The sequence below is a fragment of the Pontibacter lucknowensis genome (genome assembly GCF_900156415.1).
In the GTDB taxonomy this organism is placed as follows: Bacteria; Bacteroidota; Bacteroidia; order Cytophagales; family Hymenobacteraceae; genus Pontibacter; species Pontibacter lucknowensis.
This window is the reverse complement of the sequence record NZ_FTNM01000007.1, coordinates 57672-166796: the sequence shown is the minus strand read 5'-3', so window position 1 is coordinate 166796 and position 109125 is coordinate 57672. Positions and strand designations below refer to the sequence as shown.

General features: G+C 49.0%; 105 protein-coding genes, 1 tRNA gene and 1 riboswitch (1 of these 107 cut by a window edge). Of the genes, 46 read left to right on the top strand and 60 right to left on the bottom strand.

Going from position 1 to position 109125, the window contains the following annotated elements; all coding sequences use genetic code 11:
* Positions 1–184, top strand: a 184-nt coding sequence (locus tag BW972_RS20100; RefSeq protein WP_234986460.1) for a hypothetical protein, incomplete at its 5' end; no start/stop codon positions are given.
* Between the two features lie 625 nt (positions 185–809).
* Here the strand turns inward: BW972_RS20100 and BW972_RS19325 are convergent.
* The 5 genes from BW972_RS19325 to rpmH all read right to left on the bottom strand — a co-directional run bounded on the left by BW972_RS19325 (position 810) and on the right by rpmH (position 4422).
* Positions 810–1322 (bottom strand): DUF2480 family protein, encoded by a 513-nt coding sequence (locus tag BW972_RS19325; protein ID WP_076423316.1) that lies wholly within the window; start codon positions 1320–1322, stop codon positions 810–812.
* A gap of 9 nt (positions 1323–1331) precedes the next feature.
* Positions 1332–2030: a tRNA (adenosine(37)-N6)-threonylcarbamoyltransferase complex dimerization subunit type 1 TsaB gene (gene tsaB, locus BW972_RS19320; RefSeq protein WP_007658994.1), complete on the bottom strand. Its 699-nt coding sequence runs from the start codon at positions 2028–2030 to the stop codon at positions 1332–1334.
* Positions 2031–2135: 105 nt separating this feature from the next.
* Positions 2136–3785 (bottom strand): S41 family peptidase, encoded by a 1650-nt coding sequence (locus BW972_RS19315; protein WP_007658996.1) that lies wholly within the window; start codon positions 3783–3785, stop codon positions 2136–2138.
* 28 nt (positions 3786–3813) lie between these two features.
* The gene (rnpA, locus tag BW972_RS19310) at positions 3814–4206 is read right to left on the bottom strand and encodes a ribonuclease P protein component (RefSeq protein WP_076423315.1); all 393 of its coding nucleotides are present in this window, start codon (positions 4204–4206) and stop codon (positions 3814–3816) included.
* Between the two features lie 57 nt (positions 4207–4263).
* The gene (rpmH, locus tag BW972_RS19305) at positions 4264–4422 is read right to left on the bottom strand and encodes a 50S ribosomal protein L34 (protein WP_007659000.1); all 159 of its coding nucleotides are present in this window, start codon (positions 4420–4422) and stop codon (positions 4264–4266) included.
* Positions 4423–4651: 229 nt separating this feature from the next.
* Here rpmH and BW972_RS19300 point away from each other — a divergent pair, with 229 nt between their 5' ends.
* The gene (locus BW972_RS19300; protein ID WP_076423314.1) at positions 4652–6376 is read left to right on the top strand and encodes a M61 family metallopeptidase; all 1725 of its coding nucleotides are present in this window, start codon (positions 4652–4654) and stop codon (positions 6374–6376) included.
* Here the strand turns inward: BW972_RS19300 and BW972_RS19295 are convergent.
* The 9 genes from BW972_RS19295 to BW972_RS19255 form a co-directional block, all read right to left on the bottom strand.
* Positions 6373–7608, bottom strand: coding sequence for an NAD(P)/FAD-dependent oxidoreductase (locus BW972_RS19295; RefSeq protein WP_076423313.1), 1236 nt, complete (start codon positions 7606–7608; stop codon positions 6373–6375). The two genes, BW972_RS19300 and BW972_RS19295, sit on opposite strands and share 4 nt — an antisense overlap.
* Before the next feature lie 204 nt (positions 7609–7812).
* Positions 7813–8013 (bottom strand): hypothetical protein, encoded by a 201-nt coding sequence (locus BW972_RS19290; RefSeq protein WP_007659007.1) that lies wholly within the window; start codon positions 8011–8013, stop codon positions 7813–7815.
* Between the two features lie 156 nt (positions 8014–8169).
* Positions 8170–9093 (bottom strand): PfkB family carbohydrate kinase, encoded by a 924-nt coding sequence (locus BW972_RS19285; RefSeq protein WP_076423312.1) that lies wholly within the window; start codon positions 9091–9093, stop codon positions 8170–8172.
* A gap of 153 nt (positions 9094–9246) precedes the next feature.
* Positions 9247–9323 (bottom strand) — tRNA-His (locus BW972_RS19280).
* Positions 9324–9456: 133 nt separating this feature from the next.
* The gene (locus tag BW972_RS19275) at positions 9457–9825 is read right to left on the bottom strand and encodes a DUF6980 family protein (RefSeq protein ID WP_076423311.1); all 369 of its coding nucleotides are present in this window, start codon (positions 9823–9825) and stop codon (positions 9457–9459) included.
* Between the two features lie 62 nt (positions 9826–9887).
* The gene (locus BW972_RS19270; protein WP_076423310.1) at positions 9888–10358 is read right to left on the bottom strand and encodes a DinB family protein; all 471 of its coding nucleotides are present in this window, start codon (positions 10356–10358) and stop codon (positions 9888–9890) included.
* Between the two features lie 23 nt (positions 10359–10381).
* Positions 10382–11716, bottom strand: a complete 1335-nt coding sequence (locus BW972_RS19265; protein ID WP_076423309.1) for a dihydroorotase — start codon at positions 11714–11716, stop codon at positions 10382–10384.
* Positions 11717–11822: 106 nt separating this feature from the next.
* A complete protein-coding gene (locus tag BW972_RS19260) occupies positions 11823–13052 on the bottom strand; it encodes a serpin family protein (protein ID WP_076423324.1) in 1230 nt (409 codons plus the stop codon).
* Between the two features lie 82 nt (positions 13053–13134).
* The gene (locus BW972_RS19255) at positions 13135–13749 is read right to left on the bottom strand and encodes a hypothetical protein (RefSeq protein WP_076423308.1); all 615 of its coding nucleotides are present in this window, start codon (positions 13747–13749) and stop codon (positions 13135–13137) included.
* A gap of 128 nt (positions 13750–13877) precedes the next feature.
* Between BW972_RS19255 and BW972_RS19250 the strand changes: the two genes are divergently transcribed.
* Positions 13878–15221 (top strand): DEAD/DEAH box helicase, encoded by a 1344-nt coding sequence (locus tag BW972_RS19250; RefSeq protein WP_076423307.1) that lies wholly within the window; start codon positions 13878–13880, stop codon positions 15219–15221.
* A gap of 37 nt (positions 15222–15258) precedes the next feature.
* Here BW972_RS19250 and BW972_RS19245 read toward each other — a convergent pair whose 3' ends face one another.
* The 3 genes from BW972_RS19245 to upp form a co-directional block, all read right to left on the bottom strand.
* On the bottom strand, positions 15259–15666 hold the full coding sequence (locus BW972_RS19245; RefSeq protein WP_234986459.1) for a small multi-drug export protein: 408 nt from the start codon (positions 15664–15666) through the stop codon (positions 15259–15261).
* 85 nt (positions 15667–15751) lie between these two features.
* Entirely contained in the window at positions 15752–16195 is a 444-nt protein-coding gene (locus tag BW972_RS19240) for a GNAT family N-acetyltransferase (protein ID WP_076423306.1), read from the bottom strand.
* 15 nt (positions 16196–16210) lie between these two features.
* Positions 16211–16873: a uracil phosphoribosyltransferase gene (gene upp / locus BW972_RS19235; RefSeq protein ID WP_007655643.1), complete on the bottom strand. Its 663-nt coding sequence runs from the start codon at positions 16871–16873 to the stop codon at positions 16211–16213.
* Positions 16874–17089: 216 nt separating this feature from the next.
* On the opposite strand from upp, the gene BW972_RS19230 reads away from it, so the two are divergent.
* The 8 genes from BW972_RS19230 to BW972_RS19195 all read left to right on the top strand — a co-directional run bounded on the left by BW972_RS19230 (position 17090) and on the right by BW972_RS19195 (position 26417).
* Complete coding sequence (locus BW972_RS19230) at positions 17090–18769, top strand: hypothetical protein (protein WP_007655642.1); 1680 nt, start codon at positions 17090–17092, stop codon at positions 18767–18769.
* A 256-nt stretch (positions 18770–19025) separates the two neighbouring features.
* Positions 19026–20864 (top strand): ABC transporter ATP-binding protein, encoded by a 1839-nt coding sequence (locus BW972_RS19225; protein WP_040574049.1) that lies wholly within the window; start codon positions 19026–19028, stop codon positions 20862–20864.
* Between the two features lie 128 nt (positions 20865–20992).
* Positions 20993–21334: a hypothetical protein gene (locus tag BW972_RS19220; protein WP_076423305.1), complete on the top strand. Its 342-nt coding sequence runs from the start codon at positions 20993–20995 to the stop codon at positions 21332–21334.
* A gap of 8 nt (positions 21335–21342) precedes the next feature.
* Positions 21343–21918 (top strand): D-sedoheptulose 7-phosphate isomerase, encoded by a 576-nt coding sequence (gene lpcA, locus BW972_RS19215; protein ID WP_076423304.1) that lies wholly within the window; start codon positions 21343–21345, stop codon positions 21916–21918.
* Between the two features lie 281 nt (positions 21919–22199).
* Complete coding sequence (locus tag BW972_RS19210) at positions 22200–23738, top strand: YifB family Mg chelatase-like AAA ATPase (protein ID WP_076423303.1); 1539 nt, start codon at positions 22200–22202, stop codon at positions 23736–23738.
* Positions 23739–23982: 244 nt separating this feature from the next.
* Positions 23983–24567, top strand: coding sequence for a porin family protein (locus BW972_RS19205; RefSeq protein WP_234986458.1), 585 nt, complete (start codon positions 23983–23985; stop codon positions 24565–24567).
* 368 nt (positions 24568–24935) lie between these two features.
* On the top strand, positions 24936–25601 hold the full coding sequence (locus tag BW972_RS19200; protein ID WP_234986457.1) for a porin family protein: 666 nt from the start codon (positions 24936–24938) through the stop codon (positions 25599–25601).
* 156 nt (positions 25602–25757) lie between these two features.
* Positions 25758–26417: a porin family protein gene (locus BW972_RS19195; RefSeq protein ID WP_076423301.1), complete on the top strand. Its 660-nt coding sequence runs from the start codon at positions 25758–25760 to the stop codon at positions 26415–26417.
* 89 nt (positions 26418–26506) lie between these two features.
* Here BW972_RS19195 and BW972_RS19190 read toward each other — a convergent pair whose 3' ends face one another.
* From BW972_RS19190 to uvrA, 7 genes are all read right to left on the bottom strand, one after another.
* Positions 26507–27868, bottom strand: coding sequence for a dipeptidase (locus BW972_RS19190; RefSeq protein WP_007655631.1), 1362 nt, complete (start codon positions 27866–27868; stop codon positions 26507–26509).
* A 93-nt stretch (positions 27869–27961) separates the two neighbouring features.
* A complete protein-coding gene (plsY, locus tag BW972_RS19185; protein WP_007655617.1) occupies positions 27962–28606 on the bottom strand; it encodes a glycerol-3-phosphate 1-O-acyltransferase PlsY in 645 nt (214 codons plus the stop codon).
* Positions 28607–28768: 162 nt separating this feature from the next.
* Positions 28769–33559 carry a hypothetical protein gene (locus BW972_RS19180; protein WP_076423300.1) on the bottom strand — a complete coding sequence of 1597 codons (4791 nt, stop codon included), beginning with the start codon at positions 33557–33559 and terminating at the stop codon, positions 28769–28771.
* Positions 33560–33577: 18 nt separating this feature from the next.
* On the bottom strand, positions 33578–34408 hold the full coding sequence (prmA, locus tag BW972_RS19175) for a 50S ribosomal protein L11 methyltransferase (protein ID WP_007655600.1): 831 nt from the start codon (positions 34406–34408) through the stop codon (positions 33578–33580).
* A gap of 9 nt (positions 34409–34417) precedes the next feature.
* Positions 34418–34789, bottom strand: coding sequence for a 7(1) septoil knot domain-containing protein (locus BW972_RS19170; RefSeq protein WP_040574044.1), 372 nt, complete (start codon positions 34787–34789; stop codon positions 34418–34420).
* A 93-nt stretch (positions 34790–34882) separates the two neighbouring features.
* The gene (tpiA, locus tag BW972_RS19165; protein WP_007655598.1) at positions 34883–35644 is read right to left on the bottom strand and encodes a triose-phosphate isomerase; all 762 of its coding nucleotides are present in this window, start codon (positions 35642–35644) and stop codon (positions 34883–34885) included.
* A gap of 237 nt (positions 35645–35881) precedes the next feature.
* A complete protein-coding gene (gene uvrA / locus BW972_RS19160; RefSeq protein ID WP_076423299.1) occupies positions 35882–38689 on the bottom strand; it encodes an excinuclease ABC subunit UvrA in 2808 nt (935 codons plus the stop codon).
* A gap of 347 nt (positions 38690–39036) precedes the next feature.
* Here uvrA and BW972_RS19155 point away from each other — a divergent pair, with 347 nt between their 5' ends.
* The 6 genes from BW972_RS19155 to nth all read left to right on the top strand — a co-directional run bounded on the left by BW972_RS19155 (position 39037) and on the right by nth (position 42340).
* Positions 39037–39159: a 30S ribosomal protein THX gene (locus tag BW972_RS19155; RefSeq protein WP_071530864.1), complete on the top strand. Its 123-nt coding sequence runs from the start codon at positions 39037–39039 to the stop codon at positions 39157–39159.
* Positions 39160–39561: 402 nt separating this feature from the next.
* Complete coding sequence (locus BW972_RS19150; RefSeq protein WP_007655597.1) at positions 39562–39897, top strand: hypothetical protein; 336 nt, start codon at positions 39562–39564, stop codon at positions 39895–39897.
* A gap of 158 nt (positions 39898–40055) precedes the next feature.
* Positions 40056–40445: a group III truncated hemoglobin gene (locus BW972_RS19145; RefSeq protein ID WP_076423298.1), complete on the top strand. Its 390-nt coding sequence runs from the start codon at positions 40056–40058 to the stop codon at positions 40443–40445.
* Positions 40446–40826: 381 nt separating this feature from the next.
* Positions 40827–41429 carry an RNA polymerase sigma factor gene (locus BW972_RS19140; RefSeq protein WP_007655595.1) on the top strand — a complete coding sequence of 201 codons (603 nt, stop codon included), beginning with the start codon at positions 40827–40829 and terminating at the stop codon, positions 41427–41429.
* Positions 41404–41634, top strand: a complete 231-nt coding sequence (locus BW972_RS19135; protein WP_007655589.1) for a hypothetical protein — start codon at positions 41404–41406, stop codon at positions 41632–41634. Before BW972_RS19140 ends, BW972_RS19135 begins: the two co-directional genes overlap by 26 nt.
* A gap of 19 nt (positions 41635–41653) precedes the next feature.
* Positions 41654–42340 carry an endonuclease III gene (gene nth / locus BW972_RS19130; protein ID WP_007655582.1) on the top strand — a complete coding sequence of 229 codons (687 nt, stop codon included), beginning with the start codon at positions 41654–41656 and terminating at the stop codon, positions 42338–42340.
* Between the two features lie 64 nt (positions 42341–42404).
* On the opposite strand, the gene BW972_RS19125 is transcribed toward nth, so the two are convergent.
* A complete protein-coding gene (locus BW972_RS19125; protein ID WP_076423297.1) occupies positions 42405–42929 on the bottom strand; it encodes a DUF4890 domain-containing protein in 525 nt (174 codons plus the stop codon).
* A 306-nt stretch (positions 42930–43235) separates the two neighbouring features.
* Here BW972_RS19125 and BW972_RS19120 point away from each other — a divergent pair, with 306 nt between their 5' ends.
* A complete protein-coding gene (locus BW972_RS19120; protein ID WP_076423296.1) occupies positions 43236–43769 on the top strand; it encodes a hypothetical protein in 534 nt (177 codons plus the stop codon).
* Between the two features lie 3 nt (positions 43770–43772).
* On the opposite strand, the gene BW972_RS19115 is transcribed toward BW972_RS19120, so the two are convergent.
* Both BW972_RS19115 and gldB read right to left on the bottom strand, forming a co-directional pair.
* Positions 43773–44975, bottom strand: coding sequence for a glycosyltransferase family 4 protein (locus BW972_RS19115; protein WP_076423295.1), 1203 nt, complete (start codon positions 44973–44975; stop codon positions 43773–43775).
* A gap of 29 nt (positions 44976–45004) precedes the next feature.
* Positions 45005–46000 (bottom strand): gliding motility lipoprotein GldB, encoded by a 996-nt coding sequence (gene gldB, locus BW972_RS19110; RefSeq protein WP_076423294.1) that lies wholly within the window; start codon positions 45998–46000, stop codon positions 45005–45007.
* A 67-nt stretch (positions 46001–46067) separates the two neighbouring features.
* Here gldB and BW972_RS19105 point away from each other — a divergent pair, with 67 nt between their 5' ends.
* Positions 46068–46745, top strand: coding sequence for a porin family protein (locus tag BW972_RS19105; protein ID WP_007655571.1), 678 nt, complete (start codon positions 46068–46070; stop codon positions 46743–46745).
* An 84-nt stretch (positions 46746–46829) separates the two neighbouring features.
* Here the strand turns inward: BW972_RS19105 and BW972_RS19100 are convergent, their stop codons facing one another.
* The 3 genes from BW972_RS19100 to BW972_RS19090 form a co-directional block, all read right to left on the bottom strand.
* Complete coding sequence (locus tag BW972_RS19100; RefSeq protein ID WP_076423293.1) at positions 46830–48416, bottom strand: Rne/Rng family ribonuclease; 1587 nt, start codon at positions 48414–48416, stop codon at positions 46830–46832.
* 208 nt (positions 48417–48624) lie between these two features.
* Entirely contained in the window at positions 48625–49485 is an 861-nt protein-coding gene (locus BW972_RS19095) for a tetratricopeptide repeat protein (protein ID WP_076423292.1), read from the bottom strand.
* Positions 49486–49557: 72 nt separating this feature from the next.
* Entirely contained in the window at positions 49558–49863 is a 306-nt protein-coding gene (locus BW972_RS19090; RefSeq protein WP_007655567.1) for an HU family DNA-binding protein, read from the bottom strand.
* A gap of 352 nt (positions 49864–50215) precedes the next feature.
* Between BW972_RS19090 and mutY the strand changes: the two genes are divergently transcribed.
* The 7 genes from mutY to BW972_RS19055 all read left to right on the top strand — a co-directional run bounded on the left by mutY (position 50216) and on the right by BW972_RS19055 (position 58519).
* The gene (mutY, locus tag BW972_RS19085) at positions 50216–51307 is read left to right on the top strand and encodes an A/G-specific adenine glycosylase (RefSeq protein WP_040574047.1); all 1092 of its coding nucleotides are present in this window, start codon (positions 50216–50218) and stop codon (positions 51305–51307) included.
* A 110-nt stretch (positions 51308–51417) separates the two neighbouring features.
* Positions 51418–51909 (top strand): single-stranded DNA-binding protein, encoded by a 492-nt coding sequence (locus BW972_RS19080; protein WP_007655563.1) that lies wholly within the window; start codon positions 51418–51420, stop codon positions 51907–51909.
* Positions 51910–52052: 143 nt separating this feature from the next.
* Positions 52053–53306 (top strand): gliding motility-associated protein GldE, encoded by a 1254-nt coding sequence (gene gldE / locus BW972_RS19075; RefSeq protein ID WP_007655561.1) that lies wholly within the window; start codon positions 52053–52055, stop codon positions 53304–53306.
* Between the two features lie 7 nt (positions 53307–53313).
* Positions 53314–53886, top strand: a complete 573-nt coding sequence (gene gldD, locus BW972_RS19070) for a gliding motility lipoprotein GldD (protein ID WP_449421177.1) — start codon at positions 53314–53316, stop codon at positions 53884–53886.
* A 113-nt stretch (positions 53887–53999) separates the two neighbouring features.
* Positions 54000–56096, top strand: a complete 2097-nt coding sequence (gene recG, locus BW972_RS19065) for an ATP-dependent DNA helicase RecG (protein ID WP_076423290.1) — start codon at positions 54000–54002, stop codon at positions 56094–56096.
* 8 nt (positions 56097–56104) lie between these two features.
* Positions 56105–56301: riboswitch (cobalamin riboswitch) on the top strand.
* 230 nt (positions 56302–56531) lie between these two features.
* A complete protein-coding gene (locus tag BW972_RS19060) occupies positions 56532–56933 on the top strand; it encodes an acyl-CoA thioesterase (protein WP_076423289.1) in 402 nt (133 codons plus the stop codon).
* Between the two features lie 125 nt (positions 56934–57058).
* Positions 57059–58519 carry a hypothetical protein gene (locus tag BW972_RS19055; protein ID WP_076423288.1) on the top strand — a complete coding sequence of 487 codons (1461 nt, stop codon included), beginning with the start codon at positions 57059–57061 and terminating at the stop codon, positions 58517–58519.
* On the opposite strand, the gene BW972_RS19050 is transcribed toward BW972_RS19055, so the two are convergent.
* The 6 genes from BW972_RS19050 to BW972_RS19025 all read right to left on the bottom strand — a co-directional run bounded on the left by BW972_RS19050 (position 58520) and on the right by BW972_RS19025 (position 67354).
* On the bottom strand, positions 58520–59251 hold the full coding sequence (locus tag BW972_RS19050) for a glycosyltransferase family 2 protein (protein WP_076423287.1): 732 nt from the start codon (positions 59249–59251) through the stop codon (positions 58520–58522).
* 143 nt (positions 59252–59394) lie between these two features.
* Positions 59395–61191 carry an acyl-CoA dehydrogenase family protein gene (locus tag BW972_RS19045; protein ID WP_076423286.1) on the bottom strand — a complete coding sequence of 599 codons (1797 nt, stop codon included), beginning with the start codon at positions 61189–61191 and terminating at the stop codon, positions 59395–59397.
* A gap of 39 nt (positions 61192–61230) precedes the next feature.
* Positions 61231–62409 carry a thiolase family protein gene (locus tag BW972_RS19040; RefSeq protein ID WP_076423285.1) on the bottom strand — a complete coding sequence of 393 codons (1179 nt, stop codon included), beginning with the start codon at positions 62407–62409 and terminating at the stop codon, positions 61231–61233.
* A 93-nt stretch (positions 62410–62502) separates the two neighbouring features.
* Positions 62503–64905, bottom strand: a complete 2403-nt coding sequence (locus BW972_RS19035) for a 3-hydroxyacyl-CoA dehydrogenase/enoyl-CoA hydratase family protein (RefSeq protein WP_076423284.1) — start codon at positions 64903–64905, stop codon at positions 62503–62505.
* 26 nt (positions 64906–64931) lie between these two features.
* Positions 64932–65366: a MarR family winged helix-turn-helix transcriptional regulator gene (locus tag BW972_RS19030; RefSeq protein ID WP_007660386.1), complete on the bottom strand. Its 435-nt coding sequence runs from the start codon at positions 65364–65366 to the stop codon at positions 64932–64934.
* A 230-nt stretch (positions 65367–65596) separates the two neighbouring features.
* Positions 65597–67354 (bottom strand): AMP-dependent synthetase/ligase, encoded by a 1758-nt coding sequence (locus BW972_RS19025; protein WP_007660385.1) that lies wholly within the window; start codon positions 67352–67354, stop codon positions 65597–65599.
* A gap of 241 nt (positions 67355–67595) precedes the next feature.
* Here BW972_RS19025 and BW972_RS19020 point away from each other — a divergent pair, with 241 nt between their 5' ends.
* From BW972_RS19020 to murQ, 4 genes are all read left to right on the top strand, one after another.
* Positions 67596–68747, top strand: a complete 1152-nt coding sequence (locus tag BW972_RS19020) for a formimidoylglutamase (RefSeq protein WP_007660384.1) — start codon at positions 67596–67598, stop codon at positions 68745–68747.
* A gap of 109 nt (positions 68748–68856) precedes the next feature.
* Positions 68857–69114, top strand: coding sequence for a cytochrome b5 domain-containing protein (locus BW972_RS19015; protein ID WP_007660383.1), 258 nt, complete (start codon positions 68857–68859; stop codon positions 69112–69114).
* Between the two features lie 61 nt (positions 69115–69175).
* Positions 69176–70036 (top strand): hypothetical protein, encoded by an 861-nt coding sequence (locus BW972_RS19010; protein ID WP_076423283.1) that lies wholly within the window; start codon positions 69176–69178, stop codon positions 70034–70036.
* Positions 70037–70084: 48 nt separating this feature from the next.
* The gene (murQ, locus tag BW972_RS19005) at positions 70085–70903 is read left to right on the top strand and encodes an N-acetylmuramic acid 6-phosphate etherase (RefSeq protein WP_200805500.1); all 819 of its coding nucleotides are present in this window, start codon (positions 70085–70087) and stop codon (positions 70901–70903) included.
* A 91-nt stretch (positions 70904–70994) separates the two neighbouring features.
* Here murQ and BW972_RS19000 read toward each other — a convergent pair whose 3' ends face one another.
* Positions 70995–72077, bottom strand: a complete 1083-nt coding sequence (locus BW972_RS19000; protein WP_076423281.1) for a hypothetical protein — start codon at positions 72075–72077, stop codon at positions 70995–70997.
* Between the two features lie 222 nt (positions 72078–72299).
* On the opposite strand from BW972_RS19000, the gene BW972_RS18995 reads away from it, so the two are divergent.
* The gene (locus BW972_RS18995; RefSeq protein WP_007656135.1) at positions 72300–72869 is read left to right on the top strand and encodes a hypothetical protein; all 570 of its coding nucleotides are present in this window, start codon (positions 72300–72302) and stop codon (positions 72867–72869) included.
* 75 nt (positions 72870–72944) lie between these two features.
* Here BW972_RS18995 and BW972_RS18990 read toward each other — a convergent pair whose 3' ends face one another.
* From BW972_RS18990 to era, 4 genes are all read right to left on the bottom strand, one after another.
* Positions 72945–73106 carry a hypothetical protein gene (locus tag BW972_RS18990; protein WP_200805499.1) on the bottom strand — a complete coding sequence of 54 codons (162 nt, stop codon included), beginning with the start codon at positions 73104–73106 and terminating at the stop codon, positions 72945–72947.
* A 163-nt stretch (positions 73107–73269) separates the two neighbouring features.
* Positions 73270–73455 (bottom strand): hypothetical protein, encoded by a 186-nt coding sequence (locus tag BW972_RS18985; protein WP_076423280.1) that lies wholly within the window; start codon positions 73453–73455, stop codon positions 73270–73272.
* A 72-nt stretch (positions 73456–73527) separates the two neighbouring features.
* Complete coding sequence (gene der, locus BW972_RS18980) at positions 73528–74841, bottom strand: ribosome biogenesis GTPase Der (RefSeq protein ID WP_007656139.1); 1314 nt, start codon at positions 74839–74841, stop codon at positions 73528–73530.
* 63 nt (positions 74842–74904) lie between these two features.
* A complete protein-coding gene (era, locus tag BW972_RS18975) occupies positions 74905–75792 on the bottom strand; it encodes a GTPase Era (RefSeq protein ID WP_007656142.1) in 888 nt (295 codons plus the stop codon).
* A gap of 219 nt (positions 75793–76011) precedes the next feature.
* Here era and hemH point away from each other — a divergent pair, with 219 nt between their 5' ends.
* Complete coding sequence (hemH, locus tag BW972_RS18970) at positions 76012–77040, top strand: ferrochelatase (protein WP_076423279.1); 1029 nt, start codon at positions 76012–76014, stop codon at positions 77038–77040.
* 256 nt (positions 77041–77296) lie between these two features.
* Here hemH and BW972_RS18965 read toward each other — a convergent pair whose 3' ends face one another.
* The 3 genes from BW972_RS18965 to glmM all read right to left on the bottom strand — a co-directional run bounded on the left by BW972_RS18965 (position 77297) and on the right by glmM (position 80645).
* A complete protein-coding gene (locus tag BW972_RS18965; RefSeq protein ID WP_076423322.1) occupies positions 77297–77878 on the bottom strand; it encodes an LOG family protein in 582 nt (193 codons plus the stop codon).
* Between the two features lie 97 nt (positions 77879–77975).
* Complete coding sequence (locus BW972_RS18960; protein WP_076423278.1) at positions 77976–79118, bottom strand: cysteine desulfurase family protein; 1143 nt, start codon at positions 79116–79118, stop codon at positions 77976–77978.
* Between the two features lie 135 nt (positions 79119–79253).
* Entirely contained in the window at positions 79254–80645 is a 1392-nt protein-coding gene (glmM, locus tag BW972_RS18955) for a phosphoglucosamine mutase (protein WP_076423277.1), read from the bottom strand.
* Between the two features lie 204 nt (positions 80646–80849).
* Between glmM and mazG the strand changes: the two genes are divergently transcribed.
* The 9 genes from mazG to BW972_RS18910 all read left to right on the top strand — a co-directional run bounded on the left by mazG (position 80850) and on the right by BW972_RS18910 (position 89114).
* Positions 80850–81659 carry a nucleoside triphosphate pyrophosphohydrolase gene (gene mazG / locus BW972_RS18950; RefSeq protein ID WP_076423276.1) on the top strand — a complete coding sequence of 270 codons (810 nt, stop codon included), beginning with the start codon at positions 80850–80852 and terminating at the stop codon, positions 81657–81659.
* A 562-nt stretch (positions 81660–82221) separates the two neighbouring features.
* Entirely contained in the window at positions 82222–83097 is an 876-nt protein-coding gene (locus BW972_RS18945) for a MotA/TolQ/ExbB proton channel family protein (RefSeq protein WP_076423275.1), read from the top strand.
* An 18-nt stretch (positions 83098–83115) separates the two neighbouring features.
* Positions 83116–83721 (top strand): ExbD/TolR family protein, encoded by a 606-nt coding sequence (locus BW972_RS18940; protein WP_007656147.1) that lies wholly within the window; start codon positions 83116–83118, stop codon positions 83719–83721.
* Positions 83722–83797: 76 nt separating this feature from the next.
* A complete protein-coding gene (locus BW972_RS18935) occupies positions 83798–84265 on the top strand; it encodes an ExbD/TolR family protein (RefSeq protein ID WP_234986456.1) in 468 nt (155 codons plus the stop codon).
* A gap of 3 nt (positions 84266–84268) precedes the next feature.
* Complete coding sequence (locus BW972_RS18930) at positions 84269–85093, top strand: energy transducer TonB (protein WP_040574103.1); 825 nt, start codon at positions 84269–84271, stop codon at positions 85091–85093.
* A 201-nt stretch (positions 85094–85294) separates the two neighbouring features.
* Complete coding sequence (locus BW972_RS18925) at positions 85295–86137, top strand: energy transducer TonB (protein ID WP_076423274.1); 843 nt, start codon at positions 85295–85297, stop codon at positions 86135–86137.
* 112 nt (positions 86138–86249) lie between these two features.
* Positions 86250–86504, top strand: coding sequence for a hypothetical protein (locus BW972_RS18920; RefSeq protein ID WP_007656154.1), 255 nt, complete (start codon positions 86250–86252; stop codon positions 86502–86504).
* A gap of 1 nt (position 86505) precedes the next feature.
* Positions 86506–87468, top strand: coding sequence for a PstS family phosphate ABC transporter substrate-binding protein (locus BW972_RS18915; RefSeq protein WP_007656155.1), 963 nt, complete (start codon positions 86506–86508; stop codon positions 87466–87468).
* Between the two features lie 41 nt (positions 87469–87509).
* Complete coding sequence (locus BW972_RS18910) at positions 87510–89114, top strand: tetratricopeptide repeat protein (RefSeq protein ID WP_007656156.1); 1605 nt, start codon at positions 87510–87512, stop codon at positions 89112–89114.
* 95 nt (positions 89115–89209) lie between these two features.
* Here BW972_RS18910 and BW972_RS18905 read toward each other — a convergent pair whose 3' ends face one another.
* The 14 genes from BW972_RS18905 to BW972_RS18840 form a co-directional block, all read right to left on the bottom strand.
* On the bottom strand, positions 89210–90295 hold the full coding sequence (locus tag BW972_RS18905; protein WP_007657233.1) for an RluA family pseudouridine synthase: 1086 nt from the start codon (positions 90293–90295) through the stop codon (positions 89210–89212).
* Between the two features lie 31 nt (positions 90296–90326).
* Positions 90327–90935: an OmpH/Skp family outer membrane protein gene (locus tag BW972_RS18900; protein WP_007657235.1), complete on the bottom strand. Its 609-nt coding sequence runs from the start codon at positions 90933–90935 to the stop codon at positions 90327–90329.
* 28 nt (positions 90936–90963) lie between these two features.
* Positions 90964–91626, bottom strand: coding sequence for an OmpH/Skp family outer membrane protein (locus BW972_RS18895; protein WP_007657238.1), 663 nt, complete (start codon positions 91624–91626; stop codon positions 90964–90966).
* 9 nt (positions 91627–91635) lie between these two features.
* The gene (bamA, locus tag BW972_RS18890; protein WP_076423273.1) at positions 91636–94113 is read right to left on the bottom strand and encodes an outer membrane protein assembly factor BamA; all 2478 of its coding nucleotides are present in this window, start codon (positions 94111–94113) and stop codon (positions 91636–91638) included.
* 8 nt (positions 94114–94121) lie between these two features.
* Positions 94122–94865, bottom strand: coding sequence for an isoprenyl transferase (locus tag BW972_RS18885; protein WP_007657239.1), 744 nt, complete (start codon positions 94863–94865; stop codon positions 94122–94124).
* A 60-nt stretch (positions 94866–94925) separates the two neighbouring features.
* A complete protein-coding gene (gene porG, locus BW972_RS18880) occupies positions 94926–95624 on the bottom strand; it encodes a type IX secretion system protein PorG (RefSeq protein WP_234986454.1) in 699 nt (232 codons plus the stop codon).
* A 155-nt stretch (positions 95625–95779) separates the two neighbouring features.
* Positions 95780–96781: a DUF6089 family protein gene (locus tag BW972_RS18875; RefSeq protein ID WP_007657250.1), complete on the bottom strand. Its 1002-nt coding sequence runs from the start codon at positions 96779–96781 to the stop codon at positions 95780–95782.
* Between the two features lie 124 nt (positions 96782–96905).
* Positions 96906–97793 (bottom strand): NAD kinase, encoded by an 888-nt coding sequence (locus BW972_RS18870; protein WP_076423271.1) that lies wholly within the window; start codon positions 97791–97793, stop codon positions 96906–96908.
* Between the two features lie 14 nt (positions 97794–97807).
* Positions 97808–99196, bottom strand: a complete 1389-nt coding sequence (locus BW972_RS18865) for a BamA/TamA family outer membrane protein (RefSeq protein WP_234986453.1) — start codon at positions 99194–99196, stop codon at positions 97808–97810.
* 14 nt (positions 99197–99210) lie between these two features.
* Positions 99211–99876, bottom strand: a complete 666-nt coding sequence (locus tag BW972_RS18860) for a CBS domain-containing protein (RefSeq protein WP_076423270.1) — start codon at positions 99874–99876, stop codon at positions 99211–99213.
* Positions 99873–100649, bottom strand: a complete 777-nt coding sequence (locus BW972_RS18855; RefSeq protein ID WP_076423269.1) for an alpha/beta fold hydrolase — start codon at positions 100647–100649, stop codon at positions 99873–99875. The genes BW972_RS18860 and BW972_RS18855 overlap by 4 nt, the downstream gene beginning before the upstream one ends.
* A 43-nt stretch (positions 100650–100692) precedes the next feature.
* The gene (locus tag BW972_RS18850; RefSeq protein ID WP_007657256.1) at positions 100693–101265 is read right to left on the bottom strand and encodes an anthranilate synthase component II; all 573 of its coding nucleotides are present in this window, start codon (positions 101263–101265) and stop codon (positions 100693–100695) included.
* Positions 101266–101270: 5 nt separating this feature from the next.
* Positions 101271–101789 (bottom strand): CvpA family protein, encoded by a 519-nt coding sequence (locus tag BW972_RS18845; protein WP_007657257.1) that lies wholly within the window; start codon positions 101787–101789, stop codon positions 101271–101273.
* A 106-nt stretch (positions 101790–101895) separates the two neighbouring features.
* Entirely contained in the window at positions 101896–102357 is a 462-nt protein-coding gene (locus BW972_RS18840) for a GatB/YqeY domain-containing protein (protein ID WP_007657258.1), read from the bottom strand.
* 166 nt (positions 102358–102523) lie between these two features.
* On the opposite strand from BW972_RS18840, the gene BW972_RS18835 reads away from it, so the two are divergent.
* The 5 genes from BW972_RS18835 to BW972_RS18815 all read left to right on the top strand — a co-directional run bounded on the left by BW972_RS18835 (position 102524) and on the right by BW972_RS18815 (position 107003).
* Positions 102524–103237: a pyridoxine 5'-phosphate synthase gene (locus BW972_RS18835; RefSeq protein ID WP_007657259.1), complete on the top strand. Its 714-nt coding sequence runs from the start codon at positions 102524–102526 to the stop codon at positions 103235–103237.
* A gap of 2 nt (positions 103238–103239) precedes the next feature.
* Positions 103240–104268: a tRNA 2-selenouridine(34) synthase MnmH gene (mnmH, locus tag BW972_RS18830; protein WP_076423268.1), complete on the top strand. Its 1029-nt coding sequence runs from the start codon at positions 103240–103242 to the stop codon at positions 104266–104268.
* A 4-nt stretch (positions 104269–104272) separates the two neighbouring features.
* Positions 104273–105328 carry a selenide, water dikinase SelD gene (gene selD, locus BW972_RS18825; RefSeq protein WP_007657261.1) on the top strand — a complete coding sequence of 352 codons (1056 nt, stop codon included), beginning with the start codon at positions 104273–104275 and terminating at the stop codon, positions 105326–105328.
* Between the two features lie 57 nt (positions 105329–105385).
* Positions 105386–106156 (top strand): alpha/beta fold hydrolase, encoded by a 771-nt coding sequence (locus tag BW972_RS18820; protein WP_076423267.1) that lies wholly within the window; start codon positions 105386–105388, stop codon positions 106154–106156.
* A 130-nt stretch (positions 106157–106286) separates the two neighbouring features.
* A complete protein-coding gene (locus tag BW972_RS18815) occupies positions 106287–107003 on the top strand; it encodes an SAM-dependent methyltransferase (protein ID WP_076423266.1) in 717 nt (238 codons plus the stop codon).
* Positions 107004–107007: 4 nt separating this feature from the next.
* Here the strand turns inward: BW972_RS18815 and BW972_RS18810 are convergent, their stop codons facing one another.
* Together BW972_RS18810 and BW972_RS18805 are read right to left on the bottom strand one after the other, a co-directional pair.
* Positions 107008–108036: a DUF4249 domain-containing protein gene (locus BW972_RS18810; protein ID WP_076423265.1), complete on the bottom strand. Its 1029-nt coding sequence runs from the start codon at positions 108034–108036 to the stop codon at positions 107008–107010.
* A 35-nt stretch (positions 108037–108071) separates the two neighbouring features.
* A protein-coding gene (locus tag BW972_RS18805) for a DUF4249 domain-containing protein (RefSeq protein ID WP_076423264.1) crosses the window boundary here: on the bottom strand, positions 108072–109125 show its 3' portion. 11 nt of this gene lie beyond the right edge of the window; the window shows 1054 of its 1065 coding nt (coding positions 12–1065); its start codon lies off the right edge, out of view; its stop codon occupies positions 108072–108074.

Sequence of the window (109125 nt, the reverse complement as noted above, 5' to 3'; positions counted from 1 at the left end):
TTCCTTTTTCCTGCGGCCCCTGTTAGGAGCCTTCCGGAATCCGTTTCATTTCGAAGCGGGCTGCAAAGGTAAGCAGATCTTTTCAACCTGCAAGCACCAAGGCAAAACTTTTTTTTCTTTTCTTCAGGCTCTGTTACCAGTCTTTCAAGAATCCCCTTCCTTTCGAAGCGGGCTGCAAAGGTAAGAAGAGTTCTGACATCTTCAACACCCCGCGCAAAGTTTTTTTCAGTCTCTTTCCGTCTGGCGGCCTTTCGGCTCAACCACCGGTGGCCGCCCTGCCGGCTGCCCTCTTTCCCCGACCCGTTGTACCGTGTGGGGAGTGCAAAGGTCGCAATAGTTTCCGGATCCGCAAGGGGGCAGATCTACCTTTGTGCCCCCTCCCCCGCAGGTTCCGCCTAAGTGCCTGAGGCGCACGGCGAATAATTTCAGAAAATCTTTCGGGTTTTGTCGCCTCTCAGCAATACAGGCTGTTATTACCTGCATTGCTAAGAGTCTGTTTGTTTTCAGAGCTCTTTATCACTCCAAGAAATAGGTTGCTTAGTTCGCAACACATAAGGAGATTGCTTCTGCAATCTATGGATATGCCCTATGCTACTTGCGTCAGTTCCCCGCGCGCTAGAGTGTAACATCATTTTTCTTCCCTGAAGTTCCAAATGTGATTTATTTTTTTAATCTTTTTTTCGCCCTTATTTTCACTTGTGCATCACTATTACCTTTCACTACTGCTCCTCTATTTCCTACGCTATATAAAGCAGCAGGGCCCTTTCCTGAAGAAAGGGCCCTACTATCTATCTAATGCTAAAATCAGTCTATGCTGTTTTTGGCTTCTTATATAATGGAACAGTACTACATGGTTCGCCATACATCAGGCTACTCACAACTGGGAGAAGTTTTCGCATGATCTCTACATAAGCATAAGTTGGAACAGGTATACTGCCACATCCTTTGATCACAACTTTCCCATCCCGGTATTCTTCCGGATCTATTTTAGCAATCGCTTCCTGCATTAACGCTTGCTCTAGTGCTTCCAGGTCGCCGAACACGTAATAGTTAGCATGCGCCTGAAGCTTTGTCGCGAGCAGCATATAGGCCCAGGTCGGCACGATGGCATCAACTGAGCAGATGATGGCCACGTTCTTTCCAGCATACATGGACCATTCATGCTCTTTCACGAAGGCTCTGAAATCCTTCTCCCGAAGAATCAAACCCTGGAACAGGTTATCCTTAATATCATACACCACCCGCTCACCTGGATGAAGCAGTTCTTCCAGGTTCAGCGTTACAAGTGCGCTTTGTGCTACTTTGTTTATTATATCTGACATTGTTATAGCTTATTTAATCGTGTTCTTAGTAGGACTTGTTATATAAACATCCTTCAGATAGAAGGGTTCATAATAGGCCACGTCTTCAAATGCTTGTTGCTCGTACTTCACCGTCGCGAGTTGACCGATCGGTTTTGCAGATGGCTGTATACTATCTATGAACAATGCATGCTTATTTCCCTCCACCAACTTTTTGAACTTGCCAGCTCCGTTGCCAAAAAAAATGATCGGTTGACTTGTTAGTTGCTCCTGAAAGCTTTGCTCGTCCAACACTACAGGAGTCACTGGCATCAGCTCTTCCAAGTCGGAGCTGAGAAGACAGGTATAGACTTCCATACGGCGGGCATCGATCATGGGGCAAAACAAGTAGTGCTGCGCATTAGGCACACTATCGATTGCCTGCTTCGCCAAACCATATAAAGTAGAGACCTCCAGCAGTGGGATGTCCAGCGAGTAGCAAAGACCTTTGGCTGTGGAGCTGCCGATGCGCAAACCCGTGTAAGACCCCGGCCCTCCCGATACAGCCACAGCGCTCAGGTTGTGCAGGGTATAGCCACAGTTCTCAACAAGCTGCGAGATCATGACCGTAATATGTGAGGAGTGGGACTTTTCAATCTGCAGCTCAGATGCCCCAAGCAGGTCCGCTCCTTTATATAAGGCAACAGAACATACAGTAGAAGAGGTTTCGAGCGCGAGGAGTAGTGGCATAATTGAACTTATAATGAATGAGATGACAAAAGTACGGCCGAAAGATCAAGAAACAAAAAGGGTGATACCGTACCAGCACCACCCTTCTATTTATACCTTATCCTTTTACTTCACTTTCAGGTAAGACGCATACTCCTGCTGATCGCTGAGCACACGCTTTGCCATCAGTATATCCGGGTCGTCATCAAACGAAGACTCGATATAGCCCTTTTGCAGATAGTAACGGGAAGCGATCTCAGCCTCCAGCATTTCCTGTATCTCAGTACGGAAACGCATCAGGTCATTCGACTTGTTATGCGAAACCTTTTTCTTGATGGCATCCAGCTCCAGCTTGATGTCATCCAGGTGTTTGCCATCCTTCGCCTGCTCTGTCAGATCTTCCAGCTCGCGTTCTATCTTAGTAGTGTAGTTCACATCTTTGTTATCCAGGAAAGCAACGAACTGCTGGTAGTCAGCATCAGTCAGCTTAAACTGCTTGGCCGAAGGTATAGTAGGATTCTCGGCTCTATACTTATTGGCATACTCAAAGAAGTAACCTTTGGCTGCGATGGTTCTGGCGATTTCAGAGTAAGTCTTGCGGGTAACTTCCACATCCGGGCTTACACCACCTCCATCATAGACAATACGTCCGCCGGCTGTTTTGTGAGCCACTTTAAGCGAATCCGGAATTTTGCCGGCGCTACCGTCTTCATTGCGGTGCTTGTAGTCAATTGCCTGGATGCTACGGCCGCTCGGGATGTAGTACTTGGCAGTTGTTACTTTAAGTTGTGAGTTATAGGAAAGCGGGCGGGTAGCCTGTACCAAACCTTTACCGAATGTGCGCTCCCCTACCAGCACAGCACGGTCATAGTCCTGCATCACACCGGCTACAATCTCTGAGGCAGAGGCACTGCGCGAACTGGTCAGAATGACCATAGGCATGCTTTTATCGAGTGGCTCATCCAGCGCCTTGTAAGTCTTGTTCCACTCTTTTACTTTGCCTTTAGTGCTAACGATATCCCGGCCTTTGTCAACAAACAGATTGGAGATGTTCACAGCTTCGTGCAGCAAACCACCCGGATTGTCACGCAAATCGAAAATGATTTTCTTAGCTCCCTGCTCTTTCAGTTTCTGCACCGCGGTCCTTACCTCCTTAGAGGCATCCACTGTGAAGCCTGACAATTGGAAGTAACCGATCTCATTGTCGATCATGCCATAGTAAGGCACATTGTCAACCATGATGTTAGCGCGGGTTAGCTCTACTGTTCGGGATTTGTTCTGTCCGTAGCTGCGCACCTCCAGTTTTACAGTAGAGTTGGCCTGCCCCTTCAGCAACTTACTCACTTCAGAGGTAGTCTTACTGGAAACGTTTACGCCGTCGATCTTAACGATCTCGTCGCCAATCACCAGACCAGCTTTGTGAGCAGGCGAGTTTTCATACGGCATTTGCACCACAATCTTGTTGTTGCGGCTACCGATGAGCGCACCGATGCCACCATACTGCCCGGTGGTCATGGTTCTGAAATCCTCAATATCGTCTTCGGGAATGTAGTTGGTATAAGGGTCGAGCGACTTGAGCATCGCGTCTATACCTGTGCGCACCAGTTTGGATGGCGGCACTTCGTCTACATAGTAGGTATTTACTTCTTTGAAAAGCGTGGCAAAAACGTCGAGGTTTTTGGCAATTTCGAAATAGCGCTCCGACTCTGTCTTAAAGGAGAAGAGGGTCAGCGCAAGGCAGCCAATGAGGAGGCCGGCTATAGACTTCTTATACATAATATTCCGGGTTTAGGGCGGGGTAAGACTATCTAGTCAAACAACGTTCCAAACCGGAAATTAGTTTTTTTTGGATTGTATCAAAGGATTTTTTTTCCTTGCCGATGTAAATAATGGCAAGGAGGCTGGGGGCCTGCCCTTGATTTTGGGTAAGAATGTGCTTGTTAAGGCGGTAAGCCTCACGCATCTGACGCTTCAGGCGGTTACGGTCGACGGCACGCTTAAAATGGCGCTTCGATACCGATATAACCAACTGTGTATTGTCGGAAAGAGCATCTTCAGGTGTGTGATAGACAAACCTGAGCGGATACAAATTAAAAGAAGAACCCTTGCTAAACAGCAGCGAGATTAGGCGCTTACTGCACAAGCGTTCTTCTTTCGAAAATGTATAGGAATTCGGTTGCGGAGCTTTATCGTTCATTCACGGGGTCCATTCAATAATAGAGCGGCTCCGGATTGAGCAAAGCACAACCGAAAATTAAGCCTTGTGTCTTCTTTCGTCAGAAACAGTCAGTTTCTTTCTGCCTTTAGCTCTTCTGCTAGCTAGCACTCTTCTTCCGTTAGCGGTTTCCATTCTTGATCTGAAACCGTGCTTGTTTCTTCTTTTTCTCTGCGAAGGCTGGAATGTTCTTTTCATCGTCTGCCAATGGTTTTATTATGGCCTGCAAAATTAGGGAAGCTTTTCTAAAATAGCAATCCCACCTCCTATATTATTTCAAAAAATACAGAAAAAGGGGCTTGCTGATCATTCTAAACCATTAATAACGCGTAGCTATACCTTAATTTGGAGATCCTGCGAACCCCGTATACCTGTGCTAAGCGCAAATTACTTTAATTTTACACCGAACCCCATACCATCTCTTGTTATGATCCGGCACCATATTTCCTACACTAATCCGCTCACGCATTTTCTGGATATCACCATCACCATACCTGATAACAACCACCAGGAGCTATACCTTCAGCTGCCCGCCTGGCGCCCGGGCCGCTACGAGCTGCAGCACTTTGCCCAGAAGCTGCGTGTTGTTACGGCCCATGCAGACGGCGCGGCTATACCTGTGCGCAAGGTCACCAAGGACCGATGGCTGGTTGAGACAAATGGTGCAGCGCAGATCGAGGTACGCTACAGCTTCTATGCCCGGCAAATGGACGGCGGCGGCTCCTGGCTCGACGAGGAGCAGCTATACCTGAACGGCATCAACTGCCTTATGGCGGTGGAAGGCCGTGAGCAGGAGCCGCAGCAAATACAGCTAGCTATACCTGCCGACTGGCAAATCGCCTGCGGACTACCCGAGACGGAGCCGCATACCTTGCAGGCTGAGAATTATGACCAGCTGGTGGACAGCCCACTGATTGCCAGCGCCTCCCTCCAAAAAGAGACTTATACCTTGGCTGGTATACCTTTCCACATCTGGATACAGGGTAGCTGTCGGCCGGACTGGAAGCGGATCAAGCAGGACTTCGAGGCATTCACAAAGGAACAGCTGGAGGTGTTCGGCGATTTCCCTGTAGCGGATTACCATTACCTGAACGAAATCCTCCCCTACCGTTTCTATCATGGCGTAGAACATGTCAACTCTACCATCATTACGCTCGGGCCCGGCGAACTGCTGATGACACCTGCCCTGTACAAGGAGTTTCTGGGCGTAAGTTCACATGAGCTCTTCCATACGTGGAACGTGAAGCAAATCCGCCCCAAGGAGATGCTGCCCTATGACTTTACCGGGGAGAATTACTTCCGGACGGGCTATGTGGCAGAAGGCATAACAACCTACTACGGCGACTACATGCTGGTGCGCTCGGGCGTGTTTACGGCAGCGCAATATTTCGACGAACTCAACACCACCCTGCAGCGCTATTTCGCCGACTACAGCCGAAACAACATGTCTGTGGCCGACTCCTCTTTCGACCTCTGGCTGGATGGCTACAAGCCCGGTATACCTGATCGCAAAGTGTCTATCTACATCAAAGGGGCTTTAACGGCCATGCTACTAGACCTGCAGCTGCGTCGTGCTACCTCCAATCAAGCCAGCCTGGACGTGGTGATGCGCCAGCTTTGGGAAGAGTTTGGTAAGCGAGGTATAGGCTACACCGAACAGGATTATGAACAGCTCGTGCTGCGTGTCGGAGGGGAAGAATTCAGGAGCTATTTTGATCGCTACATCAATGGTACCGCTCCTATTGAAGATGCCCTGGGCGAAGCACTTCACTACATGGGCTGTACGCTACAAGCAGAAGAAAACGCCATGATTACCGAGCGGCTATTCGGTTTCAAAACGGTTGCTGATACCCAAATAACCAAAATAACAGCCATTGCACCTGACTCACCTGCCAGCACGGCATTAAGTATAGAGGATGAACTGATAGCGGTAAACGGACGGAAAATTGAGCAGAATCTGCAGTCTCTATTGGCTGATACGGACCTCATGCAAGGTATAAAGCTGATGCTTTTCCGAAATAAAAAGCTTCGCCAGCTAAGGCTGGAGCCAAGCCAGCAAACCTACTACACGAAATATAGTATTGCCAAGCGACCGAACGCGACAGACTCCGAAAAACAGAACTTTAAGCTCTGGTTGAAACAGGAGTTCTAGTTAAAAATCAGCTTGAGGTAGAAAGACGGCTGCTTGAGTCGCTCACGCAGGTCGAGGTCAGTGAACATGCAGGAGATGGTTTCGGCCAGTGCCTGGTTTTTGGAGGCTTTGCTGGCTACCTGGTTAAAAAGCCACGGGTAGTCTAGCAGGCGCTGCATGCGGCGGCTCAGCTTGAGTTCCTTCCAGAGGCGGTTATAAACTGCCTTGTCGTAGCCCTGCATGAAGCCGGAGGAGAAGTTCTTCTCCTGCAGGCACAACTCTGCTTGTGCAGCCGCCCATCGACCGCTGATCATGGCGTTACTGATGCCTTCGCCGGTAAAGGGATCGATCAGGGAAGCGGCATCGCCCACCAGCATGTAGTTATCGCCGGAGATCACCCGCTTCTTAGAACCCAGCGGCAGGCCATAGCCTTTGATATAACCCATCAGTTCGGCACCGGCAAAGCGTTGCTTGAATTCCGGATGGCTTTCGATCATGCGCAGCATTTCCTTTTTCAGGTTCACCTTTTTCTGGCTCACCGTCTCGCTCAGCATACCTACGCCTACATTGGCATAGCCACCCGGCAGCGGGAATATCCAGAAATAGCCCGGCAAAAAATCCTTCAGGAAGTGCAGCTCAATGAAATTGTCTTTGTCCAGCCCTGATACATTTTTGTAATATGCCCGAAGGCCGGCGCAATAGTGGTCCGACTCCTGCTTTATACCTGCCGTCTGTCGAGCAAAGGAAGAGTGCGCCCCGTTGGCTGCAATCAGCAATCGTGTGCTGAACTGATGCCCGCCGCTTTTATCTGTCAGCGAAAATCCCTGATCCGTTCTTTCAATTTTGGCCATGTCCATACCTTCCAGCAGCGTTATCTCAGGCCGCTGCCTTACTTGTTCGATCAGGAAATTGTCGAAGTCTATCCTCTTGGAGATGTAACCGGAAGGGATATCCTGCGCAGGGTCGTAGTTATGTTTGAAAGGCACGCTCAGTTTGTGCCCGGCTGGCGAGATAAAATGAATGCCCCAGGAGGGTAGTTGCGTCTGTTGTTCGCCCAACATGGCGGGCATGCTGGGATCGATACGCTTCAGTTCGTTCACCACTTTGCCGCTCAGCGCATCGCCGCATACCTTGTCTCTGGGGAATACTGCTTTGTCAAGAAGCACACTGCGGATGCCCTTATTGGCCAGGTGCAGGGCTGCTGTAGCACCGCCCGGCCCGGCGCCCAGTATACAGATGTCGTGTTGCTGCATGCTTTGCTTCTATTGAACGAATCTAAAAATAAACAGCAAACCCGAACCTAGCGCTATACCTGCTCAAAAAAGGACATAAAAAAAGGAAAGCCCTCAGGCCTTCCTCTCCTTTTCCATAGTCTTATTTTGTATTCCTGGCGTGCTTACTTTTTGTAAGAGGTGTTGTTAGCACCATCCGCCAGGTCAGTTTTGGTCGCTTTACTTTTATTTTTTGTCGTAAGGCATGTTATTACCGCCCTTTGCCAGGTTACGGTTCGGGTTCTGCACTTTTGTCTCGCTATCGTTCAACGCATTTCGGTTCGGATTCGTGTCGATGTTACCCATTGGCTTTTTAGGATCTTTGCCTTCCGGGTTATTCTTTTTTAACTCGTCCAGTGTTTTTTTATTTTCGTTTTTTAAGCTCATTTTCGTCAGTTTTAAGGTAATCTATACTTTAGTTTTACCTTTAACACCTCCACTTTGTTACATTTTAGTACAATTTCACCTCATACTACCTATGTGCATAAAGCGAAAAAGGGAAGCCGTAGCCTCCCTTTTTCGTAATATATAAATTTCTTATACTTAGGATAATACTGTATCAAAAGCCACCAGGCTCACAAACTGCTGCACGCGGTTGTCAATTTCCTGCTGACCCAGGTTCTTCAGTCTTTCAGTACCAAATTTCTCAACACAGAACGACGCCATGGCCGAACCGTGGATGATCGCACGCTTCATATTCTCGAAGCTGATGTCGCCTGTGGCGGCGATGTAGCCGATGAAACCTCCTGCAAAGGTATCGCCTGCTCCGGTTGGGTCGAACACTTCTTCCAGCGGAAGGGCCGGAGCGAAGAATACTTTGTCATCGTGGAACAGCAGGGCACCGTGCTCACCTTTTTTGATGATCAGGAATTTCGGGCCCATCGCCATGATCTTACGGGCAGCTTTTACAAGTGAATACTCACCACTCAGCTGGCGTGCCTCTTCGTCGTTGATCGACAGCACGTCCACCATACCAATCGTCTGCTGAAGTTCCTCCATGGCAATATCCATCCAGAAGTTCATGGTGTCCATCACGATCAGCTTCGGGCGGTTGGTCAGGCGCTCCAGCACCGTGCGCTGCACCTGTGGCGCCAGGTTGCCCAGCATCAGATACTCGCAGTTCTGGTAAGCCTCCGGGATGATCGGATCGAAATCACCCAGTACGTTCAGCTCCGTTACCAGCGTTTCGCGGCTGTTCATGTCATTGAAGTAGCGGCCAGACCAGAAGAAAGACTTCTCGTTCTCCTTTACCTGCACGCCTTCGGTGTTGATGTTGCGCTGGTGCATCAGGCCGATATGGTCCTGATCAAAATCGCCACCCACAACCGACACCACGTTCACGGGCTTTACAAAGTAAGAAGCCGACAGCGAAATGTATGTGGCGGCACCGCCTACGATCTTATCTGTTTTCCCGAAGGGTGTTTCCAGCGCGTCAAACGCCATCGAACCTACTACTACTAAGCTCATATCTTTGAATTGTTGATTGTTAACTTAATTGTTGATTGTTAAATGGTTAAATTGTTGTTTCAATAATGAATTTATTATCACCCATTTAACCATTCACACATTTAGCAATGCAATATAAATAAAAAAAGCCCCTGAAGGTTTGCTTCAAGGGCTTGGGGTGGAAGATGGGTCTCGAACCCACGACCCCCAGAATCACAATCTGGTGCTCTAACCAACTGAGCTACAACCACCGTGTCTCGTTTGAGAATGCAAATATACGTGCCGTTTTCTTATTTACAATACGCAGAAGGCATTTTTTTGAATAAAATTCGTATCTCCCTGTTTGCTTTAGACTTACAAATCAGCCTCCGTTAGGTATAGCGCTTACTTATTCAGTTTCGTGCCGCACCAGGGGCAGTAGTTGATCACGACCATGGTGGCGCTGCCATTGTGCACAGGTATACCGTACAGTCCTTCATCCCACTGATTGATCACTACTTCCGGATCGTCATACCTGATCTCTCCGTCGGTATCCAGGCTTTCGTATACCTTGTCAGCCATCATCAGGCAACAGTAACTTTCATAAGCAAAGCCTTTGCTCTTTAGTTTATCGGTAATTGCCCAGTTATAGCAGGCTTCGTCTTCATGGATAGCTTCTTCGTACGCCTCGAACTCCTCCGACTGAAGCACTTCCTCCGGCAGTTCTTTCCCAAAAAAGCGGGCATGCAACTCCTTGAACTTTGTTAACTCCATTTGCTTGTTCCCTATATTCTCCTAACTGAGGTTCTCTATCAAAGGTAATTCCCTGTTTTAATCTAGCGCATAATATCGGTATCAACCGGAACATAGCCCAGGTGCCGGCTCAGCGACAGAATCTGGCCTTTGTGGTGATACTCATGCGTGATGACGTGGGTAAACAGCTTGAGCGGGTTTGCTTTGGTACTCGTATCGTTGATACTGACCTCCAGGTTTGTAAGATAACTTCGCCCAAAGCTCGCAACAAATTCCTCTACCAGTTTATCTATCTCCTGGAACAGTAGCCAGGCATCTTTAATGTTCTGAACAGCTTCGTAGGATGTAAATGCCACCTCCTTTTGCAGCGCCTGCTCACCAAGCCAGAATTCATAGGTATTGGCGATATGCACCAGCAGGTTCCGGATGCTTCCTCTCCCAAATGAGCTGTTTTCCTGGCAAAAATCTGCTGCTGATATGGTTTCACAGTATTGCAGGAGCACTTCCCGCGACCCTCTTACCCAATCATACTGCAGCGACATAATGCTTTCCATACCTATCTTATTAAATCACGGAACTATCTGTCGAACAAAAGGCGCTCTCCTTTCTTGCTCTCATCGAATGTGCCGTTGGCAAAAGCAAGGTGCCCGGAAACCAAGGTATGGGTGATGGTACTGCTAAAGGTATGGCCTTCGAAAGGTGACCAGTTGCATTTATAGTAGGTATTGTCTTTGGAAACGGTATATGGCTTGTTCAGGTCTACCAGCACCAGGTCAGCCCAGTAGCCTTCACGGATGTAGCCACGTTCGCGTACGTTGAAAAGGATAGCTGGCGCGTGTGCCATTTTCTCCACCACTTTCTCGATCGTCAGTTTGCCCTGCTTTACGAACTCAAGCATCATCTGCACGGAGTGTTGTACCAGCGGCACGCCACTTGGTGCCTGCTTGTACTTGCCCTGCTTCTCCTCCCAGGTATGTGGGGCATGATCAGTGGCGATCACATCGAGTTTGTCATCCAGCAGTCCTTGTAACAGGCCTTCTTTGTGACGGTGCTCTTTTATAGCCGGGTTGCACTTGATCTGAGTACCGAACTTGTCGTAGTCTTCTTTATCAAACCACAGGTGGTGTACGCATATTTCAGCGGTTATACGCTTCTGCTCCAGCGGAATGTCATTGCGGAACAGCTTCAGTTCTTCTTCCGTGGAGATGTGCAGGATGTGCAGTCGGGTATTATGCTTCTCAGCCAGCTTTACGGCCAGGTAGGATGATTTAAAACAGGCCGCTTCGTTGCGAATCTCCGGATGGCACTTCACAGGTATATCCTCGCCGTACTTCTCTTCATAGATGGCCATGTTATCGCGAATAGTCTGTTCGTCCTCGCAATGCACGGCAATCGGCAGTTTGGCTTTCGCAAAGATTTGGTCCAGCGTCTGCTCATTGTCTACGAGCATGTTCCCCGTGGAAGAACCCATGAAAATCTTAATGCCGCAAACCGTGTTTGGGTTGGTGAGCAACACCTCCGCCAGGTTATCGTTGGTGGCACCTATGTAAAAGGAGTAGTTTGCCAGTGAGGTCTCGGCGGCAATCTTATACTTATCTTCCAGCAGTTCCTGCGTTATGGCATTTGGCACCGTATTCGGCATCTCCATAAACGATGTAGTACCGCCTGCCACTGCTGCTCTCGCCTCAGTCTCGATGTTTGCCTTGTGCGTGAGCCCCGGCTCCCGGAAGTGCACCTGGTCATCGATGGCACCGGGAATCAAGTGCAGGCCGGTGGCGTCGATCGTCTCGTCGGCTTCGGCTTCTATACCCTGTCCTATCTGTGCGATGCGGCCTTCTTTTACCAATACATCGGCTGTGGTGGTGCTTCCTTCGTTTACAAGCTGTGCGTTCTTTATCAGGATAGATTTCATGCTGCTAAGGTATGTGCTAGACAAAGTTAACACACATTAGCAAAGTTTCCCGCACAAAAGCGCCCTGATTGCTATACCTTGAAGATAAAAACTATACCTCCCGCAATTAAGGCTGCATCAGTTTGCCGATGAACAGGATGGCACCTGAGGATTTTTCGCGGATCATGAATACGAAGGGGCGGTCTACTCGGTAGCTGGCTGGCATAGATGTCAACTCTATACCCACTGAGGTGACAGCTGCGGCTTCTGTGCCTTCTTCGTTTACTTCCACAAAGGTTTTGTGCTTCACCTGTGAAATCGCCAGGTTATTATGCCCCTCTATCATGCGGCTGAAGTCCGCCCCACCCGAAAAAGCGACGCCCATACCCAGGTCGATCAGCATGGCGTTCAGTTCTTCTTCGTACTCCATTTTAAACTTAGGCATTTGCAATTCCCAGCTTACTTCACGCCCTTCTGCAAGCCACCTCGACAGGTTGTCTGGATTTAGCTGCGGAATAATGTTCTGCACGCTATTTTCTCCGCTTGGCATCACAATCGTCATGCTGTACTGCTCGTTCCCGTAAGGCAGGTCAATCAGGTCAACGGTGTTGTCGCGGTAGTACAGGTACTCACCTTTCTTCATGGTCATGAAATCATGGGTGACACTGCTGCCATTTTCAAGCAAGAATTGCCCCGGCTTAGTGAGGTTTTTATCGAAAGGATAGGTCCAGGTGCCTTTAAAATAGATGGCATTGATCAGGAACAAAACCTGATCCCGCTTTATCTCATCCAGTATTTTATCAATCTTATTGTTGGTGCTGTTCTTCACCCAACTATTGATCTGCCCAACAGAGGCGGGCGAAGCAAAATCTAGACCTTGCACCGTGGCGTTGAAATACTCTTTGTTCGTCTTGATAAAAGGCGCCTGAAGCCGTACCAGGTTGCTATGCCAAAGGGAATTGGCTGAGGTAAAGATCACTTTCCTGTCTATACCTTGCAACAGAGCAATCAGGTCTTTAAAGGATTTGTTAATGTCTTCATCAGAGGCTTCCTCAAAACCAAGCGTTCGCCCGATGGCTTGTTTTGTCTCGCCATCCGCCCCGTTGAAAGCCATGGTAAGCGCCATGCTGATACTGAGCGGCGAGATGAAAATATTTTCAGCCTCTTCGGCTTTGCTGAGCTCCGCAAAGGACCTAAAAGCAAAGTCATTGGAGCTGGTTACCGTTTTCTGCTCCTGCACCGTCAGCGGACGGATATTGGGTGTGTTGGGTCCTTCGTCTACCATCTCTTTTTGGCAACCCGAAAATATACTCATTGCCACAAGGGCTATACCTGACAATAATATGCTTTTGCTCATGAGGAACATTGGATTAAGGTCTATACCTGAAAGACCCTAATGGGAGTGAGATGGTTGCATGCGTTGTTTTACCTTATCTTATTCACCAAGGGAAACATTGTGGCCCAACTGCTCCCCCACCATACTCCAGCACTACCTGATCTGTATATAGCACATAAGTACAGCTGTCATTGTAGTTCGCTCTCAAGCTATCAGGTATAGGCTCATCAAACAGGTTATAAAAATACATGCCCATGCCACTACGCTGAAAACCGATATTAAAAGGAGTGCTGTTTGTTACAGAAATGCAGCCAGCTTCATCCAATTTTGCCTTGAGGGTCTTTAATGTTTTACGTGACCAGCCTAATGCAGTAATCATAGAGTCAACTTTTAATGATTCTATCTCCAGGTCCCAATTGTTATCACGCAATGTTTTTCCTGTAACCTCATCTAAAGTGGATATATGAAAAATATTTAGCTTTTGATTGTCAGTAAACTCAATTTTGACGGTATGATGGGCAGGTACAATAGATTGATAATATGATTTGAGTGCATGCATTTCAGCTCGTTTGAGATCGTAATGCTCGATCAGCTCCTCCTTTGTGTAGTCCCTGTCAAAGGCTCCAAAGGCAGACATGATCATCAGAAGGACACTTATGTAACCAATGAAGGCTATACCTGCCAAAATAAGAACCCACTTAAGAATCTTTTTGAACATACATTAAACTGAATGGCGCTTTCAATATATAAGATTCAAGATACTACAATTCCGTAACAACACATCCAGCTTTATCCCCCTCCCACAAATTTCCCGTACCTTTGCATATCAACACGATTAGAAATACCATGGCAGAAGAAGCCGAGAAAGAAATAACTACGTTTGAAGATTTTAAGCTGAACCGACAGCTGCTCAACGCCATCGAGGAGGCCGGCTACGAAAAACCGACGCCTATCCAGCTCAAGGCTATACCTGTGATCATGGGCGGGCACGATGTGATGGGCATTGCCCAGACCGGCACCGGCAAAACCGCAGCCTTCCTGCTGCCTATCCTGATGAAGGTGAAGTATGCGCAGGGCACTAACCCGCGTGCCGTTATCCTGGCCCCTACCCGCGAGCTGGCCATGCAGATCGAAGAGAATATCACGCTGCTGGGTAAGTACACAGACTTGCGCCATACCGTTATTTATGGCGGATTGGGCCCAAAGACTCAAATTGAGACCATCAACAAAGGTATTGACATATTGGTAGCCACACCGAAGCGACTGATGGAGCTATACCTGAAAGGCGAGCTTATATTAAAAGAGATCAAAACGCTGGTACTGGACGAAGCCGACAAGATGATGGACATGGGTTTTATGCCGCAGATTCGTCAGCTGCTGGAAGTTCTGCCGCGCAAACGCCAGAACCTGCTTTTCTCAGCCACGATGCACCCGAAGGTGGTGGAGCTGTCCGAGGAGTTTCTGGAGTTCCCGACCCGCATTGAGGTGACACCACAGGCTACGCCGGTGGAAACGGTGAGCCAGGTGCTGTACCAGGTGCCCAACCTGCGCACCAAGATCGCCATGCTCGAGCACCTGATTCAGGACAGAGAAACTTTCAACCGTGTAATCATCTTTACCCGCAGCAAGAAAAACGCTGAGAACGTGGCCAAATTCTTAGAGCGCCGCGAGTACGGCGAAGTACGGGCCATCCACGGCAACAAGGGCCAGAATACACGCATCAACTCCATGGAGGCTTTCAAGGGAGGCGAAGTCCGCTTCCTGGTAGCAACTGATGTGGCATCCAGAGGTATAGACGTGACGATGGTGAGCCATGTGATCAACTTCGATGTGCCTTTTGTGTACGAAGACTACGTGCACCGCATCGGTCGCACCGGTCGTGCTGAGAACGTGGGCGCCGCCATCACTTTTGCAAACCCTGCGGAGATGTATCATATCCGGAAAATCGAGAAACTGATCCGGATGCAGATACCAGAGGAGCCGATGCCAGCTGAGGTAAAGATTCACGACATCACGTTTGAGGAGCAGCAGGCGATTGCCCGTGACATTGACCACCAGAAGCGCAGTGAGAACCCGGACTTTAAGGGTGCCTTCCACGAAAAGAAAGCTATACCTAAGAAGCGACCTGATAGCAAGCGTGACCCCAGAGCCTCGTTCTGGCAAAAAACGAAAAAGAAGAAAAAGAAATAGCATGTGCACCCTGTCCGATAAGGCAGGGTGTTTTTGTTTACAGATACTCGAGCGCTATTTCCTGAAAACGGTACACCAGGCCTGTCAGAACAAAGCCCCACATGGTGCCGCTCCAGAGCATGTGCAGGAAGATCTGCCGACGTGGCACGCCGAACACGGCAGCTACTATAGTACCGAAAACGGGTGTAAGAAAAAGCGGCGTGAAGAAGGCAACGCCTACAACGCCAAAGTTGCGCCAGATGCGCACCACCCGGCGGCTCCGGCGACTGAATACAGGTCTGTTGTAGTTTCGGCGATAACGGGAGTACCATCGGGCTGCTTCCCTCCCGACAAACGAAAACACCAGCACGCTCGTCATCATACCGGCTACGGTCAGGAGCACGGTTTCGAGGTAAGCCATCCCCAGCGACATACCTGCCAAAGGCCCACCTATGAACTTGACCATACTGATCAGGTATACCGACATGTATTTAAGAAGCTCCTCCACTACCTCTTCTGAACGCTGATGCGAGTTTAAAATTTTGAAGGCACTAAGCGCCCAGATTCATTTTCATTTGATACAGGTCGATTCCCTTCGCCCAAAAATCCTGCTCCACCTTCTCCAGTTCAAAGCCGAGTTTTTGGTAAAACGGATACACCAACTGACTCGTCCGCACCTGCAGCCACTGCATTCCGGGCATTTCCTTTAACTTGTTGATACGAAACAAGGTGAGCTCCCGTCCTATGCCTTTGCCCTGAAACGCAGGGTGTATCAGATCCCAGGACAGTCTGGCCCAGGTATGGCCATCGAAGTAATTGATGCCGCCGGCACCTACGACTTGCCCGTCCTGTTCTATTACATAGTAGTCTTCAAGACGCTCATGCAGGTATAGCACAAAGTCATCTTCCTCTTCAGGAGCAAAATAAGTTGGCGTATTGAGCCGCAAAATCTGCAAGAGTGCCTCCTGGTCGGCTGAGGTATAGGGCCTGATCATGATGAACGGGCATGGCTACACCTTCGGACCGAATGCAAGGTCGCCGGCATCGCCCAGTCCGGGAACGATATAGAAGTTTTCGTTCAGGTGATCATCCATAGCCCCCAGCCAGATGTGCGCCTCCGGAACCTCCTGCTGTATGTAAGCTACTCCCTCCGGAGAAGCGATGGCAGCGGCAATGTGCACCTGCACTGGTTTGCCGTGGCGCAGCATGCCTTTATAAGACTTTACCAGCGACCGACCGGTGGCCAGCATCGGGTCGGCCAGAATCAGGATCTTGTCGTGCAGGTCCGTGGAGGCCAGGTACTCCATGTTGATCTGCAGCTCGGTGTTTTGCTCCTCTACCCTATAAGCGCCTACAAATGTACTGTACGCCTTGTCAAAGTAGTTAAGCATGCCATTGTACATTGGTAATCCGGCTCTGAGGATAGTGGCCAGCACAGGCTGCGCCGTCAGCAGCTGGGTTTGGGTAGTAGCCAGAGGCGTTACGATGTCGCGGTTTTCGTAAGGAAGCGTTTTGGATATCTCGTAGGCCAGCAGCTCACCCAGGCGCTCCAGGTTGCGGCGGAAGCGCAGGCTGTCGTGCTGCACCGATACGTCGCGCAGTTCGGCTACAAAATGGTTGGCAAGCGATGGGGCTGCTGTGAGTATGTGCAGGTTATCTTTTTGCATGAGCATGGCTGTTTTTAATGACCTAAAGATAAGGTCTTTCGGGCGTACGGCAATCTCCGGCTGCCAAAAACGTTGAACTGTGCAGACCCCATATCTGTATAAGTCTGACCTATACGTGCTTTCGGTAATCTGCATCATGCAATTTCATGTGTTTTTGTTAATATTGTGAATTCTAAATAAGTACCTTACAAATCGCTTTCCCCTGATTAGAACTTTCCTCTTATGAGAAATATATTTGCCGCCATGGCACTTAGTCTGCTGGCTATACCTGCTGTGCAGGCGCAGGATGTGTATGTGCCCTACGACCGCGACACCTATCACCTGATAGACCGCTACCAGATCAAGCTGGGCTCAAAAGTACCGCAGATGCACACCAATGTACGCCCGATCGGTCGCAAAGAAGTAGCTGAACTAGCTGAGGCTGCCATTGGAGAACCTCGCTCCAATGCCGACATGTTCAATATCCAGTACCTGCTCAACGACAACTGGAACTACACCACCCAGGCAAACGATAACATCAGCGAGCGCCCAATCTTCAACACGTTCTACCGTAACAAAACGGATCTCTACCACTACGACTCCGAGGATTTCACCCTGCGCGTAAATCCGGTACTGCACCTGGAACTCGGCAATGATAGCGAGAGCAGCGGCGTTCGTTACGTCAATACACGCGGTATCCAGCTGGAGGGTAGCATCGACAATCGTTTCGGCTTCTATACCTTTATCGGAGAAAACCAGGCCCGCTTTGCTGATTATGTGGAGGACCGCATCCGCCGCGACGGAGTGGTGCCGCACGAAGGACTCTGGAAAACCTTTAAAGGCGACGGCTACGACTTCCTGACGGCACGCGGCTACATGAACTACTCCCTCTCGAAGCATGTGGAGATACAGCTGGGCCACGACCGCCACTTCATCGGCGACGGCTACCGCTCACTGGTATACTCCGACTACGCTCCGCCGGCTTTCTTCCTGAAACTGAACACCCGCGTTTGGCGCCTGCACTACATGAACCTGTTCCAGGAGCTCACCGCCGACTACCGCCGTCGTGGGGGTGGAGACCGCCTGTTGCCTAAGAAGTATATGGCCTTGCACCGCCTCGGCATCAACATCACCGACAACTTTAATGTGGGTTTGTTTGAGCAGATCATCTTTGGTCGTGAGAGAGGCCGCTTTGAGCTGCAGTACCTCAACCCGGTGATCTTTTATCGCAGTGTGGAGCACAACCTGGGCAGCCAGGACAATGCCATGCTGGGCCTTGATTTCCGCTGGAACCTCTTCAACACAGCACAGCTTTACGGCCAGCTGGTGCTCGACGAGTTTGTGCTCAACGAAGTAACAGGCGGTAATGGCTGGTGGGCTAACAAGCAAGCCGGTCAGATCGGCGCCAAGTACATCGACGCTTTTGGTCTTTCTAATTTAGACCTGCTGGGTGAGGTGAACATCATACGCCCCTATACCTACCAGCACCGCGACGGCAGCTCCAACTACCAGCACAACCGCCAGCCGCTTGCCCACCCAATGGGCGCCAACCTGTATGAATTTGTAGGTATAGCCCGTTACCAGCCGCTGCCGCGCCTCCAACTGGTAGGCAAGGCCATTGCAACCCGCTTCGGCCAGGACGAGATCACGGCAGAAGGCGACACCATCAACTGGGGCAACAACGTGAACCTGGACTACAACTCAAGGCCGTTCAACTACGGCCACGAGATCGCGCAAGGCATCACCACCAACCAGCTGCACCTCGACCTGACGGCCACTTACCAGTTCAAGCACAACCTGTTCGTGGACGTGAAGGGCATCATCCGCCGCACTGAGGCTGATGTAAGCTCACTTAGCAAAAACACGGTGTTTACCTCTGTAGCCTTGCGCTGGAACATTGCGCAGCGACTGCACGAATTTTAACAGACAGGTATAGCTATACCTTGAGCGGGGAGTCTTTAGAAATAAAGACTCCCCGTTTTCGTTTTAAAAGCTCGCTATACATACCTGTCCTAATTTAGCTATCTTTGCAGCGGCTAAGCATACGGCAGGTATAGCGCGGCCTACAATATTGTAATTCATTAATACTTAAAAACTTCCGGCAAGCTACTCGTGTGTTACGGGGAGCAATCGGGGCAGCCTCCTATACCTGTAACAGGTAGGGATGGCCTATATCAACATGAAGACTTATCTCCGGATACTGCAGTTCGCAAAGCCATACAGTCGCTTTGTGCCGCTTTACACCATCTATACTATACTGGGCATCATTTTCGGCCTGCTCAACTTTACGCTGCTTATTCCGCTGCTTAATGTACTTTTTGGAACTGTAGGCGCTGACGAGGCCGTGACCATGGTGACGACCAAGCCAGAATTCAGCCTCTCAATCGAGTATTTCAAAGACTTCTTTAACTTCCACTTCGGACAGGTCATTCTGGAGCAGGGACGGCAGGGGGCGCTTCTTTTTGTCTGTATAATCGTAGTGATTTCTGTTTTCCTGGCCAACCTGTTCAAGTACCTGGCTTTTCGGGTGGTTGGCGCGCTGCGGGCGCATGTGGTAAAGAAAATTCGCCATGCCACTTATGAACGGGTGACACAGCTGCACATGGGTTATTTCAGCAACGAGCGCAAAGGCGACCTGATGACACGTCTTACGGTGGACATTCAGGAAGTGGAAAACTCGGTGGTGAACACGATGACGGTGGTTATCCGTGAACCAATTTCTATTATCGCTTTCTTTGTCGTGCTCTTTACCATGTCAGTGAAGCTCACGCTTTTCACACTTATCCTTCTTCCGCTCTCTGGTATACTCATCGCAGGTATAGCCAAGCGCCTGAAGCGGGCCGCGCAACAAGGCCAGGAGTCACTGAGCTTTATACTCACCATTATCGACGAAACGCTGAGCGGCATCCGGGTGATCAAGGCTTTTAATGCTGAGCCGTACATCCTGGACAAGTTCCATGACCAGAACAGTCGCTATGCTCGCTTACAGCGCTCTATTGCATACAAGCGCGATCTAGCCTCTCCATTCTCGGAGTTCATGGGTGTAACGGTAGTTGCCTTGCTCCTGTACTTTGGCGGCACCATGGTGCTGAACCAGGAATCTGACCTAAGCGCGGCGGAGTTTATAACTTACATCATCCTGTTCTCGCAGGTGCTTGTACCGGCGAAGGCCATGTCTGCAGCGTTCAGCAACATACAGCGCGGTTTGGTATCCGGCGACCGCATTCTGCAGGTAATCGATACGGAGCCACAGGTAAAGAACAAGCCAAATGCGAAGGTACTGCCGGAATTCCGTCACGAAATCGAGTTCCGGGATGTGAGCTTCAGCTACGGCGACCATGTTGTGCTGCAGGACATCAACCTCAGCATTGAGAAGGGCAAAACCGTGGCACTGGTAGGTCCATCCGGTGGTGGCAAGTCCACTCTTGCCGACCTAATACCGCGCTTCTACGACCCAACTGCAGGAGCCATCCTGATTGACGGGCACGACATCCGCGACTATACCATGGAGTCGGTTCGCGATACGATGGGCGTGGTGACGCAGGAGTCTATCCTTTTCAACGACAGCATTTTCAACAACATCGCCTTTAACAAAACCGATGCTACGGAAGAGGAAGTGATTGCAGCTGCTAAGATTGCCAACGCGCATGAGTTCATCGTGAAAACGCCTGAAGGTTATCAGACCATGATCGGCGACCGCGGTAGCCGCTTGTCTGGTGGACAGCGCCAGCGCCTGAGCATTGCAAGAGCGATTCTGCAGAACCCACCGATCCTGATTCTGGACGAGGCTACCTCGGCGCTGGATACTGAATCGGAGAAACTAGTGCAGGAAGCACTGACCAACCTGATGAAGAACAGAACCTCAATTGTAATTGCGCATAGACTGAGTACTATACAGCACGCCGATGAGATTGTAGTATTACAACAGGGCCGCATCGTAGAGCGTGGCAGTCATGAGGACCTGCTGCAGCACGGCGGATTGTACGCAAAACTTACACAAATGCAACTGGTATCCTAGCAGCACTTAGTGCTTTTGTGTTACCAACCATTGCTTTAAATTAAATTTTAGTGTTAACGTTTCGGTATATTCATATTTTTTTATAGCTTAGCCCGATACAGTTTTGCACCAAAATCCAACCTTGAAGCATGAAAGAACTTAAGACACTCTCTGATGTGGTCGTTTTTTGCTACGCTATGTTTATAGCACTTTTGCTAACAGACTTGCTAGACCATAAAGCCATATTTGAGATTGCGACTGAAGAGCAGGCGCTCACCCTTTACAAAGCACTCGGAGCAGTAGGCGCCGGATTAATGCTGGTAAAGTTGTTAATTGGAAAACTTTACATTACGTCGCTCAAATACGACAGGCACATGGCTCAGGTAAAAATCAACGAGCTGAAGGCCGATCTGTATGAGCGCAAACAAGCATACAGAAGCAACAGCTACAAAGAGTCTATCCGGATGGAGATGGCTGTAGCGAGCAACTAATATAATACATGACCCAGATCATACTTCAGGAGCTGCAGGAAGCACAACAGACGCTCAACAACTTTGTTGCAGACCCTAATAATATTGCCGCCATCGAAAAAGCGGCCAATGCCATGGCTGATGCTGTAGCAGCAGGTGGTAAGATCCTTTCGTGCGGCAACGGTGGCTCCATGTGCGATGCCATGCACTTTGCAGAAGAACTGACAGGACGCTACCGCAATAACCGACAGGCTATACCTGCCATTTCTATCTCCGACGTGAGTCATATGAGCTGCGTGGGCAATGACTATGGGTACGATCATGTTTTTTCCCGCTACATCGAAGCTTTAGGTAACAACGGCGATGTGTTGCTCGCCATCAGCACCAGTGGTAACTCTTCCAATGTGCTGAAAGCCGCCGCAGCCGCCAAGGCTAAAGGCATGACTGTAGTTGGTCTTACTGGCAAAGACGGGGGCAAACTAGCCGCCCTTTGCGACGTGGAAGTGCGCGTCCCACACCAGGGCTATGCCGACCGTGTGCAAGAGATTCATATCAAAGTCATTCATATTCTCATTCTTCTCATTGAAAAGAGAATCTGTGCTTAAATAGTAACAGGTATAAGACATCGCAGGGCACGTAGTTTCAGGTATAGCTATACCTGAAACTACGTGCCCTTTGTTTTGTACCCTCTTTATAAAGCATGCTCCAAAGTAAGAGCGCTATACTTGCGTTTCATACAATCTGATAGCCGGTTGATTGCTGTTTGCAGATAACAGTAAAACTACATTTTGTATTTTTACCCCATCGACTCGGAATCAATTGGCAGTGGCCAATGTTGCGAATCTGAATTATCAAAATCGCATTTATAGATCAACATCTAACCCCTATGCTTATCAAGACGTTTGGCAGCGCCGTACAAGGCGTGAACGCCTATACCGTAACCGTGGAAGTGAGCGTGAGTGCCGGCGCAAAGTACTTCCTGGTGGGCCTACCCGACAATGCCATTAAAGAAGGCGAACAGCGTATCGAATCAGCATTGGCTCAGTACGGCTACAAGCTCAAACGCCAGAAAACCATCATTAACATGGCACCTGCCGACATCCGGAAAGAAGGTGCTGCCTATGACCTCACCATCGCGATGGGTATGCTGGCTGCCGGTGGACAGCTGGCCGCTGATAAGCTTTCACAATACATGATCATGGGGGAATTGTCACTCGACGGTTCGCTCCGTCCGATCAAAGGTGTACTGCCTATTGCCATCCAAGCCCGCAAAGAAGGGTTCAAAGGCATCATACTGCCTGCCCGCAATGCCCGCGAAGCGGCGATTGTGAATAACCTGGATGTGATCGGAGTTGAGAATATCAAAGAGGCAATCGACTTCCTGAATGATGAGTTAGACATCCAACCAGTAAAAGTAGATACCCGCGATGTTTTTCAGAATTCGGCTAACCAGTACGCGGCCGATTTTTCGGATGTGCAGGGGCAGGAGAACATCAAGCGGGCGCTGGAGATCGCCGCCGCCGGTGGTCACAATGTCATTATGATCGGCCCTCCGGGAGCGGGTAAAACCATGCTGGCCAAGCGGCTGCCTTCTATCCTTCCACCGCTGTCGATGCACGAGGCACTCGAAACAACAAAAATACATTCGGTGGCAGGCAAGTTGGGAGAAGTTTCTTCCCTGCTTTCTACACGCCCGTATCGGGCACCACACCATACCATATCCGATGTAGCCCTGGTGGGGGGCGGCGGTATACCTCAGCCCGGTGAGATTTCCCTGGCTCACAACGGGGTACTTTTCCTCGACGAGCTGCCAGAGTTTAAGCGTACTGCCCTGGAGGTGATGCGGCAGCCGCTCGAAGAGCGCCGTGTAACAATATCCAGAGCCAAAACCACTCTCGATTTTCCGGCCAACTTTATGCTCATTGCCAGCATGAACCCCTGCCCCTGCGGATTTTACAACCACCCCGAGAAAGAGTGCGTCTGCGCCCCAGGCCTGGTGCAGCGCTATCTCAACAAGGTGAGCGGCCCACTGCTCGACCGTATTGACCTGCATGTAGAGGTAACTCCTGTGACTTTTGATGAAATGACTGCGACCCGGAAGTCGGAAGACAGCGAGACTATACGACAGCGGGTAGTTCGTGCGAGAGAGATTCAGCGGGAGCGCTTCAATGAATTTGACTACATGCACTCCAACGCCATGATGCCTTCACAAATGGTGAAAGAGATCTGTCAGATATCTGACGCCGGACGCACGCTACTAAAGACCGCTATGGAACGTCTTGGACTTTCGGCCCGCGCCTACGACCGCATCCTGAAAGTGAGTCGGACCATCGCCGATCTGGCTGATAGTGAAGAAATTAAAATTGAACATTTAGCAGAAGCTATTCAGTACCGCAGCTTAGACAGAGACGGTTGGGCAGGCTAACGCACCCCAAAACTCAACTATCTATATATTAAATACTTACAAAGTTCAGCATCCTAAAAAGGTGTTGAACTTTTCTTTTTAATACCTTTTTAATTTACTTTTTTAATTGCACTGCATACCACGCGAAATCTAAAACTTTTTTAGACTTTTCTTGGGAGGCTGCGTAATATGGGACGTCAGGAACATAAACCGAAGAAGACAACACCTGACTGTAATACACTTAACCTACTAACCATTTACTACTATGAAGAAAAGAATTTTAATGCTCGTTTTAGCCATGACCACAGTGGTTGCGGCACATGCACAGGGCCCACGACTAGGTATCAGGGCGGGTGTGAATTATGCTGGCTTTGGCGGATCTGATGCCGATAACCTTGACCGCATCTGGGGTGGCCATGCCGGTCTGACCGCTAACTTCCCGGTATCGGTTGACAACTTTTTCTCAATACAGCCAGAGGTGCTTTATTCCATGAAGGGTGCCGAAACCAGTGCGGATGATGTGAAGTGGAAAATCAACTACCTGGATGTGCCGGTGCTAGGCCGTGTAAATGCAGGTCCGCTTTACTTTGAAGCTGGTCCGCAGGTGTCGTTCAGGATAGGCGGTGAAGTGGATTTGAATAACACGACTATTACCGAAGACTTAGATGACTACAAACGTACTAGTTTTGGATATGCTGCCGGTGTTGGTTTGCAGGCTACTCCGCTAGGCTTAAGCATTGGCGTTCGTTACAATGGCGATATTTCTAAGCTTTATGACAACACAAACATAGGCAACTATCGTAATGACGTATTCATGCTGACGCTCGGCTACCTGTTTGGCGGCAGATAAAAGCGCTATTAGTACAAAATAAAACTATATTACTGAAGCCCCGGTTTTCGTCGGGGCTTCTTCTATAGGAGGCATCCGCGTACCTCCTGCTATATATCGGCTTCACCTCCTCTCTACTCACAGATTCACTACTCTCACCAAGATCTTGGAACAAACCGACTGATCGGCTGTACTAGAGTGTAGTGCAACTGTTCTAATGAAAGAGAAAGCAGAAGCAGTGAAAAAGAGTGCAATAACTAAAAAATTATTAAGCTGGTTTTCAAATAGATGAGACATTCTACTCAAAAATACCCCCTCCACTTGCTCAATAATAATATTGTTCTGCACGTATATTGCTCAGATTATACCAAAATAACCAATTCCAAATTATGAAAAAGCTATTATTCATGTTCGTGTTTGCAGTAGCTACTGCATTTAGTGCCCAGGCACAAAACGCAAGCTTCGGTATACGAGGCGGTGCGAATGTCTCTAACCTGTCAGGCGACCTGCGTGACGAAGACCGCTTCAACAACAAAGTCGGATTTCATGCAGGTATCATGGCCAACTTCGGCATTGTCGACAACTTTTTCTCGATACAGCCTGAGTTGCTATACTCTGTGAAGGGCTTTAAGAATGAGGATTCTGAGTTCAGCCTTCTCGGTCAAACCAGAAGACGCGAAGGCAAGGTAAACTACAACTATCTGGATGTTCCTGTGTTAGCCAGAATTAAGGCTGGCCCGCTATACTTCGAAGCAGGTCCGCAGGCTTCATACCTGCTGAGCGTGAACAATGAAACCAGAACGTACATAAACGGTACGCTGCAGTCTACTAACCGGGACGAGAAAAGCAAAGAAGGACTTTCTGAGTTTGAAGTAGGCTACGCAGCCGGTATAGGTTTCACTTCTGCTAACAATGCTATCAGCTTCGGCGTGCGCTACAACGGTGCCTTCAGCGACTTCGTGAAGGAAGATGTTAACTTTGACGGCGACCTGACCAATGCCCGCCACTCTACCTTTATGGTAACAGTAGGCTTTGCACTTCCAACTAATCGCTAACCATCTTTCCCAATAAGAAAGCCGCCGGGTGCTGAGCACCTGGCGGCTTTCTTTGTTTCCGGCTATACCTACTATACTTATGGCTTAACTAAATGCCGCCCTCAGGAGTACTATTAACAACAGCTCTATACCTAATTTTTTACTATACCCGAAACTATGAAAAAGATCATACTCCTGACAGGCCTGTTTCTAGTAACATCGCTTTCGGTGCAGGCTCAGTATTACCGCTACGGCGTAAAGGCTGGAGGCGGCTTCTCTAAAGCAGTTGGCTCCGATGCCCCTTCCGACCAAATCAACCATCTGGCTGGTATACATGGCGCTTTTGTGTTCGCCTACGAGTTTGCCTCCCGCTTATCAGTACAACCCGAACTGCACTTCAGTCGCAAGGGCTTTACCTACGACAACTATACCTTAAACACAGCTGCTGAGACTGCCCTCACCGGCGACCTCCGGCTCGATTATATAGAGCTTCCACTTATGATCAAGTTGCAGAAAGCAGCTTTGTTCGTAGAAGCCGGTCCTTACATGGGCTACCTGCTCAACGTCGGCAACAAGGTCAACATTGTCAGCACCGACCCTTCCATTGATCCTCCTGTAGTATTCGGGCGCGAAGATTTCAGCCGTGATGGCTTTAACAGCTTTGATGCCGGCTATGCTATAGGCGGCGGCTTGATGCTCGAGAGTGGTTTTTTCCTGAATGTCCGCCACACAGCCAGTCTGCGGCCATTTCCTAAAGCAGACCTGAGCCAGCGCAACCTTGTGTGGCAACTCTCTATTGGCTTTTTGGTGCCTTCACGCCGGCCAGGCAACTGGTAAGGTCGGTTTGCTATACCTCAATACCTAAAAACAAAGCAGCCCTGCTACTTCAGTTAAGTAGCAGGGCTGTTCTTATTTAGCGAAGATGCTTACTTGCTCATCTCTGCATAGTATTTATAGAACTGCGGGATCGTCTCTATGCCTTTCATAAAGTTGAATACCCCGAAGTGCTCGTTTGGTGAGTGAATCGCATCCGTATCCAGACCAAACCCCATCAGAACCGAATCCAGGCCAAGCTCAGACTTGAACATAGCCACAATCGGAATGGAACCACCGCTGCGTACTGGCACCGGCTTCACTCCAAAGGTTTCTTCGTAAGCTCGAGCAGCTGCCTGGTAAGCCACCGAGTCGGTAGGCGTCACCACTGGCTCACCACCGTGGTGCGGACGAACTATCACTTTCACACTTTTAGGAGCAATGCTTTCAAAGTGCTTTTTGAATTTCTCTGTGATTTCTTCAGACGTTTGGTTCGGCACCAGGCGCATCGAAATTTTGGCAAAGGCCTGTGAAGGTATAACCGTTTTAGCACCTTCCCCGGTGTAGCCGCCCCAGATGCCATTTACATCCAGTGTTGGACGGATGGAGTTGCGCTCCATGGTGGTATAGCCTTCCTCACCATGCACATCCGGCAGATCAAGCGCCTGCTTATACTTATCGAGACTAAAAGGAGCACGGGCCATCTCGGCACGTTCCTCCTGGCTCAGTTCCTCCACATTGTCATAGAAGCCAGGTATGGTGATGTGATTATTCTCATCGTGCATCGACGCGATCATCTGGCACAGGATATTGATCGGGTTCGCCACCGCACCGCCATACAAGCCGGAGTGCAGGTCACGGTTCGGACCAGTTACCTCTACCTCCACATAACTCATGCCGCGCAAACCAGTTGTAATAGAAGGCGTGTCGTTGCCCAGCATACCTGTGTCAGATATCAGGATCACATCGGCTGCCAGTTTCTCTTTGTTGTTTTTCACGAAGGTAGCCAGGTTGGCAGAACCCACTTCTTCTTCACCCTCGATCATGAACTTCACGTTACAGGCCAGGGCGTTGTTCTGCATCATCACCTCAAATGCCTTTACATGCATGTACATCTGACCTTTGTCGTCGCAGGCACCGCGGGCGTATATTTTACCGTCCTTGATTACAGGCTCAAACGGAGGCGAGTGCCACAGCTCGTAAGGGTCGGCAGGCTGCACATCATAGTGGCCGTATACCAGCACCGTTGGTAGGCTTGGGTCTACTACTTTCTCGCCATACACAATCGGGTAACCGCCGGTTTCGCACAGTTCTACCTTATCAGCACCAGCTTCGCGCAGCTTTAGGGCTACAAAATCAGCTGTGCGCAGTACATCTTGCTTGAACTTCGGATCAGCGCTTACAGAAGGTATGCGCAGCATGTCCAGCAGTTCGTTTATAAATCGGTCTTTGTTGTCAGTGATATATTGATTCATAGTCTAGATAAATGTCCTGCCTTAAAGGTACGAAAAAAGCCACCCTTCGGAAAGAGTGGCTTTTAGAATGCTTATCCCTGCGGACTGCTATACCTATTTTCGCAGCCCCAACTTAATGTTGGCTTTGCTTTCTTCGCCGTTGATCAGGCGATTGATGTTCTTACGGTGCGTTAAAACCACCACGGCAAATACCACAAATCCGAATATGATCAGGATCGGGTTATCAGGATGAAAGCGTGGCAGCAACAGCAGTATCGGGAATGCCAGTGCCGCAATCATAGATCCCAGTGATACATACCTGGAGGTAAAGAGTACAATCACAAAAATAACCATGCACATCAGCGCCACTTCCAGGTGTATGGCCAACATCATACCTAGCAAAGTTGCCACTCCTTTTCCGCCCTTAAAGCGCTCATACACCGGAAAGATATGTCCTACTACTGCCAGTGCGCCCATTGCCAATTGATAGATAATCAGATCTTCGGCGGGCACTGCGTTGAATATCACCAGTAAAGCTGCCAGCGAAGTAGCTACCCATCCCTTAAAGATGTCGATCAGCATCACGATCGTGCCCGGCTTTTTGCCCAGCACCCGGAATGTATTTGTTGCTCCGGAGTTACCACTACCGTGCTGGCGAATATCAATTCCGTAGTAAGCTTTGCCGATCCAAACGGCGGTAGAGATAGATCCGATCAGGTATGCTACTATAAATAAAGCGGCAATTAAAAGTATGTTCATGACGCGTGTGTCAGCTTTTTGTATGCATTAACTATACTTAACAAAGTTAAGTGCAGTTTACGTGTGTTTTTTTAATCTAAAAGAACCCAAATATAGGTACTTGTTAATTTAATATCCAAAAGAGAGCTATCTTTCCCTATACGGCCGGAGTGCAGGTATCGGTTATTGCCAGCCTTCCTCCTCCTCCACATTTCCTTTTTTCTTCTTCTTTTTCTTTTTGGTGTCTTCTACTTCATCTTCGGCAACATTAAACCCACCCTGCTCTGCTACTGGTGCCTGAGTTGCCATCTTGAATGCGTCTTTACCGTTCAGGTAGTCGTGTTTGAACTGATCCACAAAACGGTTTTTGTCGATGTTCTCGCCCATGTACATGCCGTACTTGCGGCTGCGGCCACCACTGGCTTTGGAGCGGATGGTCTTGTTCAGGTCAGCGTCAGACGACACAATGACCAGCCCGTTTTCCAGATAGCTCATGAATACCCAGGTATATGGATCGGCCTGCAGGTATAGGTTCACCACCGGTTCTCCGTTAAGGTCCTGCTTAATCTCCATAAAGCCGTCCATGTCAGCCCCTATTTCCTCCTTCAGCACATTAGACAGGCCTAGTTTTCCTACGCTGTACCAGGCATTGGTCTTGTTGGACCAGCGCAGGTCTACGTTGTGGAACACCATGCTGCGTACCAACTTGTTCGAAAGCTTTGGCAAAGTGATCAGTCCGCCTTGCTCACGGTAACGCTGCGCATCGCGGTTGCCGATGATGTTACCCAGTTTGTAAAGCATCTCTTCAGTACTTGTCTGGTCACCGCCTCCGCGTATAGCAGTTTCGTTTAACTTTTTGCCAAGCGCACTGATCACCTGCGAGTGCATGTTCATGTCAAAGGCCATCAGCGCATCAACAGCATAATAGCCGCTGTCAGCTTTGGCTATGCCTGTACCTGCCGACTCTATTCCAAAATCCTTCAATGAGTTTACCAGGTTAAGCTTGCCTTCAAACGCTACGGTTTTAGTGCCTTCATTGTAACGGAGTTCGTTGCCTTCGTAAGATCCGGCAGCTGATCGGGCCGCATCAGTGATCTTAAACTCGCTGTTTGCCTTATCATATGACAGGTCGCCGCTTACAGTGAAAATGTCCAGGTCATCGTCGTACTGCTTTTTCGAAACAAAGGTATTGTAAGGCTTAAACGTACCACGTGACAGATGCAGACCAGTGTACAGTTGGTTGCCGTCCGGGGCCTTCTGCTTCATGATCGGGATGCGCACATTGTCAGGGTTCAGGGAGTCACGCTTGAAAGGGAACCAGTCTGAATCTTCCTCGTTTCCGGTGAAGTTCAGCTTTAAATCGCCGTCAAAGTCCATGTGCGGACGGTAGGCGTACATCTTCACGTTGCCTCTGTAGCGGATATGCGGAAAAATGTAGAAGTTGTCAGTATCACGAACCAATGCCTGCGCATAGGTCGTATTGATATTTTCCTTCTTCTTCAGTTGGTGCTGCTTGTACACGAAATCTGCAAACTGTAGCTTAAATGAATCGGAAGCGGCATTCTGATAATCATGCACGGCTGTACCACTGAAGGCGTTACGTGACAATACGTCGATGTTGCCGGAATACAGTTTGTGGAACTGCTGCAGGGAGTCGGCCATTACACGTGCATTGCGCAATGTAGTAATGGTAGCACCTGCCGCTACGGCTACTTTACCACTGTCAGGTATAATGTGCACGTCACCTACCGGTATGTAAGGCACACCGCCAGCCAGAATGGAGTTTACTTTCAGGTCATACTCACCTGTAGCTGCGCTGAAGTAAAGGCCGTCCTGCTCCGGATGCTGAGAGTAGAAGTAATTTTTCCCTCCTGCACCATCGGCTGCCAGGCTTACCTTTTGCTGTTTCATGTCCCAAGTAGCGCGGCTCATCGAAGTCTTGTACTGCGCTTTCGGGAATTCTATACTGGCTACGCCCTTCTGCTCACTGCCAAACTCCACAAAGCGTTTATCCAGATCATAGCTGATAGCCATATCTGTCGCTTTCATAGCCGGCTTACCTTCCACATCCGACTTCACTATCATCTGTGCATTGTTGCCTGAAAGGCTACGTCCTTTGATGGACAGCTTCTTCGACACGATGTTGGCATCGGTATTGTCCATTTCACCATCACCGTACAGGCCGCCCGGTGAAAGTTTAGCCGTGCCCGTAAACCTGAACTCCTCTTTGTAGATCTTCATCGGGTCTTTGGCAGAGGCCATCACGTACATGGTGTCCTGCTTCGGCATCCAGATCATTTCATAGTGCCCCAGGCTTGCCACCGGGAAATTGGCTTCTCCCCCCCCTGTTTCCATTTTTGCGCTGGCCCCTTTCTGGGTCACTACTTTATCGAGGTAGTAGGTATACTCCGGCGCTTCAAAGGTCGAGGTCAGGTACTTGAGTGTGCCCCGACTCTGTATACCTTCGGAACTCATCATGATGGTGTCGTAAGCTATACCTTTACCGCCAAAAGCAGGCAGTCCGTTCGGCCCTGGCTGATAGTAGAAGCCAAGGGTCTCGTCCGGCATCATGGTCAGCTTGGTCTTGATCGGCGGAAAGATACTTCCGGAATGGAAAGTACCACTGAAGCCTATCATACTTTTACCCTTGCTCAAACTGTCGAGTTTATAAGAAGGGATATCGAAATAAACGGTGCTGTCATAGGCTCCTCCCAGTACATCTGGTCTGGCAAAGGCTACCTGCCCACCCATTGGCGAGTCGAATTTCGGATACTCCGGATAGTGCTTGCGGCCGGATTTATTGTTTGGCTTGTTGATGTAAAGTTTACCGGACATGTTACCAGACCGGCTGGTCATCACCTGCTCCAGTTCTTTCTTCTTGCCTACCGTGCGGCGCTTCTTCGTTACAAAGGCTACCGTGTCCAGTTTCTGCATATCGATCATGAACTCATTGTAATCGAACTTGAACTGGGAACCTCTGAAGTTAAGGCGGCCGGCGTATAGCTTACCTCCAAACTCCATGTTGCGGTTGTCAAGCAAATGCACAATGTTGCTATCAGGCACTGCATACACCGTAGAAGAGTCGTTATTGAATGCCATCTTCTCTACACCACGCACCGTCAGACGGTTACTGCTCAGGTTTAGGGTAGCATTGCGGCCGGATGGTACCACTGACTTAATCACCAGGTGGTCATAGTCGCTCAGGTTCTGAGCCGAGCCCACGTAGTGCCAGGCTTTTGGTTTGAGCGAAATAAAGTGCGATTGCCCATCGTAGGTCAGGTAACCTTCCCGGGCCAGGCTGATCGCCGCTTCCTGCACTGCTTTCTCGTTCAGTTTCGATGCCTTCGCTACATCATAAGCATAGAAGTCGTTGGTCTTGGCCTTAGCGGCATAGGATACCAGCACCTGCAATGGGTGGAAACTGGCCACACCCACCAGCTGCTGAAAGCGCATGTTGGAGAAGTACTGTGCCGACTCTAACTGTACCGGTATCAGGGTTTTGGTGTTCAGGATCGAGAAGTTGATGTGCGGCGTACCCAGGTTCCAGGCAAGTCGCTCGGCTGTGATCTCAAACTTGTGGTAGCTGTCGTAGAATGGCGTCTTGCTATAAACGCCCTTGTCGCGGGTAAGTACCAGTTCGCGGGTTGGCTTGGAGTAGCGCAACTGCATGGCCGGATGCGTCAGCGAGTCTCGACGTTGATTTTGGTAAATGGCCACATAGGCTCTGTTAGCGAAGATGATGGAGTCGTTCAGGTTGTAGTTGTGCGCCATCGACCGGAACTTCTTCTTTCCGTCTTCCAACACGGCCAGTGCCGACACACTGCCATCGAGCGGCTTACTTCCAATCAGGTCACCGGCCAGCGTGAAGCCCCCGGTATAAACGATATCCTTGCCCAGGCTTTTCACTTTCGCATCATTCGTGAATGATGCGAAGCGTGGGTAGGATTTCTCCCCATTAGTGCCAGCTTTTGAACTTCTGAACTCAAAAACACCCTCAATCGGCGCATCCAGCACCGCATTGTAGGTAATGGTCGCGTCAGGCACTTTAAAAGCGGCTGCTGTAATATCAAAATTGAAGGCTTTGAAAGCAGCTGAAACAGGCTTGCCATCCACTTCCCACGAGAATGACCCGCCTTCCCCTACAAACAGGTTATTGGCCAGCATCAGGTGTCCGCTCGTTTTCATGATTGCGGTGGAGTCATGGATAGTGGCAAAGCTCAGGTTGACGTTCTCCAGTTTCAGTACCGGTCCGCTTACCTTCGGCTGGGCAGGTATGAACATTTTTTTAAAGTCATCACGGCGCTTCTTCTCAGCTACCTTCGGGTCTACTTTTTTGGCTGCGGGCTTAGGCGTATCCCAGGCATCACCCCAGTCGTCGGCGGTGGCCTCGCTGCTTTCGCCAGCTACCTCATCATCCCACGAAAAGCTATCCCAGTCACTCACCTCCGCAGACTTTTCTTTATCTTTTGGAGCCGCCTTTCCTTCATAGGCAAAGCTTACGCTGCCGCCTACGGTGCGCAAGGTATACTGCTTGTTCTGGTACAGTATACCGGAGCTCAGGTAGCTGCTGCTGGTCTGAAAGAAGCGATCGAGTGCTATACCTTCGTCCTGCTGCACAGCCTTGGCCACTACTTCCAGCATGTTGTCGATCTGAGCGCCGCGCATGTTGTGATGGTTAACGGCCCCTACCAGCATCTCGTAGAAGTTCTCATAATGCGGATTGACGCGCATCTTCTTGCGATACATCAGCTGTGAAATGTCAATCACCTGTTGCTTCTGTTTATCGGAGAGTCGCTGGTTGCCCCACACGCTTTCCAAGGCAGCACCGAGAGTTTCAGCATTTTTGGCCTTCCCGGTTACCAGCATGTTTTTAGCATCCGTGATATACTGCCCTGGGTCAGTAGACAGTTTTGTCTGGGCTTGTGCTGCGAACACAGCCAGAAAAAATAAAAAGGGTAGAAGTTTATATTTCATAGGTCGGAAGGATTTCGATTAGCTGTTCTTGAAAATAGCAGACACCCAATTGTTCTTTGTTCGGTGGGACACATAGGTCAAACCCAGTTCCTCGGCACGTTCCTGCAGTGCGGGAAGGTCTTCGGTATAAAAACCGCTCAGCAGCAGCGTACCTGCTGGTTTTAACACCGCCACATAAGCCGGCATGTCATCAAGAAGCACGTTGCGGTTAATATTGGCCAAAATAATGTCATAAGGCTGGTCTCCTTCAATGGTCTCGGCACCGCCTAGTCGCACATCAATGTTTCCGTAACCGTTCAGCTCCGCATTCTCACGGGCATTCTCAACGGTCCAGTCTTCTATTTCTACGGCAACGATTTCAGAAGCGCCCAACTCGCCTGCCATGATCGCCAGTATACCTGTGCCACAGCCCATATCCAGCACGCGTTTGCCCTGGTGGTCCAGTGTTAGCTGGTTCTCGATCATGAGGGTGGTCGTCTCGTGATGGCCTGTACCAAACGACATCTTCGGGTTGATCACGATGTCATATTTCGCCTCGGCTGGCTTCTCGTGGAATGATGCCCTTACTGACACCTGCCCTCCTATGAAGAGCGGCTCGAAATTGCGTTCCCACTCGGTGTTCCAATTCTGGCGCTCAATTTTCTGTACCTGGTACTCCGCTGTGACGTAGCCAGCATAGCGGGCCAGCATGTTATCCAATTCGCGTTGATCAAACTTGTCTTCGTCAATGTAAGCATTAAAGCCTTCGGCTGTGTCTTCGAAGGCATCAAAACCCAGTTCTCCCATTTCGGCGGTGAAGATGTCGGCAAAATCGGGGCTTACTTTCAGGGCTACTTCTATAAAATCCATGTGTGATAATTAAGGACGACACGCTGCGTAAGAGCGCACGTTGGTAAAATGTACAGTAAAATCAGCAAAATTTCGGTTATCAGTCACGTAGAGCACGTGGTCAGCAAAGGCTTTCTTGTTGGTAATGTGCCAGATGCCTGTACCGTCGGCAAACAGTTTGTTACTCTCGCGGTATACCACCATCGAGGCAAAGGCTTCTTCATCGCCCAGGTATACCGTATAAGCGGCTGTATTTTTATACTTCGGGTCACGCTCCAGGTATACAGAGCCATAAATGCGGCAAATGTCGTTACCAGCCACCCTTACAGACGGCTCGGCTGCCGGCTGTGGCGCTGTCAAATACGGGAGCAGCGAAAGCCAAAAGGATATTATTAGAATCATAACAGATAATTTAGCCAAATATAACTATATCTGCAATAAAAAAGGCTGCCAACTATATAGCGGGCAGCCTTTTTTCCTGTGTTATCTGATTAATTAGAACGATCTGATGATATCAGTAAAGTCTCTTGACTTAAGTGATGCGCCCCCGATCAGGCCGCCGTCCACATCTGGCTGGGAAAACAGTTCTTTGGCATTACCCGGATTGCAGCTGCCCCCGTACAGGATAGAGCAATTGAAAGCCGCCTCCGCATCGAACATGCGCGAAAGTTGCTCACGGATGTAAGCATGCATTTCCTGCGCCTGCTGGCTGCTGGCCGTACGACCGGTACCAATAGCCCAGATCGGCTCGTAAGCAATTACCACTTTATCAAACTCCTCGTTGCTCAGGTAAGAAAGGCTATCGTGTAGCTGCTTACCCACATAGTCGAAGTGGCGGTCGGCGTCGCGCTCCTCCAGTGGCTCACCGCAGCAGAAGATTGGTGTTATACCTTGAGCGATGGCCACTTTTAGTTTTTTGTAAAGTGCCTGGGCGTCTTCGTGATGATACATGCGGCGCTCACTGTGGCCAATGATCACGTACTGCACCCCTACCGACTTGAGCATGGCTGCCGATACCTCACCGGTATATGCGCCGCTGTCGTGCTCGCTCACGTTTTGCGCAGCCAGGTGCATCAGGTCATTACCCTGCGTCAGCTTGCCCACACTCTGCAGGAACGGGAAAGGCGGCGCCACGATCACGGTCACATCGCCGTTTACCTCGTCTTTCACCATGTTATCGATCTCTGATACCAGCGAAAGCGCCTCCTCGTAGGTCTTGTTCATTTTCCAGTTTCCTGCAACAATTTGTTTTCTCATGTTTTATAGTTGTTGATGATGGTATAACTTATTGGAACAGTCTTCGCTGCTTTACGGCAAGTTAGGAAAATTTGCTATACCTGTCGCTCGCATTTTTACGTGAGCCAGGTATAGCGAGCGAAGTTACTTTGAGAAAAGACTATTGCTATACCTGCCACACCCCATATAATGCCTGCAAACAAAAATGCCGAAGCAACAGACGTTACTTCGGCATTTGCTATACCTTAAGTGGCAGGACTACAGTCTCTCTTTCAGAAATCTGGCAGTATGGTTATCTTCCAGCTTGGCCATATCCTCCGGAGTTCCTTCAAAGAGCAGGTGCCCGCCATTGGTACCTCCTTCCGGCCCCAGGTCAATAATCCAGTCAGCTGATTTGATGATGTCCATGTTATGCTCGATGATGACAACGGTATTCCCGTTCTCGATCAGCGCATTGATGGACTGCAACAATTTGTTGATGTCATGGAAGTGCAGACCAGTGCTTGGCTCATCAAAGATGAACAGGATATCCTCCTGATGTGCTTGCACACCCTTGGTCAGGAAGGATGCCAGCTTCACGCGCTGCGCCTCACCACCTGACAAAGTATTGCTCGACTGCCCCAACCGGATATAGCCTAAGCCCACATCGTTCAGTGGCTTCAGCTTCTCAACGATCTTTGACTGATCGGCAAAAAAGTCGATGCTGTCAGCAATGGTCATATCCAGCACCTCCGAAATGCTCTTCTCCTTGTACTTCACATCGAGCACATCCTGCTTGAAGCGCTGCCCGTTGCAACTTTCGCAGGTCAGGTAGATGTCCGCCATAAACTGCATCTCAATCTTTACCTGCCCCTCGCCCTGGCACACCTCACAGCGGCCACCCTCGATGTTGAAAGAGAAATGCGACGGCTTAAACCCACGTGATTTCGCCAGTGGCTGGTCAGCGTAAAGAGAGCGGATCGCATCATAAGCTTTCACATAAGTCACCGGATTGGAGCGCGACGACTTGCCGATCGGGTTCTGGTCCACAAACTCGACGTGCCGGATCTTGTTGTAATCCCCCGCCAGCTTATCAAACTTACCAGTAGCCTCAGCTGTGTTGCCGTGCAGCTTCATCATGGCCGGAGCCAGTATTTTCTTGATCAGGGTAGATTTGCCGGAACCACTCACACCTGTCACCACGGTCATTACACCCAGTGGCACCTTTACACTCAGGTTTTTGAGGTTATTCTCGCGGGCACCCTGTATTTCAATGGCGTTGCGCCACTTGCGTCGCTTAGCTGGTACCGACACCTCCATCTCCCCACTCAGGTATTTGGCGGTATAGGTATCGGCGGTGCGGGTCATTTCATCCAGTGTACCCTGGAACATCAGGTTGCCCCCACCAGAGCCAGCCTCCGGCCCAATGTCGATCAACTGGTCAGCGGCACGCATCATTTCCTCTTCGTGCTCCACCACAATCACCGTATTACCCAGCTTTTGCAAAGAGCGCAGCACACTAATCAGCTGTTCGGAGTCTTTAGGGTGCAGGCCAATACTCGGTTCATCCAGGATATACATGGAGCCCACAAGTGCACTTCCCAGCGAAGTCGCCAGGTTGATGCGTTGGCTTTCACCGCCCGAAAGGGTATTGGAAAGTCGGTTGAGCGTCAGGTAGCCTAAGCCTACCCGCACCAGGTAGCCCAGTCGGTTGGCCACTTCCGTTACGAGCCGCTCTGCTACGTTGCGCTCGTGCTCAGTCAGTTGTATTTGCTCAAAAAATGACAATGCCTGTGTGATCGGCATCAGCACCAGATCGGTGATGCTCTTATCGTTGATCTTCACATAACTGGCGTCCTTGCGCAGTCGGGAGCCTTTGCAGTCAGGACAGGTGGTGCGGCCACGGTAGCGCGACAGCATCACGCGGTACTGTATCTTGTGCGTCTGCGATTGCAAATGCTTGAAGAAGTCGTTAAGCCCTTCGAAATATTTATTGCCCGTCCACAGCAGCTCCTGTTCTTTCTCAGAGAGTTCGTTGAAAGGACGGTGGATCGGGAAGTCAAAGCGGATACCGTTCTTCACGAGCGGCTGCAGCCATTCGTTCATTTTTTCAGAACGCCAGGGGGCAATGGCCCCTTCGTATACTGTCAGGCTCTTGTCAGGTATAACCAGATCGGGGTCTATACCTAGTACGCTGCCGAATCCTTCGCAGGTCTGGCAGGCACCATAAGGGTTATTGAAACTGAAGAAATTGACAGAAGGCTCCTCGAACACCATCCCGTCCAGCTCGAAGCGATCAGAGAACACGCGCTCCTCGCCATCACCAAACTTCACGCGACACTCCCCGTGCCCTTCAAAGAAAGCGGTTTGCACGGAGTCGGCGATTCTAAACTGCAGGTCTTCATCTGACTTATAAATGACGGCACGGTCTACCAGGATGTAAATCTCCTTACCCAGCTTAGGCTTCTTCTCTTCCAGTAGCTCTTCGATAAAGTATACCTGACCATCGGCGTAGATACGCGAATAACCCTTCTGCAGCAGCAGGTCCAGCTCTTTGGCCAGTGTGCGCTCTTTATGAAGTTGCAGCGGTGCCAGAATCATGACACGGGCTTCGTCCTCCAGCGAGAAGATAAAGTCTACCACATCTGCCACGCTGTCCTTCTGCACTACCTCACCCGACATAGGTGAGTAGGTTTTGCCTATGCGGGCGTAGAGCAGCTTCAGGTAATCGTAAATCTCCGTGCTGGTACCCACGGTAGAGCGGTTGTTCTTAATGCTCACCTTCTGCTCAATGGCGATGGCCGGGCTGATGCCTTTGATGTAGTCCACGTCAGGCTTATCCATACGACCCAGGAACTGGCGGGCATAGGAGCTCAGGCTTTCCACGTACATGCGCTGCCCTTCGGCATACAAGGTGTCAAAAGCCAGCGAAGACTTACCAGAGCCGGAAAGGCCGGTCACTACAATGAATTTGTTGCGCGGCAGGGCCACACTGAGATTTTTGAGATTATGCACACGGGCGCCTTTGATGATAATGTGCTGGCGCGGATCGAGCGTATCGAGGTTATTTTCGGATGTGTCTGCCATAAAGTATAGCGCAGGCAGGATAAAGCCTACGCATGACGAACTGAGTTTTATACGATGTAAAGATACAAATACCCTGTCGCATTCAGAAGGCTTTTTAGCCTTTGGCGTTATACCTGGCATTTCGCCATAGCATGCAACACGGCATCCTTTTGAAACACCTGCAGCCTTAAAAAGGTTTAGCTTTCTATGACTATTTACAGGTATAGCACCTGGCTGATTTCTACTTGCGCTGCACAGCCTATAGCGGCAACTCCTGAAGATGACTCAACATTGAAAAATGCCTGAACTACAGCTCTCTGCTCCCGTATGTATGGGTTGCTATCTACAACCATTAAAACCAATACATCATGGGAAAAGGAGATAAAAAAACGAAGAAAGGTAAAATTGTAAAGGGCACTTACGGCAACAGCCGCCCAAGACAGGCAACCAAAAGGAAAGCCGAAGAGAAGAAAGAGGCCGCTGCCAGCTAAGGCTTAGGCTACACGACATTTAAAGCATGGCTATATTTTGTTCGTCGCAAAGGCAACAGGTATAGCCATGCTTTTTATGCTTCCTGCCCCCGGCTTGCATGCCTTTCCAGAGTGATGATCCTAAATAATTAAATATTTTATTTTTTAGGCTTTTTACTGTAACACTCGCTCCGATATAGAAGTATAATTTTTTAGGGAGCGGCCACCCCCTCAGCAAGCAGCCGACTCCTGCATGCCAGCTATCGCCAACCTATGCCTACGCATGCTTCCGGTGCTGAAAGCGCCATATTATTCTTTTATTAACAATCCTTTTGTGGGTTAACGCAGCCAATTCAGGACCGTATCCTGAGCAGAGGAACTGCCGACTCTATTGATTTTAAAAAATTTAAAAATATCAACACCATGGAACAACTGGACATCCGCAATTTATTGGAGAACATCGAGAAGAAGGTGTACCAGCAGGAAATTACTTCAAGCACTGACGTAACTAAACTGATTAACACCGAGATCGCAAAAGCAATTAACCTGAACAGCAAAGTAGCTGACGGAGAAGGCCTTCAGTTTCAGAATATCTCCTGTACGACCATTGAGTGCTACCTCGAGCATCTGAAAGCAGTGGAAGCTAAACTCAAGCGTCCTGCTGATATCACGGCACAGTGCAAACCTGTAGAGGAGCGCGACATTAACCGCCGCCTGCTCCTGATCCTGAACCGCCTGAAACGCTATAACCGCGAATAGGCAGCATCAGTTACATTTACAAACTTATCCTTCGTACAGATTTCAACTCTTGCGAAGGATTTTTTATGTCCATTGTAGTCATATAGTGACGAATGTCATTTTTATCGCGCTCCTGTGCTGGTATTTTTGTAACCCTATAAGGTTTCGATTTGCAGCAAATGAAGGAAGATATAAGAGATGAACAGGATATAAAACTGCTGGTTGACTCGTTTTACGCCAAAGTAAACGAGGATGACCTGTTGGGACCTGTATTCAATGGCTTTGCGAAAGTAAACTGGGAGCACCATCTCCCCATAATGTACAGCTTCTGGAGTTCGGTACTGTTTGGCACCATGGCTTATAAAGGGCAGCCTTTCCCCAAGCACATGCGCCTACCAGTGGACAGACAGCATTTCGCTCGCTGGATAGTACTGTTTACTGAAACTGCAGATGAATTGTTTGAAGGAGATAAAACAAAGGAATTAAAGCAAAAAGCCACCAGCATTGCGCAGGTATTTCAAATGAAAATGGGTCTGATCGGCATTATAGGCAAGGAAGTAACCCTATAAGGTAGTCCCAACAAAAAGCAAAGCGGCAGCTTTACCGATATAACCGGTAAAGCTGCCGCTTTGCTTTTTGCCCTACTGACCAGCTCAGTATGCACCTCTTAATTATCTCCTTATCAATATTATATATAGCTGCACTATATGTTAAAAAATAAATTTAACTCAAAGCATATACGTTTATATTATCTTGCCGTATATTAGGGAACAGTAATTCTTAACTGGCATATAGCTTCTTTAATATTTTTTATTAAGGGCACCCAGCTATAGTTGCACAGTCAAAATGCATTCCCTATATTTGATTTACACTTCAAAAAAATATTTGTTCTAACAGCCTAACGCAACAATATGGTATAAAGCTCTACGTTAAACTAATGTAGCTTTACGATGAATACAACTACCCAGCTGAGCGACTCTGCTTTAGTCTCGCTCTACATCGCAGGTAACGAAAATGCGTTTGAACAGCTAGTAAACAGACACAAGAACAAAGTATTCACTACGATCTTACTGATTGTTAAGGACACGTATACCGCTGAGGACCTCATGCAGGACGCTTTTATCAAGGCTATCCATACCATGAAGGGCGGCAGGTATAACGAAGAAGGCAAGTTCTCGTCCTGGATATGCCGTATTGCCCACAACCTGGCAATCGACTTTTTCCGTAAAGAGAAACGAAGCCCGATGATCACGCTGGAGGACGGTAGTAATGTGTTCAACGCCTTGTCTTTTGCTGAAGACTCCGCTGAGTCACAGCAGATCAAGGAGGACACCCATGCCAGACTGCGCGAGCTGATCCAAACGCTGCCACAGGCGCAGCGGGAAGTACTCATGATGCGTCATTATGCCGATATGAGTTTCCAGGAGATAGCCGAAGCAACCGGTGTGAGCATCAACACAGCTTTAGGTCGTATGCGCTACGCATTGATCAACCTAAGAAAAAAGATGCTAAACAGCACGATTGCTTATGATAAAAACCTCTACTCAGAATGAGCTGATCCAGTACGTATACAATGAGTTGGCAGACCCTGCCCTCGAGCAACTGGAAACAGCATTGATGCACGACAACGAGCTGGCTGACAGCTGCTCTGATCTCATGCTCCTCCAGCGACTGCTTGACGGCGCGGCCAAAAGCCCTAGCCAGCAGTCTATCGACAACATTTTAAATTACTCAAAAAGCTTAAGTTTGCAGTCTTAACCGACTGCAAACTTTTTTTATGCGCAAACGTGAACGCTATAAGCTGCTGATCGAGCACTTTACCCAGAACTTTCCGGACCCGGAAACTGAGCTGGCCTACTCCAATCCTTATGAACTGATACTGGCCGTTGTACTCAGCGCCCAGTGTACCGACAAACGGGTAAACATGGTAACGCCTGCCCTGTTCGAGTCATTCCCTACACCCGAACATCTGGCTGCAGCGACTCCGGAGGAAATTTTCCCAATCATCAGGAGCATCTCCTACCCCAACAACAAAGCGAAGCATTTAGCTGGCTTGGGAAGAATGCTGGTGGAGCAGTTCAACTCAGAGGTGCCCAGCACGGTGGAGGAGCTGGTGAAGCTGCCGGGTGTGGGTCGCAAAACCGCCAATGTGATCGTCTCGGTGATCTGGAACCAGCCGGCCATGGCCGTGGATACGCATGTGTTTCGGGTGAGCAAGCGCCTCGGCCTGGTTTCGAAGACAGCCAAAACTCCCCTCGAGGTAGAGAAAGAGCTTGTAGCTAACCTGCCGCAGGAACTCATTGCGAAGGCGCACCACTGGCTCATATTACATGGACGTTACATCTGCATCGCCCGTAGGCCCAAGTGTGAGGAATGCCCGCTCACGCATTTCTGCGCCTTCTTCCAGAAGCATTATCCTAACATACCTGACGATCCTGAAAACAAAGTCGGAGGTATAGCCTAATAAAAAAGCGCGGGCAGACACTTTATGGTCCACCCGCGCTTTAACTATGGGTTCTTAAAAGGGATTACTTTCCCTGCTGTTGCTTCTTGTACTCGCCTCTTTTCTTATGCTCGCCAGATTTCTTGTGTTCACCTGATTTCTGGCCTTTTCTGCCATCAGCACGCTTCTGCTTCATCTGCTCACGATCGGCTTCATACTTAGCATATTGCTCTGCAGTCAGGATGCTTTTCAGCTCAGCCTGCCACTGATCGTGGTTTGCTTTTCTAGCTTCCTGCATCTGCGCTCTCTGCTCAGTTGACTTTTCTCCGGTTGCTTTATGGCTCTCGCGCATAGCTTTCATTTCCTGTGCCTGTCGCATGTTCAGTGCCTGTAATTGGCTTTTCTGAGCTTCGTTCAACTCTAACCTCTGAGCCATTCTATCAGTTTTCATCTGGGCCATCTCTTCAGGGCTTTTCTGGGCTCTGTCCTTCATGGCTGCCCGCATTTCACTGCGCGGCTTTTGGTCTTGCGGTTTGGTTGAGGTCTGAGCAAAAGCGCTACCACCTGCAACTAACATGCCTAGCGAAAGGGCTGCTATTATCTTCTTCATCTTTATTTCTCCTTCATTTTTTTATGGTAAGTTCGATTAGTAGCAAAGCCCAGGCCTGAAAATATGCTCTGCTATACCTCCATAATCAAAGGCTGTGCCAAAAACCCGCTCTCTCCTCACGCCCCGCCACAAGTATCAGTGTTGCAAAGCCATAAACGTAACAAAAAGACCATAGACTTTAACACCCTGGCAACACCTGAGTAGTTTTTACACCTTTCTTTGAGTTATTGAACCAGAAAAATAATTGCACCAAAATAAATGCAACTTCCTATATTTAGCTATTCATCATTATACTTTTATAAGCTTATGCAAACTTTTACTCCTGCTAAACTATTAGCCTTCTTCCTGCTCCTCCTGGGCAGTTACTCTGCCGCGCATGCTCAAACGCAGTTTGCTGAGCGCAAAGGAGGTCACTCTTACTCAATGGAAATACCCAGCTACATGGTCAAAACTTATGAGCTGAACGATGTTGCCAGTCTGCAGTATTTCAATAAAAATAAAGAGGCTTATACAATTGTGATAGAGGACTCGAAAGAAGAGCTTGAACTGAAGGGCATGAGGTTCGAAAATGCGGCTGATTTTCTGGATAGCTTTGCGGCCGACTACAAAAAGGAGGAGAAGAGACGCAAACTGAGCAAGGCCAAGGTTTTTGAATCAAATGGAAACCATGTTGCGCAAAGCGAACTGAAGTGGACTGATGAAGATGGCGACTTCTTTATGCTCATCACAGCTGTAGAAACAAAAACACATTACTACAAAGTGATTTGCTGGACATTGGCCGCAAACGCGCCACAGCTTAAAGAAGACTTCAGACAACTGTCGGCGAGCATCAAAGACTAAAGCCTATACCTTGCCTGTCACCTGCAACAAAACCTGCTCTACCTGGGCGGCAAGTTGCTGGCGGTCGAACAGCTGCCGGGCTATGGATTGCCCATTGGCCCCGGCCTGTCGCCGCTTTTCACGATCAGCCATGATCTCTTTTATCTTCTTAGCCAACAGTTCAGGCTGACTTGCAGGACTGTACCAGCCACAGTTATGTTGCTCCACGAATGTCTTTGTCCAACCGGGATTAGTCACAAGCACGGGAACACCGCAAGCCAGGCTATCATAAAGCTTGGCCGGAGAATTAGAGGCGAGCACAGGCAAATCGTTGAAGGTAATGAGTGCCAGATCTGCTAATTTGAATAGGGTGAACACATCAGGGCGCGGCTGTGGCGGCATTAGCACCAGGTTAGGCAGGCGCAACGACAGCTTCCGCAGTTCGTTGTCATAGTAGCCTCCTCCTGCCAGCACAAATACAATGTCCTGTTGGTTAGCCATTGCTTCAGCTGCCTGCATAATGGTAGGTATATCATTGGCGCGACCAAACGTACCGGCATAGAGTACGACTTGCTTGCCTTGCAGCTGATATTGCTTTCGCAGTGCTGCCACTCTCTCAGGAGTCGCAGCGTCGGCCATTTCCAAGTCAGTGCCATTCAGGATAGTGCTTACCTTATCCCGCGCTATACCTTGCCTAACCACATATTCTTCCATATCCGGAGAAAGTGTGATGATATGGCTGGCATTCTGGTAGAGATTCTTCTCAAGCCTGAAAAGGCGTCGTTTTAGCCACTCCTTCTTGACTGCTCCCATTTCAATCGGGAAGCTAGGCCACAGGTCCTGCACCTCAAACACCCACGGAATGCCACGCATCTTTGCGACACGGGCTGCCATCCAAGGCGTAGAAAGCGGTGTTGACACTCCCCAGACCACATCAGGCTTAGGTATAGAAAGACCTTTGGCCAGGCTGTAGGCTGCAAAGCCGCCGTAAGAAACAAGTCGCCTGCGCACGCCCATTTTGTTGCTGTAGGGCACCTCCTGTTCGTAAAGGTCCACTCCATCCGGCACCCACTTATACCTGTCTGTAATGCGAAGCTGCTTCCAGGCGCTGCTCGTTACCAGACTCACCTTATGTCGTTTGGCCAGGTACTCCAGAAAGGTGTAGTGCCTGCAGGTAGAAGGGCAGTCAGGGTTGTGATGATGCTGATTAAAAATAGCTATGTGCATGCGCGCAGGTATAGAGGCGAGGTATAGAACTATCGCTTCTCAGGCTTGTATTTCGATTCGTTGAAAATTTTCTGGTGATCGTCGTCAGCCATCAGTTCCTGCAACGTGACCTTCGGATTGCGCTCCATATACCTGCGCACAATCTGCCAGCCTACCCAGGTACCCAGGCGACCAGGGGAGGTTGGGTCGATTTCGGGCGTATTAGGTCGCTCGCCGATGTACTTGTTTACTACGAATGGGCTTTTCTCATAGAGCAGTTTTTGCTCGACGAAATGTGCCCAGATGCGGCCTTCGTTGTGGCGCACATCGGCCAGTTGCTGTCCGCTATACCCGATGATGGTAGAGTCAGGCGTGCAAGGCATGATGGATTTCACAAAATAATAGGCTTTACCTGTATTCACCATCTCGGCTAACAGACTACGCTCCAGGAAACTGGTTTTATTGAATCGGTTAGACAGCAGCAGCATGGCGGCTGGCACCATGTTCGGCCGCTCGTAGCGTTTCAGGATGTAATCGTAGGTATCAGGTCGGTAGCTGGCATCTTTGCCAATAAAAAAGTCAATACCGAAAACCAGCAGGCTGTCTGATACCATCAGGTCCTGGTTGAGACCAGAAACGAAAGTTTTGACCTGCGGCTCCCCAAACTCAGGATAGTAATATTTGATATGCTTGAAAGCAGTTTCGAGCTGCTGCTTTTCTGTAGCCATGTCACCGAAAGTCTGGTCCGCCTCCTGCGCCAGCTTCTGGAGCTCAGGGTTAGTGGCCAACGCATAAAGCGCATTAATTACTGCCGAGTCCGAAGGGTAGTTCCGGCGTTGGATGAAACGTTCCGCAAAGACGGGATTGCTATCAAGGAAAGTAGCGATGTCCTGCTTTGAGCTTGCCGCAAAAAAGGGCTTTTCCAGTCGTTCGATCTCTACCGTTACAGGTATACGCTCAATTTCTTCAGGTATGTCGCAGCCCCCCTTCTTCTTACAGCTAAAAAGCAATAGGATGGTTGCGAGTAATAATAATCTGTGATACATTGCCGAATATTTAATACAAAAATACAGGGTTATCCCGTATTAGAATAAATTAACGCGACAAATTAACATGCAATTCAAAAAACTCGCATTACTGCTGCTCTTTTTGGGCTTTACATCCACTGCCATGGCCCAAATGGAAATCGGCATTCAGTTCTCCCCTACCATTTCAGGCAATCGCTTTATAGCTGAGGACAGACACGGTTTTGAAAAAAGCAGCAATACACTGCGTATTGGTGTAGGTGTGGTTGGTGATTATTTTTTCTCCAATAACTATGCCTTCAGCTCTGGTTTGATGTTCCGCAGCAAAGGCTCTAAAATCAAGTATGATTTTACTTCACAGGATCCGAACGGCCAGCCAACGACAGTGCCAGTAGAGGATGACCTGACTGTGCAGTATCTGGAAATACCGCTCACGCTTAAGCTGTTCACTAATGAGGTAGCGCCGGATGTGATCCTGTACTTCCAGGTAGGTGGTGCTCTTGGAACCAAGGTGTCAGCCCAGGTTAACAACCAAAAAGTGATCAATGGTGAGAAGACAGCGAAGCGCTTCAATATCTTTGAAACCAGCGCCCTGTTGGGAACTGGCGCCGAATTGCAACTCGGTCAGAGCACTAAACTATTTGGCGGTGTTACTTACCTGCGTGGTCTGAGTAATATTGACAATTTCTATAGTGACCGACTAGGTGACAAAAACATTGCGATCAAGAACAACGGGGTATCCCTTGATGTGGGCATCAAGTTCTAAGTATAACTTGAACACAAATCAAAAAGGCCGCTCTGAATAAACAGAGCGGCCTTTTTGTTGCCATTGAATCTGATTAAAATTTTCTTATTCCTGCGTCCCGTTCACCTCCGTCAGGGCGGTGCGCAGCTCTATTTCTTCGCCTTTGTCATCCATTACCTTAAAGTCAGTAATGCCGAGCGAAGTGTCTTTTACAAATTTCACCCACTTGAAGTAGTGGAAGAACCACTTGATCTGCTTGGAGAACCATCCTTTTGTATAGTAAGCATACAGGAAAGGATGCACGTACAGTGTCAGACTTCTATGGTTGTGTCGCGTGAGCAGGTCGTCTACCGCTACGTCTATTTCATCAGTAATCAGAATGCTGGCAGTTATTTTACCGGTGCCGTTACAGGTAGGGCATACCTCGCCGGTCACGATATTCTGCTCTGGCCTTACACGCTGTCGCGTGATCTGCATCAGGCCAAACTTAGAGATAGGCAGAACTGTCGACTTGGATCGGTCTCTCTTCAGCTCCTCTTTGACTACCTCGTATACTTTCTGGCGGTTTTCGGGCGACTTCATGTCAATGAAGTCAATTACAATGATACCACCTATATCCCGGAGTCGCAGCTGACGGGCCACTTCTCTGGCAGCCATCATATTCACATTCAGCGCGGTAGCCTCCTGATCGGTTTCGGTATTAGATTTATTCCCACTGTTCACATCGACTACGTGCAGGGCTTCGGTGTGCTCTATCACCAGGTATCCGCCGCCTGGTATGGTCACTGTTTTACCGAATGCAGCCTTTAGTTGCCGCTCAATGTTAAAGTGTTCGAAGGTTTTTGTCTTACCGGTGTAATGCTTCAGAATTTTTACTTTATCTGGCGCAATGCTACCGATGTATGCTTTGATCTCGTCATAGAGCGACTCGTCGTCGACTACTATGTTGTCAAAGCTCTCGTTCATTAAGTCTCTCAGTATGGACGAAGAACGTCCCAATTCCCCAATGATCTTGTCATTGGGCTTGGCAATCTTCAGCGATTTAAAGCCTTCTTCCCAGCTCTCCACCATGTTGCGCAGGTCTCTGTCGAGTTCTGCCACCTCACGGCCTTCTGCCACTGTCCGGATGATCACGCCAAAGTTCTCAGGCTTGATCGAGTTGATCAGGCGCTTAAGGCGTGTGCGTTCTTCCTTGCTAACGATCTTCTTGGATACGCTTACCGTGTTTGAAAACGGTACGAGCACCAGGTATCGACCGGCGAGCGAAAGCTCACATGAAAGGCGCGGCCCTTTGGTTGAAATCGGTTCTTTGACAATCTGCACCAATACCTGCTGTCCCTTTTTAAGAACATCAGCGATCTTGCCGAGTTTGTCAATTTCTGGCTCAAATTTAAGCTGGTTAAGCTTTGCAGAAGCGTTCTTCTGTGTCTGTGCCGCTTTCACATACTTGTTCAGGGTTTTGATATTGGCTCCCAGATCATGGTAATGCAGAAATGCATCTTTGTGGTAGCCAATATCAATAAAAGCGGCGTTTAGGCCTGGCATTACCTTTTTTACAGTCCCCAGAAAGATATCCCCTACAATGTAGTTGGTGTCCTTTTTCTCGTGGTGAAACTCTACAAGTCTCTTATCCTGTAATAAGGCGATGCGCTCTCCATCCTGAGTAGAATTGATAATAAGCTCGTTACTCAATTTCTCTCAAAGATTAGTTGGATGTATAGACCAAAGCCCACAATTGCAGAAGCAATGTGGGCCTCAATAAACGCAGAAGAAATTACTTCTTCTTATGTCTGTTTTTTCTTAGACGCTTCTTTCTCTTGTGAGTAGCAATCTTATGTCTTTTTCTTTTCTTTCCGCAAGGCATAGTCTTGAAATTTTTATTAAATGATTATTTCTTTTATTACATTTTTGCCAGGTACTCGTCAACTGAAGCTGTCAGTGCAGGGTCGCTGCTCATCGTCTTCACTTTATTGAAAGTCCTGATGGCTTCTTCTTTCTTACCGGTTTCGGCCAGCGACACAGCCAGGTAGAAAGTGCCTTCTACGTGATCCGGGTTAACGGTTGTCAACTCCTGGAAACGCTCGGCGGCTTTGTCCCACTGCCCTGACTGCACTGACAGTATACCTAAGTTAAACAGCGCCTTCTGGTTTTTCGGATCTGCCGAAATCACCTCACGCAACAGCGTTATACCCTGCATAGGATTTTCGCTGGCGATATAAGTCATGGCCACGTTTGTTTTCGCGTCCATGTCCGAAGGATTGTTCTTTAGCACCTGCTCATACATTTTACGTGCCTTGCCGCCCATTTCGCTCGCACGCTGCTGTGTGGCTGCATAAGTAAAGGCTTCAAAGTACTGGTCACCTGCTTTACGGTAGGTCTTTTCACCCGGACGGGCTTCAGCGGCCAACTCGTAATAGTAACCTGCACTGTCAAATTTACTTGCTGCAGCATAAGCAGCTGCCAGTTCATTGGCTAACAAGCCGCGTGTTTTGGCATCAGATGCTTTGTTATAGCGGGCACGTACTGTAGCCAGTTCCATCATTTGCTCTGGCGTAGCCATCGAGTGCATCCCATCAGCCGCAGCGGCTGGCGCAGGTCCATGGTCGTGGCCATCATCCTCAGAGTGTCCTTCAGGTATGGTTGCAGTCTGCTCAGCAGCTACTGTACTGTCATCCTTCGTCACAACCACTTTAGGCAGAAAGAACATAGCCCCTGCCAAAGCAATTGCTGCTACAAGAATAAATATTTGAGCGCGTGACATGTGTTTCTGTTTTTGTAAGTGACTGTTTTTTAAAGGATAACCAAACAGGCAACCGGCAAATATACGAAAGAATTAAGAATGAGCCAGTTCTTTGATCTTTTTGCTGTTCTTAATCTTAGCAATAAAGGTCTTAGATGGCTTGAAGCTTGGAATAAAGTGCTCATCAATAATGATGGAAGTGTTCTTCGAAATGTTACGAGCCACTTTCTTAGCGCGCTTCTTGTTTACAAAGCTTCCAAAACCTCTCACGTAGATGTTGTTGCCATCGGCCATAGAGTCTTTCACCACTTTGAAAAATGCCTCAATGGTAGATTGCACATCAGCCTTATCAATCCCTGTTTTATCAGCAATTTCTGATATTACTTCTGCTTTAGTCACTTTCTTAGATTTTTATAAATTAGTAATAAGTTAACTTTCTCTTTTTCAGGAGAAACAACAGCGCTGTCGTTCCCCATTTTTCGGGGCACAAAGGTATACCTACTTTTCGACAAGTAAAAGCTTTAGCACTAAATTATTACAGATTTAACCTTGCCGTTCATATACCTTCTCCACACCTTTTGGCTGACGGTTCTCTTGCAATACCCATGCCAGCTTGCCCTCTTCCTAACGCCACGTATCTACTTATATTTTAATAAGATACAAAAACTGACACCAATACATTCCTTCCACACTCAGAACAATGTCTTACATTTGTCTGTTCAAGCTGCCTGAGCTCAAGGGACCTTTTATTATGAAAAACATTCCTAGCACATACTTCCCAAACACGTTGCTGACATGGTACCAGCGCCACAAAAGAACCCTGCCCTGGCGCGACACCACCGATCCATACCTGATCTGGCTTTCTGAAGTGATCCTGCAGCAGACGCGCGTAGCCCAGGGACTGCCATACTTCCAACGCTTTGCCGAAGCCTACCCAACCGTGCAGCACCTGGCGGCGGCCCCTCAGGATGAAGTGCTACGCCTCTGGCAGGGACTTGGCTACTACTCCAGGGCCCGTAATATGCACCACACAGCTAAGCAGATCGTGCAGGAATATGGCGGCGTGTTCCCAAACAAGTATGAAGAGCTCCTGAAACTGAAGGGCGTGGGAAGCTACACAGCTGCCGCTATCGCCTCTTTTGCCTTTCAGGAGAAGGTTGCTGTGCTCGATGGCAACGTTTTCAGGGTGCTGGCCCGGGTGTTTGGATTATCAGACGATATTGCGGCACCTGCTTCACGAAAGGTGTTTCAGCAACTGGCCAACGAACTTATACCTGCTGATGCGCCTGACACCTTCAATCAAGCTATCATGGAGTTCGGGGCTATCCAGTGCACCCCCGTCATGCCCGATTGCCTGTTCTGCCCGCTGCAGCAGTCCTGCTTCGCTTTCACACATGGCCTGGTGCAGGAGCTTCCTGTCAAGTCAAAGGCAAAGGCCGCCCGCCCACGCTTTTTCCACTACATGGTTTTTATGCACGAAGGACAGTATTACATGCGCAAGCGCCTGAGTGGCGATATTTGGGAAGGATTGTATGATTTTTACCTGCACGAAAGCGACACGAAAATCCTGGACACCGCCAGGCTGCTGAAAGAACTGAACGATGCAGGTGTAGCAGTGCAGGAATCACATCTTTTGCCACCGCGCAAAGACTATAAGCATGTGCTTAGTCACCAGAAAATAACAGCCCGGTTTTATCTCATTCAGCTCGATTTTCGTTTAAGTAAAGAGGTTTTGCAGGAGGCGCGACTGGCACCTTATTCATCTGAAAAAATAGAGGCTTTGCCGAAGCCAATTCTTATCGACAGCTATTTGAAAGATGAGAAGATTTTACTAAATTTATAAACTGAAACTTTTATGCGTGAAAATGCATTCTAAAGGTTCAGTAGCCATAATTGCCTCCGGCTTGGTTGTCGGAGTAGCCCTAATCAATTTAATATTTAACAAAAAAAGACATGGCAAGTGTTAACAAAGTAATCCTTATCGGAAATCTTGGTAAGGACCCAGAAGTTCGCCACCTTGAAGGCGGCGTAGCTGTAGCGCGTTTCCCGATCGCTACTTCCGAAACATTCAAAGACAAAAACGGCGAGCGCCAGGAGCGCACCGAGTGGCACAACATCGTGCTTTGGCGCGGTTTGGCCGAGGTAGCCGAAAAGTATGTGCGCAAAGGGCACTCAGTTTACATTGAGGGCAAGCTTCGCACAGACAACTACCAGGACAAAGACGGTGTTCAGCGGTACAGAACCGAGATTGTCGCCGATAGCATGACCATGCTAACGTCCCGTACTGAAGCACAGACAGGTGGCAATGGCAACTCTGGCGGATTCCAGGGCGGCTCTTCATCACAGTCATCGGGACAAACCTCAGGTCAGGGCAGTGCTACCGCATCAGGCAAGGGCAATGCGTCTGCCTTCCAGAACGACGAGCCAGATGACCTGCCGTTCTAACCTATGTTTAACCTAACTATCTGATTTTGGACAGTTTAGATTCCGGAGACCCCCTAAGTTATAGCTTACTGCAACTTTTACAAAGCGCAACAGCTTTACTTAGAATTGAATATATCGCAGCCATCTCGGCTTGCTTTATCTTATTGCTGCTCTCTGCCCTCACTTCGGGGGCGGAGGCAGCTTTTTTCTCTCTCACCCCTCAGGAGATTGAAAAAGCCAGAACAAGCAAAGAAAAAAAGCTCCAACTGGTACACCACCTCCTGCAGAGCCCACGCCAACTACTGGCCTCGCTCCTGATCATTAACAATGCGATCAATGTTAGTATCATCACGCTCTGCGCCTACATTGCGTGGCAATTTGTCGGCTCTACTTCGCTGGCGACTTCTACGATGCTGGCCAGTGTGTTGGTAGTTACGTTCCTGATCGTTTTCTTTGGGGAGGTACTTCCTAAGGTATATGCACGCAAGCACGGCACTGCTATTGCGCAGCGTATGGCTCCGATACTGGATGCTTTGCGGCCTGTGCTACGACCGCTTGCCTGGTTGCTGACCGGTATCAGCAATTTCATAGACAAGCGCTACCGTGTGCGTGCTTATAGCCAAACACTGGAAGAATTACACCATAGTCTGGATGTGGCCCTTACCAACGAAGAGACGTCGCCTGAAGAGCGTAAGATCTTGCGCGGCATTGTAAACTTCGGATCGATTACGGTGAAGCAGATAATGCGTCCTCGTATGGATATCGTGGCTTTCCCGCAGAGTGCTACTCTACCTGAACTGCTTCCGCAGATCATCAAGTGGGGTTATTCGCGCGTGCCGGTTTATACTGAAAGCACCGACAGCATCGACGGCATACTCTATGTAAAAGACCTGCTGCCGCACCTTGACAAAGGAACTGACTTTAAATGGCAGAACCTGATCAGAGCGCCCTTTTACGTACCGGAAACCAAGCACATCTCCAACCTACTGCAGGACTTTAGGGAAAAGCACGTGCACATGGCCATCGTGGTGAACGAGTATGGCACTACAGTAGGACTGCTTACGATGGAAGATGTAATCGAAGAGATTGTAGGTGAGATCAATGACGAGTTTGATGACGAGGACGAGATCATTTACTCACAACTCGACGAAAATACCTTTATATTTGACGGTAAAACATCGCTGCATGACTTTTGTAAGATCACGGAAGTTCCGTTCGATGCCTTTAACGAAGTAAAGAGCGAGCACGAAACAGTGGCAGGCCTGATGCTGGCACTTTTTGGTCGTATACCTTACGTAGGCGAAGAAGTGTCGTATGGTCGCTATTACTTTACGGTTGAGTCGGCGGACAATAAGCGTGTAAAACGAATCAAGATTAATGTCGCAAGCAAAAAAGAGCACTATCATAAAGTCAGCTAAACTGCAAATGGCCCTATGGGCAGGTATGGCCCTGTCCATCATTGGCTGTAACGCCGAGTACACCCCAAAACCAAAAGGATACAACCGCATTGACTTGCCAGAAGCTGCTTACCAGCAGCTGCAGGACAAGCATCCGTATACCTTCGAGTATTCGAAGCACGCCAAGATACGCCCTGATTCTTCGATGATTGCGCAGCCACACTGGATCAATGTCATTTACCCGAGCCTGGGAGCGAACGTGCAATTGACTTATAAGGCGATCAACAATGATCCGAAGATGTTGAATAACCTGATCGAGGATGCGCGCAAACTGACCGGCAAACACCAGATAAAGGCGTATTCTATTGAAGAAACAGAGATCAGAACACCGCAGGGAGATATTGCCTCTGTGTTTGAGCTGGAAGGCGAGATCCCAAGCCAGTTTCAGTTCTATGTAACTGACACAACCAATCACTTCTTCCGGGGAGCGCTCTACTTCAGAACTGCCACTCAAAACGACTCACTGGCTCCGGTTATTGAGTATGTGAAGAAGGATATTGTACACATGCTGAACACACTGGAGTTTAAGGATAGGAAGTAGATTTCTTAAACAGAAGACATGCTAACAAAGGACAAAAGACCGTCATTATACCTGCGGTCTTTTGTCCTTTGCCTTTTATCTTTGTATACTAACCAAATTACAAGCTAGCACCCTTGAACAACTTCTTCCATACCAAGATCGAATTTTTGAAAGGCGTGGGGCCGCAGCGGGCTGAGCTGCTGCAGAAGGAGCTCAATATTTATACCTACGGTGACCTCATTCAACACTATCCTTTCCGCTACCTCGACCGCACCCAATTCTACAAAATAACAGACTTGGACGAAAGCATGCCTTATGTGCAGGTACGCGGGCGTGTGCGGGGTAAGGAAGTGCTCGGCGAAGGTCGGAAACAACGCTTGGCTGCCACACTGGTGGACGAAGACGGCAATGAGATGGAGCTGGTTTGGTTTAAAGGGGTGAAGTGGATGCAAAAGACGCTAAAAAACCACACCGACTACATCGTGTTTGGCAAGCCTACTTCATTTAATGGCAAGTGGAGCATGGCACATCCAGAGCTGGAGGAATTGGGAGAAGAGAAACAGACGACCTCTTTTCTGCAACCTGTATACCATACCACTGAAAAGCTGAAGGCATTCCGTGTTGAGAGCAAGGTCATAGCCCGTTACATGGAAATGCTGCTGAAGGTGGCAGTGCCAAATATTAACGAGACGCTTTCGCCGGAGCTGATTGACCATTACCGCCTGATGAGCAAACGGGATGCGTTGATCAATATCCACTTTCCGCAGTCGGTGGAGAAGTACAATGCCGCTAAGTTCCGACTCAAGTTTGAAGAGCTCTTTTACATACAACTGCGCCTGCTGCGCCAGAAAACAGTGCGCCGCGCCGACCTGGCCGGTCAGGTGTTCAGGCATGTTCCGACGGTAACGGAGTTCTACAAGAACCACATGACCTTCGACCTGACCAATGCGCAGAAGCGGGTGATTAAGGAAATACACAAAGACCTGACAGCCGGCAAGCAGATGAACCGCTTGTTGCAGGGAGATGTGGGCTCAGGCAAGACCATCGTAGCCTTCATCACAATGCTGATCGCGGCCGATAACGGAGCGCAATCGGTGCTGATGGCGCCTACCGAGATTTTGGCAGACCAACATTATACCGGTCTCAAAGCTTTTGCTGACCGACTAGGTATAAACATCGGCAAACTCACCGGCTCCACTAAAACCAAAGACCGCAAGGTACTGCACGAGCAGCTGCGCTCCGGTGAGATGAAAATGATCGTGGGAACGCATGCTTTGCTGGAAGACGTGGTGCAATTCCATAACCTGGGACTTTGCATTGTGGATGAGCAGCACCGCTTTGGGGTAGAGCAGCGTTCCAGGCTGTGGCGCAAAAACCCGCGCATTATCCCGCATGTACTCGTGATGACCGCCACTCCTATACCCCGTACTCTGGCTATGACACTTTACGGCGACCTGGATGTGTCGGTAATCGACGAAATGCCGGCCGGCCGTAAAGAGATCGTGACCGTGCACCGCTTTGACTCACACCGCCTGAAGGTGTTCCAGTTTGTGCGCGATCAGATTAAGCTCGGCCGCCAGGTATACATCGTGTACCCACTCATTGAGGAGTCGGAAGGGATGGATTACAAGGACCTGATGGATGGCTATGAAAGTATCCGCCGTGCTTTCCCAGAGTACCAGGTGAGCATGGTGCATGGCAAACTCAAGGCGCAGGATAAAGACTACGAAATGCAGCGCTTTGTGCGTAACGAAACACAGATCATGGTAGCTACGACTGTAATTGAAGTAGGCGTGAACGTGCCCAACGCCTCTGTGATGATCATCGAGAGTGCGGAGCGCTTCGGTTTGTCGCAGCTGCACCAGTTGCGTGGCAGGGTGGGCCGGGGTGCGGAGCAGAGCTACTGCATCCTGATGACAGGGTATAAGCTGAGCAAAGACAGCAAGACCAGGCTGGAGACGATGGTGCGCACCAACAATGGCTTTGAGATTGCTGACATTGACCTGAAGCTGCGCGGACCAGGCGACCTGATGGGTACGCAGCAAAGCGGTGTGCTGGATCTGCTCATTGCCGATTTGGCCAAAGACGCTCCTATCCTACAAGAGTCACGTGCAGCTGCGCAACGTGTGCTCAACGAAGACCCTCAGTTGGAGCAGCCACAGAACCAGAATATCATGCGGCATATTAAGTCGCTGAGCGTAAATACTGTCAACTGGAGCCGCATCAGTTAAAAATTTCTATCTTTACAGCGTTTGGAGGTACCTCAGCTAGGAATAGCTCAGGTTTAAAAAGGAACCGTGTGCAAATCACGGGCTGACGCGCAACTGTAAGTAACAATTGATTGCTGCCACACAAATGTCCATTGTCCGGAGCCCGGATGAGAAGGACGGCAACAATGTTACAAGCCAGGAGACTTGCCCCAACAATATTCCACGCATGCTTTCGCGCCTAAAGCCTGTGGTTAGCGTAGTAGTCACCTCCTGCAGCTCAAGTTGACTTTGCAGCGCATTTGCACCTACTCCCTCTCCACATTTTTTCTGCACCGGCATGCCCAAATTATCTGTGTATGCCACTATTCAGCTCCTGCTTTTACCTTCAATTGAACCTACAGCCACAGCTGTGTGGCGCGGCGCACCTACACTCCAGCACACTTAAACCTATAAATTATGAATTTACAGCAACGTATTACCGAGTCAGAAACGCGCATCTTCAAAGCAGTTTTCCCGAACACGACCAATCATTATGACACCCTATTTGGCGGCACTGCCATGCAACTAATGGACGAGGTGGCTTTTATCACGGCTACCCGCTTCTGCCGCAAACGGGTGGTAACGGTATCGTCTGACCGGATAGATTTCACGCAGCCTATACCTGCAGGCACCATTGTAGAGTTAATCGGACAGGTGAGTAGTGTAGGCAATACCAGCCTCAAGGTGCAGGTGGAAATCTATATTGAAGAAATGTACTCTGATGTTCGGCTGAAGGCGGTACATGGCAGCTTTACCTTTGTAGCCATAGACGAGCACAAGCAGCCGGTGCGTGTACTGGCAGAGGAGATACAACTCTAAGCTATACCTATACCTGTGCGTTCTTAGCTTATCCCATACCTCGTTCCACGAGAAACAATTTTGATTATATTAGCTCCTGAATACCCATAAGCACACACATGCAGTTACCATTTAACTTTATACCCTTGAAAATACTACGCCTGCTACCGCTTTTGTTCCTGGCCATACTCTTTGCTGCAGCACCAGCATCGTCTCAGGGTAAGAGAGCCGCCATACCTTTCAATTACATCCCTGACAATACGGAAGACCAATACAACCAAAGCATCAGCAGCAAGACGCTTCCGCTCGGAACCGAGGGCTTCGTAATCCTCAGCCGCAGCAAACCTGGCGAGTATGCCATAGAGCGCTATAATACCGCCCTCAAAAAAGCCTGGTCGGCTACTGTACCATTGGCCGCTGAAGAAACGGTGGAGGCTTTTGCCAGAAACCAGGAAGCTGTGCTGCTGGTCACGCACCGCACAAATGAGCAGGGCAATCAGGTGCTGTATGCACATCGGGTAGACCTGCGTAGCGGTCAGAAAGAGAAGCCCGTACTGCTGCTCGAAGCTCCAGCGGATGCCCGTAAAGCAGGTATAGCAATCTCGCCTGACGGCACCAAACTTTTAGCCTACCGTTATAGCGTTTCTGGCAATCAGGTCCTGCAGTCTATCAGCGGCAGCCTGTATGACGGCAAACTTCAGAAAGTAAAAGATACGAAGTACAGCCTGACTGACCTTCGCGGTATTGTGTCAGCTGAGGTGATCGTGAATGATGCCGGCGACCAGTTCATCAGCCTGATCTCTGAGAACATGGAACGCCTGACCGTACGCCAGTATACCTTAAAGTCGCCGGTTGCTAAGGGCATGTCAGTGTTGGTAGGAGGCATTTTTGAAGGCAAGAAGGTATACATCATGGACAGCAAGTACGCCCTGCAGCCCAATGGCAACCTGTATGGTGTCGTACTGACGGCCGATGAGAAATCCGGTGAGTATTATAGCCTGAAAGCTGTAAAATTTGATTTCGAAAAAGAAGATATGGTGTTTGCAGAGGAGTTCAGATTCACACCTGAATATCTCGCTAGTGTGAACAGCCTGGATAAAAGCGGCGGTGCAAAAGCCAAGCGCCTCGAGGACATTTACCTGACCGACCTGATCCTGACACCTGAGGAAAAACTAATCGTAATGGCAGAGAAAAAGTACATGGAGGGTGGTGAGAACTCTCCTTACTATGCCAAAGAGATTCACCTGTTTGCCTATGATCAGTTTATGGGCACAGCCTGGAGCTCTGTGCTGATGAAAAATCAGAAGGCACCTGCTGATGAAGCCTTTACAGGCATCTCGTATCGCTATCATCTGGCGGGTAACACGCTGCACCTGCTCACCCTGGAAGAGTTGAACGGAAAGCATGACCTATACCTGCGCCGCATTGACACCAGCACCGGTAAGGCTGAAGCACCTAAGGCTGCTGGCCTGAATGTAGCCAAAGGCGAAGACACTGCTTACGTAAAAGACTTCACGGCCTGGCTAGGCGAAAAGGACCTGGTAGTAGTGGTGCGGCCATCCAAGAAAGCGAACAGCCTGCAGCTACGTCGTCTGCAGATCAGGTAACTAGTCTAACCATATACCCGACAAAAAGCGTGGCCACTCTCTTGGCGCGCTTTTTTGTTTTTTAAGCTTGCGGGTAAAAGAACTCAGCTGCACCAGCATGTGCACAAAACCTACATAGTCCACTATCTCTACATACATCCGGAACTCTCTACGAGACCCTTCCAGCATCCCGAGTTTGTCTACCTTATAGGTATTCATGGCAGACCATGGCATCCAGCGTACCCGCTTGCCACGCTTGATCATGTAGCGGTTAATGGCTACTTCCAACTGATAGCGTGCCACTGGCTGGGCCAGTACCTGCTCTAAGTCACTTCGCAGCAGAAGCCGCTCTCCGGACAGCAGTATATCACTTCGGTACCAGCGCACAAACCATGGCGACCGGATTCGCCGCAAGATTAGCATGTCAACATTGGCAGTGTCCTGGAAAGCAGAAATAGCTCTCTCAAGTTCAGTTTTATTTAATTCCTGCAAATCAGCATCCATCAACAGAACCAACTCATGCTGCACAAACTGAAGGCCATACTGTATAGCGGCGGCTTTTCCCTGGTTTTGGCTGAGGCGGATGACTTGCACAGTAGGCCATTGCCGGCTTACCATCGTAGCGGTGCCATCAGCCGATCCGTCATCCACACAGATTACCTGTTGTATAGCCTTTACTTTCGACACGGCTTCCAGTACTGTCGCAATCCGCTCCCGTTCGTTATAGCAGGGAATTAAGCATGTTACCCCCATACGCTCCTCTATGTTAATGACAATCCGGTATTCAGGTATATTTACGCATGAGATGCTATTAAGTCATTCAGCAACAATCCCTTAATACAAAAAGGCCACCTCCTAAGGAAGCAGCCTTTCCAAAACTATAGATTTGTCAGAATCTAGTACACGAATTCGTTTGCGTCAATCATAGCGGCTGCTATGCGACGACGTGCCTCCTTGGTATTGTAGAGGTCTTTCTTGGTGAAGCGCTTCAGGCCCATGAACAATAGACGTTGCTCGTCACCTTCCGCCATAGAGGCGATCGCATCTTTACCAGCCAGGAAGGCGGTGTCCACGGCATCGTTCACGGTCACGCGTACAATGTCGATCTGGTTCGCCACGGCATCCTCGCCTTTCATGCCTACCAGTTTCTCTACACGCAGCAGCGTTGATTCCGCCACGTACGTCTTGATAGCCATGTCAGCGATGTTCATCAGGATCTCCTGCTCTTTGGCCAGTGAGTTCATGTATTTCTGTACCGCAGTGCCGGCTACCATCAGGATCGCTTTCTTCAGGTTGCGGATCGCCTTGTGCTCTGCTGCGAACATGCCTTCCTCTTCAGCACCGAAATCAGGTATAGCCATCAGTTCGTTTTGCACATTTTGTGCAGGGCCCATCAGGTCCAGCTCACCGTTCATGGCTTTTTTGAGGATCATGTCCACCGTAAGCATGCGGTTGATCTCGTTGGTACCTTCGAAGATGCGGTTGATACGGGAGTCGCGGTAAGCGCGGTCCATCGGGTAGTCAGCTGAGAAGCCGTAGCCACCGTAGATCTGCACCCCTTCGTCCACCACATAGTCGAGCACTTCAGAGCCTTCCACTTTCAGCATGGCGCACTCTACAGCAAACTCGCGGGCAGCACCCAGCATAGCTTCGTTCTCGCCTTTTCCAGAAGCCAGTAGCTCCTGCTCCTTGCGATAAATGTCCATACCGCAACGGTATAGCGCTGACTCAACTGCATAGATGCGAATGGCTTGCTCTGCCAGTTTGTGACGGATGGCACCGAATTTAGAGATTGGCAGTTTGAACTGCTGTCGCTCGTTGGCATACTTCACCGACAGGTCTACCACCTTCTTAGAGGCGCCCAGCGTCGCCGCGCAAAGCTTGATACGGCCGATGTTCAGGATGTTGAAAGCGATCAGGTGACCTTTGCCGATGTCGCCGAGCACGTTTTCTTTCGGCACTTCGCAATCCGACAGGAACACCTGGCGCGTAGAAGAACCCTTGATACCCATTTTGTGCTCCTCGTTGCCAAGGCTCAGGCCCGGATAACCTTTCTCCACAATAAAGCCTGTGAACTTGTCGCCGTCCACCTGCGCAAACACGATGAACACATCGGCAAAACCGGCGTTCGTGATCCACATTTTCTGGCCGTTCAGGATGTAGTGTGTACCAGCTTCGTTTAGCACCGCTTTGGTTTTAGCAGCCAGGGCATCAGAACCAGAGCCTGGTTCGGTGAGGCAGTAAGCTGCCGCCCATTCGCCGGAAGTCAGCTTTGGCAGGTACTTCTCTTTCTGCTCGTCCGTACCGAAGTACAGGATCGGCAGCATACCTATACCTGTGTGAGCCGCAAAAGCCACCGGGAAGGAATGTCCACCACCTACTGACTCTGTTACCAGAAGTGATGTGTTGAAGTCCATGTTCAGGCCACCGTATTGCTCTGGCATCGACACTGCGAACAAGCCAAGCTCGCCAGCCTTTTTCATCAGACCTTCCATCAGGCCTTCCTCATGGTTGTCGAGGCGGTCAAGAAGCGGGTTCACTTCTTCGCGCACAAAGTCCAGACAGGTCTGCGCCATCATGCGCTGCTCCTCGCTAAACTCGGCAGGTATAAATACGTCCTGCGCGTCAGTTTCTTTTATCAGGAATTCACCACCGCGAACAGTGGCTTTATTTTTATCTGTTACATTTTCCATGGCAGAATATGATTAGTGTTTTTAGGTTCAGGTTAGTTTTTACTTCAAAAGCTCATAGATGCCGGCTACGCCCTGTCCACCGCCTACACAGGCGGTAACCATGCCGTACTTCTTGCCAAGGCGGCGCAGCTCATGGAATTGCTGTATGCTAAGCTTAGCTCCGGAGCAACCCAGCGGGTGACCAAGTGCGATCGCCCCGCCGCTTACGTTCAGCTTGGCTGGGTCGAAGTCGAGGTGGCGCATTACGGCAATGGACTGGGCAGCAAAGGCTTCGTTCATCTCGATCAGGTCGATGTCATTAAGTGTCAAACCAGCCATTTTCAGTGCTTTCGGAACGGCTGCAATCGGGCCCATACCCATGATGCGCGGATCCACACCACCGGTGCCGTAGCTCACCATACGGGCGATCGGCTCCAGGTTGAGTTCTTTCACCATGCGCTCGCTCATCACGATCACAAAGGCAGCACCGTCAGAGGTCTGGGAAGAGTTACCGGCTGTTACAGAACCGCCGGCCGCAAACACAGGCTTCAGTCTGGCCAGGGCTTCAAGGGAAGTGTCGGCACGTGGACCTTCATCAGTATCTACGACATAAGTGCGGGTCTTCTTCTTGCCGTTCTCGTCGATGTAGGTTTCCTCCACTGTAATAGGCACGATCTGCTCTTTAAAATAGCCATTCTTGATGGCGTTGATCGCCTTCTGGTGTGAGTTGTAGGCAAACTCGTCCTGGTCTTCACGTGAAACATTGTAGTCTTTGGCCACTGCTTCAGCCGTGAGGCCCATGCTCAGGTACCAGTCCGGATTCTTCTTGGCGATGTTGTAGTTCGGCACTGTCTTCCAGCCCACTGTCGGCACCATCGACATAGATTCGGTGCCGCCTGCGACAATACAGTCGGCCATACCTGCCTGTATACGGTTGCAGGCCATCGCGATGGTTTCCACACCGGAGCCGCAGTAGCGGTTTACCGTCATACCGGATACGGACATCGGCAGAGACAAAAGCGCAATCATACGGCCAATCTGCAGGCCCTGCTCCGCTTCCGGCACGGCATTACCCACAATCAGGTCGTCTACACGCTCCGGGTCGAGGGCAGGTACAGAAGCCATAAGATGTTTGATGACGTCAGCGGCCAGGTCATCAGGTCTGGTGAACCGGAAGCCTCCGCGCCCGGCTTTGCCTACTGCGCTACGAAATCCGGCTACGATATATGCGTTGTTCATATTTTTTAATTGCTAAATTGTTAAATGGTTGATTGTTGCTCTCTCAGGTATGCTCTCTGAACAGCACAATCATCTTTCATTACCCATTAGACATTAATTTCTCAGTGGCTTGCCTGTGGTCAGGATGCTCTGGATACGCTCTAGTGTCTTGCGTTCACCGGTCAGTGACAGGAAGGCTTCACGCTCCAGATCCAGCAGGTATTGCTCGCTCACATCTGTCGGAGCAGAGAGGTCGCCGCCGCACATCACGTAAGCGAGTTTGTGCGATATCTTCTGGTCGTGCTCTGAAATGTAGCCACCTGATACCATCGCACTGGCTCCCGTCAGGAACATGCCTAAAGCACCTTTGCCCTGTACTTTTATCTTGGTTTTCTTGGCTGGCTGCGTATACCCCGCCTCGGCCAGACGAATCGCCTGCGCTTTGGCATCAGCAATCTGACGGTTGATGTTGAGAGTTATCGCGTCGCCCTGACGCATAAAGCCTAAGTCGAAGGCCTCTTTGGCAGAAGTAGACACCTTGGCCATACCTATGTTGAGGTAGATGTTCTTGAGCGTGTTGTACTCAATATCACCCTCTTCGTACATCTCGGCTGCGCGGAGCGTCATCTCTTTAGTACCGCCACCGCCAGGTATAAGGCCTACGCCAAACTCCACCAGACCCATGTAGGTTTCGGCAGCTGCCTGCACATGGTCGCAATGCAAGTTCAGCTCGCAGCCACCGCCCAGTGTGAGACCGTGCGGCGCGCCTACCACAGGTATAGCTGAATAGCGCATGCGCATCATCGTATCCTGAAACTGCTTGATCATAAAGTTGATCTCGTCATACTCCTGCTCTAGGGCATACATGTAAATTAAGCCCACATTGGCACCAGCTGAGAAGTTCGCTGCCTGACTGCCCACTACCATGCCTCTGAACTCTTTCTCGGCAATCTCTATACCCTTGTTCAGCCCCTGCACCACATCACCACCGATGGTGTTCATCTTCGTGTGGAATTCCACGTTCAGGATGCCGTCACCGAGGTCGATCAGTGTAGCGCCAGTGTTTTTCCACACTACTTTGTTGCTGCGCAGGTTGTCAAGGATGATGAAGTTCTCAACACCTGGTATTGCCTTGTATTCTTTGCTCTGGATGTCGTAATAACGGCGGTTGCCGCTCTCCACTATGTAGAAGGACTCTTTGCCTTGGTTGAGCATCTCCTCTACCCAGGCCGCAGGCTGGTAACCGGCTTCGATCATGCGCTGCACACCTTCGCGGGCGCCGATCACGTCCCAGTACTCGAACGGACCCAGCTCCCAGCCAAAGCCGGCACGCATGGCGTCGTCGATGCGGTAGAGTTCGTCGGAGATCTCAGGTATGCGGTTGCTCACGTACTGGAACAAGCCATAGAGTGACTCGTTGAAGAACTGGGCTGCCTTATCGTTTTGCTTGGAGAAGGTCTTCACGCGCTTCTTCAGATCCTCAATCGGCTTGAGAATTTCGAGGCTCTGGAACTTCGGACGCTGCTTTGGTCCATACTCCAGCGTGTTCAGGTCGAGGGTCAGGATCTCGGTTTTGCCTTTGGCATCTTTCGTTTTCTTGTAGAAACCCTGACCGGTTTTGTCGCCCAGCCACTTGTTCTCCACCATTTTCTGCAGGTAGTCCGGTAGCTTGAATAACTCACGCGACTCGTCCTTCTCTCCTGTCTGGTACAGACCGTTGGCTACATTAGCCAGAGTATCCAGACCTACCACATCCAGCGTGCGGAACGTAGCAGACTTCGGACGACCAATGATCGGACCTGTGATACGATCCACCTCGTCCACGTTCAGTCCGAGTTTGTTCATCACCTGCAGGCCTTGCATGATGGCGTAGATACCCACACGGTTCGCAATGAAAGCCGGTGTATCTTTGGCCAGTACAGTCGTCTTGCCAAGGTATAGGTCGCCGTAGTGCATGAGGAAGTCTACAACATCCTGATCGGTTTCTGGCGTAGGTATAATTTCTAATAGCTTGAGATAGCGCGGCGGGTTGAAGAAGTGCGTACCGCAGAAGTGCTTTTTGAAATCGTCAGATCGGCCCTCCAGCATCATGTGAATCGGGATACCCGAGGTGTTGGAGGTGATCAGCGTGCCCGGCTTGCGGTGCTTCTCCACCTGCTCAAACACTGAATGCTTGATCTTCAGGTTCTCCACCACCACCTCAATGGTCCAGTCGGCGCTGGCGATATCCTTCATGTTGTCTTCGAAGTTACCCGTCTGGATCAGGCGGGCATCGGACTTACGGTAAAGGGGCGAAGGATTAGACTTAATGGCTGCTTCCAGCGCACTGTTCACAATGCGGTTGCGGACATGCTTGCTTTCCAGCGTCAGCCCTTTTTTCTCTTCGTCGGGGGTGAGTTCGCGTGGCACGATGTCGAGCAACAGTACCTGCACACCGATGTTGGCAAAGTGGCAGGCAATGCGGGAGCCCATGACACCGGAACCCAGCACGGCTACTTTCTTAATTAATCTCTTCATAGAAAAAGCTTGATGGTCTACTATGGTTAGAAAATCTCTTTGTTTTCGATCATGTTGATGATGCGCTCGGAAACCCGGAAAAAGGTATTCAACTCTTCCTGTGGTATAGCTTCCTGCACTTTATGGTTAAAATGGAGCACCGTTCTGCGCGATACTTCCTTTTTCTCCAGCCCTAGTTCGGTCAGGAAAATCCGCACCAGCCGTTTATCCTTGTCGTCAGACACCTTATAGATAAGGCCTTTCTCCTCCATGCTCTTCAGGATGCGGGTCAGGCTGCGCGCCTCCAAACCAAGCAGGGGGGCAATCTTCGTGGCGGGGGTGCCTGTCTCCTGATTGATGTTTAACAGAACAAATCCAATGGAGGTGGTAATATCATTTTTGGCAGCCTCTGTATTATACATACGCGAGATAGCATGCCAACAAACCTTCACATTATAATCTACGGTCTCTTCCGGCTTCATGCATCATGTAGTTTATACCAAATATAAAGAAAAATGTTATGCAAGCATACTAATTTAACGAAAAATTTATTCCCCTCCCGACTTCAAAGGTTAAAGTGGATTTCGTGCTATAGTACCTTCCGCTATAGTTTATGTATAATTCATAGAATGGTTACAAACAAAAAACCCTTTCCGGTCCGGAAAGGGTTTTTTGTTACCTGAAAGGCTTTAAACCTTCAATTCACTTCATATTAATACATACTGTCAATCTCTTTCTGGTAATTAGCTGTGATGTTTTTGCGCTTCACCTTCAGGGTCGGTGTCAGCTCACCGCTTTCCACCGTCCACATGTTCGGGATCAGCGTGAACTTCTTGATGGTCTCGAATTGCGCCAGCCCTTCGTTGGCTTTATCCACCTCACGCTTATACTTGTCCATGATCTCCGGCTTGGTGATCATCTCGGCATCAGAGGTATACGGGATACCTTTGTGTGCACACCAGTCCTGCAGCCCCAGGAACGAAGGCACGATCAGAGCAGCGGCATACTTCTGCCCGGCTCCTACCACCATGGCCTGCTCTATCACTACCGACTCCTTCAGCTTGTTCTCGATCGGCTGCGGTGCCACATACTTGCCACCCGACGTTTTGAACATCTCTTTCTTGCGGTCCGTGATCTTAAGAAACTTGCCCTCTACCAGCTCTCCTATGTCACCGGTATGGAACCAGTTTTCGGCATCGATCACCTCGGCCGTCAGATCAGGTTTCTTGTAGTAGCCTTTCATCACGTGTGGTCCACGGGTCAGTATCTCGCCATCCTCTGCGATTTTGATCTCCACCCCATCGATGGCCATACCTACGGTACCAATCACGTTGTTCTCCGGCTCGTAGCGGTTCACGGCTATCACTGGCGACGTCTCTGTCAGACCATAACCTTCCATCACGCGGATGTTGGCTGACCAGAACACACGGGCCAGGCGTGGCTGTAGCGCCGCGCCACCCGATACAATGGCAATTACGTTGCCGCCCAGGGCCTCGCGCCATTTGCTGAAGATAAGTTTATTGGCCAGTTCCAGCTGCTTGTTATACCACCAGCCTTTGTCTTCGCGGGTATCATACTGCAGACCGAGCTCCAGTGCCCAGAAGAAAAGCTTACGCTTCACGCCGGTCAGTTCCATACCTTTGGCCACGATCTTGTCATATACCTTCTCGAGCAGACGCGGCACCGTGGTAAACACATGCGGCTGCACCTCTTTCAGGTTGTCGGCCACTTTCTCGATGCTCTCAGCGTAGTAGATCGACACGCCAATGCGCATATATAAATAAAGGAGCATGCGCTCGAAAATATGGCAAAGCGGCAGGAAGCTCAGTGCGCGGTGATGCTGGTTTACAGGCACATAAGGCAGCGTACCAGTCACGTTACTGATAATGTTGTTATTTGTCAGCATAACCCCCTTCGGGTTGCCGGTTGTACCAGAGGTATAGATAATGGTGAGGATATCGTCAGGACCAACACCAGCCTTCAATGGCTCAAGCTGTGCTACGTCTTCTCCTTCTCCCAGTTTGATCACTTCCTTCCAGTGCTTGGCACCGTGAATTTCGTCGAAGGTATAGATCTCTTTGATGCTCTCCATCCCCTCTGTAGCAGCCACTACTTTGTTGTAGAGCTCCGCATCAGACACAAACACAGCTTTCACCTCCGCATCGTTGAAGATGTAGCGGTAGTCCTCTACCGTGATTGTCGGGTACATTGGTACACTTATAGCACCTATTTGCTGTATACCAAAGTCAGCAAACACCCACTCCGGCCGGTTCAGGGAAATAATAGCCACTTTGTCGCCCTTTCCTATACCTAGTTTCAGCAGACCAAGGCTTACCTGGTTGGCAGTGTCCTGCACATCCTGTGTGCTGTATTTAATCCATTGTCCGTTAACTTTTGTAGCCAGACAATCCGGCTGAGGCGAGTTCTGCAGCTGAAAAGGCAGCAGATCAAGGGTGCGGGTTACGTTCATTGTGTTTGCTAAGGTTAGTGTCAGTCTATTTTAGGACATCACGAACGATGGCACAACATGGGCCACACGTTCGTTAGTATGTGCATTTTAATTATTTTTTTCTGAAATTTCTATACCTTCCTGTACAAATATTTGCTATTCATTATATTGATTGCACTTTTTACGCGAAAAAGTTATAGTTAATAAAAGCCGCTCACAAAAGCAGCAGTTTTGCTATATTTGACCTTCCTGATACTGATTTATGAACCTTTCCATCTTTTTCGAACCTCTGAATGAGGACATTTTTGCGCTGCTTGACAAACCGCGCACACTTGGTGCCTACATCGGCCGCTTTACTGGCAAATTCCCTGACTGGCGCTCAGCTGACATCGCCCTGATCGGGATAAACGAGACCCGGGGACAAGGAGAGGAAACAGTAGCAGAGATGATTCCGGCCCGTGCTGTACGCAAAAAACTGTACAGCATGCACAAAGGAGCCGGTCGCTGCAACATAGTCGACCTGGGCAACCTACGCCCGGGCATAACACTCGACGACACTTACCTGCGGTTGAAAGAAATAGTTGAAGTCCTCATCTCGCATAATACCATTCCCATTATCATCGGCGGCACGCATGACCTGGAGTACGGACAGTACATGGGCTACGAGTACCTGGAACGTGCCGTGAATATGGTAACCGTGGACAGCAGCGTGGATATGAGCGAAGACAATGACGTGCCTGCCAATAAAAAGCAGCTCCGCCAGATCCTGATGCACGAACCGAACTACCTCTTCAGCCTGGGCCAGATCGGCTATCAGTCTTACCTGGTGGACCCAGAAGTGATGGCCACGTTCGAAAAGCTGCACTTTGAGGCTTACCGTGTAGGCGAAGTGCACCGCAGTGTGCAGGAGATGGAGCCGGTTGTGCGCCTGGCAGACCTGCTCACTTTTGACATTTCGGCTATCCGCCATCAGGATGCGCCGGGCTATACGCCTGCCAACCCGTTCGGGCTTACTGGCGAGGAAGCCTGCCAGCTGTGCTGGTATGCAGGTCTGAGTGACCAGATGACATCACTGGGAATTTACGAGTATGATCCTGCACAGGACAGCCAGGAACTAACGGCCATGACCATCGCCACCATGATCTGGTACTTTATAGAGGGCTTCTACCACCGCAAGAATGAAACAGAATTCAGCTCCAGCAAGTTTACCAAATACGCCGTGGCCTTCAGTGATAACCCGGAGCGTATGACATTCTATAAAAGCAAAGCAAGTGAAAAGTGGTGGATGGAAGTAGAACCCCTTTCAGATGAAAAGAGTCCCCGCATTGTACCCTGCAGCTATGAAGACTACCTGCAGGCCATCAAAGGCGAAGTGCCTAACCGCTGGATCCTGACGCAGGCCCGCATTGGCTAATACTTCAGGAAGCGAACAAAGAAACAAACCCGATTCTGTTCCGTTTGCCCCAATCACTAGGGCAGTATTATTATATTTGCAACCCGGGCTTTGTGAGGCCTGCAACCAAATGGAAGAAAATCTCCCGGAGTTCACCCTGCAACAGCTTGCCCTGCGCAATGGCCAGGACCGTGACGAGGTATGGGTGGCTTACAAAGGCCTGATTTACGACGTGAAAAAATCACGCCTGTGGCGGAGCGGCAACCACTACGAACACTGGGCAGGCCAGGACCTGACCGAGGAGTTGAAGGACGCGCCGCATACCGAATATGTATTTGACAAATTTGAGGTGATCGGACAAGTCAAAAATTCAGTATACCGAAAATAAAACACAGGGAGTATGCTACTGTAACAGGTAGGCTCCTGATCAACTATAAATTACCAATATTATGATTCTGATAGCTGACAGCGGCTCTACAAAAACAGACTGGCGTGTAATCGATGCCGACAACGAATATGAACAGGTCAACACAACTGGCATCAACCCGCAGTACCTCGATACTGACAAGATTTACAGCATTTTTGAGACCGAGCTGCTGCCTCAGCTGAAAGAAAAAAATATTAGCGCCATTTACTATTACGGTGCTGGCTGTAGCTCTCCGGAGCGTAACAAACGCGTAGAAGATGCCCTTAGCCGCGCCTTCCCCAACGTGCCCAACTATGTAGACCACGACTTGCTAGCTGCTGCCCGCGCCCTGTGTGGCCACAAGCCAGGTATAGCCTGTATCCTGGGAACAGGCTCTAACTCCTGTCTTTACGATGGCAAGAACATTATAGATAACGTGACTTCGCTTGGTTTCCTGATGGGTGACGAAGGCAGTGGAGCCTACCTGGGCAAGCTGTTGATCAAGGCCTACATGTACCGCGAGTTGCCTGAGGAACTGGCCACTTCACTCAAGAACAGGTATAACCTTACGAAAGACGGTATCCTTGACGCCGTATATGGCTCTGACATACCTAGCCAGTACCTGGCCACCTTTGCTAAGTTTATGTATGAGAAGCGCAAGAGCCCGGTAATCAAAGAGATGATTTACGAGAACTTCGAAGAGTTCTTTGAGCGTCATGTCAGCAAATACGAGGGTTTTGGTGAGCTTCCTGTAAACTTTGTTGGTTCTATCGCGTTTCATTTCTCGGACACGCTCAAGCTGGTAGCCAAGAAGTATGGCTGCCATATCGGAGTGATCATCTCCAGCCCAAGCGAAGGCCTGATCAAATACCACCAGGAGCTGCTCAAAATGCAGAATGCCTAACTACAAACACGCTTTTTTTACTGAATTCAAATTTGACCGATTAACACAGTGTCCACTACCGAATCCGACTCACTTTACGATAGACTAGAGCAAATGCCCGTGCACGAGGTGCTCACCTGCATCAACCAGGAAGACAAAAGTGTGCCACTGGCTGTTGAGCGTGTTATACCTCAGATCGAAACGCTGGTAAATGCTACTGTAGAGCGCCTCCGTGACGGAGGCAGACTTTTTTACATTGGGGCAGGCACCAGCGGTCGGCTCGGCATAGTAGACGCATCGGAGTGCCCTCCTACGTATGGGGTGCCTCACGGCCTGGTAGTCGGCATCATAGCAGGTGGTGACGGCGCCATACGGAAGGCAGTGGAGTTTGCTGAAGATGACACAAAGCAAGCCTGGAAGGACCTGCAGGAGCATAACATCACGGCCAAAGACATCGTGGTAGGTATAGCCGCTTCGGGCAGCACGCCATATGTAATAGGCGGATTGGAAGACTGCCGTCGCCAGGGGATAGCCACAGGCTGTATTGTGTGCAATGCCAACAGTGCTATAGCCGCCGCCGCTGACTATCCGGTAGAAGTGGTTACAGGGCCGGAATTTGTGACGGGCAGCACCCGCATGAAAGCCGGTACTGCTCAAAAGCTGGTGCTCAACATGCTCACCACTGCCACCATGATCCAGCTTGGCCATGTGAGGGGCAACAAGATGGTAGACATGCAGCTATCGAATACCAAGCTGGTGGAGCGTGGCACACGCATGCTGATGGAAGAGCTACAGTTGGCGAAACCCGAAGCTGCTGCGTTGCTCAAGAAGTATGGTAGCGTTCGTGCCGCCATCGAGGCCTACCGTAATGGCAATGGTATTTCTTAAGAAGACTTATTTCTGATAAAACAGCTCGGCCTGCCAGTAGACTTTTATACTGGCAGGCCGAGCTGTTTTATAGCTTTTTGATTAAGAGCTGCTAGTCCAGGATGGCCATACTTTCTACAAGCACTTTTGCGGCTTCTTTGCTTGGTACTTTGTAACTGGTCACCGCCCAGTCATAGCCTAGCTTAAAGCGGTCATCTTTCATGGCGTAACGCATTTTCTCGCGATAGTCGGCTACAGGCTCCAGTCCAAGCGCCTGCCGGAGCTCATTCGCCCGCGCCTCTTCTTCCTCGCTCATACGCTGAATCAGATAGCGGCTCGACAGATCGCCAAACTCATCATCATCCTGACAGTCTTCCGGTTTATTGCAGATCACACGGGCCAGCACTTTAGACCGATACAGATTCTTACCCTGTTGCTGGTCCATCAGGTAAGCCGCCGCGTGCGGGTCGAGTTTGCCCTCCTGTACTGCCTGGGTGAGCACAGGCGTAAAATCAAAGCCGTTGCGGGCAGAAGTCTGGCGTTGAATCACAATACTGAAGCGAGGCAGCGTCTCCAAGGTGTCGGGCACTCCAATCAGCTCCTCCCCCGGATAGCCGTGTTTGCTAATCCAAGCCAGCAGCTTTTTCACATTATCAGCTTCTATTTTTCTGATCGTGTCGGCATGTACGCGCAGGCCTCCCTTAGCCTGCCGGAAGAACTGGTCACGGGCCCAGAGCTCATCAAGGTCGGCGCGCAGGTCTATATTCATGTTCTCACGGAAGGCTTTGCGGCGCTTCGGATATTTTTTTGCGAACTTCTTCCAGCCTTTATGGGCTCGCAGTGGTTCAAACACCTCCTGCTGCTCCAGGTACTCCAGGGTCACCCCCTTTTCTACCAGTTTCTCGAGGTAGTCTATACCTTGTTTTTCGTTGCCCGTGAGCGTTGCGCATACTGCGGCATTGTAATAGTCGCGGGCAAAGCCCTTGGGTACAGCCGAGAAGGCCTGCTGGTAAGTCTCCAGCGCCCCTTCGTAGTCCTTTGCCATCACCAGCCTTTCAGCTTTGTTGATTCGAGGATGGTACTCTTTGATATAGTCTGCTTTCGCAAACGCCTTATTGCTGTAACTCAGCATTACAAGCAGGAGAAGCAAAGAGATGGTCTGTCTTAAAAAATTGAAGCTGAATGTGAACTGCATAGAAAATGAGTGGTGTTTCAGTTGGAACGTGCTATGTTATAACGTACTCAGGGCAGCCTTAGCATATCTTGCGGCCATTTTGTACCTGCTTATACCTGCATCAGCATGCAGGAGTTGACTAATCAGGCGATTTCTTCCTTAAATATAGCCAACTTTGTCCAAAATCTTAGAGTAGACAGACAAATGCCTGCCAGTGGCACAGGCAGCAGAATGAATTGATATATGCATACGATCGAACCCTTTTATAACTGGCTGGAGCTCTATTCAGCTACCGACGACCCTCGCTCTCCACTGTATGGAGCCGAGAACAGCCTGACGCACTATACCCATACCATCTACGGCTATTACATACATCCGCAGTGGGATGACATAGATTCCGAAACCCTTTTTCTGAAGATATTATATGCCGACTACGAATTGAGTTTTGCCGTAATCGAGTTTATCGGGGAATGGAACGATGCGCTGAACAATGACATCATGAAGCTCAAGCGTAACATCATCGACCCGCTCGTGCAGGAGGGTATCAAGCATTTTATCCTGATAGGTGAGAATGTGTTCAATTTCCACGGCTCCGAAGACGATTATTACGAAGAGTGGTTTGAGGATGTGGAGGAAGGTTGGATAGCAGCCATCAGCTTCCGTGACTTTGTGCTGAGCGAGATGCGCAGCTACAACATAGACTCGTACATCAACTCAGGCGGCACCCTGGATGAGCTACATTGGCGCACCTATACGCCCAAGCGACTCTTTGCGCTGGTTAACAGTATGATTCAGAAACGGCTTGGTCCTTGATCATATACCTGATTGCAGACATAAAAAACGGCAGACTCTTAGAAGGGCCTGCCGTTTTTTTATGTTGTGGATATTTTATTGTACAGCTTCTTCTGTTTCGTCTTCTACTTCTTCAGCGGCATTTTCCACGTCGTCGCCTACGTCTTCTGCAGTGTCTTCCATTCTTTCCTGTGTGTTTTCTTCACGAGTTTCGCACGATGTGAAAGAGAAAGTTAGCAAACCTGCAACAAGCATCATTAAAATTGGCTTTTTCATATTAAGTTGGTTAAGGTGAGAAATAAGCTTCTTGCAATACGGGGTCAGTATGTATAGGTTTTGGCATATATAAAAAAAAGCACTCCATGGAGTGCTTTTTTCTTTTGCCTGACCACATGGTCAGGTAGTACTGGTACTAGTGTGATTACTGAACAGTAGTTGTGTCTTCCATTACAGATGTAGTGTCCATCTCCATGTCAGTCTCAACGTCAACTGTCTCTACAGTTTCAGTTTCAGTAGTCTCAACATCAGTTGCAGTTTCTTCTGCGTTATTGCATGATGCAAATGTAAAAAGACCTGCAACGAATAGTAAACCGAATACTTTTTTCATAATGTTTTGTGATTGGTTAAAGATGAAGCATCAAATATAACAGTATATCTGAATATATTGATATAGAAGCTCTTATTTTTTCTTAAACAACACTTTGATCGGCACACCTTCGAAGCCAAAATGCTTCCGGATACTGTTTTCAAGGTAGCGTGTGTAAGGTTCCTTCACATACTGCGGTAGGTTACAGAAGAACGCAAATGTTGGGTTGTGCGTCGGCAGTTGCGTCACATACTTGATCTTGATGAACTTGCCTTTAACTGACGGTGGCGGGTAACGCTCGATGTCCGGAAGGATTTTGTCGTTCAGCTTCGAGGTAGAGATTTTACGCGTTTTCTGCTCGTATACCTCCATCGCTGTTTCAACGGCCTTGTGCACACGCTGCTTTGTCACAACAGAGGTAAAGATGATCGGCACATACTTAATCGGTGCGATCGCTTCAAGAATCTTCTCTTCGAACTCCTTAGTCGTATTCGTCTCTTTCTCTACCAAGTCCCATTTGTTCACCAGTATTACGATGCCTTTGCGGTTTTTCTCGGCCAATGAGATAATGTTAACATCCTGTGACTCAATCCCTCTGGTGGCATCCAGCATCACGATACAAACATCGGCATCTTCCAAAGCACGCACGGAGCGCATCACGGAGTAAAACTCAATGTCTTCGCTCACTTTGCTCTTGCGGCGCAGACCAGCGGTATCTACGATGATAAACTCTTTGCCGAAGGCATTGTAGCGTGAGTCGATCGCATCGCGGGTAGTACCGGCAATGTCGGTTACGATGTTACGCTCCACACCCAGCAGCATGTTCACGAAAGAGGACTTGCCCACGTTCGGACGACCCAGCACGGCAAGTCTGGGTATACCTGCATCCGGATCCTCAGTACCTTCGGTTTTGAAGTGCTTCACTACCTCATCCAGCAACTCACCTGTACCGGAGCCGCTCTGCGACGAGATCGGGAAGATGTCTATACCTAAACCAAGCGCATAGAACTCGCCCATTTGATGAGCACGCGCATTGGTATCGGCTTTGTTGGCCACTACATAGATAGGCTTGTCTGAGCGACGCAGTACGTTGGCAAACTCTTCGTCCAGTCCGGTCAGGCCTGCTTCCACATCTACCATGAACAGGATCACATCGGCTTCTTTAATGGCCAGCTCTACCTGCTTGTTGATTTCTCCTTCAAAAATATCGTCGGATCCGTGCACGTAGCCACCTGTGTCAATCACGGTGTAATACTTGCCGGTCCAGTCGCCGTGCCCGTAGCTACGGTCGCGGGTTACGCCGCTCTCGTTGTCCATAATGGCCTGGCGGCGCCCTACAAGGCGGTTAAAAAGTGTAGACTTGCCCACATTCGGACGTCCTACGATTGCAATGATGTTGGTTGACATCTAAATAAAATAAAATAGTTAAAGTGCCCCCGGAGCACCTTGCCCCGAAGCTTTAATGGTGCGCTACTCGCTGTAGCCGAATCGGCGTAGCAGCTTCTGGTCGGTTCGCCAGTTCTCGTTCACGCGCACGTATAAATCAAGAAATATCTTTTTCTGGAAAAACTGTTCCATATCCAGGCGGGCCTGCGTGCCTACTTTCTTCAGCGCTTCGCCTTTGTGGCCAATCACAATACCTTTCTGGCTCTTGCGCTCCACACTGATTTCGGCACGGATACGGATGATGTCCTCTTCCTCTTTAAACTCCTCTACCACCACCTCGGTGCTGTAGGGAATTTCTTTTTTGTAGTTGAGGAAGATCTTCTCGCGGATCATCTCCGACACAAAGAAACGCTCGGGCTTGTCAGTCAGTTCATCTTTCGGGTAAAAAGCCGGATGCTCGGGCAACAAAGCCATCAATCGATTGAAAAGCTGCTCTACGCCAAAGTTATGCAAAGCCGAAATCGGGTGGATCTCGGTCGGGTTCATCTTCTCCTGCCAATAAGCTACCTTCTCCTGCACTTCCTCTTCTGTAGCCTGATCAATCTTGTTGATCAGCAACAGGATTGGCACCTCGGCATGCTGCAATCGCTTGATCACATCATCCTCGTCGTGTTTTTCATAGATATCCGTCACAAACAGAATGATATCGGCATCTTCCAGAGAAGTGCGCACAAAACTCATCATGGACTCGTGCAAAGCGTACTGCGGCTTGATGATGCCAGGGGTATCAGAGTACACGATCTGGAAATCATCGCCATTCAGGATACCCATGATGCGGTGACGTGTGGTCTGGGCTTTGGACGTGATAATAGATAGCTTCTCCCCTACCAGGGCGTTCATGAGCGTGGATTTACCCACGTTTGGCTTACCTACTATACTTACAAAACCAGCTTTGTGCGGAGCTTGTGACATAATTAAAATTTGAGGATGCAAAATTACTTCTTTTTTACGAAACCCCGTGAAAATGTGTGGATTTAGAAATTTGATTAATCGAGTGGATGAAGTTTCAAACATTTCTCTCTGCTTTCAGCTTTACTCCATACCTTCCTCTATCAGGGTATAGAAACTATCGATCATAACTAACTCGTTATACTTCGTATCTTTGTATAGCAAAAAGCACTATTGATTTAGATGAGCAAGAAAAAAACAGGCAAGATTGGGGTTTTACTAGTGAACCTAGGCACACCGGATACACCCAGCACTCCTGATGTAAGAAAATACCTGCGTGAGTTCCTGCTAGACCCGCGCGTGATCGATATAAACCCCGTGGGACGCTTTGCACTGGTGAATGGCGTGATCGCTCCTTTTCGGGCACCAAAGTCTGCCAAGGTATATCAGCAGCTGTGGACCGATCGCGGTTCGCCACTCATGTACCATGGCCGCGACCTGCAGGCTAAACTTCAGACTAGCCTGGGCGCCGATTATCATGTGGCTTTCGGTATGCGCTACCAAAGTCCAAGCATCAAGAGTGCCTTGGACGAACTCCGTGACAAGAGCGTGTCCCGCATCATTGTCGTACCGCTTTTCCCGCAGTACGCCTCCGCTACCACAGGTTCGGTGCAGGATAAGATCATGGAGATCGTGAAGGACTGGTGGATCATCCCGAGCATCAACTTCATCTCGACTTACTGTGACGACCCTGGTTTCATCAACGCCTTCGCTGAGTTGGGCAAGAAGTACATGGCCGAAGACAACTACGACCACGTGGTGTTCAGCTACCACGGTGTGCCGGAGCGACAGATTCTGAAAGGCAGCGACAAAGGCTACTGCAAACTGGGCTCCTGCTGCAACAGCTACAATAAGCGCAACCGTTATTGCTACCGCGCCTCCTGCTTTGAGACTTCGCGCTTGCTGGCTGCTGAATTGGGCCTGAAAGAGGACCAGTATACCGTCGCTTTCCAGTCGCGCCTGGGCAAAGACCCATGGCTGCAACCTTATACTGACGAAGTTCTGAAGACCATGCCAGCCAAAGGCATCAAGAAAGTACTTGCTTTCAGCCCTGCCTTCGTAGCCGACTGTCTCGAAACGACTATAGAAGTCGGCGAAGAGTTTAGAGAGGAGTTTGAGCACGCCGGCGGCGAGAAGTGGGTGCTCGTAGAAAGCCTTAACTCCAGCGACACTTGGGTGGAGGCGCTGAAGAACATGGTGCTGGAGAATTAGAAGGGTTTAAAATTTGAGGATGTGGAGGCTGGAACTTTATAAATGTCCCTGCAGGTATAGCTAGCTCCTCCCTCACAGGTATAAAAACAGAAGCGCCGCTGCAAATATTTGCAGCGGCGCTTCTGTTTTACATCGTTGACGGGTGCTAAAGAGAGGTCAATTCGTCCTTAATCAATGCAAACAGCATAGCTGTTTGAACTGGGCGTGACCGTTCGGTCATCAAGCGGCGAGGGCACAGCAACTAACAACCAGCAATTTATATCCTCTTAAAATCAATCCAGTAATCAGATGTGGAATCGGCATAAGCCCTGATTCTATCTAGCAGTACCTCCGCATCACTTTCTACGATCAGGTTTTCGCGCTGGTCACCTTTCACAAAACCCTCAGCTACGGTATGATCGATCATCTCGAAAAACTTGTCCCAATAGCCGTTTATATTATAGAAGGCCACCGGCTTCTTGATGATGCCGAGCTGGTTCCATGTGATGATCTCGCAGATCTCGTCGAATGTACCAAAGCCGCCGGGCATAGCGATAAATGCATCGGAACGAGCCGCCATGATGGCTTTCCGCTCGTGCATTGTCTCCACAACAACCAGTTCCTGCAGTCCTCTATGGGCTACTTCCCTGTCAACCAGGCTTTGCGGGATCACGCCTATACCTGTGCCTCCTGCTGCCAGCACCGCATCGGCAATCACCCCCATCAGTCCTACGTTGCCACCACCATATACCAGCTTTATACCTTGCTCCGCCATTAACTCCCCTAATCGCGCTGCAGACTCACTGTACATTAGGTTTATACCTACATTGGCTCCACAAAAAACGCCTATATTTCTCATCTCTATACCTTGTTCTCCTATAAAATTTCGTTTCACAAAGAAAGGCTCCAGCATTACTGCTGAAGCCTTTTTATATTTTGAAGGATGCCAGCTATACCTAGGCCAGCTCCTTTTTATACATTTTGGCAAGCGTTTCAGCTACATAATCGATCTCTGCTTCTGTGTTATACTTGCTGAACGAAAAGCGAACAGAACCTCTAGCCGGATCTACTTCCAAAGCACGAAGCACATGCGAACCGGCATTGGCACCGCTACTGCAGGCACTTCCACCTGAAGCCGAAATCTTGGCGATGTCCAGGCTGAACAACAGCATTTCGTTAATGTCAGAGGCAGGCAGGCTCACATTGAGTACGGTATATAAACTCTTGTCCGCAAACTCCGACATTCCGTTAAAGCTCACATCCTCCATCTGTTCCCGTAGTTTGTAGATCATGCGGTCCTTCAATCCCTGTATGTGCTTCTGGTGCTCGGCCATATCACGGTAGGCAATTTCCAGCGCCTTGGCCAAACCAATGATACCATACACGTTCTCGGTGCCGCCACGCATGTTGCGCTCCTGCGCACCACCCTGGATCAATGGCTGAATCTTAGTGCTGGCATCACAGTACAGGAAGCCCACACCCTTTGGCCCATGGAATTTATGTGCTGAACCTATCAGAAAGTTGGCCCCGATCTGCTGCACATCGTGCTTGTAGTGGCCCATGGTCTGCACAGTGTCGGAGTGAAAAATCGCGTCATACTTTCTGCAGATCTCTCCGATCTTCTCGATATCGTTCAAAGTACCAATTTCGTTATTGGCATGCATGATGGAAACGATCGTGCGTGGCTGATTAGCCAACATCTCCTCCAGATGCTCCAGGTCCAGGTTGCCGCGTTCATCATGCCGCAGGTAGCTCAGCTGAACCTCTCCGTTCTTTTCCAGCATCTCCATGGTATGCAGCACGGCATGATGCTCCAATTTAGTAGTGATGGCATGCTTTATACCTAGCGAACGACAGGAACAGACAATGGCAGCATTATCAGCCTCAGTACCGCCCGAGGTAAAGAATACTTCGGCAGGCGACGTGTTCAACAGCGTAGCTACCGAGCGGCGGGCTTTTTCGATAGCAGACCTCACCTCTCGTCCATGTGAATGGATGGAAGAAGGGTTGCCAAAGTGCTCGAGCATAAAAGGTGCCATGGCATCAAAAACCTCTTTGTCCAGAGGGGTGGTAGCTGCATTATCTAAATAAACACGCATGATATTTTGTATTGGATTCTCTTAAACGAACTACTAAAGTATAAAAAAAAGTTGCGCCAATGGAGAAAAAGCTTGATTTCTCCTTTGGCGCAACCTCTGATTGCTAGTTAATTAATATGCTACAGCAACAACACATTACGCTTTTGTCGAAATGATCTCTTTGATGTCAGCAATGATTTTATTGGCCAGGTGCTCGGCTGTGGCGTTGCTCTCCGATTCAGCATAGATGCGGATGATAGGCTCTGTATTAGACTTGCGCAGGTGCACCCACTCCTTATCAAACTCAATCTTCACACCGTCAATGGTGTTAATCGGCTGCTTGGCGTAACGCTCCTGCATTTGAACTAGCACCTGGTCTACATCCACTTCAGGAGTCAGCTCTATTTTATTTTTAGAGATGTAATAGTTCGGGTAGCTGGCACGCAGGCGCGTCATGCTCATACCTGACTTAGCCAGGTGTGTCAGGAACAAAGCTATACCTACCAGGGCATCACGACCATAGTGCAGTTCAGGGTAGATTATACCTCCATTACCTTCGCCACCTATGATGGCATTCTCCGCCTTCATCATATTCACCACGTTTACTTCACCCACAGCAGCGGCAAAGTAATTGCCTCCAGCCTTCTCAGTCACGTCACGCAATGCTCTTGTTGAGGAGAGGTTAGAAACCGTGTTGCCCACCTGATTCTTCAGCACATAATCAGCTACGGCTACTAAGGTATACTCTTCACCGAACATACTGCCATCTTCATTGATCAGGGCCAGGCGATCCACATCTGGGTCTACTACTATACCTAGGTCAAACTTGCCTTTCTCGATCACGCGAGCTATCTCGCGCAGGTTCTCTGGCAGCGGTTCCGGGTTGTGGGGGAAATTGCCGTCCGGCTCGCAAAAGAGCTTTTCAACCTTATGTACTCCCAACGCCTCCAGCAGCATCGGTATCGCTATACCTCCGGAAGAGTTGACACAGTCGATAGCTACGCTGAAGTCTTTTTCTTTAATAGCGTTTACATCTACAATCGGTAGTGCCAAGATGGTATCGATGTGCTTTTGCAACGCTTCGTCATCCCGCTGGTATCTGCCCAGGTCGTTTACCTGCGCAAACTCAAAGGCCTCCTTGTCTGCCAATTCCAGCACCAGTTTGCCTTCAGCATCAGAGATAAACTCGCCTTTCTGGTTAAGAAGTTTGAGCGCATTCCACTGCTTTGGGTTATGGCTGGCTGTCAGAATGATGCCGCCACCGGCTTTGTAGTCCGGCACGGCCATTTCCACAGTGGGCGTCGTTGACAGCCCCAGATCAACTACATTTATACCTAAGCCCTGCAGGGTCGCGCAAACCAGCTTGTTCACCATGTCACCTGAAAGGCGTGCATCGCGTCCTACAATGATGGTATTGTTGCCAGTAGTCTGCAACACCCAGGTACCGAAAGCGGCGGCAAACTTCACTACATCCACTGGGGTAAGCGCTTCACCGGCCTGCCCTCCAATCGTACCTCTGATTCCTGAAATTGATTTTATTAAAGCCACTACGAGAATATTTTTTTCAGCTGCAAAAGTAATAATTTAGTTTTAGGTTTGAACATTATCTGCTGCGGTATCCGTCAGCCCGAACATCACAGAACTGTAACTCAAGCAGAATGCTTGTCGGCAAATAGTCATCATCGTCCTATTTACTACATAGCAGAATGCCTATATAACTACCTCTGGCAGTTATTTATTATATTTGCCTTTATGACTAATCAACGTTTTGAAGATACTCCACGTGGCCGACAGCTTCAGGCTTTTGACCGGCTGCTGGATGTGATGGATGATCTGCGTGAAAAATGCCCCTGGGACAGGAAGCAGACCATAGAAAGCCTGCGCCATTTGACTATTGAGGAAACCTATGAGCTATCTGACGCCATTATCCGGCAGGATATGCAGGAAATAAAAAAGGAGATTGGGGACATCATGCTCCATATGGTGTTTTATGCCAAAATAGCCTCTGAACAAAAAGCCTTCGACATAGCGGATGTCCTGAACTCACTTTGTGAGAAGCTTATCTTCAGACATCCACACATTTATGGGGATGCAACAGCCAGTACGGAAGAAGAGGTGAAGCAGAACTGGGAGCGACTGAAACTGAAAGAAGGCAACAAATCGGTATTAGGTGGCGTACCAGCCTCATTACCAGCGCTTGTAAAAGCTATGCGCATACAGGAGAAGGCCCGTGGAGCAGGTTTCGATTGGGATGACAAGTCGGAGGTGTGGAAAAAGGTACAGGAGGAATTGAATGAATTTGAATCTGAATTTAATATAGCAGACCTTCAGTCCATCGATCACCTAAAAGCTACCAGCGAATTTGGGGACCTGCTTTTTTCACTCATTAACTTTGCCCGTTTTATTGACATAAACCCAGAAGAAGCACTGGAAAAAACCAACCTGAAATTTATAGATCGGTTTCAGTACATGGAAGAGGAAGCCTCTAAAAATGGCAAACGACTACAGGATTTGTCCTTAAATGAAATGGACATTTACTGGAATCAGGCAAAAAAAAGATAGGCATGCATACAGTTTAGTCAAACATGCATTATATTTATGCTTCTATTTGTTCTCAGGCACAACTCAAGCAAACTTAGTTTTACTTAATTTTATTACAACCAAATAGTTTAAACGCTTTGCTCTTCTCTGAATAACGCACACCTGTTTTATTACTATTACAGTAACCTCACTTATTGCTTGCACTAAAATCACGTTACAATTTAGGTTTATTACCACCCATTATGGCGAATAAACCGCTGTTTAACAGGCAGTAAGGGATACAGAAAAGTAAAGAGGACAAGCTGTATGAAGTTTAAACTTTGGATAAGAATTTAAAATAAAATATATTTGTAAAGCCGCAATATTCGCCTTAAGCTAAAGCAGCGAAAAATTTATTTTAGACAGACTTTACAGTATTAAGTCGGGATTTTTCAAAATTTAAAGCTTGAAATCGTTTGAAAATTGCGGAAAAAGCAGAAATTGCAAAACCAATAAAGAACTAAATCCAAAACAATTACATTCTTATATTACACAATCGATTTAATTACAACACAAACAGCTAAACTTTAAACTTTTAAACAAAATGGAAAAAAAGACTGCAGTAGTGAGCAAAGATGCTAATGTAGAACAAAAGAGCGGTACAACTTCCTCTCTATTTGCCACTATCGTAATTCCGGTTGCATTTATTGCATGTGTACTTATCTATATGTTCGTATTCGGTAATCCTGCCAACTTTGAAGGCGGTGACAATGCGAACCATCCACTTCCGGACAACTACCTGGGTATTGTTTATAAAGGTGGTTGGGTAGTACCTATCCTTTTGACGCTTAACCTTCTGGTTTTCATCTTTGCTATCGAGCGTTCACTTACAATCAGCAAAGCAAAAGGAACTAAGAACGTTGCCGGTTTCGTACGTACAATCTCTCAGAAACTGAACCAGCGTGACATCAACGGTGCTATTGCTGCCTGCGACGCACAGAAAGGTTCTGTTGGTAACGTGGTAAAAGCTGGTTTGCTTAAGTACAAAGAAATGCAGAACGAGCCAGAACTGCTTAAAGCTGAGAAAGTAGCCGCTATTCAGAAAGAAATTGAAGAGTCTACTTCACTGGAACTTCCAATGCTGGAGAAAAACCTGGTGATTATCTCTACTATCGCTTCGGTTTCTACACTTACAGGTTTGATCGGTACGGTACTAGGTATGGTGAAGGCGTTCTCGGCTCTTGCAACAGCAGGTTCTCCAGACGCAGTAGCTCTTGCAAACGGTATCTCTGAGGCCCTTATCAACACAGCTCTTGGTGTAACTGGTTCTGCTATCGCGATCATTGCTTATAACTTCTTTACTAGCAAGATTGACGAATTAACTTACAGCATTGACGAAGCTGGTTTCAGCATCATCTCTACGTTCGCTTCGCAGCACGAAACTGCAGCTAACACTGTAAGACCTCATTCAACTATCTAATCGCTATAACCCAATAAAATGCCTAAAGTAAAAGTAAAAAGAACCAAACCGTCGTTGGATATGACGCCGATGGTGGACTTGGCCTTCTTGCTGGTTACTTTCTTTATGTTGACAACAAAGTTTGCTCCTGAAGAGGCAGTGGTTGTAGATACACCATCCTCTGTATCAGAGATCAAACTTCCTGACACCAACATCATCACCATCACGGTAGACAAAGAGGACAGAGTGTTCTTTGGTGTTGATGGGCAGGGAACTAAAGAAGCGTTGCTTGACAAGATGGGCACCAAGTACGGCGTTAGCTTTACAGAAGAAGAGCGTAAGACCTTCTCTCTGTTGACCAACTTCGGTGTACCGGTGAACCAACTCAAGTCGTATCTGGCCATGGAGCCTGCTGATCGCAAAAACGTGAATCAGCCAGGTATACCGGTTGACTCAGCCAGAAATGAACTAGGTGACTGGGTACACCAGACTCGCTTAACAAACCCTAAAGTTGTGATCGCAATCAAAGGGGATGTGGATGTAAGCTATCCTACCGTAAAAAGGGTAATGGATACGCTGCAGGAACGTAAGATCAACAGGTTCAACCTGATTACGGACATGGAAAATAGACCTTCTAACCTCTAAAAAAAGGAGCTAAAAAATGGCAGAAATACAAGAAAAAGCCGACTCCGGTAAAGGTGGTAAGAAAAGGGCCAAAAAAATGTCTGTCCATCTGGACATGACACCCATGGTAGACCTTGCATTCCTTCTATTGACTTTCTTCATGCTTACTACTACGTTCAGCAAGCCACAGACCATGGAAATCAACATGCCTGTCAAGCCGGACACTGAAGATGAGCAAATCGCTCTGAAAGCTAGTAACGCAATGACAATTGTCTTAGGGGAGAATGACAGAGTATACTACTACTTTGGTCTCGGTGATCCAGCCGAAAATCCGGAAGTTCAAACAACCGACTACTCTGCTAACGGTATCAGAAAAGTATTGATTTCGCCACAAGTGCGCGGAAACGAGAAAATGACGGTACTCGTTAAGCCAATGGAGGGGTCTCGCTACAAGAACGTAGTAGATATTTTAGATGAATTGAAAATCACTGACACCAACCGCTTTGCTATTGTTGAGATCAACGACAATGACAAGCAGTTGATTCAGGACATAACTGGACAGTAACACATGGAAACTAGTAAGTTAGAAAAAGCATCGCTCGACGACATCGTCTTTGCCGGACGAAACAGAGCGTATGGCGCCTACCTACTACGTCGACTGTACAATAAGCATGTTACTACCGCAGCCATTATGGCTATCTCAATCTTTGCGCTTTTGATCAGTATTCCACTGATTGCTAAGTTATTTGAAGAAGAGGAAGTCGTGGTACCAGTAGAACGTATTGTAACAGAGGTAGAGTTAGCACCACCACCACCAATTGATGAAGCGACGCCGCCACCGCCGCCACCGCCACCAGATCTTCCACCGCCGCCGCCACCAGTGCGTGCACAGGTGAAGTTTACGCCACCAGTTGTGAAGCGTGATGCTGAAGTTGTGGAAGAGGAACAGGTGCCAGATCAGAAGGAACTGGAAGACATCGACATTGGTACTAAAAACGTTGAAGGTGTTAAAGGTGCTCCTCTTGATTTAGGAGACATCGACGGTACAAGCGACGTTGTTGCTGAAGTAGTAGAAGAAAAGCCATATACTTACGTTGAGCAGATGCCTGAATTCCCAGGTGGTGAAGGCGAAATGATGAGATATCTTGGTAAGAACATCCGCTACCCAGCTGCTGCACAGCGTGCCGGTGTAGAAGGCCTGGTAGTACTTTCGTTCGTAGTAAGCCGTACAGGCGAAATCTCAGAAATTGAGGTTGTGAAAAGCCTCGGCTCTGGTACTGACGAAGAAGCTGTACGCGTTGTGAAAACAATGCCGAAGTGGTCTCCAGGTAAGCAGAACGGTCGATCAGTACCTGTTCGCTATACATTGCCAGTACGATTTGCTATCAAGTAAATCTGACTCCATAAATATAAAAAAAGGCCCTCCCAGGAGGGCCTTTTTTTATATGCACTAGTTTTCAATCAGAGCCCCAGGCATTATCCCAAAAAATGTATTCAATGAAAAAATAACGAGACAGCTTGTGGAAAAATAGCTAGTGGTGCATCTAATAAGAAAATGCAGATAATACTGCTTCACATTTAAAACTTATGCGCCATGAAAGAAAACTATTTATTCGACATGACATTTAATAATGTAGTGTTTGCAGCACGAAATAAAGCTTATGGAGCTTACGTACTCAGAAAGGATTATAGCAAGCACATCTTAACAGCAGCATTATTAGCAACAAGCATCTTTACTACTGGGCTTGGCTGGCCACTTATTGTTGGTAAACAAGAAATAGCACAGACAGCGAAGCATGATTCTGAAAAGGATAAAAGGGTAATTATAATAGATCAACCTTTATTACCCCCACCGCCAAAAGAGAATCCAGAACCTGTACAGCAAGCAGTAGTGCCCGTACAGGAAAAACAAATCAAGACTGTCAGAAACCCTACCCCTACTGTTGTACCAGATTCGCACCCTGGTCCGGATGAAGTTCCACCTACACAACAACAGATGGAAGGAGCCATAATAGGAACACAGAATACGGATGGAGAACTACTGAGTAGCATAGACCTGGAAGGTATAGAAACAGACGGTAACGCTGGCACAACAGGTACTGATGGCGGAGAAGGAAATAGCGTAATTGACTTTGCCGAGGAGATGCCTGCATTTGAGGGAGGGGAAGCAGCACTAATGCGCTACATAAGCAAAAAAATACGTTATCCTCGCCAAGCAATTACAGAGCAAATAGAAGGCATAGTTATTGTAAGCTTTGTAGTAAACCGGAACGGTAAAGTAACCGATGCTACAGTATTGAAAGGATTGGGCTTCGGAACCGATGAAGAGGCACTGCGAGTTATTGAAAGCTTACCTGATTGGACACCAGGCAGACAAAATGGAAAACCTGTTGCGGTACGTTATACTTTACCAATACGATTCAACTTGCAACGATAAATGATAATATAAAGTATAAAGCAGAAGCTAATCTACACATAGCATGGCTTCTGCTTTAGTTTTTAAAGTATAAACCTTAAATTTAGGCCTACATATATAGGCAAACCTGAACATGCTACGACCAAGGCGAGAAGACGAAAAACCGTCTGTTACATTTTTCAACAAATTTGCACGCTATTTTGGCATGCTGATGACATTGGTATATGTAGCGCTGGGACTATTTATCATCTTTATGGATGAGGAGCAGTATAACCTGGAAATGTCACAAACGGCACGTACCATCTTTGGTGGCACCCTTATACTGTATGGCCTCATACGATTTGTGAGAGCATATCAGGTTAATTCCAAATCAAGGAGAGACAGATAAGATGATTAAAGCAGCCAAAGTGGTTTTGGGGCTCGGACTAGTTGCGCTTGCAGCTTGCGGCGGTAACCCTGAAACGAAACGCGACACCTCAACGACTGGTACCATCGGCATAAGTGTAGATGAGACCTTCCAACCAATTATAGAAAGCCAGGTAAGCACATTTGAAGGTATCTACAAATACGCCAATATAAATGCGCAGTACAAGGCAGAGGGTAAGGTGTTTGATGACCTGATCAATGACAGCACACGAATCGCAATTGTATCGCGCAAAATGACTGATCAGGAGAAAGAAGTATTTGATCAGCGAAAGCTTACACCCAGGTATACTAGAATCGCCATCGATGCCGTTGCACTTATTGTTAACAACAAGAATCAGGATACCCTCCTGACCATGAGTGAACTGCGAGACATCTTTACAGGAAAGATTACCAGTTGGAAGCAGTTAAACCCAGAAAGCAGTTTACGGGACATTGCTATTGTCTTTGACAACAACAACTCCAGTACAGCGAGGTACATGCGTGATACGCTGATGGCAGGCCAACCGTTGCCTCCTACAGCCTCCGCTAGCAACTCCCATCCTGCACTGATAGACTATGTTGCGAAGAACGAGAATGCAATTGGGGTAATTGGTGTGAACTGGATAAGCGACCGCGATGATACAACTTCGCTCAATTTTCTTAGCCAGGTAAAGGTAGTAGGAGTAAGTGCCGAAGATAACCCGGTAACAACAGATAGTTATTTTCAGCCGTACCAGGCTTACATTGCGCAGGGAGAATATCCGCTCAGAAGGTTCTGGTATATCATTAGTACTGAGGGCCGTGCGGGTCTTGGCACAGGTTTTGCATCCTATGTAGCAAGTGACCGCGGACAACGTATTATATTAAAGTCAGGTCTTGTGCCTGCCACTATGCCAGTACGTATAGTGGGCTTTAATAATAGAGCGAGTAAATTCAGACAGGATTAACCATTACAAACAATAATAACACAACCTAAATTAAACTAACAATGACAAATAACTGGAAATATGCTTTGCTGGTAGCTGCCATGTTCCCTACAGCAGCGGCATTTGCGCAGTCTGGCGATCAGGGCCGCAAAGCGGTGGACCTGGGGCGCTATCAGGAGGCTAAGTCTATTTATAAATCTCAGTTGAACAACAAGAACGCTGACAACGCTTACTTTGGACTGGGTGATGTATACCTTCGTTCTGAGAACGTAGATTCGGCAGCCTACTACTTTAACCAAGGCTTAGCTAAAAACTCTAAGTCTGCTATCAATATGGTAGGACTTGGTAAAGTAGAAATGGCCAAAGGCAATCGTGCTGGTGCTGAGAAGCATTTTGCTGATGCTATGAAGCGTGGTAAAAAGGATTCTCACGTACTTGCCAGTATCGGTGAAGCTTATCTGATGGCTCCTGAAGCAACTGAGCAGGATTATAATAAAGCGATTGAGTATCTTAAGCAGGCAGTTGAGCGTGACAAAAATAATGCTGAAGCATATCTCCTGATGGGTGATGCTTATCTGAAGCTGGGCAATGGTGGTCAGGCTATGACAAGCTATGACAATGCTATTCGTATCAACGACAAGTCGCCAAAGGCTCACCTGAGAAGAGGCCAGCTTTATACTAGCTCACGTAACTACAATGAAGCAGAAGAAGCTTATAAGAAGGCAATCGAACTAGATCCAAACTATGCACCTGCGTACAGTGACCTTGGCGAGCTTTACTACTTTGCCGGTCAGTATGACAGAGCACTGTCTACGTTCAAGCAGTTTGTAGACATGTCGGAAAATACGCCTGCAACTCGTGCTAAGTATGCCTCTTTCCTTTTCCTGACAAAAGATTATGAAGGTACGCTGCGTGAAGTACAGGAAGTGCTGAAAACAGAGCCTAACAACAAGACAATGAACCGTCTGTTGGCTTACTCTTACCTTGAACTTGGCAAGCCTGAAGAAGCACTTAAGGCAATGGAAAACTACCTGAGCAAGGTAGACCAGAATAGCCTGATTGCAAGCGACTACGAGTATTATGGCAGAATCCTGGCAAGAAACAACCAGCCTGCAAAAGCTGTAGAGAACCTCGAGAAAGCAATTGCATTAGAACCTACTAAACCAGAGCTTTACTATGACCTTGCTAACATGTATGCCCGTGAGAAGCAGTTTGACAAAGCTGTAGAGGTTTACAACAGAAAGCAGGAAAAACTAGGAGCTTCTAATACCGACTACTTCCACCTGGGTAACGCCTATATGATGGCAGAGCAGTTTGAGAAGGCTGACGAGACTTACAAGAAGATCACGGACGCCAACCCTACTTATGCTTATGCACACCTGTGGAGAGCCCGTGCGCAGTCTAACCTGGACCCTGAAACAGAGCAAGGTTTGGCGAAGCCTCACTACGAAGAGTTTATCAAGCTTACAAACGGTGAGAAAGAAAAGTATAAGAAGGAGTTAATCGAAGCCAATACTTATCTGGGTTATTACTATTACCTGAAAGGTGAGCGTGACAACGCTATCAAGCACTGGACAGAGGTAAAAACACTAGACCCTACCAATACACAGGCTGAAACAGCTCTGGCTGAGATCAACAAGACTCCCTCTCAAAAAAAGAGACGTTAATCTTAACCCGTAAATCAAGCATACAAAAAGCCCGCTCCATCAGGAGCGGGCTTTTTGTATGCCTATACCTAGGCAAAAAAGGTTATTCTTAGTTCTTACTGATTTTCGTAAAGTGACCACTTTTCAAGTGCGGCCTGAAAGTCATCAGGCAATTCAGAATTGAATTGTATAAATTCCTTTGTAGTCGGATGAATGAAGCCTAGTGACTTGGCATGCAGCGCCTGTCGGGGCATTAATTTAAAAGCGTTCTCAACGAATGTCTTATAAGAGCCCGTTGGCATGCCCTGTAATATCTTATCCCCTCCGTAGGTAGCATCAGAGAACAAAGGGTGGCCCAGGTACTTCATATGCGCTCTTATCTGGTGTGTCCGACCTGTCTCCAGGTTGCACTGCACCAGCGACACATACTTATACTTTTGTAGTACCTTATAATGGGTTACTGCATGCTTTCCAAACTCCCCGTTCGGGTATACGGTCATTACCCTTCTATCTTTCGCACTACGTCCAACATGACCTACTATAGTGCCTTCATCCTGCTTTGGCACACCCCATACCAATGCATAGTAAGTACGCTCAATGGTGTGCTTAAAAAACTGCTTTGCCAGAAAAGCCATACTATACTCAGTCTTGGCAATGACAAGCAAGCCCGAGGTGTCTTTATCGATGCGATGCACAAGACCTGGGCGGCCCTCACCGTTGCGGGTAGTCGGTAGTTGCTGCAGGTGATAGGTAAGCGCATTCACCAGCGTTCCTGACCAGTTATTAAAGCCTGGATGTACCACCATTCCTGGCTCCTTGTTAATGATGAGCAGCTCCTCATCTTCATACATGATGTTGATAGGGATATCCTCTGGGATGATCTCGGTATCACGAGGAGGTGTAGCCAATGTGATCGTGATCACATCCAGCGGCTTTACCTTATAGCTTACCTTCACAGGCTTTTGGTTCACCTGCACTGATTCGGAGCGTATAGCGCCCTGCAACTTATTACGGGTCACATTAGGCAGCCGATCCATCAGGAACTTATCGATGCGCAGCAGCGCCTGGCCTTTATCCACCACAATGCGGTGGTGCTCATATAATTCGTCCGAATCCTCTATACTGTCCTGCTCTTCTTCTTCAAAGTCAATCACGGTACTGGCTTTAGGTATAAACAAAAAGAAAGCCGAAGTATAGAACATCGGCTTTCCTGAACTCACAAAGGAGTATTACTTATTTTTTCTTTTTGGCTGGCGTTGTAGTTGCTGGCTTAGCGGCAGCTGGCTGCTGCTGTGGCTGTGCCTGCTGAGCTGCAGCTGGCTGCTTGTTAGGATCCACGCCCAGTTTCTTGAACACCAGGTTGTTGATGTTGCCACTGTCAGGACCTTCCAAAATAGCCTGCTCACTCAGGATATAGAGGTAACCGTTTTCCTTCGCTACTTCTTTGATGGCATTCTCGATCTTTACAAGTACAGGCTGAATCAGTGACTGCTCTTTCTCACGAATAGACATCTGGGCATCGTACTGGAACTTCTGGATTGACTGCTCCAGGTTCACCAGTTCACGCTCTTTGTCTTCGCGCACTACTTTGTCCATAGTGGAGGCGCCTTTCTGATAAGCCTGCAGTTTGTTGTTATACTCAGTCTCCTTAGTTGCAAACTGCTCCTGTAGTTTCTGGCCGTAAGTTTCCAACTCTTTCTGCATGGCTGTTCTTTCCGGCATCTTGCTCAGAATCTCTTCCACGTTAGCATAACCTATCTTAGTTGCCTGCTCGTTTGTCTGCGCAAAAGATGCAAAGCTGATAAAGAAAAACGCTACTACTAAAAATTTGATTTTGTTCATGATTGGATGGTTAATTTGTTATTCTTGTTTAGTTGTTTGACTTCTTTTTTGTTGGAGGCGTCTTCTGCTTAGTCTGCTGCGTCTGATTCTCCTCGTTTTCTATACCTGTTTCAGGTAAACTGTTTGGATCATCTACCAGTGCATCTGTCGGCTGCTTGCCTGGCACATTCTGCTTATCGGTAGCAAGTCCCAGTTCTTCCAGCACATACTCTGTATAATCATGCACCGGGTTAGTATAGATCATGATCAGATCTCCTGACTTATCAAACACCGTCTGTAGGCCTCTTGCCTTTGCGACTTTCTCAACTGCCGTGAAGACTTCGTCCTGAATTGGTCTGATCAGATCCTGACGCCGCTTAAACATCATGCCTTCAAAGCCGAATACTTTGCGCTGATACTCCCGCACTTCATTTTCTTTGCGGGATATCTCAGCCTGGCGCTTCTTCTTCATTTCCTCTGTCAGAAGCACCTCTTCGGCCTTATAGTCTTCCTTCATCTTCTCAACCGCCTGATACATCCCTTCGATTTCCTTCTGCCAGGCTGCACTCTGCTTGTCCAGTTCCACCTGTGCTTTGGCGTATGCCGGCATCTTGCTCAGAATGAAGTTAGAATCAATATAGCCAAACTTCTGCGCCTGTGAAACAGTCGATAGGAAAAACCCGGCTAAAAAGATGAACAAAAACTTTTTCATACTAATTCATTATCGTATCTGCTGCCCGATCATGAAGTGGAATTGACCACGCTTCATTTCCGGACGTCCTGGCACATCATCAAATCTCCAGCCGTAGTCAAACCCTAACAGACCGAAGGCTGCCATGAAGATACGCACACCCACACCACCAGAGCGATACAGCTTAAATGGATTGTAGCGGTCATAAGATCCAAAGCTGTTACCTGCTTCCAGGAATGTCAGACCATAGATCGTAGCAGCCGGGTTAGGAGAGATCAGATACCTAGCCTCCATTACAAACTTATTGTAAGCAACACCACCTGTGTTGATCAAGGTTGGATCCGGGTTATTGATTACAGACTCGTCATCATAACCACGCAGACCAATGTAATCAGTTCCTACAAAGATATTGGCACCACCTAAGCCGTTACCTCCTAATCTAAAACGCTCAAAAGGACCAATACTTGTCTTCGAGTTGTAGTTGTTCAGGAAGCCAAAGTGGGCTCGTGTGTTCAACACCAAATTTCCTGCCAAATTCATGAAGAACGATGCATCGAGCATCCATTTATTGAATTCAACATACTCAAAGTTATTGCGCTTCTCAGAAAACAGCGAATAAGGTGGCGTTAGGTTCACACTAAGAGAAATGTTAGAACCTCTGCGAGGGAATGTTGGGTTATCTATACTTACACGTGCCAGGGTGTTGTTCAACGATATACTGTTCGATACACCATTGTTGAAACCACCAAACAGGTTGAAGTTTTTCAGGGTATAGCGGTTATAGCTCAAAGAGTGACTCAACTGGAAGAAGTTGTCTGGCCAATTCAGAGTACGGCCCAGGCTAAGCGCTGCGCCATCTACATTCAGTCGACTATCCACATCGGCTCTTGGGTCGCGGCGGATGGTCTTGAATACACTTGCTGTAAGTGAGTTTCGCTTACGACCACCTAACCACGGCTCTGTAAAGGAGAAGGAGTAGGACTGGTAGTAGCGGCCGTTGGCCTGCACGTTCAGGTTCAGGCGCTGACCGTCACCACTTGGAAGCGGTCGCCACTCAGACAACTTAAACAGCTTGCGGGTTGAGAAGTTGTTCAGGGTAAGGCCTACTGTACCTACCGCGCCAATCGGGCCACCCCAACCTCCTGAAAGGCTGATCTGGTCATTCGGACGCTCTGATACGGTATAGTTAATATCTACAGTTCCTTCTTCCGGATTCGGCATTGGGTTCAGTCCGATCGTTTCCGGATCAAAGTAACCTAGGTTTGCCAATTCGTTTCGGGAGCGGATCAAATCTTCGCGGCTGTACTTCTGACCAGGCAAGGTACGGATCTCACGAAGCACCACATGGTCACTAGTCTTGGTATTGCCCGTCACCGTCACTTTGCTGATCGTTGCCTGCGGACCTTCTGACATACGCATCTCAATGTCGATAGAGTCACCTTCCACAGTCACCTCCACCGGATCAATGTTGAAGAACAGATAGCCGTCATTTTGGTAAAGCGCAGAAACGTCTATACCTGCAGGGTTATAGTTCAGGCGCTTATCAAGTTCCTGCTTGTTGTACACATCTCCCTTGTTTATACCGAGTACGCGGGTCAGGTAATCATCCTCGTACAGGTAGTTTCCATTCCAGGTAATATTGCGGTAGTAGTAGCGGTTACCTTCATCAAGGGTGATCCGGATACCTAAACGATCTTCACTGGTATTGTATACTGTGTCTGACACGATGATCGCATCACGATAGCCCTCTGAATTGTAGAAGTCCAGCAGGAGCTGCTTGTCGTTCTCGTACTCTGAGCGCTGGAATTTGGACGAAGTAAATATTTTATAGAAGCGTTTTTCTTTTGTCTTCTTCAGCTGGCGGCGCAATTTTTTGTCGGCAAATGCTTCGTTGCCTTCAAAAATGATCTCAGAGATTTTTACTTTATCACCTCTGTCAATGTTGATGTTCAGCACGACACTGTTTGGCAGCAGGGAGTCAGGTCGCTGCACAATGTTGATCTTGGCGTTGAGGAAACTCTTTTCAGCGTAGTACTTGCGGATAATGTTACGTGTTTGATTGAGCACAGCATCTGTTACCACCTTCCCTCTGATCAGGTTGATCTTCTCCCGAAGGGCATCCTGCTGCGATTTGTTGATACCATTGAACTCAAAGCGGGACAGACGCGGGCGTTCTTTCAGGTCGAAGTTCAGGAAGATCTGGTTGCCTTCGATGCGGGTTACGTATACGTCTACATCACCTAAGAGGCCCTGGTCCCACAATTTTTGAATAGCACGGCTTATGTCTTCACCTGGTACTGTGATCTCATCGCCAATCTTAAGACCCGTAATACCAGTAAGTGCAGTAGGATCCAGGAATTTAATTCCTGTAAACTCAATGCCCCCAATGCGGTACTGTTGGGGCTGACCGTAGTCAATCGTATTGCTCTGTGCTTGATTATTCAGAACTTGTGAAGAAGCTGTGCCTGTCATTAGCAGAAACACAAGCACCCAGATGCATCTTGTCATTAATATGTTCACTTTGTTAGTTGTTCACTTGTCTTGCCAAAGCGGCGTTCTCTTCTCTGGAAGGCACATATAGCTTCGTAGAGGTGCTCTTTGCGGAAATCAGGCCAGAGTAGCTCTGTAATGTAGAGCTCTGTATAGGCCAGTTGCCAAAGCAGAAAATTGCTGATACGCTGCTCCCCACTTGTACGAATCAGTAATTCAGGATCAGGTATACCCGCCGTAGAGAGATACCGCGCAACAGTGGCCTCACTTATATCAGTTGGTGCTATAGTACCATGACCCACTTCAACGGCAATTCGTTGCATGGCTTGTGCAATGTCCCAGCGACCGCTGTAGCTCAGGGCCAGTACCAGGGTCATGCGGCTGTTATCCTTTGTTATCTCGATTGCTTCAAGCAATTCTTTCTGACAGGCTTTGGGCAGGCTTTCTGTATTTCCTATTGTCTGCAGCCGGATATTGTTCTTATTCAGAGTCGCGGTCTCTTTTCTGATAGTAGAGACTAGTAGTTGCATCAATGCGGAAACCTCTGTTGCCGGCCTCGACCAGTTTTCGGTAGAAAAGGCGTACAGGGTTAGATATTCGACTCCCATCTCCGCTGCGGCCTCTACCGTTTCACGAACAGCCGTGATAGCACTCTGATGACCGAAAATTCGCAGGCCGCCACGTTTCTTTGCCCATCGTCCATTCCCGTCCATGATAACGGCAATGTGTCTTGGCAAATTGTCTAAATCTACTTGTTCCCTTAAATTCATTAAACCACAATTTCCTTGCAAGTTACAAAAAGCAAGATAATTTAATGAAATTTTAGCGGGTTAATCTAGTATTCCGGCTTTGCGTTTGTAAACAGGGGGGCAGTTGAGTCGATATAGTGTGTAGGAAAGGCTTATACCGTTATAGAAGTACATATCTTTATCGAAGGGGTTAGCATACGCCTTTGAGCTGCTTGCCCCCAGATCTGTGGCTAACAATCCAGATCCACTCTCTTGCAGATAGTCCAGGTTATCTGTAAACATAAACCGAGGGCCAAACTCCAGACCCAGATTCCAATGCTTGCTTAGCGCATATTTCACCCCTACTCCAAAAGGAATGGTAACAGCAAATTTGTTATCGAAAGGTTCCATCACATCGCCCTGGCGGGTAAGCTGATGGTTGAAATTTAGCAGTGCGGCTCCTACGAAGAAATAAGGCGATACGCGGTGCGGCTTACGAACATCTTCGTAGTAATCGAGAAAATTGTATTCTATACCTAGCGAAAACTCCAGCATACTTAGTTTCAACTCCGTGTCACGCCAATCGTGGTGAGGCAGGTTTTGCGACTCATCTTTGAATGCCTTGTCGTTAAAGATGCGATGGCTACCCATAAAGGCGGCCTTAAGCGTGATGGGCGCTGAAATATCATGACGATAGAAGATCGTCATGGCAGGCTGGTTATTCAGAAAGCGGTAATTGGGTGATATCTCACCAACATAATTAGCTCCTCCTATACCGGCACCAATCTCACTGGTAGTCACAGGCTTGATCTGCTGCAGCTGAGCCTTAGCAGTATTGCATAAAAAGACGCTCCCAATTTGCAGTAGTACACAAATAAGGAGCGTCTGTCTGAATGTATTCAAAATCATGTATTTTTTACGGAGTTTAGGAAAACAACGCACTATACTCCGTTATATTATCTGAATTTAGGTCTTCTTACACGTGGATTCAAGATATAGTTCAGGCCTAAGCTTGTTTGGATGTACCAATCATTGTCAGAGCTGTTACCCCGTGTACGGTTATTGCTTGTACCATATGGACGCAGACGACTGAAACCATTCGGCTCTGTAATCAGGTCATTTGTGAAGCCTGACTCAGCGCTTCTGTCAGAGAAGATTACAGAGGCATTACGGTTGTCTACGCGGTTGCCCTCACTTAGCAGTACGTTTTTATCTACGTGGGCTGTACTAACGTCATCCAGGTAGTCTGTAAAGGTGGCTCTCCAGCCTACCTCGAAGCTAAAGTCCCAGTTGCGGTCCAGCTTGTATCGTACACCAAGTCCAAAAGGAATGGCGATCTGTACGCGGCTGTAAGGGTCGCTAACAGTGCCCGGATGATCTACGAACTGACCTTCTGTACCAAGTGGCTGCAAGGCATACCAGCCAGAAGGAATATCCTGATCAGCTGACAAACCTGGATGAGAGCCGTTTTCATAATACGCTTTCGGGTTGTGGTGCATTACTGCTACACCGATAAAACCATAAGGCACGAAGTCCGGACGGCGGCGGTAATAGTTACGGTTTTCGAAAAGGTCAATGATCGCTACAGCACTCAATTCTTTAATATCGTTGCGGAAAGACAGGTTACGTCTGTATCGGCCTAGGTTCTCCCCTTCATCAGGTCCGGCTGCCAGGGCATCATCACCCGCAATGCGGTTCCAGTTGAAAGCCACACGCGAAGAAATACGCGGGAAGTGACGGTGCGTATAATTGATCCCCACACTCGGACGAGTAGACTTAATGCGCATACTCGTAAAGTTTGGCTGAGGCACCAGGTCGCCGAAGTAGTTAGAAGCACCCAGCTGGATACCCACTGTGGAGTACTCCTTTCGCTTAGTAAAGCGCTGTGCTTCAGCCTCTATGGCCACAGTAGTAAGCACAACAGTAAGTAATAAAAACAGCGTAGTAAATCTCTTCATAGCGAACCAATTTCTTTTTAAGCGTATTTCCGCAGGCTTATAATTCATCCAAATTAAACCATTGTGACAAAAATAGAAATAATTTTCTGGTATAAAAATATGTATATTAAATATTGAATATAATTTACCTAAAAATATTTGTTCTTTTATCAAGACCCCAGTTTAACTTGCCACGCAAGGTAGTCAGGAAGTTTACGTGATGCAGTTTGACAAGTCGTGCCACAAAATTCTCTCGTCGCACCGCTATCTGAACTGACATGTCTACTGGAACGGACCTTGAGTCGAGCGAGGCCAGGTATGTGCTGCTGCGCCCTTCTACTTCAAATGAGATCACGCTTCGGTCTGACACGATCATAGGCCGCACATTCAGGTTGTGAGGGCATACGGGTGATATAACGAAATTGTTGGTCTGTGGTAATACCAACGGACCACCACAGCTAAGCGAATAGCCCGTCGATCCGGTCGGGGTGGCCACTACCAGCCCATCGGCCCAGTAAGTGTTCAGATACTCACCATCTATATACGCATGTACAGCTATCATGGACGAGGAATCACGCTTTAGCAAACTGAATTCATTAAGCCCAAAGTTGATTCCATCAAAGATTTCCAGGTCGGAATCTACCCGGATAAGTGCCCGGTCATCGAAGGTATAGTGTCCTTTAAAAAGGGCATCCAGTGCCAGGTTGATGCTGTCGTGGGCAATGGTGGCCAGAAAGCCGAGTCGCCCCGTGTTGATACCCAGGATTGGAATCTGGAGCGCCCCCACATAGGTAACGGTGTCCAGCAGAGTGCCGTCGCCACCAAGGCTCAGCACAAAGTCTACTCCTTCCAGGCTATCGCCACGGGTGAAAGTAGGTATACCTTCCGGCAAATTGATACGGTTCTGCAGAAACAGACTGAAATGCTCCACCACCAGAATGTCGGCTTTACGGCGCTGCAGTTCGTCAAAAAGATTCTGAATAAACGGACCGTACTCTTCGTCAAAGGGTTTTCCCAGTATAGCTATCTTCATATATCTTCTTTTCGTTAAAAGGGGAAGCGGCCACTAAAGTATAGGCCGCCATTGCCTTCGCGATTCAGGGTGTACTCCGCCCGAAACACAAAGTCATAAAAGGTGACCAGGTGCAGTCCCGCCCCCGCTCCTGCCAGCAGCCGGTTGGCCAGCGGGTTGCCTTTATCAAATACATCGTCGGCTACGTAACCGGCGTCAGTGAAGACGTTGGCATACAGGGCCAATGGCACCTTGTTGAACTTAGGACTCCGAATAAACTTCAGATGCACCCCCTCGTGCTGAAAGAGCTCCCGGGTCAGTCCCTGCTTAAACAAGCCGAAGTGCTGCCCGCCAACCACCTGCAGTTCATATCCCCGCACCAGCGACCGAAAGCCGAGCGCCACATTATCAGCGTAAGCATAGCGGCGTGACAACCGGGTTTGCGCTTCACCACCCACAAAATAATAATATTTACCTGATAAATGGCGATAATCCACATACTTTGCACGCAGAGTTGTGATAGGCGTTCCGTTTCCGTTCAAAAAAAACGTCTGCGCGGCTATAGCTTCAAAATAACTACCGGTGAGCGGGTAAATAAAGGAATTGCGCAGGTTTACCACTTTCGACAGCTCCACTCGCAGATACTGCCGGTCATGACCTCCATCACTGTAGTACACCGGATTAAGCGCTAGTACAGTATCAGCCACTTGCTCCTTCACATATGTTAGTCGTATCCCTTCCTGCCGCTGTACGCTCTGCCGGTGTGTAAGGCCAGTCGTGAGCAGGGTGCGCTGAATTGGCACGCCGCTCTCCTGCACAAAAAACCGCTGTCGGTTATTCAGTGTGCGGTAATCAATGGCACGGCTCCGGTAGTCGGCCACCCCAAAGTCCATACCCAGCTTATGCGCACGGCTGACATAAGGCACCCGGTAGATAAACTCCAGCCGCTTGTTGAAACCTTGCTGCAATCTGACACGCACCTCTTCATTCCGTCCTCTGAAATTGCGCCTGATCAGGTTGATTCCATAGTCGACACGTCCCCAGTCGCGGCGCTCAAGCCAGGCGTTGAAGTTACGATCAGCCAGGTCGAAGATAGGAATCGGGTACAGGTACCAGCGCTCCTGCATGGTATAGGTCACAGACACCCGCCCTTCTAGACAGGTATAGGTATAGCCTACTTCATGAAACAGACGCAGGTTAAACAGTCTTCTGCGATTTTCCTCCAGCTTGCCTTCCAACTCAGCTGTAGCTAGCGTATCGCCAGTAGCGATATTAAGTTCGAAGAGGAGCATGCGGCCTTTACTGATCTCGTTGCCTTCAAAGCCGACACTGTCGATCACAACATATTCGGTCATGCAGGGCTGCGCCGCTAAGGTATAGCCAAGCAAATTAAAACACAGCAGCAGGAAAGTGCGAATGATCACGGACTGGGACAGGGCTATATGTCCAGGTACTTGAACAGCATATCCAGGCGGTCACGACCAACGTCATATTTGGATCCGTCCTGGAATTGCGCCGTCACCCGGTATTCGAATCGCTCGAGTGTGGCGATAATGCGCGTGAGATCGGTTGTATTGAGTTTAAGCGTGAGCTTGATATTGTAAGGATCTACTTCGTCTGGCGATACATAGGCGCTCAGTATCTTGACATTCTCCTCCTCTATCAGGCGGCTGATCTGTCCAAGGGAATAGTCTCGCTCTTGCATAGTAAGCACCAGTATACTACCCTGGCCCTGTAAGGCCGACATCTGTCCAAAAGCGGCCAGGGTATCGTTGATGGTGATAATGCCCATATAGTCCTGCTCTTCGTCAAGCACAGGCACCACCTGAATCTTGTTTTTGATAGCGGCCTCCATCACATCATAGAAATGCTGGTGGTGCATCACAAACACATCCTGGTACTCAAGTTTAATCTGCTCCAGTGTCTGGCTGCGGTCAGGGAGTTCGATCAGATTGGTTTCAGTGGCGAGCCCCATGTACTTGCGGTTGCGGGACACGGGCAGTTCGTTTACGCGGAACTCATCCATCCATCGCAAGGCTTTGTCGACGGTGTCGTAAAGCTTAAGCGGCGGTATCATTTGGTTGATGAGTTCTTCTGCGATCATGTGGCTGTTTCCCTTGCTTCTGTTTTGGCCAAAAATTTATCTAAGATACTGTTAAACCGCTCCGGATGTTCCATCATGGGAGCATGTCCGCACTTATCTATGAAGTAAAGCTGCGAGCCCGGCATCAGCCTGTTGAACTCGTGCGCAACAAGCGGTGGGGTGATCGTATCATTCAATCCCCATATCAACAACGTAGGCACCTTTATGTTTGTGATATCCTTTGCCATATTATGCCGCTGCGCCGACTTGGCGATAGCGATTATGCGCAAGCACTTGGCATTGCTGTTGGTAATATCGAACACTTCGTCTACAAGCTCTTTCGTAGCTGTCTCCGGGCTGTAGAAGGTATACTCCACACGCTCTTTTACATACTCGTAGTTGCCGCGCTTCGGAAACGATCCGCCCATGGAGTCCTCGAACAGGCCAGAGCTTCCGGTCAGCACCAGACGTTTTACCTTATTAGGGTTCTTCAAGGTATAGACCAGGGCCACGTGCCCGCCCAGTGAGTTGCCCAGCAGTGTGAGGTCGCTCAGGTTCTTAAATTTAACAAAATCCTCGATGAAAGAAACCAGCCCGGGCACACCCGCTTTATGAAGCGCCATTTCATAGATAGGCATCAGCGGAATAACCACACGGTAATTTTTAGAAAAATGGTCCACTACGCCGTTCCAGTTGCTAAGGGCTCCGAACAAGCCGTGCAGCAATAGTAGCACTTCTCCTTCTCCTTCGTCAATGTACTGAAATTCGCCTTCGTGTTTGATCTGTAGATCCATTCCTGAAATTCGTAAAAGTAATGTGTTGTAAAAAATCCGGCTGCTACCGACCTGCAATATTAGCAATATCAAGCCAATTTCGCAGCATATCGAGGCCATAAGTCGTGAGGGCGGCCTCCGGATGAAACTGCAGCGCATGCAGCGGCAGTGTACTGTGCCTGAAGGCCATCAGTTCCCCTTCGGCTGTATACGCAAGCGGCACAATACTGTCAGGCCAATGCTTCAAAACAAGTGAATGGTAGCGTACAACGGGCATCTTGGAGGGCAGACCAGCGAACAGCGGATCATCCTCGCAGCTGATCTCCGAGATTTTGCCGTGCATTGGCTTTATACCTTTGTCTAGCTGCGCTCCCAAAAACTCACCCAGCGCCTGATGCCCCAGACAGATGCCCAGCATGGGCACTTTGTCATGGTAATGCCGGATTACGTCCATCATTACACCTGCCTTCTGCGGCTCCCCCGGCCCGGGTGAAAGCACAATGCCCTCAATCGGGAGCCCCTGCACCTCCTCCAATTTCACATCATTGCGCAGCACATGCATCTCCACCCCTAGCTGCCCGAAGTAGTCAACCAGGTTGTAGGTAAACGAGTCAAAATTATCGAGCAACAGAAGCATGCCGCCTAAAAATGGTTCTTCAGCGAAAGCAGCAGTGACTTTACAAATGGCAGCACGTAGCTCATGACGCTAAGCGCATAAGGAGTCGTTTTGACTACGAATGGGTATACCATTGAGCTGGCAGCAGTTTCTGGCGTAATGGCTATACCTGCCATCTCCGAAACATAGAGCAACAGGCTCAGGGCCAATGTCCATTTGAGAGCTCCGAGCAATCCGCCCAGAATGTTGTCAAACAAACCAAAGGGAGTAAAGTCGATCACTTTTTTGAGCAGGATACCCAACACCCGCACCCCCAGAATAATAGCCACAAAGATGACCAGGAAGGTAACGAAAGGCAGCAAGCCACCAGCGTCGCCAATGTACTCTTTCATGATGGGCAGGCCGGAATCAAGCAGTTTGAGGCCAAGCAGAATGCCCAGTACAAGCGCAAAAAGCGAAATCAGTTCGAGCAAAAGACCTTTGCGGAAGCCCATGAAGGCGCCGAACAGAATTGGTATAGCCAGAAAAATATCGAAGGTACTCACGGGATAAAAAAATTAAAGGCAGAAGCGAACACTTGTCGCCCCTGCCTTCAAATATAATGTAATTGCAGCAGTCTCACTAGTGTGCAAGCCGCAAAAAATCCAAATGCTAGAAATCGGTGTTGTTAAGCAAATCACCTACCGCTTTCGAAATTGCGCGACCGTCAGCCTGCCCGGCGAGTTCGCGGGAGGCGACGCCCATCACTTTGCCAAGGTCAGACGGGCCGGTTGCGCCTACTCGCTGTATGATGTCCAGCAGGCGAATGCGCAAGTCACCCTCATCCAGCTGCTTTGGCATATACTCTTCTATTACGGCGAGCTCTGCCAGCTCAACTTGCTCCAGGTCGGGGCGCTGCTGCTGGGCGTATACCTCAGCTGACTCGCGGCGTTGCTTGGCGGCTTTGGTGAGCAGTTTCAGCTCAGTATCCTCACTTAGACCATCGGTACCACCCTTTTCGGTTTCAGCCAGCAGGATCTGGGATTTGATGCTGCGGAGTGCCTGTAGGCGGGCTTTGTCTTTGGCCAACATCGCCTGCTTGATATCGGCTTCAATGCGTTGTTTTAAACTCATAGTTTTATTGTTGATTGATTGTTTACAGTAAGTGACACACCTCCTGCCTATACTTTATACACTACTACGGCCAAAGCCATAGGTTATCATCTTAAGCAAATTTCCATTAATTTAGTCTTTCCGTAAGCATACGTACCACCAGCCTGCGGGCTATAAAACACATACCATGACCAAACTCAGTGTAAATATAAACAAAATAGCCACACTGCGGAACGCCCGCGGCGGCGACAGACCAAACGTAGTGCAGGTCGCTAAAGACTGCGAGCGGTTCGGAGCCGAAGGCATCACCGTGCACCCACGTCCCGACGAGCGCCATATCCGCTACCGCGACGTGTATGATCTGAAAGAAGTCGTAACCACCGAGTTTAACATTGAAGGCAACCCGACTCCTGATTTTCTAAAACTGGTAAAAGACGTGCGCCCTGCACAGGCGACACTCGTGCCGGATGCACCTGACGCTATCACTTCCAACGCCGGTTGGGATACACTCACGCACAAGGACTTCCTGACAGATGTGATCGGTGAGCTGAAGGAGCTAGGTATACGCACTTCTATTTTCGTGGACCCGGATGTACGCATGATCGAAGGCGCCTCCCTGGTAGGCACTGATCGGGTTGAGTTATACACGGAAGCCTATGCCAAAGGGTACCCGACCAGCCCTGAAGAAGCGATACGGTCATACCTGGTAGCAGCCCGGAGAGCGCAGGATTTCGGCATTGGCCTCAATGCCGGCCACGACCTTGACCTTGACAACCTGAAGTACCTGAAGGACACACTGCCTGGCCTGTTGGAAGTAAGCATCGGGCATGCGCTCATCTGTGACGCGCTATACTTCGGGCTGGAGAACACCATCCAGCTATACCTGCGTCAACTCAAGTAGCCGTGATCAACAGCATCACCATAGAAGACTTTCTGCAGAAAGCGAAGCAGTTGCCCGTGCTGGATGCCCGCGCCCCAAAAGAGTATGCGATCGGACGTATACCGCAGGCATTGAGCTTCCCTATTTTCTCGGATGAAGAGCGGGCTAAAGTAGGCACAGCCTACAAACAACAGGGGCATGACCCGGCTGTGCTGATCGGGCTCGACCTATTCGGCCCCAAGATGTCAAAGTTTGTGCAGGAGGCAGAGAAACTGGCGCCGCAGAAAGAGCTGCTGGTACACTGCTGGCGCGGCGGTATGCGCAGTGGGGCCATGGCCTGGCTCCTCGACTTTGCCGGATTCAAAGTATACCTGTTGCAGGGTGGCTACAAGGCTTACCGCCATTACATGCACGGGCAGTTTGAGCGGGAGCGGCCATTGCTTATTATCAGCGGCAACACCGGCAGTGGCAAAACAGACCTGCTCCCATACCTGCAACAGCACGGTCAGCAGGTGCTCGACCTCGAAGGGTTGGCCAGCCACAAAGGCTCTGCCTTCGGAGGTATAGGTATGGCACCGCAGCCCAGCACCGAGCACTTCGAGAACCTGCTGGGTATGGCCATGCTCGAGCTGGATGAACAGCAGCCGCTGTGGCTGGAGGACGAGAGCATCAGCATCGGCAAGGTACAGATGCCTAAGCCGCTCTTCGATCGTATGCAAGCTTCGCCTACCATTGTGCTCGAAGTACCCAAGGCGCTGCGTATACAAAAGCTGGCCGAAGAGTACTGCCGCACTGATCCAGCCTTGTTGGAGTCGGCCATTCTCAGAATAAAAAAACGCCTGGGAGGGATGGCCACGAAAGAGGCAATTGAAGCCATCTCGGCTGGCGACATGGAGAAAATGGTTGACATCGCCCTCACCTATTACGACAAGGCCTATACCTACGAACTAGCCAAAAAGCAGGTGGTGCTGCGACTGCCTCTGGAAACTTTGAAACCGGAAGAGAACGCCCAGCACCTGATTAAATTTGCAAAACAGCATCAGCTGATCTAATACCATGGAAGAAACTAGCATACAAGACATAAAGCTTACCCAGTACAGCCACGGTGCTGGCTGCGGCTGCAAAATATCCCCAAAAGTGCTTGATAAGATCCTGCACACCAACATTCACTACCCCGAAAACGACAAGCTACTGGTTGGGAACAGCTCCCGCGACGATGCCGCCGTGTATGACATTGGCAATGGCCGCGCCGTCATCAGCACCACTGACTTTTTCATGCCGATCGTGGATGATGCCTACGACTTTGGCCGTATCGCCTCTGCTAACGCCATTTCGGATGTATACGCCATGGGCGGTATACCTACGATGGCTATTGCCGTACTGGGCTGGCCAATTGACAAACTGGCCCCAGAGGTAGCCAAGCGTGTGATCGAAGGTAGCCGCAGCATCTGCCACGAAGCAGGTATACCGTTGGCAGGCGGTCACAGCATCGACAGCCCCGAGCCAATCTTTGGCCTGGCTGTGACCGGCATGCTCGACATCCCGAACCTGAAGCGAAACGATACCGCCACTGCCGGTTGTGAGCTATACCTGACCAAGCCGCTCGGGGTAGGCATTTTGACCACTGCTCAAAAGAAAGCCATCCTCAAGCCAGAGCACGCGCACCTGGCACCGCAGCAGATGATGCAGCTCAACAAGATCGGCGCTGACCTGGGACAACTGCCGCAGGTAAAAGCCATGACCGATGTAACCGGGTTTGGTCTGCTGGGTCACCTCTCCGAAATGTGTGAAGGCAGTAACTTGACAGCTGAAGTGTACTTCGACAAGGTACCCGTTATAGCGGAGGCCTTGGATTACTTAGCCCAGAAAGCTATACCTGGTGGCACGCACCGCAACTTCGACAGCTACGGTCACAAAATAGCCGAACTCACCCCAGACCAGAAACACCTGCTCTGCGACCCACAAACCAGCGGAGGACTATTAGTTGCTGTAGCCCCAGGTGGACGCAAAGAAGTGCTGCAGGTGTTTGAGAAGTACGGACTGCAACTTCAGCCGCTCGGTATGCTGAAAGAGCGCGGCAGCGAAGAGAAGCTGATTCGGGTGGTATCATAATCTATTCGTTCCTTCTACCGTAAGCTAAAAACTGACATTGACTGATAACTGAGAAAAATGAAACTACACTACAAGGAAATGGGCCATGGGCAGCCGCTGCTGATTCTGCACGGGCTGTTTGGCACATTGGATAACTGGGCAACCCTTGCCAAGCGACTGGCTGAGCACTACAACGTGTTTATGGTAGACCTGCGTAACCACGGCCGTTCCCCACACAGTGAACAGCACGACTACGACGCTATGGCCGAAGACGTGCTGCGCCTCGTAGACGACCTCCAAATACCTACTCCGGCCATTATGGGACACTCCATGGGTGGTAAAGTGGCGATGAACTATGCGCTGAAATACCCAACCCGCCTTACCAAGCTGATCGTAGTGGATATCGCACCGAAGGCTTACCCGCCGCACCACGACGAGATCATCGATGCGCTACAGTCTGTAGATATTAACAACGTAACCAGCCGTGGCGATGTGGACAAGCAGCTGGCTAAAACGATATCGCAGGAAGAGGTGCGCCTGTTCCTGATGAAGAACCTCTATCGCAAAGAGGACAATACCTTTGGCTGGCGCATGAACCTCGACGCCATCGAGAAAAATTACGAGAAGATAGCGGCTCCTATCACATCGGATACACCTTTCAAGAAAAACACGCTTTTCATCAAAGGTGGGCGTTCACGTTACATTCTGCCAGAGGATATATATGGCAGCATTGAGCACTTATTCACGCTCGTGGAAGTGGAGACCATCCCGAATGCCGGCCACTGGGTGCACGCCGAAGCACCGGATGAAGTATATGATTTAGTAACAAGATTTCTGGATACGAACTAAGCATTAGGATTTTCAGGATTGATAGCAAAGCCGCAGCCTACTACTGCGGCTTTGCTATTCAGGTATAAGTTAGCACCAAGTGCAGCTCCCAACAGCTCAGCAATACAACAATTAACCTTACCTTTGCCTCATGAAGAAGACCGGCACACTATACCTGATCCCGACGATACTCGCAGACGACACAGCCGACCAGGTGATATCGCCGCAGGTGAAAGATACAGTACGCAGACTGAACTACTTCATCGTGGAGAACCTCCGTACCGCCCGTCGCTTTGTCAAGAGCATTTGCCCGGAGCTGGTGATCGAGCAACTCAACTTTGTACAGGTTGATAAGGATGCCACCCCAGCACAGGTACAGGCTTCTTTGAAGCCGCTGCTGGAGCAAGGTATGGATGCGGGCATTATTTCAGAAGCAGGCTGCCCAGGTATAGCAGACCCCGGGGCCGAGGTGGCGAAGTATGCGCATCAGAAAGGTATACGGGTGGTGCCCTTTGCAGGACCATCGGCAATTCTGCTCAGCCTGATGGCCAGCGGCTTCAACGGACAACGCTTCGCCTTCCATGGCTACCTGCCCATTGAGAAGGGGCCACGACTGCAGGCGCTGCGCAACCTGGAGAAGGAGATGCTGCAACGCGACCAGACGCAGATCTTCATGGAGACGCCTTACCGCAACAACAAGCTGCTCGAGGACCTTGTGCAGACGCTCAGCGGCGGCACACGCCTCTGCATTGCGGCCAACATCACCTCCCCTGAGCATGAGCTTATCCAGACCAAAACCGTTGCCGAGTGGAAGGGTAAGCTGCCGGATATACACAAGCAGCCCGCTGTGTTTTTGATTTATAAGTAGGCCTTTACCAGCCTACCGGCTGCACATTAGTCGCACCCGGCAACTCGCGGCAGTCGTCAGGATGTATGAAGATACCGACCGGGTATGGGATGTCGTCAGCTCTAATGTCCACTTCCTGCATCACAACACCCGACACATCAAAAAAGCCCAATACCTGCTCACCCGGATCACTTGTACTGCGCATATTCCCCTTGATCTCTGCCGGCGGTGGGTCAAACACGGTGCCGGTGCTCTCCTTCTGCTGCCCCATGATGCGGTAAAACTCATAGGCATCGGCAGTGATGGCATGCTGGTATACCTTCATCTTATACCTGGTTTGCAGGTATTTCTCAAAAGGAATGAACAATACTTCTTTGTTGATCACCTGCCGTCCATTAGTCAGGCGGTCGTCCGACACGGTAAAGGTCTCTTCTTTTTCCTGAATCCAGCAGCGGGCGCAGCAGTCTTTTGGCGCGGGGTCTCCCATATCGTTCAGGAAGTCCCAGGGTTGGGTGAGGACCTCATACTGCCGGGCAAAGGACCAGCGGTAGTAATTTCTCACCTGGCCCGGGTCCTGAAAGTCCATCAGTACCTGGTAGCCCATGTGCCTTTTTCTTTCCCTGTCTCCCTGCAGGGCAAAACTCCGCTCGTTTATGGCGAAATGCACCTGGCTTATTGGTACAGGCTCCTTCAGTGTGATCGCCTCTGACCGGTAGGAATTATCTCCTACATTTATTTGCAAGGTATAGGTATGACCAGGTATACCGAAGGTGTTCTCAACACCTATCGGATAGTAATAACCGGCCTGGTCATAGCTGAAGTAAAACTGCTCGCCCTCCTGGCTAGTCACTACTACCGAAGCATTTTCCTCAAATTTATTGTATGGGTAATTGTAAGGCAGCGCATAAGTAAGCCGCACATAATTGATGCCCGCCATGTTCGTAAAGCTGCTTTCTACCACCAGGTGCTCCTGCTGATCATCGTGCTTAAAGTCAATGGGGTCAATGCAAGCGGCTAGCAGCAGGAATAAAACAGGGAAAATCTTTCTCAGCATATGTTCTTTTTTGACTGACTATGTGCTTTGTTTTATTATTTTAACCAATCAGCAGGTATCTCTTTGCTGGCACCTGGGATTTCCCTGCAGTCATCGGGCCACCTGAAAGGAGCTACAGGGTAATCAATGTCCTTACGTAGGATCACCACCTCTCTTGTAGCAACAGCAGAGGCATCAAAAAAACCGATCACCTGCTCCGCTGCATCGTTTGGGTTGAACATGTTACCTTTCACTTCAGCAGGAGGCGGATCGAAAACCGTGCCTTTCGCCTCCTTCTGCTGCTCCATGATCCGGAAAAAATTATAAGCCTCTTCGGTCAGGGAGTGCTGGTATACCTTAAGCTTGTGCTTTACGCCCAGATAGCGCTCAAATGGCAAAAACAGCACCTCCTGGTTAATTACCTTTTTCCCGTTCACCAGTCGGTCGTTCACCACCCTGAAGCGGTCAAGCTTTTCGCTGAGAAAGCAGCGGGAGCAGCAGCTTTTGGGTGCAGGCAATCCGGAGGAAGGGCTAATATATTCTTCCGGCTGTGTCGACACTTCGTATTGGCTGGCAAACGTCCAGCGCAGGAAGTTTTTTTCATGCTCAGGGTCCTGGTAGTTTACAAGCACCCGGTAGCCAGGCCATTTTTTCCGCTCCTGGTAACCCTTAAAAGAGAACACCTGCTCGTCCACCTCAAAATGCACGGAGTCTATAGGAATCGGGGCCTTTACAGTAGCGGGAGTAGACTGGTAGGTTCTGCCATTTGCCACCACATGCAGCGTATAGGTATGGCCTATCTGCGCGGCCGCATCCAGCGGAAACTCAGGAAAGTAGCTGCCGGCTGTATTAGCGTAAAAGTCGCCGCCGTCGCCACCGTAAACAAAATTGTAGCGTTCGCCCTCACTGCTTGTCACATATACCTCTGCATCGGTTATAAATTCGTTATATGGGTAGTCATAAGGCTGTGCGTAACTCAGTCGCACGTAGTTCAGCTCCGGCATGTTAGTAAAGCTGCCCTCTACCGCCAGGTGCTTCTGCTGCTTCATCTTTCCCATGTTGAGTGGGTCGATGCAACCAAAAGTCAGCAAGAGCAACAAAGGAAATATC

Coding starts and splice junctions, on each gene's coding strand:
- BW972_RS19020 (WP_007660384.1), top strand. CDS start 67,596: ATGAACCTTTCCATCTTTTTCGAACCTCTGAATGAGGACATTTTTGCG.
- BW972_RS18960 (WP_076423278.1), bottom strand. CDS start 79,118: ATGCGTGTTTATTTAGATAATGCAGCTACCACCCCTCTGGACAAAGAG.
- BW972_RS18995 (WP_007656135.1), top strand. CDS start 72,300: ATGCATACGATCGAACCCTTTTATAACTGGCTGGAGCTCTATTCAGCT.
- BW972_RS18870 (WP_076423271.1), bottom strand. CDS start 97,793: ATGAAGATAGCTATACTGGGAAAACCCTTTGACGAAGAGTACGGTCCG.
- mutY (WP_040574047.1), top strand. CDS start 50,216: ATGAAAAACATTCCTAGCACATACTTCCCAAACACGTTGCTGACATGG.
- BW972_RS19140 (WP_007655595.1), top strand. CDS start 40,827: ATGAATACAACTACCCAGCTGAGCGACTCTGCTTTAGTCTCGCTCTAC.
- BW972_RS18895 (WP_007657238.1), bottom strand. CDS start 91,626: ATGAAAAAGTTTTTGTTCATCTTTTTAGCCGGGTTTTTCCTATCGACT.
- tsaB (WP_007658994.1), bottom strand. CDS start 2,030: ATGCCACTACTCCTCGCGCTCGAAACCTCTTCTACTGTATGTTCTGTT.
- BW972_RS18820 (WP_076423267.1), top strand. CDS start 105,386: ATGAAACTACACTACAAGGAAATGGGCCATGGGCAGCCGCTGCTGATT.
- BW972_RS19260 (WP_076423324.1), bottom strand. CDS start 13,052: ATGAGCAAAAGCATATTATTGTCAGGTATAGCCCTTGTGGCAATGAGT.
- selD (WP_007657261.1), top strand. CDS start 104,273: ATGGAAGAAACTAGCATACAAGACATAAAGCTTACCCAGTACAGCCAC.
- BW972_RS19325 (WP_076423316.1), bottom strand. CDS start 1,322: ATGTCAGATATAATAAACAAAGTAGCACAAAGCGCACTTGTAACGCTG.
- BW972_RS19060 (WP_076423289.1), top strand. CDS start 56,532: ATGAATTTACAGCAACGTATTACCGAGTCAGAAACGCGCATCTTCAAA.
- BW972_RS18840 (WP_007657258.1), bottom strand. CDS start 102,357: ATGAGTTTAAAACAACGCATTGAAGCCGATATCAAGCAGGCGATGTTG.
- BW972_RS19135 (WP_007655589.1), top strand. CDS start 41,404: ATGATAAAAACCTCTACTCAGAATGAGCTGATCCAGTACGTATACAAT.
- gldB (WP_076423294.1), bottom strand. CDS start 46,000: ATGTATCACAGATTATTATTACTCGCAACCATCCTATTGCTTTTTAGC.
- tpiA (WP_007655598.1), bottom strand. CDS start 35,644: ATGAGAAAACAAATTGTTGCAGGAAACTGGAAAATGAACAAGACCTAC.
- BW972_RS18965 (WP_076423322.1), bottom strand. CDS start 77,878: ATGAGAAATATAGGCGTTTTTTGTGGAGCCAATGTAGGTATAAACCTA.
- BW972_RS19125 (WP_076423297.1), bottom strand. CDS start 42,929: ATGAAGAAGATAATAGCAGCCCTTTCGCTAGGCATGTTAGTTGCAGGT.
- lpcA (WP_076423304.1), top strand. CDS start 21,343: ATGACCCAGATCATACTTCAGGAGCTGCAGGAAGCACAACAGACGCTC.
- BW972_RS18885 (WP_007657239.1), bottom strand. CDS start 94,865: ATGAATTTAAGGGAACAAGTAGATTTAGACAATTTGCCAAGACACATT.
- BW972_RS19150 (WP_007655597.1), top strand. CDS start 39,562: ATGGAACAACTGGACATCCGCAATTTATTGGAGAACATCGAGAAGAAG.
- era (WP_007656142.1), bottom strand. CDS start 75,792: ATGTCACAAGCTCCGCACAAAGCTGGTTTTGTAAGTATAGTAGGTAAG.
- gldD (WP_449421177.1), top strand. CDS start 53,314: ATGGCCCTATGGGCAGGTATGGCCCTGTCCATCATTGGCTGTAACGCC.
- BW972_RS19265 (WP_076423309.1), bottom strand. CDS start 11,716: ATGAAATCTATCCTGATAAAGAACGCACAGCTTGTAAACGAAGGAAGC.
- rpmH (WP_007659000.1), bottom strand. CDS start 4,422: ATGAAAAGAACATTCCAGCCTTCGCAGAGAAAAAGAAGAAACAAGCAC.
- BW972_RS19155 (WP_071530864.1), top strand. CDS start 39,037: ATGGGAAAAGGAGATAAAAAAACGAAGAAAGGTAAAATTGTAAAGGGC.
- BW972_RS19220 (WP_076423305.1), top strand. CDS start 20,993: ATGAAAGAACTTAAGACACTCTCTGATGTGGTCGTTTTTTGCTACGCT.
- plsY (WP_007655617.1), bottom strand. CDS start 28,606: ATGAACATACTTTTAATTGCCGCTTTATTTATAGTAGCATACCTGATC.
- BW972_RS18990 (WP_200805499.1), bottom strand. CDS start 73,106: ATGATGCTTGTTGCAGGTTTGCTAACTTTCTCTTTCACATCGTGCGAA.
- upp (WP_007655643.1), bottom strand. CDS start 16,873: ATGCTCATGCAAAAAGATAACCTGCACATACTCACAGCAGCCCCATCG.
- BW972_RS19035 (WP_076423284.1), bottom strand. CDS start 64,905: ATGAAGAGATTAATTAAGAAAGTAGCCGTGCTGGGTTCCGGTGTCATG.
- hemH (WP_076423279.1), top strand. CDS start 76,012: ATGAGCAAGAAAAAAACAGGCAAGATTGGGGTTTTACTAGTGAACCTA.
- BW972_RS18835 (WP_007657259.1), top strand. CDS start 102,524: ATGACCAAACTCAGTGTAAATATAAACAAAATAGCCACACTGCGGAAC.
- BW972_RS19195 (WP_076423301.1), top strand. CDS start 25,758: ATGAAAAAGATCATACTCCTGACAGGCCTGTTTCTAGTAACATCGCTT.
- BW972_RS19315 (WP_007658996.1), bottom strand. CDS start 3,785: ATGTATAAGAAGTCTATAGCCGGCCTCCTCATTGGCTGCCTTGCGCTG.
- BW972_RS18905 (WP_007657233.1), bottom strand. CDS start 90,295: ATGTTCTATACTTCGGCTTTCTTTTTGTTTATACCTAAAGCCAGTACC.
- der (WP_007656139.1), bottom strand. CDS start 74,841: ATGTCAACCAACATCATTGCAATCGTAGGACGTCCGAATGTGGGCAAG.
- BW972_RS19295 (WP_076423313.1), bottom strand. CDS start 7,608: ATGCAGCAACACGACATCTGTATACTGGGCGCCGGGCCGGGCGGTGCT.
- BW972_RS19010 (WP_076423283.1), top strand. CDS start 69,176: ATGATTCTGATAGCTGACAGCGGCTCTACAAAAACAGACTGGCGTGTA.
- BW972_RS19300 (WP_076423314.1), top strand. CDS start 4,652: ATGATCCGGCACCATATTTCCTACACTAATCCGCTCACGCATTTTCTG.
- BW972_RS19290 (WP_007659007.1), bottom strand. CDS start 8,013: ATGAGCTTAAAAAACGAAAATAAAAAAACACTGGACGAGTTAAAAAAG.
- BW972_RS18920 (WP_007656154.1), top strand. CDS start 86,250: ATGCTACGACCAAGGCGAGAAGACGAAAAACCGTCTGTTACATTTTTC.
- BW972_RS19000 (WP_076423281.1), bottom strand. CDS start 72,077: ATGCAGTTCACATTCAGCTTCAATTTTTTAAGACAGACCATCTCTTTG.
- BW972_RS18930 (WP_040574103.1), top strand. CDS start 84,269: ATGGAAACTAGTAAGTTAGAAAAAGCATCGCTCGACGACATCGTCTTT.
- BW972_RS18915 (WP_007656155.1), top strand. CDS start 86,506: ATGATTAAAGCAGCCAAAGTGGTTTTGGGGCTCGGACTAGTTGCGCTT.
- BW972_RS19250 (WP_076423307.1), top strand. CDS start 13,878: ATGGCAGAAGAAGCCGAGAAAGAAATAACTACGTTTGAAGATTTTAAG.
- BW972_RS19095 (WP_076423292.1), bottom strand. CDS start 49,485: ATGTCACGCGCTCAAATATTTATTCTTGTAGCAGCAATTGCTTTGGCA.
- nth (WP_007655582.1), top strand. CDS start 41,654: ATGCGCAAACGTGAACGCTATAAGCTGCTGATCGAGCACTTTACCCAG.
- BW972_RS19275 (WP_076423311.1), bottom strand. CDS start 9,825: ATGGAGTTAACAAAGTTCAAGGAGTTGCATGCCCGCTTTTTTGGGAAA.
- BW972_RS19105 (WP_007655571.1), top strand. CDS start 46,068: ATGCAATTCAAAAAACTCGCATTACTGCTGCTCTTTTTGGGCTTTACA.
- BW972_RS19240 (WP_076423306.1), bottom strand. CDS start 16,195: ATGATCAGGCCCTATACCTCAGCCGACCAGGAGGCACTCTTGCAGATT.
- BW972_RS18850 (WP_007657256.1), bottom strand. CDS start 101,265: ATGCTTCTGTTGCTCGATAATTTTGACTCGTTTACCTACAACCTGGTT.
- prmA (WP_007655600.1), bottom strand. CDS start 34,408: ATGGATTTTATAGAAGTAGCCCTGAAAGTAAGCCCCGATTTTGCCGAC.
- BW972_RS19040 (WP_076423285.1), bottom strand. CDS start 62,409: ATGAACAACGCATATATCGTAGCCGGATTTCGTAGCGCAGTAGGCAAA.
- BW972_RS19200 (WP_234986457.1), top strand. CDS start 24,936: ATGAAAAAGCTATTATTCATGTTCGTGTTTGCAGTAGCTACTGCATTT.
- BW972_RS18935 (WP_234986456.1), top strand. CDS start 83,798: ATGTCTGTCCATCTGGACATGACACCCATGGTAGACCTTGCATTCCTT.
- BW972_RS19115 (WP_076423295.1), bottom strand. CDS start 44,975: ATGCACATAGCTATTTTTAATCAGCATCATCACAACCCTGACTGCCCT.
- BW972_RS18900 (WP_007657235.1), bottom strand. CDS start 90,935: ATGAACAAAATCAAATTTTTAGTAGTAGCGTTTTTCTTTATCAGCTTT.
- BW972_RS19080 (WP_007655563.1), top strand. CDS start 51,418: ATGGCAAGTGTTAACAAAGTAATCCTTATCGGAAATCTTGGTAAGGAC.
- BW972_RS19230 (WP_007655642.1), top strand. CDS start 17,090: ATGAGAAATATATTTGCCGCCATGGCACTTAGTCTGCTGGCTATACCT.
- rnpA (WP_076423315.1), bottom strand. CDS start 4,206: ATGAACGATAAAGCTCCGCAACCGAATTCCTATACATTTTCGAAAGAA.
- BW972_RS18855 (WP_076423269.1), bottom strand. CDS start 100,649: ATGGATCTACAGATCAAACACGAAGGCGAATTTCAGTACATTGACGAA.
- BW972_RS18860 (WP_076423270.1), bottom strand. CDS start 99,876: ATGATCGCAGAAGAACTCATCAACCAAATGATACCGCCGCTTAAGCTT.
- BW972_RS19255 (WP_076423308.1), bottom strand. CDS start 13,749: ATGTTCAAAAAGATTCTTAAGTGGGTTCTTATTTTGGCAGGTATAGCC.
- BW972_RS19210 (WP_076423303.1), top strand. CDS start 22,200: ATGCTTATCAAGACGTTTGGCAGCGCCGTACAAGGCGTGAACGCCTAT.
- BW972_RS19190 (WP_007655631.1), bottom strand. CDS start 27,868: ATGAATCAATATATCACTGACAACAAAGACCGATTTATAAACGAACTG.
- BW972_RS18925 (WP_076423274.1), top strand. CDS start 85,295: ATGAAAGAAAACTATTTATTCGACATGACATTTAATAATGTAGTGTTT.
- uvrA (WP_076423299.1), bottom strand. CDS start 38,689: ATGGCAGACACATCCGAAAATAACCTCGATACGCTCGATCCGCGCCAG.
- BW972_RS19015 (WP_007660383.1), top strand. CDS start 68,857: ATGGAAGAAAATCTCCCGGAGTTCACCCTGCAACAGCTTGCCCTGCGC.
- BW972_RS19170 (WP_040574044.1), bottom strand. CDS start 34,789: ATGATTCTAATAATATCCTTTTGGCTTTCGCTGCTCCCGTATTTGACA.
- BW972_RS19270 (WP_076423310.1), bottom strand. CDS start 10,358: ATGGAAAGCATTATGTCGCTGCAGTATGATTGGGTAAGAGGGTCGCGG.
- BW972_RS18985 (WP_076423280.1), bottom strand. CDS start 73,455: ATGAAAAAAGTATTCGGTTTACTATTCGTTGCAGGTCTTTTTACATTT.
- BW972_RS18945 (WP_076423275.1), top strand. CDS start 82,222: ATGGAAAAAAAGACTGCAGTAGTGAGCAAAGATGCTAATGTAGAACAA.
- BW972_RS19285 (WP_076423312.1), bottom strand. CDS start 9,093: ATGAGCTTAGTAGTAGTAGGTTCGATGGCGTTTGACGCGCTGGAAACA.
- BW972_RS18940 (WP_007656147.1), top strand. CDS start 83,116: ATGCCTAAAGTAAAAGTAAAAAGAACCAAACCGTCGTTGGATATGACG.
- BW972_RS18815 (WP_076423266.1), top strand. CDS start 106,287: ATGAAGAAGACCGGCACACTATACCTGATCCCGACGATACTCGCAGAC.
- BW972_RS18910 (WP_007656156.1), top strand. CDS start 87,510: ATGACAAATAACTGGAAATATGCTTTGCTGGTAGCTGCCATGTTCCCT.
- BW972_RS19245 (WP_234986459.1), bottom strand. CDS start 15,666: ATGGTCAAGTTCATAGGTGGGCCTTTGGCAGGTATGTCGCTGGGGATG.
- BW972_RS19050 (WP_076423287.1), bottom strand. CDS start 59,251: ATGGGGGTAACATGCTTAATTCCCTGCTATAACGAACGGGAGCGGATT.
- BW972_RS18875 (WP_007657250.1), bottom strand. CDS start 96,781: ATGAAGAGATTTACTACGCTGTTTTTATTACTTACTGTTGTGCTTACT.
- BW972_RS19145 (WP_076423298.1), top strand. CDS start 40,056: ATGAAGGAAGATATAAGAGATGAACAGGATATAAAACTGCTGGTTGAC.
- BW972_RS19025 (WP_007660385.1), bottom strand. CDS start 67,354: ATGAACGTAACCCGCACCCTTGATCTGCTGCCTTTTCAGCTGCAGAAC.
- mazG (WP_076423276.1), top strand. CDS start 80,850: ATGACTAATCAACGTTTTGAAGATACTCCACGTGGCCGACAGCTTCAG.
- BW972_RS19120 (WP_076423296.1), top strand. CDS start 43,236: ATGCAAACTTTTACTCCTGCTAAACTATTAGCCTTCTTCCTGCTCCTC.
- BW972_RS19205 (WP_234986458.1), top strand. CDS start 23,983: ATGAAGAAAAGAATTTTAATGCTCGTTTTAGCCATGACCACAGTGGTT.
- BW972_RS19225 (WP_040574049.1), top strand. CDS start 19,026: ATGAAGACTTATCTCCGGATACTGCAGTTCGCAAAGCCATACAGTCGC.
- BW972_RS19180 (WP_076423300.1), bottom strand. CDS start 33,559: ATGAAATATAAACTTCTACCCTTTTTATTTTTTCTGGCTGTGTTCGCA.
- BW972_RS19045 (WP_076423286.1), bottom strand. CDS start 61,191: ATGGAAAATGTAACAGATAAAAATAAAGCCACTGTTCGCGGTGGTGAA.
- BW972_RS19030 (WP_007660386.1), bottom strand. CDS start 65,366: ATGAAGCCGGAAGAGACCGTAGATTATAATGTGAAGGTTTGTTGGCAT.
- BW972_RS18810 (WP_076423265.1), bottom strand. CDS start 108,036: ATGCTGAGAAAGATTTTCCCTGTTTTATTCCTGCTGCTAGCCGCTTGC.
- bamA (WP_076423273.1), bottom strand. CDS start 94,113: ATGACAAGATGCATCTGGGTGCTTGTGTTTCTGCTAATGACAGGCACA.